97 protein-coding genes, 4 tRNA genes and 1 other RNA gene (1 of these 102 running past the window's edge) are annotated in these 115,343 nt (G+C 53.4%); 54 read left to right on the forward strand and 48 right to left on the reverse strand.

Going from position 1 to position 115,343, the window contains the following annotated elements:
• The first annotated feature begins 14 nt into the window (after positions 1 to 14).
• The 7 genes from AYI87_RS16630 (at position 15) to AYI87_RS16660 (ending at position 13,305) form a co-directional block, all read left to right on the forward strand.
• On the forward strand, positions 15 to 4,910 hold the full coding sequence (locus AYI87_RS16630) for a VCBS domain-containing protein (protein ID WP_260865167.1): 4,896 nt from the start codon (positions 15 to 17) through the stop codon (positions 4,908 to 4,910).
• Between the two features lie 134 nt (positions 4,911 to 5,044).
• Entirely contained in the window at positions 5,045 to 7,225 is a 2,181-nt protein-coding gene (locus tag AYI87_RS16635) for a type I secretion system permease/ATPase (protein WP_144203831.1), read from the forward strand.
• Positions 7,218 to 8,600 carry an HlyD family type I secretion periplasmic adaptor subunit gene (locus tag AYI87_RS16640; protein ID WP_144203832.1) on the forward strand — a complete coding sequence of 461 codons (1,383 nt, stop codon included), beginning with the start codon at positions 7,218 to 7,220 and terminating at the stop codon, positions 8,598 to 8,600. The genes AYI87_RS16635 and AYI87_RS16640 overlap by 8 nt, the downstream gene beginning before the upstream one ends.
• Positions 8,601 to 8,631: 31 nt before the next feature.
• Positions 8,632 to 10,044: a TolC family outer membrane protein gene (locus AYI87_RS16645; RefSeq protein ID WP_144203833.1), complete on the forward strand. Its 1,413-nt coding sequence runs from the start codon at positions 8,632 to 8,634 to the stop codon at positions 10,042 to 10,044.
• A complete protein-coding gene (locus tag AYI87_RS16650) occupies positions 10,044 to 10,649 on the forward strand; it encodes an OmpA family protein (RefSeq protein WP_144203834.1) in 606 nt (201 codons plus the stop codon). The genes AYI87_RS16645 and AYI87_RS16650 overlap by 1 nt, the downstream gene beginning before the upstream one ends.
• 17 nt (positions 10,650 to 10,666) lie before the next feature.
• Positions 10,667 to 11,374, forward strand: coding sequence for a transglutaminase-like cysteine peptidase (locus AYI87_RS16655; protein ID WP_144203835.1), 708 nt, complete (start codon positions 10,667 to 10,669; stop codon positions 11,372 to 11,374).
• An 8-nt stretch (positions 11,375 to 11,382) separates the two neighbouring features.
• The gene (locus AYI87_RS16660) at positions 11,383 to 13,305 is read left to right on the forward strand and encodes an EAL domain-containing protein (RefSeq protein WP_144203836.1); all 1,923 of its coding nucleotides are present in this window, start codon (positions 11,383 to 11,385) and stop codon (positions 13,303 to 13,305) included.
• A 132-nt stretch (positions 13,306 to 13,437) separates the two neighbouring features.
• On the opposite strand, the gene AYI87_RS16665 is transcribed toward AYI87_RS16660, so the two are convergent.
• From AYI87_RS16665 to AYI87_RS16680, 4 genes are all read right to left on the reverse strand, one after another.
• Positions 13,438 to 13,514, reverse strand: a tRNA-Pro gene (locus tag AYI87_RS16665).
• A gap of 51 nt (positions 13,515 to 13,565) precedes the next feature.
• Positions 13,566 to 13,642, reverse strand: a tRNA-Pro gene (locus tag AYI87_RS16670).
• A gap of 84 nt (positions 13,643 to 13,726) precedes the next feature.
• Positions 13,727 to 13,802: transfer RNA gene (locus AYI87_RS16675), tRNA-His, on the reverse strand.
• A 43-nt stretch (positions 13,803 to 13,845) separates the two neighbouring features.
• Positions 13,846 to 13,922: transfer RNA gene (locus AYI87_RS16680), tRNA-Arg, on the reverse strand.
• 218 nt (positions 13,923 to 14,140) lie between these two features.
• On the opposite strand from AYI87_RS16680, the gene AYI87_RS16685 reads away from it, so the two are divergent.
• On the forward strand, positions 14,141 to 16,789 hold the full coding sequence (locus tag AYI87_RS16685) for a diguanylate cyclase domain-containing protein (protein WP_144203837.1): 2,649 nt from the start codon (positions 14,141 to 14,143) through the stop codon (positions 16,787 to 16,789).
• 28 nt (positions 16,790 to 16,817) lie between these two features.
• Here AYI87_RS16685 and rep read toward each other — a convergent pair whose 3' ends face one another.
• Positions 16,818 to 18,830: a DNA helicase Rep gene (gene rep / locus AYI87_RS16690; RefSeq protein WP_144203838.1), complete on the reverse strand. Its 2,013-nt coding sequence runs from the start codon at positions 18,828 to 18,830 to the stop codon at positions 16,818 to 16,820.
• A gap of 240 nt (positions 18,831 to 19,070) precedes the next feature.
• Between rep and ubiK the strand changes: the two genes are divergently transcribed.
• The 5 genes from ubiK (at position 19,071) to AYI87_RS16715 (ending at position 23,970) form a co-directional block, all read left to right on the forward strand.
• Entirely contained in the window at positions 19,071 to 19,331 is a 261-nt protein-coding gene (ubiK, locus tag AYI87_RS16695; protein ID WP_011864110.1) for a ubiquinone biosynthesis accessory factor UbiK, read from the forward strand.
• Positions 19,332 to 19,540: 209 nt separating this feature from the next.
• Complete coding sequence (creD, locus tag AYI87_RS16700; RefSeq protein WP_144203839.1) at positions 19,541 to 20,893, forward strand: cell envelope integrity protein CreD; 1,353 nt, start codon at positions 19,541 to 19,543, stop codon at positions 20,891 to 20,893.
• Positions 20,894 to 20,999: 106 nt separating this feature from the next.
• The gene (locus AYI87_RS16705) at positions 21,000 to 21,767 is read left to right on the forward strand and encodes a phosphatase PAP2 family protein (protein ID WP_144203840.1); all 768 of its coding nucleotides are present in this window, start codon (positions 21,000 to 21,002) and stop codon (positions 21,765 to 21,767) included.
• Between the two features lie 106 nt (positions 21,768 to 21,873).
• Positions 21,874 to 22,374: an Lrp/AsnC family transcriptional regulator gene (locus AYI87_RS16710; protein ID WP_144203841.1), complete on the forward strand. Its 501-nt coding sequence runs from the start codon at positions 21,874 to 21,876 to the stop codon at positions 22,372 to 22,374.
• 237 nt (positions 22,375 to 22,611) lie between these two features.
• Complete coding sequence (locus AYI87_RS16715; RefSeq protein ID WP_144203842.1) at positions 22,612 to 23,970, forward strand: sodium-dependent transporter; 1,359 nt, start codon at positions 22,612 to 22,614, stop codon at positions 23,968 to 23,970.
• A 129-nt stretch (positions 23,971 to 24,099) separates the two neighbouring features.
• Here AYI87_RS16715 and AYI87_RS16720 read toward each other — a convergent pair whose 3' ends face one another.
• A complete protein-coding gene (locus AYI87_RS16720) occupies positions 24,100 to 24,708 on the reverse strand; it encodes a TetR/AcrR family transcriptional regulator (RefSeq protein ID WP_144203843.1) in 609 nt (202 codons plus the stop codon).
• 116 nt (positions 24,709 to 24,824) lie between these two features.
• On the opposite strand from AYI87_RS16720, the gene AYI87_RS16725 reads away from it, so the two are divergent.
• Both AYI87_RS16725 and AYI87_RS16730 read left to right on the forward strand, forming a co-directional pair.
• The gene (locus AYI87_RS16725) at positions 24,825 to 25,961 is read left to right on the forward strand and encodes an MBL fold metallo-hydrolase (RefSeq protein ID WP_260865163.1); all 1,137 of its coding nucleotides are present in this window, start codon (positions 24,825 to 24,827) and stop codon (positions 25,959 to 25,961) included.
• A gap of 125 nt (positions 25,962 to 26,086) precedes the next feature.
• Positions 26,087 to 27,994 (forward strand): hypothetical protein, encoded by a 1,908-nt coding sequence (locus AYI87_RS16730; RefSeq protein WP_144203844.1) that lies wholly within the window; start codon positions 26,087 to 26,089, stop codon positions 27,992 to 27,994.
• Positions 27,995 to 28,083: 89 nt separating this feature from the next.
• Here AYI87_RS16730 and AYI87_RS16735 read toward each other — a convergent pair whose 3' ends face one another.
• Positions 28,084 to 28,554, reverse strand: a complete 471-nt coding sequence (locus tag AYI87_RS16735) for an Hsp20/alpha crystallin family protein (RefSeq protein ID WP_144203845.1) — start codon at positions 28,552 to 28,554, stop codon at positions 28,084 to 28,086.
• A 378-nt stretch (positions 28,555 to 28,932) separates the two neighbouring features.
• Between AYI87_RS16735 and AYI87_RS16740 the strand changes: the two genes are divergently transcribed.
• On the forward strand, positions 28,933 to 29,349 hold the full coding sequence (locus AYI87_RS16740) for a hypothetical protein (protein ID WP_144203846.1): 417 nt from the start codon (positions 28,933 to 28,935) through the stop codon (positions 29,347 to 29,349).
• 80 nt (positions 29,350 to 29,429) lie between these two features.
• On the opposite strand, the gene AYI87_RS16745 is transcribed toward AYI87_RS16740, so the two are convergent.
• The 7 genes from AYI87_RS16745 to ilvC form a co-directional block, all read right to left on the reverse strand.
• Positions 29,430 to 30,572, reverse strand: coding sequence for a pyridoxal-phosphate-dependent aminotransferase family protein (locus AYI87_RS16745; RefSeq protein WP_144203847.1), 1,143 nt, complete (start codon positions 30,570 to 30,572; stop codon positions 29,430 to 29,432).
• A gap of 393 nt (positions 30,573 to 30,965) precedes the next feature.
• Complete coding sequence (gene ilvA / locus AYI87_RS16750) at positions 30,966 to 32,516, reverse strand: threonine ammonia-lyase, biosynthetic (RefSeq protein WP_144203848.1); 1,551 nt, start codon at positions 32,514 to 32,516, stop codon at positions 30,966 to 30,968.
• Position 32,517: 1 nt separating this feature from the next.
• Positions 32,518 to 34,368: a dihydroxy-acid dehydratase gene (gene ilvD / locus AYI87_RS16755; RefSeq protein ID WP_144203849.1), complete on the reverse strand. Its 1,851-nt coding sequence runs from the start codon at positions 34,366 to 34,368 to the stop codon at positions 32,518 to 32,520.
• Positions 34,369 to 34,480: 112 nt separating this feature from the next.
• Positions 34,481 to 35,404 (reverse strand): branched-chain amino acid transaminase, encoded by a 924-nt coding sequence (locus tag AYI87_RS16760; protein WP_144203850.1) that lies wholly within the window; start codon positions 35,402 to 35,404, stop codon positions 34,481 to 34,483.
• A 26-nt stretch (positions 35,405 to 35,430) separates the two neighbouring features.
• Positions 35,431 to 35,700, reverse strand: coding sequence for an acetolactate synthase 2 small subunit (gene ilvM, locus AYI87_RS16765; RefSeq protein ID WP_144203851.1), 270 nt, complete (start codon positions 35,698 to 35,700; stop codon positions 35,431 to 35,433).
• Positions 35,697 to 37,370: an acetolactate synthase 2 catalytic subunit gene (gene ilvG, locus AYI87_RS16770; protein WP_144203852.1), complete on the reverse strand. Its 1,674-nt coding sequence runs from the start codon at positions 37,368 to 37,370 to the stop codon at positions 35,697 to 35,699. Before ilvG ends, ilvM begins: the two co-directional genes overlap by 4 nt.
• A 508-nt stretch (positions 37,371 to 37,878) precedes the next feature.
• Positions 37,879 to 39,360 (reverse strand): ketol-acid reductoisomerase, encoded by a 1,482-nt coding sequence (ilvC, locus tag AYI87_RS16780; RefSeq protein ID WP_144203853.1) that lies wholly within the window; start codon positions 39,358 to 39,360, stop codon positions 37,879 to 37,881.
• A gap of 192 nt (positions 39,361 to 39,552) precedes the next feature.
• Between ilvC and ilvY the strand changes: the two genes are divergently transcribed.
• The 3 genes from ilvY (at position 39,553) to AYI87_RS16795 (ending at position 42,400) form a co-directional block, all read left to right on the forward strand.
• Positions 39,553 to 40,437, forward strand: a complete 885-nt coding sequence (gene ilvY / locus AYI87_RS16785; RefSeq protein ID WP_144203854.1) for an HTH-type transcriptional activator IlvY — start codon at positions 39,553 to 39,555, stop codon at positions 40,435 to 40,437.
• Between the two features lie 67 nt (positions 40,438 to 40,504).
• Entirely contained in the window at positions 40,505 to 41,320 is an 816-nt protein-coding gene (locus tag AYI87_RS16790; protein WP_144203855.1) for a substrate-binding periplasmic protein, read from the forward strand.
• Positions 41,321 to 41,566: 246 nt separating this feature from the next.
• On the forward strand, positions 41,567 to 42,400 hold the full coding sequence (locus tag AYI87_RS16795) for a GGDEF domain-containing protein (protein ID WP_144203856.1): 834 nt from the start codon (positions 41,567 to 41,569) through the stop codon (positions 42,398 to 42,400).
• A gap of 27 nt (positions 42,401 to 42,427) precedes the next feature.
• Here the strand turns inward: AYI87_RS16795 and AYI87_RS16800 are convergent, their stop codons facing one another.
• Entirely contained in the window at positions 42,428 to 43,750 is a 1,323-nt protein-coding gene (locus AYI87_RS16800) for a hemolysin family protein (RefSeq protein WP_144203857.1), read from the reverse strand.
• Between the two features lie 329 nt (positions 43,751 to 44,079).
• Between AYI87_RS16800 and AYI87_RS16805 the strand changes: the two genes are divergently transcribed.
• The 5 genes from AYI87_RS16805 to AYI87_RS16825 all read left to right on the forward strand — a co-directional run bounded on the left by AYI87_RS16805 (position 44,080) and on the right by AYI87_RS16825 (position 49,103).
• Entirely contained in the window at positions 44,080 to 45,600 is a 1,521-nt protein-coding gene (locus tag AYI87_RS16805) for a YifB family Mg chelatase-like AAA ATPase (RefSeq protein ID WP_144203858.1), read from the forward strand.
• A 115-nt stretch (positions 45,601 to 45,715) separates the two neighbouring features.
• Positions 45,716 to 46,600: an acyltransferase gene (locus AYI87_RS16810; protein WP_144203859.1), complete on the forward strand. Its 885-nt coding sequence runs from the start codon at positions 45,716 to 45,718 to the stop codon at positions 46,598 to 46,600.
• 24 nt (positions 46,601 to 46,624) lie between these two features.
• On the forward strand, positions 46,625 to 47,572 hold the full coding sequence (locus AYI87_RS16815) for an acyltransferase (protein ID WP_144203860.1): 948 nt from the start codon (positions 46,625 to 46,627) through the stop codon (positions 47,570 to 47,572).
• Positions 47,573 to 47,777: 205 nt separating this feature from the next.
• A complete protein-coding gene (locus AYI87_RS16820) occupies positions 47,778 to 48,467 on the forward strand; it encodes a GntR family transcriptional regulator (RefSeq protein WP_260865164.1) in 690 nt (229 codons plus the stop codon).
• A gap of 282 nt (positions 48,468 to 48,749) precedes the next feature.
• Positions 48,750 to 49,103, forward strand: a complete 354-nt coding sequence (locus AYI87_RS16825) for a hypothetical protein (protein WP_144203862.1) — start codon at positions 48,750 to 48,752, stop codon at positions 49,101 to 49,103.
• Positions 49,104 to 49,146: 43 nt separating this feature from the next.
• On the opposite strand, the gene AYI87_RS16830 is transcribed toward AYI87_RS16825, so the two are convergent.
• Together AYI87_RS16830 and AYI87_RS16835 are read right to left on the reverse strand one after the other, a co-directional pair.
• Positions 49,147 to 50,238, reverse strand: coding sequence for a branched-chain amino acid aminotransferase (locus AYI87_RS16830; RefSeq protein ID WP_144203863.1), 1,092 nt, complete (start codon positions 50,236 to 50,238; stop codon positions 49,147 to 49,149).
• 147 nt (positions 50,239 to 50,385) lie between these two features.
• Positions 50,386 to 51,159: a TetR/AcrR family transcriptional regulator gene (locus AYI87_RS16835; RefSeq protein WP_144203864.1), complete on the reverse strand. Its 774-nt coding sequence runs from the start codon at positions 51,157 to 51,159 to the stop codon at positions 50,386 to 50,388.
• A 188-nt stretch (positions 51,160 to 51,347) separates the two neighbouring features.
• On the opposite strand from AYI87_RS16835, the gene AYI87_RS16840 reads away from it, so the two are divergent.
• Both AYI87_RS16840 and AYI87_RS16845 read left to right on the forward strand, forming a co-directional pair.
• Positions 51,348 to 52,850, forward strand: coding sequence for a flavocytochrome c (locus AYI87_RS16840; RefSeq protein ID WP_144203865.1), 1,503 nt, complete (start codon positions 51,348 to 51,350; stop codon positions 52,848 to 52,850).
• Between the two features lie 9 nt (positions 52,851 to 52,859).
• A complete protein-coding gene (locus AYI87_RS16845; RefSeq protein WP_144203866.1) occupies positions 52,860 to 53,213 on the forward strand; it encodes a cytochrome c3 family protein in 354 nt (117 codons plus the stop codon).
• A gap of 230 nt (positions 53,214 to 53,443) precedes the next feature.
• On the opposite strand, the gene AYI87_RS16850 is transcribed toward AYI87_RS16845, so the two are convergent.
• Positions 53,444 to 54,793, reverse strand: a complete 1,350-nt coding sequence (locus AYI87_RS16850; protein ID WP_144203867.1) for an esterase/lipase family protein — start codon at positions 54,791 to 54,793, stop codon at positions 53,444 to 53,446.
• A 185-nt stretch (positions 54,794 to 54,978) separates the two neighbouring features.
• On the opposite strand from AYI87_RS16850, the gene AYI87_RS16855 reads away from it, so the two are divergent.
• Positions 54,979 to 55,569: an outer membrane beta-barrel protein gene (locus AYI87_RS16855; protein WP_144203868.1), complete on the forward strand. Its 591-nt coding sequence runs from the start codon at positions 54,979 to 54,981 to the stop codon at positions 55,567 to 55,569.
• A 67-nt stretch (positions 55,570 to 55,636) separates the two neighbouring features.
• Here AYI87_RS16855 and AYI87_RS16860 read toward each other — a convergent pair whose 3' ends face one another.
• Positions 55,637 to 56,509 carry a DUF1223 domain-containing protein gene (locus AYI87_RS16860; protein ID WP_260865165.1) on the reverse strand — a complete coding sequence of 291 codons (873 nt, stop codon included), beginning with the start codon at positions 56,507 to 56,509 and terminating at the stop codon, positions 55,637 to 55,639.
• A 96-nt stretch (positions 56,510 to 56,605) separates the two neighbouring features.
• Here AYI87_RS16860 and AYI87_RS16865 point away from each other — a divergent pair, with 96 nt between their 5' ends.
• On the forward strand, positions 56,606 to 56,887 hold the full coding sequence (locus AYI87_RS16865) for a Rho-binding antiterminator (protein WP_144203869.1): 282 nt from the start codon (positions 56,606 to 56,608) through the stop codon (positions 56,885 to 56,887).
• A 186-nt stretch (positions 56,888 to 57,073) separates the two neighbouring features.
• Positions 57,074 to 57,280: a cell division protein ZapB gene (locus AYI87_RS16870; RefSeq protein WP_011864073.1), complete on the forward strand. Its 207-nt coding sequence runs from the start codon at positions 57,074 to 57,076 to the stop codon at positions 57,278 to 57,280.
• An 82-nt stretch (positions 57,281 to 57,362) separates the two neighbouring features.
• Here the strand turns inward: AYI87_RS16870 and AYI87_RS16875 are convergent, their stop codons facing one another.
• The 7 genes from AYI87_RS16875 to AYI87_RS16905 form a co-directional block, all read right to left on the reverse strand.
• A complete protein-coding gene (locus AYI87_RS16875) occupies positions 57,363 to 57,575 on the reverse strand; it encodes a DUF1107 domain-containing protein (protein ID WP_011864072.1) in 213 nt (70 codons plus the stop codon).
• 337 nt (positions 57,576 to 57,912) lie between these two features.
• The gene (locus tag AYI87_RS16880; RefSeq protein ID WP_011864071.1) at positions 57,913 to 58,524 is read right to left on the reverse strand and encodes a thiol:disulfide interchange protein DsbA/DsbL; all 612 of its coding nucleotides are present in this window, start codon (positions 58,522 to 58,524) and stop codon (positions 57,913 to 57,915) included.
• Positions 58,525 to 58,653: 129 nt separating this feature from the next.
• The gene (locus AYI87_RS16885; protein ID WP_144203870.1) at positions 58,654 to 59,655 is read right to left on the reverse strand and encodes a serine/threonine protein kinase; all 1,002 of its coding nucleotides are present in this window, start codon (positions 59,653 to 59,655) and stop codon (positions 58,654 to 58,656) included.
• A complete protein-coding gene (locus AYI87_RS16890) occupies positions 59,652 to 59,957 on the reverse strand; it encodes a DUF3630 family protein (protein WP_144203871.1) in 306 nt (101 codons plus the stop codon). Before AYI87_RS16890 ends, AYI87_RS16885 begins: the two co-directional genes overlap by 4 nt.
• A gap of 70 nt (positions 59,958 to 60,027) precedes the next feature.
• The gene (locus AYI87_RS16895; protein ID WP_144203872.1) at positions 60,028 to 61,482 is read right to left on the reverse strand and encodes a protein adenylyltransferase SelO; all 1,455 of its coding nucleotides are present in this window, start codon (positions 61,480 to 61,482) and stop codon (positions 60,028 to 60,030) included.
• 17 nt (positions 61,483 to 61,499) lie between these two features.
• Positions 61,500 to 61,811: a hypothetical protein gene (locus tag AYI87_RS16900; RefSeq protein ID WP_144203873.1), complete on the reverse strand. Its 312-nt coding sequence runs from the start codon at positions 61,809 to 61,811 to the stop codon at positions 61,500 to 61,502.
• 394 nt (positions 61,812 to 62,205) lie between these two features.
• Complete coding sequence (locus AYI87_RS16905) at positions 62,206 to 63,060, reverse strand: hypothetical protein (RefSeq protein WP_144203874.1); 855 nt, start codon at positions 63,058 to 63,060, stop codon at positions 62,206 to 62,208.
• A 322-nt stretch (positions 63,061 to 63,382) separates the two neighbouring features.
• On the opposite strand from AYI87_RS16905, the gene AYI87_RS16910 reads away from it, so the two are divergent.
• The 6 genes from AYI87_RS16910 to AYI87_RS16935 all read left to right on the forward strand — a co-directional run bounded on the left by AYI87_RS16910 (position 63,383) and on the right by AYI87_RS16935 (position 71,410).
• On the forward strand, positions 63,383 to 63,784 hold the full coding sequence (locus AYI87_RS16910) for a nitrous oxide-stimulated promoter family protein (protein ID WP_409928979.1): 402 nt from the start codon (positions 63,383 to 63,385) through the stop codon (positions 63,782 to 63,784).
• Between the two features lie 174 nt (positions 63,785 to 63,958).
• Positions 63,959 to 64,846 carry a hypothetical protein gene (locus AYI87_RS16915; RefSeq protein WP_186300660.1) on the forward strand — a complete coding sequence of 296 codons (888 nt, stop codon included), beginning with the start codon at positions 63,959 to 63,961 and terminating at the stop codon, positions 64,844 to 64,846.
• Positions 64,847 to 64,947: 101 nt separating this feature from the next.
• Positions 64,948 to 67,026, forward strand: coding sequence for an alpha/beta hydrolase family protein (locus tag AYI87_RS16920; protein ID WP_144203876.1), 2,079 nt, complete (start codon positions 64,948 to 64,950; stop codon positions 67,024 to 67,026).
• Between the two features lie 135 nt (positions 67,027 to 67,161).
• A complete protein-coding gene (locus AYI87_RS16925; RefSeq protein WP_144203877.1) occupies positions 67,162 to 67,740 on the forward strand; it encodes a YSC84-related protein in 579 nt (192 codons plus the stop codon).
• A 599-nt stretch (positions 67,741 to 68,339) separates the two neighbouring features.
• The gene (locus tag AYI87_RS16930) at positions 68,340 to 70,037 is read left to right on the forward strand and encodes an ATP-dependent nuclease (RefSeq protein ID WP_144203878.1); all 1,698 of its coding nucleotides are present in this window, start codon (positions 68,340 to 68,342) and stop codon (positions 70,035 to 70,037) included.
• Positions 70,034 to 71,410 carry a UvrD-helicase domain-containing protein gene (locus AYI87_RS16935; protein ID WP_144203879.1) on the forward strand — a complete coding sequence of 459 codons (1,377 nt, stop codon included), beginning with the start codon at positions 70,034 to 70,036 and terminating at the stop codon, positions 71,408 to 71,410. The genes AYI87_RS16930 and AYI87_RS16935 overlap by 4 nt, the downstream gene beginning before the upstream one ends.
• Positions 71,411 to 71,893: 483 nt before the next feature.
• Here the strand turns inward: AYI87_RS16935 and AYI87_RS16940 are convergent, their stop codons facing one another.
• The 3 genes from AYI87_RS16940 to AYI87_RS16950 form a co-directional block, all read right to left on the reverse strand.
• Entirely contained in the window at positions 71,894 to 72,415 is a 522-nt protein-coding gene (locus tag AYI87_RS16940; RefSeq protein WP_409928980.1) for a hypothetical protein, read from the reverse strand.
• Between the two features lie 261 nt (positions 72,416 to 72,676).
• Positions 72,677 to 75,715 (reverse strand): molybdopterin dinucleotide binding domain-containing protein, encoded by a 3,039-nt coding sequence (locus AYI87_RS16945; protein ID WP_144203880.1) that lies wholly within the window; start codon positions 75,713 to 75,715, stop codon positions 72,677 to 72,679.
• Between the two features lie 9 nt (positions 75,716 to 75,724).
• Positions 75,725 to 76,420, reverse strand: a complete 696-nt coding sequence (locus tag AYI87_RS16950; RefSeq protein ID WP_011864051.1) for a 4Fe-4S dicluster domain-containing protein — start codon at positions 76,418 to 76,420, stop codon at positions 75,725 to 75,727.
• Positions 76,421 to 76,968: 548 nt separating this feature from the next.
• Between AYI87_RS16950 and AYI87_RS16955 the strand changes: the two genes are divergently transcribed.
• From AYI87_RS16955 to AYI87_RS16985, 7 genes are all read left to right on the forward strand, one after another.
• The gene (locus AYI87_RS16955; protein WP_144203881.1) at positions 76,969 to 77,934 is read left to right on the forward strand and encodes a LysR family transcriptional regulator; all 966 of its coding nucleotides are present in this window, start codon (positions 76,969 to 76,971) and stop codon (positions 77,932 to 77,934) included.
• A gap of 189 nt (positions 77,935 to 78,123) precedes the next feature.
• Positions 78,124 to 80,337: a molybdopterin-dependent oxidoreductase gene (locus AYI87_RS16960; protein ID WP_144203882.1), complete on the forward strand. Its 2,214-nt coding sequence runs from the start codon at positions 78,124 to 78,126 to the stop codon at positions 80,335 to 80,337.
• A 10-nt stretch (positions 80,338 to 80,347) separates the two neighbouring features.
• Entirely contained in the window at positions 80,348 to 80,893 is a 546-nt protein-coding gene (locus tag AYI87_RS16965; protein ID WP_041511798.1) for a 4Fe-4S dicluster domain-containing protein, read from the forward strand.
• Positions 80,893 to 81,507, forward strand: coding sequence for a molecular chaperone (locus AYI87_RS16970; RefSeq protein WP_144203883.1), 615 nt, complete (start codon positions 80,893 to 80,895; stop codon positions 81,505 to 81,507). Before AYI87_RS16965 ends, AYI87_RS16970 begins: the two co-directional genes overlap by 1 nt.
• A 64-nt stretch (positions 81,508 to 81,571) precedes the next feature.
• Positions 81,572 to 82,552, forward strand: a complete 981-nt coding sequence (locus AYI87_RS16975) for a formate dehydrogenase subunit gamma (RefSeq protein ID WP_011864046.1) — start codon at positions 81,572 to 81,574, stop codon at positions 82,550 to 82,552.
• Positions 82,553 to 82,690: 138 nt separating this feature from the next.
• Positions 82,691 to 83,779, forward strand: coding sequence for a porin (locus AYI87_RS16980; RefSeq protein WP_144203884.1), 1,089 nt, complete (start codon positions 82,691 to 82,693; stop codon positions 83,777 to 83,779).
• Positions 83,780 to 83,854: 75 nt separating this feature from the next.
• Entirely contained in the window at positions 83,855 to 85,753 is a 1,899-nt protein-coding gene (locus AYI87_RS16985) for a methyl-accepting chemotaxis protein (RefSeq protein WP_144203885.1), read from the forward strand.
• 10 nt (positions 85,754 to 85,763) lie between these two features.
• On the opposite strand, the gene AYI87_RS16990 is transcribed toward AYI87_RS16985, so the two are convergent.
• A complete protein-coding gene (locus AYI87_RS16990) occupies positions 85,764 to 86,672 on the reverse strand; it encodes a LysR family transcriptional regulator (RefSeq protein WP_260865166.1) in 909 nt (302 codons plus the stop codon).
• Positions 86,673 to 86,785: 113 nt separating this feature from the next.
• Here AYI87_RS16990 and AYI87_RS16995 point away from each other — a divergent pair, with 113 nt between their 5' ends.
• The gene (locus tag AYI87_RS16995; protein ID WP_144203887.1) at positions 86,786 to 87,736 is read left to right on the forward strand and encodes a cysteine hydrolase family protein; all 951 of its coding nucleotides are present in this window, start codon (positions 86,786 to 86,788) and stop codon (positions 87,734 to 87,736) included.
• A gap of 37 nt (positions 87,737 to 87,773) precedes the next feature.
• On the opposite strand, the gene AYI87_RS17000 is transcribed toward AYI87_RS16995, so the two are convergent.
• The 3 genes from AYI87_RS17000 to AYI87_RS17010 all read right to left on the reverse strand — a co-directional run bounded on the left by AYI87_RS17000 (position 87,774) and on the right by AYI87_RS17010 (position 91,043).
• Positions 87,774 to 88,133, reverse strand: coding sequence for a YkvA family protein (locus AYI87_RS17000; protein ID WP_144203888.1), 360 nt, complete (start codon positions 88,131 to 88,133; stop codon positions 87,774 to 87,776).
• A gap of 74 nt (positions 88,134 to 88,207) precedes the next feature.
• Complete coding sequence (locus AYI87_RS17005; RefSeq protein ID WP_144203889.1) at positions 88,208 to 90,517, reverse strand: YgiQ family radical SAM protein; 2,310 nt, start codon at positions 90,515 to 90,517, stop codon at positions 88,208 to 88,210.
• 130 nt (positions 90,518 to 90,647) lie between these two features.
• Positions 90,648 to 91,043 (reverse strand): MAPEG family protein, encoded by a 396-nt coding sequence (locus AYI87_RS17010; protein ID WP_011864039.1) that lies wholly within the window; start codon positions 91,041 to 91,043, stop codon positions 90,648 to 90,650.
• 243 nt (positions 91,044 to 91,286) lie between these two features.
• Between AYI87_RS17010 and AYI87_RS17015 the strand changes: the two genes are divergently transcribed.
• The 3 genes from AYI87_RS17015 (at position 91,287) to AYI87_RS17025 (ending at position 95,282) form a co-directional block, all read left to right on the forward strand.
• The gene (locus tag AYI87_RS17015) at positions 91,287 to 92,507 is read left to right on the forward strand and encodes a threonine/serine exporter ThrE family protein (protein ID WP_041406264.1); all 1,221 of its coding nucleotides are present in this window, start codon (positions 91,287 to 91,289) and stop codon (positions 92,505 to 92,507) included.
• Between the two features lie 183 nt (positions 92,508 to 92,690).
• The gene (locus AYI87_RS17020; protein WP_144203890.1) at positions 92,691 to 94,403 is read left to right on the forward strand and encodes a ShlB/FhaC/HecB family hemolysin secretion/activation protein; all 1,713 of its coding nucleotides are present in this window, start codon (positions 92,691 to 92,693) and stop codon (positions 94,401 to 94,403) included.
• A gap of 69 nt (positions 94,404 to 94,472) precedes the next feature.
• The gene (locus AYI87_RS17025; RefSeq protein WP_144203891.1) at positions 94,473 to 95,282 is read left to right on the forward strand and encodes a substrate-binding periplasmic protein; all 810 of its coding nucleotides are present in this window, start codon (positions 94,473 to 94,475) and stop codon (positions 95,280 to 95,282) included.
• A gap of 80 nt (positions 95,283 to 95,362) precedes the next feature.
• Here the strand turns inward: AYI87_RS17025 and rnpB are convergent.
• An RNA gene (rnpB, locus tag AYI87_RS17030) (RNase P RNA component class A) lies at positions 95,363 to 95,722 on the reverse strand.
• Positions 95,723 to 95,793: 71 nt separating this feature from the next.
• Positions 95,794 to 96,636: a 16S rRNA (cytidine(1402)-2'-O)-methyltransferase gene (rsmI, locus tag AYI87_RS17035; RefSeq protein ID WP_144203920.1), complete on the reverse strand. Its 843-nt coding sequence runs from the start codon at positions 96,634 to 96,636 to the stop codon at positions 95,794 to 95,796.
• A gap of 88 nt (positions 96,637 to 96,724) precedes the next feature.
• Between rsmI and AYI87_RS17040 the strand changes: the two genes are divergently transcribed.
• From AYI87_RS17040 to dolP, 4 genes are all read left to right on the forward strand, one after another.
• Positions 96,725 to 98,611: a penicillin-binding protein activator gene (locus AYI87_RS17040; RefSeq protein ID WP_144203892.1), complete on the forward strand. Its 1,887-nt coding sequence runs from the start codon at positions 96,725 to 96,727 to the stop codon at positions 98,609 to 98,611.
• Positions 98,608 to 98,952: a YraN family protein gene (locus AYI87_RS17045; protein WP_144203893.1), complete on the forward strand. Its 345-nt coding sequence runs from the start codon at positions 98,608 to 98,610 to the stop codon at positions 98,950 to 98,952. The genes AYI87_RS17040 and AYI87_RS17045 overlap by 4 nt, the downstream gene beginning before the upstream one ends.
• Before the next feature lie 68 nt (positions 98,953 to 99,020).
• On the forward strand, positions 99,021 to 99,614 hold the full coding sequence (locus AYI87_RS17050; protein WP_011864032.1) for a phosphoheptose isomerase: 594 nt from the start codon (positions 99,021 to 99,023) through the stop codon (positions 99,612 to 99,614).
• Entirely contained in the window at positions 99,611 to 100,180 is a 570-nt protein-coding gene (gene dolP, locus AYI87_RS17055; protein ID WP_144203894.1) for a division/outer membrane stress-associated lipid-binding lipoprotein, read from the forward strand. Before AYI87_RS17050 ends, dolP begins: the two co-directional genes overlap by 4 nt.
• A gap of 21 nt (positions 100,181 to 100,201) precedes the next feature.
• Here the strand turns inward: dolP and AYI87_RS17060 are convergent, their stop codons facing one another.
• Positions 100,202 to 101,071, reverse strand: a complete 870-nt coding sequence (locus tag AYI87_RS17060; protein WP_144203895.1) for a DMT family transporter — start codon at positions 101,069 to 101,071, stop codon at positions 100,202 to 100,204.
• A 125-nt stretch (positions 101,072 to 101,196) separates the two neighbouring features.
• Between AYI87_RS17060 and AYI87_RS17065 the strand changes: the two genes are divergently transcribed.
• Entirely contained in the window at positions 101,197 to 102,072 is an 876-nt protein-coding gene (locus tag AYI87_RS17065) for a LysR substrate-binding domain-containing protein (protein WP_144203896.1), read from the forward strand.
• A 64-nt stretch (positions 102,073 to 102,136) separates the two neighbouring features.
• On the opposite strand, the gene trpS is transcribed toward AYI87_RS17065, so the two are convergent.
• The 3 genes from trpS to rpe are packed head-to-tail and all read right to left on the reverse strand — an operon-like array spanning position 102,137 to position 104,513.
• Positions 102,137 to 103,135, reverse strand: coding sequence for a tryptophan--tRNA ligase (trpS, locus tag AYI87_RS17070; protein ID WP_011864028.1), 999 nt, complete (start codon positions 103,133 to 103,135; stop codon positions 102,137 to 102,139).
• Between the two features lie 5 nt (positions 103,136 to 103,140).
• Positions 103,141 to 103,836 carry a phosphoglycolate phosphatase gene (locus tag AYI87_RS17075; RefSeq protein ID WP_144203897.1) on the reverse strand — a complete coding sequence of 232 codons (696 nt, stop codon included), beginning with the start codon at positions 103,834 to 103,836 and terminating at the stop codon, positions 103,141 to 103,143.
• 2 nt (positions 103,837 to 103,838) lie between these two features.
• On the reverse strand, positions 103,839 to 104,513 hold the full coding sequence (gene rpe, locus AYI87_RS17080) for a ribulose-phosphate 3-epimerase (protein WP_144203898.1): 675 nt from the start codon (positions 104,511 to 104,513) through the stop codon (positions 103,839 to 103,841).
• Positions 104,514 to 104,724: 211 nt separating this feature from the next.
• On the opposite strand from rpe, the gene AYI87_RS17085 reads away from it, so the two are divergent.
• Complete coding sequence (locus tag AYI87_RS17085) at positions 104,725 to 105,069, forward strand: hypothetical protein (protein ID WP_144203899.1); 345 nt, start codon at positions 104,725 to 104,727, stop codon at positions 105,067 to 105,069.
• 8 nt (positions 105,070 to 105,077) lie between these two features.
• Positions 105,078 to 105,251, forward strand: coding sequence for a DUF2970 domain-containing protein (locus AYI87_RS17090; RefSeq protein WP_011864024.1), 174 nt, complete (start codon positions 105,078 to 105,080; stop codon positions 105,249 to 105,251).
• 64 nt (positions 105,252 to 105,315) lie between these two features.
• Here the strand turns inward: AYI87_RS17090 and AYI87_RS17095 are convergent, their stop codons facing one another.
• The 9 genes from AYI87_RS17095 to AYI87_RS17135 all read right to left on the reverse strand — a co-directional run bounded on the left by AYI87_RS17095 (position 105,316) and on the right by AYI87_RS17135 (position 114,421).
• Positions 105,316 to 106,155, reverse strand: coding sequence for a Dam family site-specific DNA-(adenine-N6)-methyltransferase (locus AYI87_RS17095; RefSeq protein ID WP_144203900.1), 840 nt, complete (start codon positions 106,153 to 106,155; stop codon positions 105,316 to 105,318).
• A 52-nt stretch (positions 106,156 to 106,207) separates the two neighbouring features.
• Positions 106,208 to 107,728 (reverse strand): AAA family ATPase, encoded by a 1,521-nt coding sequence (locus AYI87_RS17100; RefSeq protein WP_144203901.1) that lies wholly within the window; start codon positions 107,726 to 107,728, stop codon positions 106,208 to 106,210.
• A gap of 16 nt (positions 107,729 to 107,744) precedes the next feature.
• A complete protein-coding gene (gene aroB, locus AYI87_RS17105) occupies positions 107,745 to 108,821 on the reverse strand; it encodes a 3-dehydroquinate synthase (protein WP_144203902.1) in 1,077 nt (358 codons plus the stop codon).
• 15 nt (positions 108,822 to 108,836) lie between these two features.
• On the reverse strand, positions 108,837 to 109,352 hold the full coding sequence (gene aroK / locus AYI87_RS17110) for a shikimate kinase AroK (RefSeq protein ID WP_144203903.1): 516 nt from the start codon (positions 109,350 to 109,352) through the stop codon (positions 108,837 to 108,839).
• 214 nt (positions 109,353 to 109,566) lie between these two features.
• Positions 109,567 to 111,618, reverse strand: a complete 2,052-nt coding sequence (locus tag AYI87_RS17115; RefSeq protein WP_144203921.1) for a type IV pilus secretin PilQ — start codon at positions 111,616 to 111,618, stop codon at positions 109,567 to 109,569.
• 22 nt (positions 111,619 to 111,640) lie between these two features.
• Entirely contained in the window at positions 111,641 to 112,156 is a 516-nt protein-coding gene (locus AYI87_RS17120; protein WP_144203904.1) for a pilus assembly protein PilP, read from the reverse strand.
• Positions 112,153 to 112,776 (reverse strand): type 4a pilus biogenesis protein PilO, encoded by a 624-nt coding sequence (locus AYI87_RS17125; RefSeq protein WP_011864017.1) that lies wholly within the window; start codon positions 112,774 to 112,776, stop codon positions 112,153 to 112,155. Before AYI87_RS17125 ends, AYI87_RS17120 begins: the two co-directional genes overlap by 4 nt.
• Complete coding sequence (locus AYI87_RS17130; protein ID WP_011864016.1) at positions 112,773 to 113,354, reverse strand: PilN domain-containing protein; 582 nt, start codon at positions 113,352 to 113,354, stop codon at positions 112,773 to 112,775. Before AYI87_RS17130 ends, AYI87_RS17125 begins: the two co-directional genes overlap by 4 nt.
• The gene (locus AYI87_RS17135; RefSeq protein WP_144203905.1) at positions 113,342 to 114,421 is read right to left on the reverse strand and encodes a pilus assembly protein PilM; all 1,080 of its coding nucleotides are present in this window, start codon (positions 114,419 to 114,421) and stop codon (positions 113,342 to 113,344) included. Before AYI87_RS17135 ends, AYI87_RS17130 begins: the two co-directional genes overlap by 13 nt.
• A gap of 184 nt (positions 114,422 to 114,605) precedes the next feature.
• Here AYI87_RS17135 and AYI87_RS17140 point away from each other — a divergent pair, with 184 nt between their 5' ends.
• A protein-coding gene (locus AYI87_RS17140) for a penicillin-binding protein 1A (protein WP_144203906.1) crosses the window boundary here: on the forward strand, positions 114,606 to 115,343 show its 5' end (the start). Its footprint extends 1,848 nt past the window's final position; only the first 738 of its 2,586 coding nucleotides appear in the window; the start codon lies at positions 114,606 to 114,608; its stop codon lies off the right edge, out of view.

A 115,343-nucleotide genomic window follows, 5' to 3' on the forward strand; every position in this document is an offset into this window, starting at 1 on the left:
TGGTCACCATCACCATTACCGGCACCAATGACAGCCCGGTCATCACCAATGACAGCAGCGCCCTCAGTGGTACCGTGGTGGAAGCGGGTAACCTGGATGATGGCACCGCAGTGGCCGGCACGCCATCCGTCAGTGGCCAGTTGAGCGCCACCGATGTCGACAGCGGCGATCACCAAACCTGGAGCGTGGTCGGCGTACCGGACAGCACCTATGGCAGTTTCACGTTAGATGCCAATGGTAAGTGGACTTATACTTTAGACAACAGCAAGGCCGCCACTCAGGCCCTGGCGGAAGGTCAGAGCGAAGAACTCACCTTCACCGTGCGCGTCACCGATGACTTTGGTGCCTATGTGGATCAAGTGGTCACCGTCACCATTACCGGCACCAACGATATACCAACCCTGGTACCCGATACTGGCAGTGTAACCGAAGACACCAATGTCAGCCTCGATGGCAACCTCACCACCTCTGGCACGCTTGAAGCGGGTACCGGTGGCGATGCCGGTGAAGATAAGTTTACCGCCAGTACCCAAACCGGTCAGTACGGTACCCTAACCCTGGATGCCGACGGCAAGTGGGTCTATACCGCCGACAACAGCCAAAGTGCGATCCAAAATCTAAATAGCGGTGAGTCCTTAACGGAAGAATTTAAAGTCTATAATGCTGACGGTGTTACGTGGACAACAGTAACTATTACTATCCATGGAACTGATGAAATCTCTGGTGGCAGCAACGTTGACCTTACAGTCGATGACGCCAACACACTTGGCTCTGCAACCGACACCGACAGTTCAGGGCTGAGCTTCACCGCGGGTGTATACGATGTCACCAGTTTTGCCTTTACTAATATTGGCGATATCAATGTTAGCGGCCTTGATGCAAACATTAGCTGGAGCCTAGATAGCTCGGGTAACCTGATCGGCAAAATCGATGGCACACCGGTATTACAGCTAAGCCTATCGGGTAGTAACATCAGCGCGGGCGCCACCGGTTCGGTAACTGTTTCAGTAACCCTGCTGGATAACTTGCCCCACGGCGCTAACGTCGATGACATTGTCATCAATGGCATCACTGTAGAAGCGACTGATACAAGTAATGCAACTGCCATGGGTTCTGTATCCGTGAAGGTTATCGATGATGGCGTGACACTTGATGCGAAAGACCTTGCCGGTGATAACGCCGCTGGTATCTATAATGGTGTGATAAATGTAGACGGCGCAGATCAAGGCTTTAGCGCCGATCTCTCAGGCAACATTTCAGGGGCAGGCACCTTCTCTGACTCAGGCATTACTGCCGGTGGTTTGACCGTGTTCTACTATGTCGATCCGGCCAATCCAGGCATACTCATTGCCTACTCGGATACCAGTGGTACACCTTCGGCTTACGATTCAGGCAACGGTGCACAATCGGTGATATTTACCCTATCTATCGATCCGAATAGCGATAGCTACCAGCTAGATCTTAAGCATGCCATCGATGAACTCAGCACTGTTACCGTTGCCAATATGAGTGGCGGTAAAGGTGGTAATACACCTGCGGTTTATGTCACCTACGACGGCACTAATTACATCATCGACAACGATATCAATGATGTTGATCCTAGCAATGCCATGGTGTTCACGCTCACTTCAACATCCGGCAACATTTCCAGCACGGTAAACGGTAACACTAACGGTTTCGGTGTCGCGAATGCCTTTGTCAATCAAGGTGAGGCGATGATCATTGACTACGCCAATGATGTAGCCTCGGCTTCGATTAGCTTCAGCGAAGCTGACTATATTCATTTCAAGGCCTATGATGCCAATGGCAACCTACTTGGCGAAGGCGACATCGCCAGCGGACAAACTATTAGCAACCTTGGTGAAATCAGCTATATCGAGATTTCTACCAGTGCGCAAGGTGGACATGCCAACTTCCAGTTTACCGGTACGTCGGCTGAGAATATCGTCAGCTCGACCGTGGATGTTGATCTCGACTTTGTGGTCGATGTGACCGACAGCGACGGCGACACCTCAACAGGTTCTATCCATGTCGATTTGGATGCACCAGGCAGCACGACGACGGCTCCAACGGCGCTGTCCTCGAATGCTGTATCTATGCTGAGCGAAGCCGATCTTTACAAAGATGGCGCCGAGTCAGACGTACAGACACTGCGCTTCAAGTCTGGCAGTGAGTCGATTACGGCATTCCAGTTTGGCGATACGGACAACATTCATATTTCTGGCGTCAATGCGAAGATTAGCTGGTCATTTAACGATGATGGACAGCTCATAGGTACCTTTATGGGTAAAGAGGCTATCCGTCTCACCTTGAATGGTGATCGTATCGAAAGTGGTGCAGAAGGAAACGTAAGCGTTACCGCTGAGATTCTCGACACCTTCCCGCACAATGTCAGCACCGAGGACTTAACAATCAGCGGTATTGAGATCATAGCGGTTGATGCAAATGGCAAGACGGCAACAAGCACCTACTCAGTTACCGTCCAAGACGATGCACCTGAGATAGCAGACAGCCAAACTGTTAATGTGGATGGAAGCAATATACCTGATACATTGGTTGGCGAATTTAACTTGGGCGGTGGTCACGGAAGCAACAATGCTCTCGACTTCAATGGTTTTACCATCACGGCCAGAGGATTTAGCTCTGCAACTGACTCTACACTCACTGCAGCCAAAGTTTATAGCTCTAGCACTGGTATAGGTGTTCAGAGCGGCGATGCTCCTTATCACAACCTAAGCGGTGAGGTGGACTTCCGTAAGTTCGCAGACGGCTCAGAAGCCTCTGAAGAGATCGTTGTCACCCTAGATCCGGGCAAACTTGCATACGGCGTCAATATTGAGTTCGCCAATATGTTCGGCGGAGAATTAGAAGTCGGCGTGGTGGAGTTCTACAGAGACGGTCAACTGATTGCTACTCAAACGTTCAGCTCAGATGCTAGCAATGGTGACTACGCTAAGGTATTTGAGGTGTTAGAAGGCGGTTTCGACCAAATGGTCATCAAAGCAACCGATAACGGCTTTGGTGCTAGTCATGGCGATAACAGCGACTTTACCATCAAAGCCATTGAGTTCTTAGGCAATGACGATATCGCAATCGGTTACGCGACCGGCACTGCCAATGTCGACTGGGGCGCCGATGGACGAGGCTCGCTTGTCTTCGCGGGTACCGATGAGCAAGGTCTATACACTGCTGACGGTCAAAGTATTACGACCTCTCTCTCTGGTAATACTCTACTAGGGCAAACCGAAGCCGGCGAGCTGGTCTTTAAGGTTGAGTTTACCCCTAGCACAGGCCAGTGGGAGTTCTATCAGTACAAGGCGATTGAACCCACCAACGATGGTCAACTGGATTTCAATATCACTGCGACCGACACTGATGGCGATATAGCCCAAGGTCATTTTGCCGTTAATCCTCAGTCAGTTGTACGTGACTACCAATACAGCAGTGGAACCGACGGCGACAACAGATTATCAGGCTCTGATGATCACGATGTCATCGTCAGCGATACTTCTGGTCTGGAGATCGTACAAGGCGAAAACTATAACATCGCATTTGTGCTGGATTCATCTGGCAGCATGGGCCAACCCACCGTAGATACTGCGAAGAGTCAGCTGTTAGATGTGTTCAGAACACTTCAAGCTGCGGCCGCGGGCAAACACGCGGGCACAGTTAATGTTGCAGTGATCGATTTCGACGGTTCTGCCGTTACCAGTCTTTCGGTCAATATCATGGATCTAGACATCAATGCTCTGGCCAATGGCGACAACAACGCTTGGAATGCCATATTAAGTGGTGGAAATACCAACTATTATGAAGCATTTACCGAAGCTAAAAATTGGTTCAATTCTAGCGAAGTCACCAGCAATACGGGTCACAATATCACCTACTTCATTACCGATGGAGAGTATAATACTGGTAATAACCCGCAATCAGCCTTCAACTTACTCAATAACGTGTCTGAAGTTGAAGCGATTGGCCTCAAAGACAGCGTAAATGAGTCAGATCTAACCCGTTACGACAGCGATGGAAACGTTAGAGCTAAGATCAGCGTGGATAACCTAGCTAGTGTGATTTTAGGTTCAGAGACTCTGCTTTCTCAGGGCGATGACCATACCAGCGGTGGGCTAGGAAACGATATTATTTTCGGTGACCTTGCACAATTCAATGGTATTGATGGGCAGGGCTTCAGCGCACTGCAAAAGCTGGTTGCCAATGAGACGAACCTAAATGCTGCCGATATCACTGTGAGTGATATCCACAGCTTTATCACTAACCACCCTGAGATGTTCGATACTGCTCACTTCAATGACGGCGACGACATCCTCAATGGCAACCAAGGGGACGATATCCTCTTCGGTCAAGGCGGTGATGATGAGCTTCATGGCGGTAGCGGCGATGATATGCTGCTTGGCGGTCACGGCAGCGACATGCTGATCGGCGGCGCCGGCGAAGATATCCTCATCGGCGGCCTGGGCGATGACACTCTAACCGGTGGCACTGGTAAGGCCGATGGCGAAGCCGATACCTTCGTTTGGCAGCAAGGTGATACGGGGACCGACCACATTACCGATTTCGATATCAACCAGGACAAACTGGATCTGAGCGATCTGCTCCAGGGAGAGAATGGCGGTAACTTGGAAGACTATCTGCACTTCACCGTTGATAATGGTTCAACCACCATCGAAATCGATGCCAATAACGATGGTCATGTGGATCAGACGATCGTCCTCGACGGTGTCGACCTGAGCCATCTGGGCACAACCGATGGTCAAATCATCAACGGTTTATTGGGCTCAGAGGGTAACGGTGCATTAATCGTAGATAATGCCAACGTGAACCAGGCGGCTTCGAGCTTTGCCGTACCGACAACCCAAGACGATGATGGTCAGATCCAGCATCTAGTACCTTAATCAAGGTCAGTAACAAATGACACCAACTAGCTTCGGCTAATTGGTGTCATTTTTACTTTGGTGATGTTTTGGTATTACTTCTATAATTGTTCTACGATAATTTTATAATAAAATCTTAAGGATAAGCTTCTAAGGTGCAAGCTACAGCGTCTCCAAAAACTGAACAATGGACAGTTTCAGCCTCCCAAAGAGTGACTGTCGATCCCTTGTTAGACAGTTTAGTGTTATTGACAGAGTACTTCGGCAGCCCCTGCTCCAGCGAGTCATTAGCCGCTGGCCTCCCGCTGTCAGGGAGCATTCTGACACCAGAACTTGTGCCTCAGGCTGCCAGTCGAGCCGGCTTGGCAGCCAAGCTCACCCGTAAGGGCCTGGATCAGATCTCCCCTATTCTCCTGCCTTGTATCTTACTCCTCAAAGATAAGAATGCTTGTCTATTAAGAGAGATCGACATAGACAAAGACAGAGCCGTCATTCAGCTACCTGAAACCGGTGGTGAAGAAGAGCTCAGCATAGAGGCGCTCGAGGCCATGTATGTCGGCTATCTGTTCCTCGTGAAGCAGCAATACCGTGGCGACATGGGCTTAGATCTGCATCTACACGACAGTCGCACCCACTGGCTTATTCAGACCCTGAAAGATTCGGCGCCTATCTACCGCGACGCCCTAATCGCCTCAGTACTGGTTAACCTTTTCGCCCTGGTATCGCCGCTGTTTATCATGAACGTGTATGACAAGGTGGTGCCTAACCTCGCCTTCGAGTCCCTTTGGGTGCTCGCCATTGGCGCAGGTATCGCCTACATCTTCGATCTAGTCATGCGGCAACTCAGGGCCTACCTGATCGACGTCGCCGGCAAGAAGGTCGATATCATAGTGTCATCGCGGCTTTTCGCTAAGGCTATCGGCATACCGCTAGAGAAGCGTTCCCCCAGCATAGGCGGCATGGCGCGGCAACTGGGCGAGTTCGACAGCATACGCGAGATCTTAACCTCGGCGACCATCACCACCCTGGTCGATCTGCCGTTCGCACTGTTTTTCATGCTGATCATCTATATCGTCGCCGGCGATCTGGCCATCATTCCTGTGATCGGCGGCTGTATCATTATCGGCTATACCCTATTGATGCAGCCCCGGCTCAAGGCGGCTATCGAAGAGAGCAACAAGTTCTCCAGCCTGAAACACGGCCATCTTATCGAGTCCCTTGCCTCCATCGAGTCGATAAAATCCAGTGGCGCCGAAGGCTTAGTGCAGAAAAGCTGGCAGCAGATGATAGGTCATACCGCCAACTGGCAATTGAAGGTGAAGAAGATCTCTACCTCGGTCACCAACGTGGCCAATTTCACCGTGCAGCTTTCTGTGGTCTGCGTAGTGATCTTAGGGGTCTATCGTGTCGCCGATAACGATATCTCCATGGGTGGCATTATCGCCGCGGTTATCCTATCGAGCCGGGCCATCTCGCCCATGGCGCAGTTGGCAGGCCTGATGACCCGAGGCAACCATACCGCCAGCGCCCTAAGGCAGCTGGATCAGATCATGACCCAAGAGGATGAGTTTGAAAATAAAGGCCATCTGATCAGCAAGCATCGCCTTAAAGGGCAGATCAACGCCGACCACGTCAGCTTTAATTATCCAGGCTCCGAGCGCCCCGTGCTACATCCCATGTCGCTGTCTATTGCACCGGGTGAGCGCATCGCCATCATAGGTCGCAACGGTTCGGGCAAGAGTACCCTGGCTAAGCTATTGGTAGGCCTATATCAACCGACCAAGGGTAGCCTACGCTATGACGGATTGGATTCGGCGCAGATCCACCCGACGGATCTGCGTAGAAACTTCGGTTACCTGCCCCAGGACATCACACTATTCCACGGCACGATTCGCGACAATATATTGTTCGGTACCCGCCAGGTCACTGAGCATCAGCTGATCCGTGCGGTGCAGCTCTCTGGCGTCAACCAGTTTACCGATATCGAGACCGAAGGTTTAGATCAACAGGTCGGCGAGGGTGGACAATCCCTCTCCCGCGGTCAACGCCAAACCATCGCGCTGGCGCGGGCCACCTTGAATGACCCACCGGTACTCCTGATGGATGAGCCGACCGCCAGCCTGGATGCGCGCGCCGAGAAGCAATTCATCCGCGCCATGAGAAATGTCTCTAAGGAGCGAACCCTGCTGCTGATCACCCATAAGATGCACCTGCTCAATTTGGTGGACCGCATCCTGGTATTAGATCGTGGCCATCTGGTGGCAGACGGTCCGAAAGATCAGGTGCTCAACCAGCTCGCCAAGGGGCTGCTGTCGGGAGGGCCGAAGAGTGAGTAAGCACTTAACCACCCAAGAACTAGAGATGGTCGATGACGTCTATGGCGCCATGATGACAGATGCGCCCACCAGTCACAGGCTGATCATCTGGGCCCTGACCGCCCTCGCCTTCAGCTTCCTGGTATGGGCCTATTTTGCCGAGCTCGACCGGGTGACCACGGGCACAGGCAAGGTGATCCCTTCGTCTCAAGTGCAGGTGATTCAGAGTCTGGATGGCGGCATCATGAAAGAGCTGTATGTTCGTGAGGGCATGACGGTCACCAAGGGCCAGCCTCTGGTACGCATAGATGACACCCGCTTCCGCTCAGACTTCGCCCAGCAGGAGCAAGAGGTCTATAGCCTGCAAGCCAATGTTATTCGTCTGCGCGCCGAACTCAACAGCATCACCATCTCAGACGTCGCCGCCGACTGGCGCGAGCAGGTGAAAATTGCCAAACAGCCGCTACAGTTCCCACCTGAGCTGATCGAAAGCGAACACGACTTAGTCCAGCGTCAGCGCGACGAGTACTCGGGCAGACTGGATAATCTGAGCAACCAACTTGAGATCCTAGCGCGGCAGATCCAGCAGAAGCAACAGGAAACCGAAGAGCTGGCCTCAAAGATCAACACCCTGACGACCAGCTTCCAGCTGGTGACCCGGGAGCTGGAGCTAACCCGCCCGCTTGCCGACAAAGGGATTGTGCCCGAGGTTGAGCTGCTTAAGCTTGAACGTAACGTCAACGACATTCGTGGTGAGCTAAGCTCACTCAGGCTACTCAGGCCGAAGGTTAAGGCATCACAGGATGAGGCCATCCTGAAGCGTCGCGAAGCCGTATTCGTCTACGCCGCCGAGGTCCGTACCCAGCTCAATGAGATGCAGACACGTCTGTCGCGCGTCAACGAGGCCCAGGTGGGCGCGCGCGATAAGGTCAGCAAGGCAGAGATAGTATCACCGGTAAATGGCACCATTAAGACAATTCATATCAATACCTTAGGTGGTGTTGTACAACCTGGCATCGACATCATAGAGATAGTGCCATCGGAAGATCAACTACTTATCGAAACCAAGATCATTCCGAAAGATATCGCATTTTTACATCCTGGCTTACCCGCCGTTGTTAAAGTTACCGCCTACGATTTCACGCGTTACGGTGGCCTCAATGGCGTTGTGGAGCACATCAGTGCCGATACAACACAGGACGAAGAGGGAAACAGTTTCTATCTTGTAAGGGTTAGAACTGAACTATCAAGTTTGACGAAAGACGACGGCACCCAGATGCCCATCATACCTGGCATGTTAACCACGGTAGATGTCATCACTGGGCAAAGATCCGTTCTGGAGTACATACTTAATCCAATTTTGAGAGCAAGAGACACTGCTCTGCGTGAGCGTTAAGTTCACAACAATAACCAGGGGGGTTAACCAAATGAGTAAGCAAACCATGCATCAACTAAAGCGCAGTGCCATGGCACTCGCTATTAGTGCGATGTTGATCCCGGGCGCAGCCTCTAGCCAAACGCTAGAACAGGCTGTGGCCCATACGCTGGATACCAATCCAGATATTCGCATCGCATTTAATCGCTTCAAGGCGCGTGAAGAGCAGGTCAATCAGGCAATCGCCGGTTACATGCCTACTGTTGATATCAGTGGTGGCTATGGCTGGGAACAGACAAATAGTCCATCTACCCGACGCCGTGCAGGCCAGGGCGATGTTGACAAGGATGGCGTTATCGAATTGATGCGTGGTGAAGTCGGATTTAGCATCAAGCAGATGCTATTCGACGGTTTCTACACCTCGAGCGAAGTGGATCGCTTCAGCTTCGAAGCCAGTGCCGACCAATGGGCCCTGTTTGCCGCGGCCGAAGATATCGCGCTGGATGTAGCCAAAGTCTACGTCAACTATATCCGCAGTGAGCAAGTACTGACTTTGGCAGAGAAAAACCTGCAGAGTCACAAAGACATCTATGATCAGATTAAGCAGCGTACCGATTCAGGCTTGGGTTCAATCGCCGACCTGTCTCAGATCACTGGTCGTCTGGCACGCGCCAACGCCAACGTGATCGCGGCGAAGAATAACTTCTTCGATGCCAAGGCGCAGTTTGTCCGTATCGTCGAGAAGGAGCCGGAAAACCTGATCGTTCCCGTACCCGATGACGATATGCTGCCAACCAACCTCACCGATGGCCTCAAGGTTGCTCAGGAAAACCATCCTATTCTGAAATCGGCCGCGAGTGATATCTCGGCAGCAGAGAACGAGCGTTCATCTGCCCAATCCAACTACTATCCTAAGCTGTCACTAGAGCTGGGTGGTAACTGGAACGATAACCTTGACGGTGAAGATGGCTACTCTGCCTTCGCCTCACAAAATGTCGGCGGTCATAACAATGATCTTATCGCCATGGTACGGGTGAAGTACAACCTGTTCGCCGGTGGTAAAGATTTAGCCCGCGAGAAGGAAGCGGCCTACAAGATTGGCGAGGCGAAAGAGATTCGCCAACGCGCCTACCGTCAGGTCGTTGAAGGGGTCAACCTGGCCTGGAACGCCTACGAGATGCTAGAGCCGCAGAAACTGTATATTCGCGATCACGTCATCGCCGCCAAGGATACTCAAGTCGCCTATAGCCAACAGTTCAACCTGGGCCAGCGCACCTTATTGGATTTGCTGGATACCGAAAACGAGCTGTTTGAAGCGCGTAAGGATTACCTCGATGCCGAATACGACGAGATCATCTCCGAATATCGCATCCTTAACGCTACGGGTAGACTACTGGAATCGCTTCGTGTGACTCGCCCAGAGGTTTGGAAGGGTGAGCGCGAATACGAAGGGGGAGTAAAATAATGAAAGCCTTACTGATTATTCTAAGCGTCGCCTTACTGGGCGGCTGCGCTTCGCGCGACATAGTAACCATGGATACCCCAACCAATCAGGTATTCGATCTTAACGACAAAGATAAAGATGGTGTCATCGTCGCCCGTGAACGCTGTAACGACACAGTGCTAGGTGCCACCATAGACAACTATGGCTGTGGTAAGATTAAGCCTATCAATGAGCGTCAAGAACTTAAGATATTGTTTGCCAACGATTCTTACTACATAGATCCTCAGTACTATGATCAGGTAGAAGTGGTTGCGACTTTCATGAGACAGTACCCAAACACTAAAGTGACCATCGAAGGTCACTGTAGTAAGACGGGTAGCTATGAGCACAACCTAACCCTGTCGCAAAACCGCGCCGACGCCGTGACCTCGCTGTTGTCTGAGCGATTTGGTATCGCCAGCGATCGTCTGACGGCCATAGGCTACAGCTACGACAGACCGGTAGATCCAACTCATACCAAGATGGCACACACACGTAACCGCCGCGTGATCGCAGAGGTAACGGGTGAAGATACCAAGGCCGATATGAAGTGGCATATCTACACAGTTGATGAACAAGTAAAATAAAAAAATAGTCGGAGAAGATGAAAGCCAAAATTGGCAGGCAAAAACGCTTTCAGAGGGTCTGCCAACTTTGCGTTGTGGCAACGGCCTTGGGGTTTTCTTGCCTATACGCTTCTCCGACGCAAACACTCGACGCCAACTACATTAAGTCCACCCTAGAAGCCCGCTACGGTGAACGCGCAGGTATGCGCGTCACCGCCTGGTTTAAGGTGCTGGATGAATCGCAGGGCCTGAGTGAACAAGAGAAGATCACCAAGGTAAATAACTTTTTCAATCTGTTTAGGTTTGTCGACGACATCAAGTTGTGGGGTGTCAGTAACTACTGGGCCACACCAATGGAGTTTATCGGGGTAAATGGTGGCGATTGCGAAGATTTCTCCATCGCCAAATATTTCACCCTGCTACAGCTGGGGGTGCCCGATGACAAGCTGCGGATCACTATGGTTAAGGCCACTTCGGTCAATCAGTACCACATGGTGTTGGCCTACTATGAGACGCCCGGCTCCATCCCCTTGGTATTGGATAACCTGGACAGACAGATTAAACCAGCCACCCAGAGACAAGATCTGATCCCCGTATACAGCTTTAACGGTCGTCAGTTGTGGCTAAACAAAGAGAAAGGTCGCGGTGTGCTGGCAGGCTCATCCCAACGCCTTGAAAAATGGAATGATCTCAAAAATAGATTAGGTGTTGAGCGACTCAAAATGCCTAAGTTAAGATTGGAGTAGCGAAAACAATGACACTGTTTCGACAGATATACTCACTGCTTTTTGGCCTGTTCTTGGTCGTTGTCATCAGCCTGGCTTATGTCCAATTTACCGAGACACAAAGCTTTCTGACCAAGCAGATGGAGTCCGATCTCAATAACACCAGCCACAGCTTGGGGATCATGCTGGTTCCCGATCTGGAAGCGGGTGACATTGTCGGCGCCGAGACGCTGATCAACGTCATCTTCGAAGGCGGCTATTACCAACAGGTGAAGCTCACCTGGCTGGTCGACGGCAAACAACAGGTGTGGGAAAACGACGTTAAGATCGAGGGTGTTCCCCAATGGTTTATCGACCTGGGATTCTTCGAAACCATTAAACGCGAAAGCACTATTACCTCGGGTTGGATCCAGTTAGCCAACCTGGAGATCACCGCCCACCCAGGCTTTGGTTACAACGAGCTATGGCGCACCCTAACCAACGCCATCATAGTTATCTCCATCCTGTTTTTACTCGCCATCATGCTGGCGCGCTTCGGCCTGACCTGGATCCTGAGGCCACTGCATGAGATCGCCGAGCACGCGGCCGAGATCGCCCAGCGCAAGTTTGGCCCTGACATGGCGATCCCTAAGACCTCAGAGCTCAAGTCTGTGGTCGAGGCCTTTAACAGCATGTCTCATCAGCTCAAGCAGATCTTCAGCTCACTGGACGAAGAGGTGACCGAGCTGCGTAAGAAGAACCTGGTAGATCAGGTCTCTAAGCTGCCAAACAGACAATATATGATGGGCCGCCTCAACAGCTGGTTAAGCGAACCCAACAATGGCTCGCTAATGATGGCCAAGTTCGACTGGCTAGAAGAGGTACACAGCAAGTATGGTTATCAGGTACGTGATGAGACCATACGCCTGTTGTCCGAAAAGATGCAGGAGCAACTGGACGAGATAGCTCCGTCCGTCATCGCCCGTATCGCCGCCTATGAATTTGCCTTCCTGATCACCAGCGCCGAACAGGAGCAGAGCAGCAAGTACCTGCACACCCTGATCAGAACCGTGAACCAGGAGATCTCTAAGGCAGGCTGCAAGCCTAACGAGCAGTTTGCCATAGGTATCGCCCAGCGCACCGACAACATGACGGTATCGGACATCCTGGCACAGACTGATAATGCATTGCAGAAAGCAATAGCCGAAAACAAGGTGTTCCACTGGTTCGAGAGCAACGAGAAGCAGCTCTATACCCGTGAGCAGTGGCGAGAACATTTGAGCGCCGCCATCAGCAGCAAGCAGTTCCAGTTCAAATGGCAGCCTGTCTACCACACCAATAAGGATGAGGTGGTGCAGCGTGAGCTCTATTGTCAACTCACCATAGGCGATAAAGAGATCCACGCGGGCCAGTTCATGCCCTATGTGGAACTGCTCTCACTGGGCTCTATGCTGGACAGATGCCTGATCGAGACCATAGTGGATAATGGCCTGCTGGAACGTAACTACGAGCCTATCGCCATCAATCTGACCTTCAACAGTCTGAGCGATACGACCTTCCATCAGTGGCTCAACAAGTTCCTGCGCAATACGCCGCTCGCCCAGCGAATCGTGTTCGACATCCCTGAAGCCGGCGTCTATAGCGATCCCGATGCCTGCCAGGCACTGTGCAACATCATTCGCGACAATGGCGCTCACTTCGGTATCGACCACTTCGGTCGTCAGTTTGGCTCTATGTCTTACCTGCAAAATCTAAGACCTAGCTACGTCAAGCTGGATCAGTCCTTCGCCTACTATGACGAGAACGAGCACAACAGCGAGCTGTGCCGCGCCCTGGTGAACGTCGCCAGAGGCCTGGATATCCAGATCATCGTCACCGGCATTCAGGAGCAGCCGCAACTGGCGCGCTTCGAGCCTCTCAAGGCCAACGCCTACATGGGTTATCTCTACCCACCCACCCGCGTCGAGCTATAAACGACAAAGCTGCCCACTTGGGCAGCTTTTTTTTACCTTGATAGCGCGTTTTATTCGGTGAAGACAAACGCTAAGAAATAACAGACGGGCAAAGAAAAAGCCCCTCGATGACTCGAGGGGCTTCTCTAGGATTGGTCGGTGATAGAGGATTCGAACCTCTGACCCTCTGGTCCCAAACCAGATGCGCTACCGGACTGCGCTAATCACCGAAAATCTTTTTTATCAGTCAGCGATGCTTGATGTATCACTCACTCGGAAACTGGTCGGTGATAGAGGATTCGAACCTCTGACCCTCTGGTCCCAAACCAGATGCGCTACCGGACTGCGCTAATCACCGAAACAAGGGATATTTTACGAGGTGCCGCCTCGCTTCACTATATCAAGGAAAAGAATGACTCGTGAAGTCTATTGCAAGAAGAAGTGGGGTGACTGATGGGACTTGAACCCACGACAACCGGAATCACAATCCGGGGCTCTACCAACTGAGCTACAATCACCACTGATATTGACTTCTTAACGCTAACTTGACCCTCATCCAACTGGTGCACCCAGAAGGATTCGAACCCTCGGCCTCACCCTCCGGAGGGGTGCGCTCTATCCAGCTGAGCTATGGGTGCCTGCCTTGTTAGCGCCGCATATAGTATGGATTATTTTACTGCGCGTCTATAGCAAACACGTATTTTTTTACGCGTTTGCTCAAGTTTTAGCATATTTAAGGTGATATTAAGCTGACAACGTCAAAATAATGACTTGGTGGTGCTGCTTTTTTATGCTATCAATAACCATTACCCCAAATCCTAGCGAAAAAATATAACTACTTGTGATTGGCGGAACCATGTTTAGGGATAAAACAGACCAGCATTCACCCCGTGAAGTTGGGCGTTTATATAAAAGGATATCTCGCTTAAAGAGCCTGGCTCGGAAGTACAAGCGTTCTGAGATCGTCCAAAATACGCTATTGGATATCTCCAATCTTGCCGCTCAAGTCGAGCGCGCCGAAGACTTCTACGCTGGAATCCAAACCAATCTCAATCGCCTGCTCCCCGCAGACAACTTCTTCATCGCCATCCTCAACAGAGAAACCAACAAATTAGGCGTGCCTTTCTTCGTCGATGAGAAGGACCAGCACCCAAGCCAGCTTTACCCCAGTGAAGAGTTGTCTACCACGCTCAACAGCGGCCTCACCGGCTATGTGCTGCGCAGTCAGCAACCTCTGCTGTGTGATGACGACAAGTTTGAGCAGCTGCTCGCCAGCGGCGAGATAGTCAGTCGGGGATCCAGCTGCCACCAGTGGCTAGGGGTCCCAATTTTCAGCAGCGATCAGACCATAGGGGTGATCGCCGTGCAGAGCTACGATGCCAATATCACCTATGGCGAGATAGAGGTCGAGCTGATGACCTTCATCAGCCAACATATCTCGGGCGTTATCGAGCGGGTGCAGTACCAACACAATCTCGAGGCCGCAATTGAGCACAGAACCAAGGAGCTGAGCGTCGCCTACGATAAGCTCAAGCAGGAGGTCACCGAGCGGCGACGGGCGGAAAACCTGCAGAAGTCGCTGTTTGAGATAGCCGAGCTATCCAATGCGACCATAGACCACCAGAGCTTCTATCGCGAGCTACACAGGGTGATCAGCCACCTGCTACCCGCCAATAACTGTTATATCGCCCTGCTGGAAGACAATGGCCGTGAGCTGCATTTTCCCTTTTATGTCTCTCAGCTCAACGTAGGCGCGCCGCAAAGGCGCCCTCTGGCCGATGGTCTGACAGAGTTTATTCTCAAGCATAAGCGCCCTTTGCTGCTTGATGGCAGCGACATCAAGGCGCTGATCAAGGCGGGGCAGCTCTACGCCAAGGCGCCGCAGCTCAATTATGCCGAGACCATACATCAGTGGATAGGTGTGCCCCTGTTTATCCAGGGCATAGTCAAGGGCGCGCTCACCATCTACAGCTTTACCCCGTCGCAGACCTACCAGGAGAAAGATCTGGATCTGCTCACCTTCGTCTCGCAGCATATCGCCGCGGCGATCGAGCGTAAGCTCTCGGCGGAGTCCCTGAAACAGAGCTATGAACAGCTGGAAGAGAAAGTCGCCCAGCGCACCCGTGCCCTGGCGATGCTCAACCAGGATCTCGAAAAGGAGATCGCCCAGCGCCGCAAGGTCGAGCAGCAGCTGGTGCACGATGCCAGCCACGACACCCTGACCGGCCTGCCCAATCGAGCCATGTTCATGGAGCGCTTGGCCCAAGCGGTGAAACATGTCAGGCGCCACGCCAGAGACAGGTTTGCCCTGCTGTTTATCGACCTCGACCGCTTTAAGCTGATCAACGATACCCTGGGCCATCTCCAGGGTGACCGTTTCCTGATCGAGACCGCCCGTCGCCTCAACCTCTGCATCAGGAGCAACGACACCTTAGGGCGTATCGGCGGCGATGAGTTTGTGATCCTGCTAGACAGCATCAACACCAATAGCGACGCCATCGAGGTGGCCGAGCGCATCTTAGGCGAGCTGAGCGAGCCCTACCAGCTATCGAATCAGAGCTTCACCTCGGGCGCCAGTATCGGTATCGCCTTCAGCGGCCACAGCAGCGGTGACACCAGCGAGTCGCTGTTGAAGGATGCCGATGCAGCCATGTACCAGGCCAAGTCCAACGGCAAGGGCTGCTTCGTCATCTTCGATCACAGCACCAGCCATCAGCAGAGCCATGACATCACCCTGGAGATAGAGCTCAGGGAGGCGATCGCTAAGCAAGAGTTGGCGCTGCAATATTTCCCCGTGATGGCCTTGGCGACCCAAGAGATTCTCGCCCTGGAACCCAGGCTTTACTGGCAGCATGAGCAGCTGGGCAAGATCAAACAGGAGCAGCTCAGCAATATCGCCGAGCACTGCAACCTGACCAAAGAGCTGGATCTCTACCTCTTCGACCAGCTCAACAGCGACTACGACAAGGTGATGCAGCAGGTCGACAGCAAGGTGCAGCTGCACATCAAACTCGCCAGTCAGCACCTGAAACATAAACATGCGGTGCGCAAGCTGAAGAATCGCATTAAGCAGAGTTACTATAAAGCTGCCGATATCTGGGTATTCTTCAACGAGAAGGCCTTTGTCGCCGACAGCGACAGCCATATTCAGGCCTTCGACCTCCTGGCTAAACAGGCCATCAACTTAGGCCTGTGCGCCTACGGTAGCGCCCACACGGCACTGAGCAGCCTAAGCTTCCTGCCCTTGAGTGGCCTGAAGCTAGACCCTAGCTATATCAGTCATCTGAATAATCCGCAGCAGAAACGCCTGCTTAAGGCGCATCAGCTGACCGCCTCGGCGCTCGAGTTGACGCTATTTGTGGAAGGGGTTAAGACAGATCTGCATAGGCAGCAGCTGGTCAGCCTAGGCTTCGAACAGGGTCAGGGCCAGGCCCTAGGTGAATCTATCGATCCCAGCAAGCTGCCTGAGCCAAGCCGGTCTCGCAGCGGCAGCATCTCTGCCTAGGCAGAGATGCCCACTTAGGCTAGCACAATTACTTCTTCAGCATATCCCGTATGTTGGCGATGTTCGCCCGGCCGGACTGCACTCTTTGCTGCTCAGACTGAGGCGGTTTGCGGTTTTCCCAAATCAAGTCGTCTTGAGGCAGCTCCATCAGGAAGCGGCTGGGCTCACAGCGCATCACCTCGCCAAACTGGCGCCGCTCACGGCAGATCATGAACCACAGCTCCCTCTGTGCCCGGGTGATCCCCACATAGGCCAGGCGGCGCTCCTCCTCGACGTTGTCTTCATCTATGCTGGTCTGGTGCGGCAAGATGCGCTCCTCCACCCCCACCATGAAGACATAGGGAAACTCCAGCCCCTTAGAGGCATGCAGCGTCATGAGTTGCACCTGATCGCCGGCCTCGTCCTCGCTGTTACGCTCCATCATGTCTCTCAAAGTCAGACGGGTCACCACTTCCGGCAACGTCATCCCTTCGTCCAGTTCATCGCCCTCTAACATCTCGGTCACCCAGCGATAGAGCTCGGAGATGTTCTTCATCCGCATCTCGGCGGCCTTTGCACTGGTACTGGTCTCGTACAGATAGTCTTCGTAGTTGATGTGGCGGATCAGCTGCTTCACCGCCTCAACCGGTTCACCGCGAGTCGCCGCCTCGCCGGTATCGACGATAAACTTACCAAACTGATACAGGGCCGACATGGCCGCCGGCGGCAGATGGTGATTAAGCTCGCTCTGGAATATCGCCTCAAACATGGAGATATGCTGCTCGTTGGCATAGTTACCCAGGCGCTCAAGGGTTGCAGGGCCGATGCCGCGTTTAGGCAGGTTAACCACCCGCAGAAAGGCGTTATCATCGTCGGGGTTCACCACCAGACGCAGGTAGGCCATGATGTCTTTAATTTCGGCGCGGCCGAAGAAAGAGGTGCCGCCGCTGAGCTTATAGGGGATGCGGTTGGTCATCAGGGCGCGCTCCAGCAGGCGCGACTGATGATTGCCCCGATAGAGGATGGCATAGTCGCCAAACTGGGTCTTGCCGACAAACTTGTGGCGGATCATCTCGGCCACCACACGCTCGGCCTCCTGCTCCTCGTTGGCGGCGATCAGCACCCGCAGCGGCTCACCATAGGCCAACTCGCTGAACAGCGACTTGTCGTAGACGTGGGGGTTATTGGCAATCAATATGTTGGCCGCCCGCAAAATACGCTGACTGGAGCGGTAGTTCTGTTCGAGTTTAATCAACTTAAGATTGGGAAAGTCCTTCCCCAAAAGCACCAGGTTTTGCGGCTTGGCCCCACGCCAGGAGTAGATAGATTGATCGTCATCCCCTACCACGGTAAAGCGGGCACGCTCGCCCACCAGCAGTTTAACCAACTCATACTGGCTGGTGTTGGTATCCTGATACTCATCCACCAGCAGGTATTGGATCCGTTTCTGCCAGCGCTCGCGTACCTCCTGCTTGTGCCGCAGCAACAGGGTGGGCAGCAGGATAAGATCGTCGAAATCCAGCGCGTTATAGGCCTTCATATGCTGAGCATAACGCTGGTAGAGCAAGGCAAATAACTGTGACTGCTCGTCTCTGGCGGTTTTGATGGCGCCGTCTGGCGTCATCAGGTCGCCCTTCCAGTTGGAGATGGCCGTCATCAGCATGCGCAGCAGATCTTTATCGCCGTCAAACTCCTTCTCGGTCAGCTCTTTCAGCAGCGCCAGGGTATCCTGATCATCAAACAGGGAGAAGCCGGGCTTGAGGCCCACCACCTTATATTCGCGCTTGATGATCTCAAGCCCCAGGGTGTGGAAGGTCGAGATCCACAGCCCTCTGGCCTCCTTGCGTCCCATCGACTGGGCCACACGCTCCTTCATCTCCCGCGCCGCCTTATTGGTAAAGGTCACAGCGGCGATATTGCGCGCCTGATAACCACACTTCTGTACCAGATAGGCAATTTTATTGATGATCACACGCGTCTTACCACTGCCCGCGCCGGCAAGTACCAGACAGGGACCAGAGACATAGTGTACAGCATCATTTTGACCGGGATTGAGCTTCATTGACTAACGGCTACCAACTAGAGAATTCGTGAGATCGGCCAGGGATCATACCAGAATCTTCGCCATAGCTCAGACAAAAATATCTAGGCTTTGCCTTGAGCTTAACCGCAGGTAACCAGCCTGCCTCTGACGTGAGCCTGCCCTCAACCTGGTGTCTGGTGACCGGTTTTTAGTTGTCATCCCAGTAGGCTTAGGTACAATTCGGGCATAGCATTAAATGGCCAATGGCGGACAGAAAAGATGATTAACCCCAAAAAGATCGAAGAAGTAGCTAAGCAGCTAAGCGATAACCTCCCCAGCGGGCTTAAGCAGTTTGCCGGTGAGTTTGAAGAGAAGAGCAAACAGGTACTGCAAAACCAGCTGATGAAGCTAGATCTTGTCTCGCGCGAAGAGTTCGATGTGCAGCAACACGTGCTGTTGAAGACCCGCGAGAAGCTCGAAGCCCTGCAGGCTCAGGTCGATGCCCTGGAAGCCAAACTCAGACAGCAAGACGAGGCTTAAGCCGCACTAAGCCGTGTAGGTGTCGTCCATCCATGAAAAAGAGCGCTCGGCGCTCTTTTTTTGTTACCTCTTCTGCTCTCCTATCACCTCTTACAACATCTGCAATTGCCCCCGTTTTGCCACAATTGGTCATCGCTATGCCAGCCTGTTTGGCGCGACTTGTGGTGTAATGGCGTAATACACCCAGGCCGTCATTGAGAGGGATTTTTATGTTAAGTCGGTTACCCCTGGCCAACAGCCCACTGAGCAAGAAACTGATCTTCATCGCCATCCTTACCCTGGTAGCGATGATCCCCTTGGGTCTCATCGAGAGCCTCACCTCAGACAGGCAGCATCTGTACCACGGCGTGGTCAACGAGATAGGCCGCTCCTGGGGCGAGCAGCAGACCATTGCCGGACCTGCGCTGGTGATCCCCTACACCTATGAGGTAGTGCAGGAGAGCATCAGCGACACGGGCAAGATGACCAAGGCCAGGCACACCTACGACAGCGAACTCGTGGTGTTGCCGGAGCAGCTCAACCTCGCCGTCTCGCTCAAACATAGCTTCCTCTCCCGCGGCATCTTCCGCTCTCTGGTCTATCAGTCTCAGGTCACAGGCTCGGCGCAGTTTCGCCTCGAAGCCTACTCCTTACCCAAGCTAGTTAGCCTGCACCCCGACCAGGCTAGGCTGGTGTTTGGCATCTCCGCCAACCAGGCCATCGACAAGATCAACCGTTTCGCCGCCAAGGCCGACCAGCAAGCGGCCGCGCCGCAAAGACTCATGCCCGGCACCAGACTGGAGCAGCTCAGGGGGCTCGACCGCGGCTTTCATCAGCCGATCGCCCTGAGTCCCGACAGTGAGCAACTCACGGTCAACTTCGACATCAGCCTACGGGGCTCTCAAGGTATCTCAGTGCTGCCCATAGGACAGCAGACTGAGGTTACTCTGTCGGCGGACTGGCCGCATCCAAGCTTTCACGGCCTGCTACCGACCGAGCGACAGATCACCGCCCAGGGCTTCAGCGCCCAGTGGGACGTGAGCCACCTGACCCGCAACTACCCTCAAGTCTTTACCAAGACCCAGGAGGTCAATCTGCAGGAGATCGCAGCCCAGGCCACCCTGTTTGAACCCGTGACCCACTACGGCAAGATAGAGCGTGCGGTCAAATATGGTCTGCTGTTTATCATGCTCACCAGCATCATGCTGCTGATCTTCGAGCTGGGGCAACAACAAGTCTTGAGTTCGATTCAGTATCTGCTGGTCGCCAGCGCCATGGCACTCTTCTATCTGCTGTTGCTCTCCCTGTCGGAGCATATCAGCTTCGGCTATGCCTACCTGCTGGCGGCATCTGTGCCACTAGTGTCTGTCTCGGCCTATATTGCCAGCGTGACCGCCAGCCGCAGGCGCGGCGCCTTCATGGCCATCATCTTGCTGGCGCTCTACAGCGTGCTCTACTCCATCCTGAAGTTGGAAGATTATGCGCTGCTGATGGGATCTGGCCTGCTGATGATGGTGCTGCTGATCCTCATGTACCTGACTCGTCACCAGATCGAAGCGCCTTCAACCCCGCAGCAAGAATAAATAACACCTCAGGCGCTGGCCAGACTAGCCAGCGCCGCCTAAGCGGGTTAGCCTAGCGCTTTTCAATAACCGTATTTTTCAAACAGGAAGTTTTAAAAGCACACCTATGAGATCGAATCCTCCCGCCAATCCCTATTTTTCCGTGGTGCTACTCTGGAGCGGTCTGACGCTGATCCCCGCCGCGATCTACTTAGGCGGACTAAGCCTGTTTCCCTGGCTCGAGCTCAGTTCCCTCAATGCACTGCTACTCTACGGCCTAACCAGCTCGGGCACGGCGCCCTATGGCGTACTTACCGTGCTGGCCCTGCTGCTCGCCTGTTATTGGTTGCTGCCACGCAAACAGCTTGCGTCACTGCTGTTTAGCGTCGGCCTCGCCATGGGGCTCAGCCTGGGGCTAAATCACTTTCTCAAGCCTTATTTCGGCCATCCCAGACCCAATGTGCAATTCTTGGCAGAGAACCAAGGGCTCTCACTTAGTGGCTTTTATCAGGCCAGTCAGCCGACGCGACGGGCATTGATGGCACTGGAGGTTGCCAAGCTATCACAGGAGATCAAGCTACCACAAGAGACCAAGCTATCCCTCTCCCCCAAGATAGCTCAGCACTGGCAAGATGAGGTGGGCTACTCTTTTCCCTCGGGCCACACTCTGTTTGCGGTGACCCTCGCCCTAGTCGTCAGCTATTTTTTGTTGGCGGCGCAAAGGTTTTTATTCGCCGCTCTGTTATGCTTATGGGCGCTGGCCATGGGGTTTAGCCGCATGTTACTGGGCATGCACTGGCCTCAGGATGTCTTGGTGGCATCCTTGCTCGGCGGCCTTATTGCCCTGCTCGCCTTGCTGATCACCGAGAAATGGCGCGCCATCGGCCAAGGCTAATGCCTAACTGGGCTAACGTTTTACTGGGCTAACGTTTTACTGAGCTAATGTTTTACTGAAATAAGATTTTACTTCCACAAGGGTTTACTCTTACCCGGCGACTGACATGACAAGACTACAACTCGACAAGACCGACATTCAGATCCTCAAGTTACTGCAGGCCCAGGGACGCATGGCCAATCAAGATCTGGCTGCAAGCGTCGGCCTGTCGCCCTCCCCTTGCTCGCGCCGGGTCAAGGCGATGGAGGAGGCGGGCATCATCGCCGGTTACGCCGCCTTAGTCGATGCCCCCTACTTTCAGTTAACCCTGACCGCCTACGTGCAGGTGCGCCTGGAAAAACATACCCAAGCGATACTCGATGCGTTCGAGCAGGCCATCGACGGCTATGACGAGGTACTCGAATGCGCCCTGCTGACAGGCAGCGACGCCGATTACCAGCTCAAGGTCCTAGTCAGAGACATGGATGCCTTCAAACACTTCCTGCTGGAGAAGCTCACCAGCAATCCACATATCGCAGGCATACGCTCAAGCTTCGTGCTCAAACAGGTCAAGAGCCGTACCGCCATTCCCCTGCCGGAACTCGGCATTCAAGACGATAAAGCTTGATAAATCACACAAATTCTCATTTTTTCAGCCGCGCAATCCTATCGCGTCGACGCCTGCCTCAATGCGACCATCGCAATAATTTCGCCAATAAAGCCTAGTGGCGAAATTAGTTTCCAATAAATAGCCACATGACGCGATAACAACAAAGACTTAACCTTAAACTACGCCATTTCCCACCCTTGACCAACTATAATAAAGGACTATGATGCGCCCTCTTTAACACTGAGGTAGGGATAGATGAGCGCAAAAGATTTAGGGCATTTCAGCTCACGCATAGGCTTTATCATGGCGGCGGCAGGCTCGGCCGTCGGCGTCGGTAACATCTGGGGATTTCCCACTCAGGCGGCAACCCATGGCGGAGGCGCCTTCCTCTTGGTGTATCTGGTACTCATCTTCCTGCTGGGTTACCCCATGCTGGTCGCCGAACTCATGATTGGCCGCCACGGCCAGACCAACCCTGCCGATGCCATGGCCAAGCTCGGCAGCAGCAAGCTGAGTCGCAACCTGGGCAAGACCATAGGCTTCGCCTCCATCATTACCGCCACCCTGATCTGCACCTTCTACAGCATCCTATCTGGCTGGTTTGTCAGCTTCACCCTGGCGCCGATGGCCAGGCTAGTGGGAATGCAAGATATTGCCCTCTGGCTAACAAGTTTCTCGCTGGAGCGTAATCTGCTCTTTACCCTAATCTTTATCCTCATGGTGGTCTTAGTGATCCGCCAGGGGGTACAGCAGGGGATCGAAGCCTGGTCCAAGCGGCTCATGCCGCTGCTGTTGGCAATCTTGATATTGGGCGTGGCCTATATTCTGACTCAACCCGGTGCGAGCCAGGGGCTAAGCGTCCTGCTGGTGCCAGATTTCGGCCGCATTTGGGAACCTCAAGTGCTCATAGGCGCCTTGGGCCAGACCTTCTTCTCGCTCACAGTGGGGACGGGCGCCATGATGGTCTACGGCGCCTACCTGAACCGACAGGAAAACCTGGCCAAGCTGACCGCCTATGTGACACTCACCGACACCAGCGTCGCCTTCCTCGCCGCCCTGATGATCATACCCGCCATGTATGTAGCCCAGCATAACGGCGTTCAGATCTTCGCTGCCGATGGCAGCCTGCTCAATGCAGATACCTTGGTGTTCACCGTACTGCCGGCGCTGTTCGGTAGCTTGGGCGGCTTAGCTGGGCAGCTGATCAGCATCGTCTTCTTCATCCTGATGACCATAGCTGGACTGACATCGGCCATCTCGATCGTGGAGGTGCCCACCAGCTATATGGTAGAGAAGACAGAGATTCAGCGTCACAGCGCCACCTATCTGGTGGGCGGCGGTATCGCCCTGCTGGCGACTATCATGGTGTTTAATTTCGATGCCCTATTCGCTCTTGTGATCACCCTGACCACGGAGCGCGCCCAGCCCTTTATCGCCCTAGGCATAGCCCTGTACACTGGCTGGATATGGCATAGAAACAGCCTGCTCAAGGCTATCGCTGCCCAGGAAGGCGCCAAGCTCGACGGCCTCTTCTGGCGCATCTGGCCTGTGTACGTTAAATATGTCTGCCCAGTGCTGATCCTCGCCATCATATTGCAGCTGCTGACCGCCTGAGGCTTAGTGATTATCTCGGTCTGAGGTGAGCATAAAAAGTCGATTAAAAGCTCAGATACACAAAAGCCTAGTCATAGGAATATGACTAGGCTTTCTATTTGGGCAACCACCAATGGCTGGGGGCTAGCCCTAAGTGTATTGCTTGATGATCATCTCGACCACGGTTTGGGTGATCTCATCTAGCTTGGCCTGGCTCGGCAGAGGCTCTCCCTGGATCAACTGGGGCCAGAAGCAGTAGGCCTTGATCACCGCGGTAAACTGAACCACCAAGATCTCGCTATCCTTGGCCTTTAACGCACCGGCGGCGATCGCCTGATTGAACCAGTTCGCCAGTGGCGACTCCTGCTTACTAAACTCCGACATGGCATCTTGGATCAGCTCTGGCTTGTGGATCGCCTCGGCAATAATCACCCTGGCCGTATCGATAAACCCCTTAGCACTTAACAGCTTAATCTCGTGTTGCACCAATTGGGTCAACTGTGAGGCCAGACTCTCCTCGGCGCTGAAGGGTAGAGATTCGAAGGCGCACAGCATCTCCATCATCTCGAGCATGATGGCACTAAACAACGCCTCTTTACTGGGGAAATGGTTGTACACGGTGCGCTTGGACACATCGGCACGTTTGGCAATGTCATCCATACTCGCCAGGCTAAATCCCTTATTTTGAAACTCCACACTGGCTGCCTCGACGATAGCCGCGCGTTTCAGCTCCGAGCGGGTTAACTTTTTCTCTTTCATTTTAAACAACTTATTAGATTTACCTTGGCGAACTGCAATTATTTTACACTTATTAGTTTACTTTTTAAACTAAGATTATATAAACTACACTGACTAGTTTACATTTGGTGGCTGCGATGAAACGCAAATATCTCATCTCACTTGGCACCATACTCGGAGGCGGCATGCTGACATCTAACCTAATCAACTCCTCATCGGCGCCGCAAGCCCTGGCCTCTGGTGATGAACTTGCCAGCAGAGAGTCTGCCGCACACCACAGGTCAGATGGCGGCTTTCAAAATACCGCCGCCAATCTCACCGAGAACAGCGGTATAGGCGCCATCCTGATGCGCTACCTGACCGAGACGCGAGTCGATGCCAGCCCTTCCAAGGCAATCCCTTTGATGCCCCTGACCCGAGAAGGCATCGCCGCGCTGCCTGACGCTCAGGACAGCGTTATCCGTCTGGGTCACTCTAGCATCTTACTCAAGATAGCGGGCCAAACCTGGTTGATCGATCCCGTTTTTAGCGACCGTGCTTCGCCCTTTAGCTTTATCGGCCCTAAACGCTTCCACCAACCACCGATCGCCCTAGAGCAGCTTCCCGAGATCGACGGCGTGTTGATCAGCCACGACCATTACGATCACCTGGACGAAGAGAGCATCAAGCGACTCCACCACAAGGTGAAGCGCTTCATCGTCCCTCTGGGTGTGGAGCAACATCTGCTTCGCTGGGGCGTCGCCAGAGATAAGGTGCAACCGCTGGACTGGTGGCAGAGCGTAACGCTTGGCGAACTCAACATCACGGCAACGCCGACCCAGCACTTTTCCGGCCGGGGACTTTTCGACAAGAATCAGACCCTCTGGGCCAGCTATGTCATTCAATCTGACAGGAGCAAGCTGTACTTCAGCGGCGACTCGGGCTACTTCGACGGCTTCAAGGCCATAGGCGAGCGGTTCGGCCCCTTCGATCTCACCATGATAGAGACGGGCGCCTATGACAAAGACTGGCCCAGCATCCATATGACGCCGGAGCAGAGCCTGCAGGCCCACCTGGATCTGGGTGGACGTCAGATGATGCCGATCCACAACGGTACCTTCGACCTGGCCTTTCACAGCTGGTACGAGCCGCTGGAGCGCATCGCCGCCCTGGCCGCCGATGCAAACACACAGCTCATCACGCCAATCGTGGGACAGGTATTGGATATTCACAACGCGCCCGAAAGCATCGCCTGGTGGCGGGAGGAACAGCTCAACTTAGCACTAAACGAATAATCTTCTGCCCTTGAGGCTCACCACTCGCTTGGCATCAAGGACCGGTTTTTCCTCTGCGATTCGAGATGCTAGAATGGCGACAATAAAAATTTAACCATCAAAATTGTTTTAGGGATTGAAACATAGTGAAAAAATTTTTTGTCGCCATCATTCTATTTGTGGCCTTTATCCTCTATTGGCAGACGCGTGACAGTTCGATCATCGTCCCTACTCAAGCAGTCGATACACCCAATGCCCCTATCGATAAATCCGCTAATGTGGCACTTGACACTGCAAGCCGTTCAAAAGCAATCGCTGAGCTAAATTACGCCGATTGCCGTAATACCCTTCAATCTGCCAAGGATCTCAAGCAAAAATGGGCTGGAGAGCAAGATTGGGATCAACGACTCGAGCAAGGCTACTCCATAGACGACATTACCCTGGCTATGGCTCACTATCTCAATGCAAACTTTGTAGGCAGCTGGCGAGCCAAACAGCTCAAACATAATTCTCAGCTAAGCCAGGTTAATCGCAGCCTAGGCGAGCAGGTAAAGGCGCTGATACCTGACTTGCCGAGTTTCGTTCGCGTAGAAAAAGCTGTTCCGCAGCCACAACTCGCAAACATAACAGAGTTAAAACAAGATGAGGCTCTAGCCCTACTTGAGTCCACAGAGATTTCAATCGATGATCTAAATTGGCTACTGAAACAAGAGAGCTTACCTCAAACCCTCTTGCTACATGCACTCAATCAAATCGAAGATGTCAACGCTTTGCTCGGCTACGGTATTACTCAGAATGAAACCTTACATCTTATCGATACCGCAGCCTTTCATGGTCGCAATCAAGTGGTCTCGGCCCTACTGAACAAAGGTAGCCAATTGACGAATGATCCCTATCTGGGCACGACCATGGAATATGCCCTTGCAGGCCTCGATGATCGATTCCAAATGAACAAACTCAGCGATGATGAAGTCTTTAAGCACCAGATAGAGATCATCAGACTCCTGCAGTCACAGGGGAGCCCGGCAAACTTCATCTCGAACACAGAACAGAGTGTTAAAGGATTCTTCCCAAGCCACTTTTACAGTTTCGACGCCCAGCAAATCGCTTTCCTACAGCAAACTCACGATTTAGCCTTGGCCCAGATCCTCCCGAAGCAGGGCCTCAAGTTCGATAAACAGAGCGCCTTAATGCAAGCTCTCGAGAAAGAGCTCGCAGAGCAGTTAACAACTATTGCTTCAGAGTCCGAGCGCAACCAATGTAAGAAAATTGTGACTCGAGTCGATCAAGAGTGGCAACCTCGGGATCTCAACTTTTTCACCACTAAGCTCTCTGATGAGGGGAAAACTGTCACCAGAGAAGCCCTCAATGAAATCGATCCTATCCTGGCAGACTGTTCTTCAAAGGTTGCACCAAATACATTTGGGGTAAGTTACCTTCACGATAGAGAGTTAGAAAAAAAGGTTTACGGTTTCGCTCGTGAGAATAAGATCTCTGAAGCCATAAGAGTGTTAGAAGAGGCGCACCTTAATGAAGCGGAATATCGCCATTTCTTCTATCAACTGCTAGGTTACGACCCCACTTATTTTGTACCTTTACAGACCAGTCGCCTGCATCAGGAAAGGCTCTCTTATTCGCTGTTATACGACGTCACCAAGAGTAAAATGGTCGACGTTATTGCCCAGGGTATAGATATCGACGAGCTCGATTATTCAGGTAAGAGCCTGCTCGACATAGCGATTACAAAAGAAGATCTTCAACTGCTTAATTATCTCATCTCGCAGCACATTCTTTACCCCGAAAGAGTGGTTGGACGGGATCCTTTATATCTCTTGTTAGACACGAGTGATCATAGGTTCAATCCGGATCAACTCATGACCTATTTACCGCTTATCATGTCACTCGAACCGCCAATTCAGCCAGCACATATCAGGTTAATGGCGCTTTTACGGTTAAAATACACAAAATTGTATGCTGACATGACCGAGCTATACCCCCAATTAATCGCACCGGAAGACACGCAACTACCACCGGCAATCTGCTTATATTATTAACCCTGCGTAAAACAGTGAAAAGGCGCCCAACCGGGCGCCTTTGATTCACATTCGATTGACTTGCTATAGCTGTTAACTCACCTCACTTGCTACTCATGAAAGTCGACTTTCACCTTCTTAGCATCTTGCTGCAACTCGGCAGGTTTTGGCACATGAATGGCGAGCACGCCCTTCTTGTACTTGGCGGTGATCTGGTCGGCATCGATGTTGAAGCCTAATGGGATCTGCCGCTGGAACGAGCCAAATGAGCGCTCTCTCAGGTGATAGCCTTTCTCGTCTTTCTCCTGCTCATGACGCTTCTCACCGCTGATGGTGAGGTAATTACCGCGGATGTCGACGTCGATGTCCTTCTCTTCCATATCGGGCAATTCAGCCTTGATCTCGACATATTCGGCACATTCTTTGACATCAATGGCAGGCATCACGCCCAGCTCGGTGCGAGTGTTAGGCCAAGTGGTTAACCAGTCTTTAGCAAAGTCATCGAATACATTGTCTAGCCGCGAATGCAGAGCGGTTCGCGGATCATCTTTATGAAAGATTGAGGGGAAGAAAGATCGCATAACAAGCTCCTTTGTTGGTTGAATCTCCAAAAGGCAAGATTCAGAGGATTTACGAACAGCCCGAAGCGCAAGCCCTCCGGGCTCCTTACTTTAATTTTAGTCCCTTAGTCCCACATTTTACGAACCGCAAGGCACAATCTAGCGCGAGGTTAATCCAGATCAAATCAAGGTGAAAAATTCCAGATCTTGGCAGTGTTCAGGCACAGAATATGCCCTTGTGGCCATGTAAAAACGCCTACTGAGCAAGGCAAAACAAAGGCAATATTATTATGAGGTTATAGCGGTTTTAACTGCGCCTGAGTCGGCCACATTTTTAAAGACAGCGGGGAGAGACTTAGGTATGCTCTGAACGACACTATCTATCGAAAGGAATCGTTCATGGACACTGCATCCATCGACAGCGCGCCAGCGCCGACACCAACAACACAGGCGCCTGCCCAAGCTAGCCCACAAGTGCCCGCTATGGAGCAAGAGTTTAAACACTCGGGCCTGGGCATCGCCGCCTTTATCCTGAGTATCATCGCAACCCTGTTAATCTTCGGCATAGTCACAGTGGCTGGGGTCATGGAGGCAACCACACCCGGTGGCATAGATGAGACATCTCCCGAGGCGATCGTCGTCGGCATGCTGATCTTTGCCTTCATCGGTCTGGCCTTGGTGGCCCTGGGGCTGGGAATTGGCGGCCTGGTGCAGAAACAACGCAAGAAGATCTTCGCCATACTGGGCACCATTTTCTCCTCGGTCGCCATTCTGGCCACCCTGGCACTCATCGGCTATGGCACCACGATAGACTAAATCAAAGGCTTTCCCTCTAAACAGGGAGGCGATAACAACAAAAAAGGGGCCTAAGCCCCTTTTTTAGATTTGCAGCTGGTTTAACGTAGCACTTCCTCTAACGCTCTTAGGCATAGGGCGACATTCTCGCGCCGCGCCCCGAAGCCCATCAGGCCGATACGCCAGGCCTTACCGGCCAGGGCGCCCAGACCGGCACCTATCTCCAGGTTATAGTTTTCGAGCAGTTGCTTACGCACCGCGCCATCGTCTACTCCCTCAGGAATATAAACTGCGTTGAGCTGTGGCAGACGCGAGCCCTCCGCAACCACAAACTCTAAACCTAAGTTTTCTAAGCCGTCACGCAGCAAGCCATGCATAACCTGATGGCGCGCCCAAGCGTTTTCCAGCCCCTCTTCGGCCAGCAGGCGTAACGACTCATGCAAGGCATACAGGGCATTGACCGGCGCCGTATGGTGATAGCTACGCTTACCGCCCGCCCCCTGATCGCCACTCCAGTAACCCATTACCAGGCTCTGATCCAGGAACCAGCTCGGCACCGGCGTCTTACGCGCCTTGAGCTTTTCTACCGCTGCCGGTGAGAAAGAGACAGGCGAGAGGCCCGGCACACAGGAGAGGCACTTCTGGCTACCCGAGTAGATGGCATCTATGCCCCACTCATCAACCTTGAGCTCCACGCCACCGAGGGAAGTCACCGCATCGACAATCGACAGACAATCATGGGCTTTGGCCAGCTCACACAAGCCCTTAGCATCCGACAGCGCCCCGGTTGAGGTCTCGGCATGCACGAAGGCGAGAAACTTGGCATCGGGATGGGCCTTAAGCGCCGCCTCGACATCGCTCAGTGATACCGGCGTGCCCCACTCGTTGTCCACCACCACGGCAATCGCGCCGACACGCTCGACATTCTGGCGCATACGCTCGCCAAATACGCCGTTACGGCAGACGATCACCTTCTCGCCCGGCTCAACCAGGTTGACGAAACAGGTTTCCATACCGGCGCTGCCTGGGGCTGATACCGCCAGCGTCATAGCATTTTCGGTCTGGAACGCATATTGGATCAGTGCTTTAAGCTCATCCATCATGCCGACAAACAGGGGATCCAGGTGGCCTATGGTCGGCCTTGCCTGCGCCGCCAAAACCTCGGGATAGACATCCGACGGGCCCGGGCCCATCAAGACTCGGCGTGGGGGATTAAAAGGGGTAACTTTGGGTGCTGCTAACATCTCATATCCTCTATCAAGCCTTAGCTTGAGAAGTTAGGGTTAAGGCTAACTGTCGTTTTGTTTTGATGACGAAGGCTTTACGCCCCATCATCACCCTACGGATGAACAGTTACTTTCGTGCCATAATACCAATCGTAGTAAATAACTGATCATGCTAGCTTGTTAAAACGTCCGATAACGGCGTTACTATTTTTGATTGTAGAATAACTACTTATCGAAAAATTCTGCCTTGTTCTCGACCGTTTTTCCTGTGCTATTTCTGATCACTTACTTACCGTGATTGGTATAACTGGCATCTTATTGCTTTGAATCTGTTGCAAGATAACATAAAAAAAGGCGCCATCGCGCCCCTTTAACATTAAAGTTTGTCTCCGCTCGCGAAAGCAAAAAACATTAGTCGCGATTATCCAAAAACAGCTTATAGGCCGGGCTCTGGGTCTCTTCTTGATAGACGAAGCCCAGCTCGGTAAGAAACTGCTGGAAGGCGACGCTATCGCTCTCGGGCACCTCGAAACCGGCCAGCACCCGGCCATAGGCGGCACCATGGTTGCGGTAGTGAAACAGGCTGATGTTCCACTTGCTGCGCAGGGTGGTGAGAAACTTAAACAGGGCGCCGGGATGCTCGGGAAACTCGAAGCTAAACAGACGCTCCTGCAGCGGCTCTGGCGGCAGGCCGCCGACCATGTAGCGCACGTGCAGCTTGGCCGTCTCGTCGTGAGACAAATCCTGCACCTCGAAGCCATCGCCCTCGAGCCGCGCCACTATCTCGTCCAGCTCCGCCTGGCCATGAGACAGGCGAATACCGGCAAACACCACCGCCTTTTCACGGCTGGAAAAGCGGTAGTTAAACTCTGTCATGGCGCGCTTTTCCAGCAGCTCACAGAAGCGCAGGAAGATTCCCGGACGCTCCGGCACTTTCACCGCCAGAATCGCCTCCTTCTGTTCACCCAGTTCGCAGCGCTCGGACACATAACGCAGGCTATGGAAGTTGACGTTGGCGCCGCTGAGAATCGCCGCCACCTTCTGCCCCTTGCCCTCGTCGCCGATATATTTCTTTAGCCCCGCCAGAGAGAGCGCGCCCGCCGGTTCGGCGATGGCGCGGGTGTCCTCGAAGATATCTTTGACCGCGGCGCAGATCTCATCTGAGGTTACTGTCACCACCTGATCCACATACTCGCGGGCCAACCTGAAAGGCTCGGCGCCTATCTGCTTCACCGCCACGCCGTCGGCAAACAGGCCCACCTGAGACAGCACCACCCGCTCGTCGGCTTCCAGTGCCGCCTTGAGGCAGGCAGAGTCTTCTGGCTCGACGCCGATGATCTTCACCTGGGGCATCACCGCCTTATAATATGCCGCGATACCGGCGATCAGGCCGCCACCGCCCACGGGCACGAACACCACCTCGAGATCCCGCTGCTGCTGCAGCATCTCTTGAGCGACCGTGCCTTGCCCGGCGATCACCGCCTCATCGTCGAATGGCGCCACATAGATGCGTCCCTCTTCGCGGGCGAGCTGCTGGGCATGCTCATTGGCCATGTCGAAGGACTGGCCATGCAGCACTACGGTGCCGCCGAGGCGACGCACCGCATCCACCTTGATATCCGGCGTGGTCTGGGGCATGACGATCACCGCACTGACACCACGCGCCGAGGCCGACATGGCTACCCCCTGAGCATGGTTTCCCGCCGAGGCGCACACCACGCCCCGTTGACACTCCTCCTGACTCAGCTCGGCGATGCGATTGTAGGCGCCACGCAGCTTAAAGGAGTGTACCGGCTGCATATCTTCACGCTTGAGAAATACCTGACACCCGAGGCGCGCCGACAGCTTATTGAGGCTAGAGAGCGGCGTCACCTTGGCAACATCATAAACCGACGACAGCAAGATCTTCTGCAGATAATAGTGGGCGAGATCCAGCTGAGACTGAGAGGCAAGGGCCAACATACTAATCCTCCAGCTTACTGGCGTCGCGCACCGCGCCCTTATCGGCACTGGTGGCGAGCATGGCATAGGCTTTCAGCGCCAGCGACACGCTGCGCTCACGATTGACCGGCTTCCAGGCCTGCTTACCACGGGCCTGCATGGCTTGACGACGAGTCTCAAGCTCTTCTTCGCTCACTGCCAAAGTGATTGACCTTGCAGGAATATCGATCTCGATGCGATCGCCGGTTTCCACTAGAGCAATGGTGCCACCGGCTGCCGCCTCGGGCGACACATGGCCAATCGACAACCCTGAGGTACCGCCGGAGAAGCGCCCGTCGGTGATAAGCGCACAAGAGGTACCCAGCCCCTTAGATTTAAGGTAACTGGTGGGATAGAGCATCTCCTGCATACCCGGGCCCCCTTTAGGGCCTTCGTAACGGATCACGACTACATCACCGGCAACCACCTCGCCGCCTAAGATGCCGGCCACGGCATCGTCCTGGCTCTCATACACACGGGCATGGCCCACAAAGGTATGGTTGGCTTCATCGACCCCGGCGGTCTTGACGATACAACCATCGGCAGCAATGTTACCCGACAATACCGCCAGGCCGCCCTCTTGGCTGAAGGCAAACTCACGGGTGCGGATACAGCCTTCCTGGCGATCCACATCCAGGCTCGGCCAGCGACAGCTCTGGCTGAAGGCCTTAGTGGTGGGGATGCCCGCTGGACCGGCGGCATAAAACTGCTGCACCGCCTCATCCTGGGTCTGAACCAGGTCATACTGGGCCAACACCGCCTTGAGACTCTCGCCCGCCACATGGCTGACATCCGTATGCAGCAGGCCTGCTCTGTCCAGCTCACCTAAGATGCCCATCACACCACCGGCGCGGTGCACATCTTCCATATGATATTTAGGGGTCGACGGCGCCACCTTACACAGATGTGGCACCTGGCGGGACAGGCGGTCGATATCGGCCATGGTAAAATCTACCTTGGCCTCTTGGGCCGCAGCCAGCAAGTGCAATACGGTATTCGACGAGCCGCCCATGGCGATATCCAGTGCCATGGCATTCTCGAATGCCTTGAAGCTGGCAATATTGCGTGGCAGCACCGACTCGTCATCATCGTGGTAGTAACGGTTAGCCAGCGCCATCACCCGGCGACCGGCCTCAAGGAAGAGCTCACGGCGATCGCTGTGGGTCGCCAGCAAAGAGCCATTGCCCGGCAGTGACAAACCTAAGGCCTCGGTCAGGCAGTTCATCGAGTTGGCGGTAAACATGCCCGAGCAAGAGCCACAAGTGGGGCAGGCGCTACGCTCTATCTTCTCGCTGTCTTCGTCCGAGACGCGATCGTCGGCCGCCGCCACCATGGCATCCACCAGATCCAGTTTTATCAGCTTGTCCGACAGCTTGGTCTTACCCGCCTCCATGGGGCCACCGGAGACAAACACCACGGGGATGTTGAGCCGCAGCGCCGCCATCAGCATGCCAGGGGTGATCTTGTCACAGTTGGAGATACACACCAGGGCATCGGCGCAGTGGGCATTGACCATATACTCGACGCTGTCGGCGATCAGCTCCCGCGATGGCAGGGAGTAGAGCATGCCGCCGTGGCCCATGGCGATGCCATCATCCACGGCAATAGTATTGAATTCTTTGGCGATACCGCCCGCCTCTTCGATGGCACCGGCCACCAGCGAGCCCATATCCTTAAGATGCACGTGTCCCGGCACAAACTGGGTAAAGGAGTTGGCAATGGCGACAATCGGCTTACCAAAATCACTGTCTTTTACCCCGGTCGCCCGCCAAAGGGCGCGGGCCCCGGCCATGTTGCGCCCTTGAGTACTGGTAGCTGAACGTAGTTTTGCCATGACACTTTCCTTCTATTGCGTTGGCGGCCTGGCCACCTGAGCTAAATTGGAGCCTCGGCGGCAAATCCACCGCCGAGGTTTTAATCTTATCTTAAAACTTGCATACGAGAGGTTAAAGCGGCTCTAACCAGCCCCACTTATCCTGGGTCTCTCCATTAAACAGGCCGAAGAAGCTCGCCTGCAAGGCCTGAGTTACCGGGCCGCGGCCACCGGCGCCCACCTCGATACGATCGACGCTGCGCACCGGCACTATCTCGGCGGCGGTTCCCGTCATAAAGATCTCGTCTGCCAGATAGAGAAACTCGCGCGACATAGGCTCTTCGACTACCTCATAACCCAGGTCTCTCGCCAGGGTGATGATGGTATCTCGGGTGATCCCCAGCAGAATGGCTGCGGTGGCAGGCGGGGTATAGAGCTTGTTCTTTTTGACCACAAACAGGTTGGCACCGGCGCCTTCGCTCACCAGGCCGTTGACGTCCAGGGCGATCCCCTCATCGAAGCCGTTACGCTTGGCCTCGGTGGAGATCTGTAAAGAAGATAGATAGTTACCGCCCGCCTTGGCACCGGTAGGAATGGTATTCGGCGCCAAACGATTCCAGGAGGTCACGGCCACATCGACGCCGCGCTCCATGCTGCCCTCACCTAGGTAGGCGCCCCAAGGGAAGGCAGCCACCATGAGATCGCACTGCGCATCCTTAGGCGGGGTGATCCCCATGCCTACGTCGCCGAAAAACACCAGGGGACGAATGTAGGCCGCGTCGAGCTTGTTGCTCTTTACTATGTCGCGGCAGGCCTGCATGGTCTGCTCGAAACTATAGGGCACAGGCATGCGATAGATCTTGGCCGAGTCATACAGGCGCTGCACATGGTCGGTTAGGCGAAATCCCGCCGGTCCCTGTGGCGTGTCGTAGACGCGGATCCCCTCGAACACCGAGGTGCCGTAATGCAAGGCGTGCGACATCACGTGTACCTTGGCATCCCCCCAAGGCATGATCTCTCCATTAAACCAAATCAACTCTGCTGTTTTTGCGGCCATCTTCTCTCACCTATCTGTTTCGCGTCTTAGGCGCTTGCGTGTTGGGGGTATCTTGTCGCGGCGGGCTTGGCTGAAAGGACCTCGCACTCGGTGACATCGATCAATTTATTCAGCTGATGGCTCAGAAGCTCGAGCGCGCGCTCGCTCTCCACCACCATGCCGAGCCGGGTGGTACCATTGTCACCCAGGTGCATATCCATCTCGGTGACCTTAAATCCACGGTGACGTGTGACTCGCAGGACACGTTCTACCACCTCGGGTTGCTGGGCTAGGGTTAAGGCTAGGTTATAGATCATGTCTGCTTCTCCATCTCATCCATCATGTCGCGGTTACTGGCGCCGGGCGGCACCAAAGGCCAAACGTTGTGGGCCTCGTCGATTCTTACGTGCAGTAAGAAGGGCCCCTTTGCATCGAGCATCTCATCGAGCGCCGACTCCACCTCACCCGCCTGGGTGATGGTGCGCCCCGGGATGTCGAAGGCCGAGGCCATGGTGACAAAGTCCGGGTTGTCGGAAAGGTCTGTCTCGCTGAAACGTTCTTCGAAAAACAGCTGTTGCCACTGCTTCACCATCCCCAGTTTCTGGTTATCGATCAGCAGGATCTTGAGCGGGATCTGACGTCGCTTGATGGTGGTCAGCTCCTGTACATTCATCATGAAAGAACCATCGCCGGAGACGGCCACCACACAGGCGTCGGGTCTGGCAACCTTGGCACCGATCGCCGCCGGCAAACCAAACCCCATGGTGCCCAGGCCTGCGCTGGAGAGATGATCTTCCGGGCGTCTGAACCACATATGCTGGGCAACCCACATCTGATGCTGACCCACGTCGCAGGCCACCACGCTGTCCTCGGGCAATTTAGCCGCCAGACTGTTGAGCAGCTTAGGCGCGAAGATCAGTTCACCGGGTCTGTCATAGCTCCAGGCATGCTGGGCTTTCAATGTGGCCACCTCGGTAAGCCAAGGGGCTATCTCCAGCGGCTGCGCCAACGCAGGCAAGATCTCACGCAGATCCCCGGCGATGGCCACATCCGGGCGTCTAAGCTTACCTAGCTCGGCGATATCGATATCCAGGTGCACCACCTTGGCATGCTCGGCGAAGCTGGCCAGACGGCCGGTGACCCTGTCGTCGAAACGGGCGCCGACCACCAGCAGCAGGTCGCACTCCTGCACCGCCAGGTTGGCCGCCTTACCGCCGTGCATGCCTAACATGCCAAGATAACCCGGATGGTCATGGGCTATGCTGCCCAGACCCTTGAGGGTCGCCACCGAGGGCATGCCGCTCTGTTTGATAAAGTCCCGCAGCTGCTCGACCGCGCCTGCCATACCGACACCGCCGCCCACGTAGAGCATGGGGCGCTGTGCCTGAGCAATCAGATTCTTAGCAGACTCGAGCAGGCTAGGGTCGACTTGGGGTTCAGGCTGTATCGCCTGGAGTGGCGCCTTGTAGTCCAGCAGGGCGATCTGGATATCTTTGGGTATGTCCACCAGCACAGGGCCGGGGCGGCCGGAGGCGGCAATTTCGAAGGCGCGGTACAGGGTAGGCACCAGCTCCTCGACATCTGTCACCATGAAGCTGTGTTTGGTGCAGGAGAGCGACATGCCCAGCACGTCGATCTCCTGAAAGGCATCTGTGCCGATCACCGCGGTAGACACCTGGCCCGTGATGGCAACCAGAGGCACAGAATCGAGCAGGGCATCGGCCAGGGCGGTCACCAGGTTGGTCGCCCCTGGGCCCGAGGTGGCGAAGCAGACACCCGTCTTGCCGCTGGCTCTTGCATACCCTACGGCGGCGAAGGCGGCGCCCTGTTCATGACGACTAAGCAGATGTTCAACCGGCGCACCAACCAGGGCATCGTAGATGGGCATGATGGCACCACCTGGATAACCAAATACCGTGGTCACGCCGTGCGCGGCCAATGCCTTGATGACGGCGTCTGCGCCTCTGATCTTCTGCCCTTGTTCCATCTGCCCTATCCTGCGTAATTAAGTGTTTTTCTGGGTTAAGCAAGTCATGAGTGCTAAAAACAAAAAACCCCCGGTCCTTTCGGAGCGGGGGTTCTTGTTGCAATCTTGACCTGATTAGGTGTGTCGACGCGCCATGCGATGCCCCCGCTGTGATTTAATAATCACTACGGTAATAATCTCAATAATGAGGAGGGCAGCTTGGTTAAACATGGTGTTTTTCAGTTTCCTAATCTTTGTTTGCTTAAATTCTGTATCTCGGTCGACTCAATTTAGCCGACCTTTTAATCAATACCACAAAGCCAACGAATAACACAACCAAAACCTGCGACTATCTGTAAAAAGCCTGTTCACAGGCGTCTCAGGCAGCGCTAGCAAGCCAATCAAGACCAGATATTTCCCTACTCATGTGACTCTTGGGTTTGACTCTTGGGCCGGCCCAAATTCGACAATTCGAAACTGAGAAAGCTCGGCCCAACCACTAAACAACCGTGGATTAATATATTGATAATTAAGCTTCTTCTACGATGCGCTTCATCTCGGTCATGTAACCGCGAAGCTCGGCACCTATGTACTCAACCGCGGTGTGACGGATAGCATCGTTCACCTCGATCAGACGCAGGTTATCGACGCCGTTGCCACTGTCTTTCAGGCCGCCGCCCAGGTACTCGGGAGACATCTGATTCACATAGTCACGCAGCAATGGCACGGCGGCGTGGTTAAACAGGTAGCAGCCATATTCGGCGGTATCTGAGATCACCACGTTCATCTCGTAAAGACGCTTACGGGCGATGGTGTTGGCGATCAGTGGTGTCTCGTGCAGCGACTCATAATAGGCCGACTCTTCGACGATACCGGCCGATACCATGGTATCGAAGGCCAGTTCCACACCCGCCTTGATCATGGCGACCAGGAAGATACCCTTATCGAAATAGGTCTGCTCGTCGATCGCCTCATCACATGCTGGGGCATTCTCGAAGCCAGTTTCGTTGGTCTCGGCGCGCCATTTAAGCAAGTTGGCATCGTCGTTGGCCCAGTCTTCCATCATGGTCTTAGAGAACTCACCGCTGATGATGTCGTCCATGTGCTTCTCAAACAGTGGCTGCAGAATCGCTTTGAGCTCCTCAGCCATCTCGAACGCCTTGATCTTGGCAGGGTTTGAGAGGCGATCCATCATGTGAGTGATACCACCATGCTTAAGCGCTTCGGTAGTGGTCTCCCAACCTTGCTGGATAAGCTTGGCGGCGTAGCCTGGCTCGATACCGTCGGCCACCATCTTCTCATAGCCCAGGATGGCACCGGTTTGCAGCATGCCACACAAGATGGTCTGCTCGCCCATCAGATCCGACTTCACCTCGGCGATGAAAGAGGAGTGCAGCACGCCGGCGCGATCGCCACCGGTAGCGCTGGCATAGGCCTTGGCCACTTCCAGGCCATCGCCATTAGGATCGTTTTCTGGGTGAACGGCGATCAGGGTAGGTACACCGAAACCACGCTTGTATTCCTCACGCACCTCGGTACCCGGGCACTTAGGTGCCACCATGATGACAGTGATGTCGGGACGCACCTGCATGCCCTCTTCCACTATGTTGAAGCCGTGAGAATAAGAGAGCACCGCGCCCTGCTTCATCAACGGCATCACGGCATTCACCGCATCCGTGTGTTGCTTGTCGGGCGTCAGGTTAAGCACCAGATCCGCATCAGGGATCAGCTCTTCAAAGGTACCAACGCGGAAACCGTTGCCGGTGGCTTTCTGGTAGGAAGGACGCTGCTCGGCAATCGCCTGCTCGCGCAGGGCAAAGGAGATATTCAGGCCAGAATCGCGCATGTTGAGACCCTGGTTAAGGCCTTGGGCGCCACAGCCCAGGATGACGATATTCCAGCCCTTGATATAGTCACAGCCTTGACTAAATTCGCTGCGGTCCATAAAACGACACTGGCCAAGTTGCTCTAATTGTTGGCGTAAATTCAGAGAGTTAAAATAATTAGCCATCAGATTCCCTACCTTTAAACGAAACCGTTGAAAATGGGCTCAACCGCCTTGGCCAAGCTGTGAATGAGATCAACTATAGCCCATGTCTTTTATTGCTTAAAATGATATATTCGAAACGTCATATTGCATTTTTTGCAACATCAGAAGGACCGGTCTCACTCTCGAATCAAGCTAAAAAAGTAAGGCGCCACCATGGATATTCGTACCATCAAACTCTATCTGCACCTGAGCAACAGCCTGCATTTTGCCCGCACTGCCCATCAGATGCATGTCAGCCCCTCCACCCTGAGCCGCGCCATGCAGCGCCTGGAGGAAGAGGTAGGAGCCAAGCTGTTCGAGCGCGACAATCGCAGCGTGACCCTCACCAATGCCGGCGTCGAGTATCGTCACTTTGCCGAGCAGACTCTGGATAACTGGAGCAAGCTGAAACACAGGCTGGATCCCAAACAGGATCTGCTGCGCGGCCGCCTCAACATCTACTGTTCGGTCACCGCCGCCTATAGTCATCTACCGGCGCTGCTGGATCGCTTTCGTAACGAACATCCCTTAGTGGAGATCGCCCTCACCACGGGGGACGCCGCCAACGCAGTAGAGATGGTGCGCCAGAACCGCGCCGACATCAGCATCGCCGCCAAGCCCGAGTCCCTGCCCGAGTCCTTGCACTTCATCAAGATAGACAATGTGCCCTTGGTGATTATCGCCCCCACCTTCAAATGCGCGGTGCAGGAGCTACTGACCGAACCCTATATTCCCTGGGACCGCCTGCCCTTCATCCTGCCGGAACATGGCCCTGGGCGACTGAGAATCGAGAACTGGTTCAAGCAGCTGGGGCTCAGTGCCAATGTCTATGCCCAGGTCTCGGGGCAGGAGGCAATCGCCTCCATGGTGGCACTGGGCTGTGGGGTAAGCATCACCCCAGAGGTGGTGATTCAAAACAGCCCGGTAAAAGACAGGATCCAGCAGCTTAGCTCGCCGGTCGCCATCCCGCCCTTCGAACTTGGCTGTTGCAGCAAGAAAAGCCGTGAAGATGAGCCGGTGATCGCCGCCTTCGTCAAAGAACTCAATGCGGTCAACTAGCAAAAAACTTGCTTAAAGCAGGCCTCTGCTATACTGATTTCATCGAAGAATTTTCAAGAGGTTAGCTATGGTGTCATGGGGACGCTTGGTCACTCGCTTATGCTGTGGCTTCGCCTTGTTATTCTCGGCCCTTCCCGCCCTGGCCACGGCCACGGCCTCTGTCACCATATGTGTCGAAAACACCGAGTTCCCCCCCTTCAACTATTTCGACCGTAACCAGAGCGTCGAGCCCCGCAGCATAGGTTACGACATCGACATCCTCAACCTTGCCTTCGGCAAGAGCGTGCTGAGCCATAAGGTGATCGCCCTGCCCTGGAATCGTTGCCTCAAGGAGGTCAAACAGGGCACGGTCGATGCAGCCATGAGCGCGTCGCTTAACAGCGAGCGTCGCCGTGACTATCTAATCTCCGCCCCCTACTATTATCTGACCCCCAGCTACTACTACCTCAAGTCAGACTTTCCCAAGGGGGTAGAGGTGCAGCGCCTTGAGCAGCTCAACGACTATGGCAGCGTGTGTGGCATCAAAAACTTCAACTATGAGAACTTCGGCCTCAAGCCCGACTTTCACCTGTTTCAGATCCGCAACCTGGCTCAACTACCCGAGATGCTCACCAAGAAGCGCTGCCAGTTCTTCCTCGCCCGCAAGGAGACACTCAGCGGCACCTTGGCCATCAACAAGATGGAAGACTTCTACGCTCGACTTACCGGTACTGTGGCCCCCAACACCAAGCCCGAACCCTTCTATATGCTGATCTCGAAGAACTCGCCCCACAAAGAGACCATCAAGCAGCTATTCGATGCCAAGATCGACAGCCTCAACAAACAGGGCAAATTACGCCCCCTGCTCGAGCATCACCTGCAGCTACTTAGTCAAAGCTATTGAGGCAAAGCTATTGAGTCACGCCTACTGAGCCTAACCTATTGCCCTAAATTTATTGCGTGGGCGATGAGATAAACCGGGCGGCCAGCTACCTTGCAGCCAACTTAGCCTATACTTAATACCGACATCTCAGCCACAAGACTTTCAAGCAGTTGGCGAACCCGACGTGACCTTTACCCTAACCCTAAGACGGTACGTCCATGCCAAAGGAATGACACACTCAACGCCAATGCACCGAAAGGGGGAGACATGACCGCCTTTGCCATTTTTATTGTATTGATCGGTTTGATGGGACTGCTCGCATCGCTCATTCCTACCTATCAGATCTGTCTGCTGAAACCACCACAGACACAAGGTTGGCACCTGCTGCTATTTATGATTGGCATGTTTATTTTCGGCTACCTGGGATTTCTGTGGATGCTGCTTAACCGGGAAACCGGTCCGCTGGAAACCGTGGTCTCACTGGTATTTTCCGCCGGTGGCGCCTTCGTCTGGTTGGTGGTCAAGATGAGCAAGAAGACCATAGTCAAGCTGCAAGACACACTGGAAGATAAACACTACCAGGCCTATCACGATTCGCTGACCGATCTGCCCAATCGCCACATGCTGTATGAAACTATGGAGCGGCTGATCAAGGAAAACGGCTCCCCCTTCGGCTTCATCATGATGGATCTCAACGACTTCAAGATGATCAACGACAACCTGGGCCACGACGCCGGTGACAAGGTGCTGGAGATCATCGCCTACCGTATCGAGCGCATCATGCCGCCCCAGGCACTTCCGGTGCGATTGGGGGGCGATGAGTTTGCCGTGCTAATGCCCAAGAGCGAGCTCGGCCAGGCCCAGCGTCTGGCTAAGCAGATCCAAAAGGCAGTGATCGAAGATATCCACTGCGAGGGCCATCTACTCGCCGTTGGCATCAGCATAGGCATTGCCCTATACCCCCAAGATGGCGACGACAGAAAGACCCTGATGAAGCATGCCGACATCGCCATGTATCGCAGCAAACAGAATAACAGCGACTATGAGACCTTCTCACAGGTGGCCGATATGCCTGCGCCTCTGGGGCAGTTCAGTCCCTGAGACTGTCTAGCCATGTCACTCGGTTCATTACTGCTCGACTGCCGCCACTAAGGGCGGAACCTCGGCGGGAATGCGCGTCACCAACAGCTGGTCCACCTTATAGGCATCGATATCCACCACCTCAAACTTGAAGCCACCGAAATTCACGAAATCGGTGCGCTTGGGGATCTTACGCAGCATAAACATCATGAAACCCGCGATAGTCTCGTAGTTCTGACTCTGTGGGAAGGCCTCGATACCGAAGGCACGCATCACGTCAGTTATGGGCGTCACGCCATCCACCAGCCAGGAATCCTTATCCCGGGCGATGATCTGCTCCTCACTCTCATGGAGTGACCAGGCGCCCATCACGGCGCTCTGTAGATCGTTGGTGGTCACTATGCCGACCACCAGGGCATATTCGTTCATCACCACGGCAAAATCGGCCCTGTGATTCTTAAAATATTCCATCGATTCCGACAGGCTCAGGCTATCCGGGATGATCAGACAGTTGTGTACTAAGGTGCTGTCCTTGAGGGTGATGCTCTGGCCATTGATCACCCGAATCAACAACTCCTTGGCGTCGACGACCCCCTTGATGGTGTCCAGCTGGCCGTCGCACACCAAAAACTTGGTATGGGGATCTTCGGCGATCTTGCGTTTGATCACCTCCTCATCGTCCTGCAGCAGAAAGTAGACCAGGCTCTCCCGCGCCGTCATGGCCGCGGTGACAGGTACCGTCTGCATCTCGAACACGTTCTCGATCATCTGCTGCTCATCCTTATCCAGCACGCCCGCCTCGGCGCCTGCGTCCATCACGGCATAGATGTCGTCAGAGGTCACTTGGTCGTTACGGGCCGTGGGGATCTGCAATAGCCGAAAGATGGCATTGGCTAGACCGTTGAATACCCATACTAGGGGCGTCAACAGGCGGATACAGAAGGTCATGGGGTCGACAAGCACCAGCGCCACCCGCTCAGGCATCGCCATGGCGACCCGCTTGGGCATCAGGTCGGCGATCAAGATAAACAGGCTGGTCACTATGATGAATGACAACACAAAGCTGAGCTGGCTAAGCCAGGGATCGGCCACCCAAGAGTGTAATCCAGCCTTGATATAAGGGGTGAAGGCGGACTCACCCACGATACCCCCCATGATCGCCACCGCGTTCAACCCTATCTGCACCACGGTAAAGAAACTGCCGGGGTGAGCCTGCAGCTGTAACACCCTTTCCGCACGGGGATCCCCCTCGTCGGCCAGCTGACGCAGGCGGATCTTACGCGCCGCCGCCAGGGCGATTTCCGACATGGAGAAAAAACAACTGGTGCCGATCAACAACAAAATAATCAACATGTTATCTAGTAGACTCATTTTAAACCTAACCTAAAGCTCAGACAGGCCAGCATCGGCCAAGCGCTCCCCAGGGATGGGGACTAAGAGACATTAACCCTAAATGATGTATGCAGTGTGAAGACGCCAACCATTATAGTGACTTACACCTTCATAAGACGTGATTGAGATTCCACCTCAAGATGCCGAATTGGCGGGAACAGTGCCGCAATAAGAGACGGCTGAGAATATGGAGCACCTTTTATCAGAAATTGGCCAATAGGCAACTAAATTTTGTACAAAACGCCTAAAAAACGTATCCCTGCTACACTTTCTTTCAGGTTTAACAACAAAAACAAAAGGATTTGTTTATGGCCATCGCCTGCGTCACCACGCGCGCCAGCTTGGGCGTGGCAGCTCCCGAAGTCACGGTCGAAGTGCATCTCAGCAATGGCTTGCCCGCCTTCAGCTTGGTGGGACTCCCGGAGACCTCGGTCAAGGAAGCCAAGGAGCGAGTGCGCAGCGCCCTGATCAACGCCGGATTTGAATTTCCGCAACGCAGAATAACCGTCAATCTTGCCCCAGCGGATCTACCCAAGCAGGGGGGCCGCTACGATCTCCCCATCGCCATCGGCATACTGGCCGCCTCCAAGCAAGTGCCCGATACCCATTTAGCGGATCATGAGTTCATCGGCGAGCTAGCCCTCTCCGGGCAAATAAGGCCCTGCAACGGCATCTTGCCGGTGATCATAGATGCCCGCAAGCAGGACAAGACCTTAGTCCTCCCCCTGGAGAATCGAGGCGACGCCGAACTGGTCGGTTATCGAAAGTGCTTCTTCGCCGCCCACCTGCAAGGCTTAGCCCAGTACCTGCACGGTCAGACTTCACTGCCAGGCCTGACCCAAGATCTGCAGTGGCTGGACTCCCAACCAGACACGGACCACAAGTGCCTCAGCGATGTGATCGGCCAATATCAGGCCAAGCGCGCCCTGGAGATCGCCGCCGCAGGCAATCATAACCTATTGTTTCTCGGTCCTCCGGGGACGGGTAAGACGATGCTGGCCAGCCGCATGATGCAGCTGCTGCCGCCACTGGACTATGACGAGGCGTTGGAGGTCGCCGCCATTCACTCGGTGGCGGGGCTCAGCATTCCCATGCAGGCTTTTTATCAACGCCCCTTTCGCTGCCCTCACCACACCAGCTCGGCCATCTCACTGGTGGGCGGTGGCAGCCATCCCAAGCCTGGCGAGATCTCCCTGGCCCATCGCGGCGTGCTCTTCCTCGACGAGGTCGCCGAGTTTCCCCGCAAGGTGCTCGATTGCCTGCGAGAGCCGATGGAGACCGGCGAGGTGGTGATCTCCCGCGCCGCCGCCAAACTCACCTTTGCCAGCCGCTTTCAGTTGATCGCCGCCATGAACCCCAGCCCCTGCGGCGACAGTGCCAACGCCAGAGCCACCCCGGATCAGATCCAGCGCTATCTCGCCAGACTCTCGGGGCCCTTCATCGATCGCTTCGATCTCACCATAGAGGTCCCCCGGCTGCCCCAAGGCACACTCACCAGCAGTCAGCGTGGTGAAACCAGCCGAGATGTTGCTCAGCGAGTGCATCAGGCCAGGGAGCGCCAGCTGAGCCGCGCCGGAGTACTCAACGCCGAGCTGAGCGGCAAACTGCTCACGCAAACCGCAGGCTTCAGCCAGAAAGATCTCGAGTTTCTCGAGCAGAGTGTCAACCAGCTCGGGCTCTCGGTGCGCAGCTATCACAGGCTGCAGAGGGTTGCCCGCACCATAGCCGATCTTGAGCAGAGCAAAGATGTTGCACGCCACCACATCGCCCAAGCACTTGGCTATCGCGCCATGGATCGTCTGCTCAATAGCCTGAAAACGCCTTACTGAGATCAGTTATATCCTTACCTAAAACAGGGTTATCTTGGCAAGATGAACAGGATAAGATTGAGCTAATGGGCTCAGGCGAGTAACATAGGTCTCCGAATTTTTTATGGGGGCTTTAATGGGCGCGGTGTTATCACTAATAAGAGGCAGCTTGGCATTTAGCTGTTATGTCATCAACACCCTTTTTTGGGTAATACCTATCTTATTGGTAAGTATAATAAAACTTATCCCTATCACGCCGCTACGTACCCTGTGTAGCTACCTGTTGGATCACTGCGCGACCGCCTGGATCAGCGTCAACACCTTAATCGAACGTCTGTTCCACCGAGTGGATGTTCAGATTGAAGGCGACAGCAATCTCTCCCCCAAGGAGTGGTACATGGTGATCGCCAACCACCAATCCTGGGTAGATATCTTGGTCCTGCAACGTATCTTCAACCATAAGATCCCTTTCCTGAAATTCTTCCTGAAGCAGGAGCTGCTCTACGTGCCAGTGCTGGGCCTCGCCTGGTGGGCGCTAGACTTCCCATTCATGCGCCGATACTCAAGCGCGCAACTGCGCAAGAATCCAAAGCTCAGGGGCAAAGATATCGAGATCACCCGTAAGGCCTGCGCCAAGTTTAAGACTAAGCCGGTCAGTGTGATGAACTTTGTCGAGGGCACCCGCTTTAGACCCGAGAAACATCAAAAGCAAAACTCAGAATTTAACCACCTGCTCAAGCCGAAGGCGGGTGGTATGGCTTTCGCCCTGTCGGCAATGGGTGAGCAGATCCATAAACTAGTCGATGTCACCATCTATTATCCAGGCAACACACCCAGCTACTGGGACTATATCTGCGGCCGGGTCAAACAGGTCAGGGTCCACATCAAGGTCAGCGAAATCGCTCCCGAGATGCGTGGCGACTACCTCAATGATCGCGCCTACAAGATCAGTTTTCAGGAACAACTCAATCGTATCTGGCAAGAAAAGGACGCCATGTTAACGAAAATGGCGCAGCAATAACCGCAGATAAGGTGCTTTAGAAAGATGCTAAATTTTTTACCCGGACCCCTCCTGTTTGCGCTTAGCCTGACCTTGTTGATCATCAACACTGTGTTATGGAGTACTTTGATCTGCGTTGGCGGCATAATTAAACTCCTGCTACCGATCGCACTGCTGCGCACCGGGATCACTCACTTGATGAATCGCTGCATGTGGAGCTGGGCCAGCCTCAATGGCGGCATTCTGTTTTTGATCGCTAGGATAGAGTGGGATATCGAAGGGCTTGAAGGACTGAAGAAAGATGGCTGGTACCTGCTGATCAGCAATCATCTCAGCGGGTTCGACATCGCCGCCCTCACCTATGTGCTGCGTAACAACATCCCTATGCTCAAGTTCTTCCTGAAGAAAGAGCTGCTCTATGTGCCTTTCCTTGGCCTCGGTTGCTGGGCATTGGACATGCCTTTCATGAATCGCACCAGCGCCAAGCAGCTGCGTAAAAACCCTAAACTCAAGGGCAAAGACTTAGAGACCACCCGCCGCTCCTGTGAAAAGTTTAGGACCATTCCTACCTCTATCATCAACTATGTGGAAGGTAGTCGCTTCACCCCGGAGAAGAAGGCTCGTCAGCGCTCTCCATACCGCTATCTGCTGCGCCCAAAGGCCGGCGGCATCGCCTTTACCATCTCGGCCATGGGCGAGCAGTTTACCAGCCTGCTTAACGTCACCCTGGTCTATCCCGACTCGGCCGACAACACGCTATCCGAGGTGATGCACGGCAAGGTGAAACGTATCGTGGTGCGCATCGAATCTATGCCGGTGCCCGAAGTGGACGATCAGCAATATTTCAACGACGCCGAGTGTCGTGCCCAGTTCCAGCGGTGGCTCAACGGCGTCTGGCAGCAGAAAGATGAGCAGATCCACCAGATCTTGACTCGCTACAACTCAGATCAGCTGGTTAGCGAAGAGACCCGCTCCCTAGCCGAGAGTCGCTAACCTTATCCCCATTCGCCGCCCTCCCAGGCGGCGAATGCCTCGAGTTGTCAACAAAATTATCTCAGCAAATCTGCCAAATATCTGTAACCAACAGAAATAACGGTTAAAAACTTGCGTTAGACTTAAGTTCTACCCTTAGATTGTTGACAATTTATACTTCCCGCACTAATTTCATAACTTCTCCAATCCCTTAATGAGCAAGTCCATGGCGTTAGATGCAATAACCACATTAGACACAGAGACGCCCGCACTCACCCTGGCCGATAAAGCCTTACAGGCGATCCAGACCAGTATCATCAAGGGAGAGTTGGCCCCCGGCAGTAAGATCAACGAGCAGATGCTTGCCCAACGCTACGGCATCAGCCGCGGCCCCACCCGGGAAGCCCTGCTGACCCTGGAGCGTCGTCGTCTCATCGTCAGAATCCCCCATGTCGGTGCCCGCGTCGCGCAGCTGTCAATAGATGAACTCAACGACCTCTATCGTTTGCGCAGCGTGTTGGAAGGCATGGCCTGCGAGCTGGCCGCGAAACATATTACGCCAACGGCACTGATGCAACTGCAACGCCTGATGGATAGTCAGGAAGCGGCGCTGGCCAAGGGTGACACCTATTTTCAACAAGATGGTGATGTGGATTTCCACTACCGCATCATACGCGCCAGCGGCAGTCGCCACCTGCAGGAAACGCTAATCGGCAACCTCTACCACCTGCTGCGCATGTATCGTTATCAATGCACCAGCGAGAGCCGGCCGACCAGGGCGATCGCCGAACACAGACGCATTGTCGAAGCCATTGCCGCTGGCGACGGCGAATTGGCCAGCCTCTTGATGCGACGTCATATTGAACAGGGTCGAATCAATACAGAGAAACGACTTAAGGCGCTACAGGCAGAGTAGCGCGAACCGGGTTCATGCCAGCGAACACTCGTTGGCATCGACTTGAAAAGGCCTTGCCCCTCCCTTCCGGCAAGGCCTTTTCTCTTTAAAATCAGATATCACTCAATCTTCACGCCAAATTATTGTAAATGTCATAAATTTGACTACAAATTTTAATTAAATGTTAATATACTTGCCTGCCTGAATGACCAAACTAAATGCATAGATATGCATTGGCAGAGAGTAGTCGCTGTGAATCCAGTCCATTTTATCGCTAGACACAAACCGTCATCGCTTTTCCGCTTGTTTGCGCTAATCACCTTACCCCTATTTGTCTCGGCCTGTCAGAGCAATCTCCCAGCCCAGGCAGAGAGAGACTATCTAGAGGTCACTCCGGCGCAGCTAAGTAAGTATTGGGTTATCCAAGACAACACCCTGAATTGGCAGGGATTGATCGAACAAAAACAGAAACTCAATATCAGCTTTGGCATCAACCCATCGGGGCAGTTAGTGGATCTCGAACTCGACGATCTATCTATCTCGCCCGAGCAAAGAGAGGCCCTGCTAGCCAGATTTAGCGAGCAGAGATTTAACGCCACGGTCGACAATAAGACGTCCCAGCCGGTGCGGGTCTCCGCCACCGTGATGTTTAATTAAAAAAGGCGCCTGGTAGGCGCCTTTTTCATATCAGATTCAAGGGTTAGGGCGCAACGCGCTCAACCTTTTGCATCCAGCCTTCAGGGCCCTGACGCTTACCCTTCTGGATATCCGTCAGCACCTGATAGATGCGGCGGGTATGCTCGCCCACCTGACCATCACCGACCGTCAATACTCTATGGTCTTCGAAGATATAGGAGCCCACGGGCGACACCACGGCGGCGGTACCAAAGCCACCGGCCTCGACGATCTCACCAGACTCGATATCGGCAATAAACTTGTCCAGCATGACCGTCTCTTGGCGCACCTCACAGCCAAGCGCTTCTCCCAGCTCCATGATGGATTGCGAGGTAATCGACTTCAAAATGGTATCGGTAAATTTAGGTATGATGATGGTGCCATCTTTAAGCACGTGGAAGTGGTTCATGGCCCCCACCTCTTCGATCTGCTTGTTGTTGGCGTCGAGATACAATACCTGGGCCGCACCGTATTCCGCTGCGGCCTTACCCGCTCTGAGCGAGGCAGCATAGTTACCCGCCGCCTTAGAAGCACCCGTGCCACCCGATACCGCGCGGTGGAATCGCTCGGTGATCAGCAGACGAATCGCCTTATCGAAGCCATCGGCATAATAGGCGCCACTCGGGCTCAACATGACACAGAAGGTATATTGCTGGCTCGGACTCACCGAGAGTCTGTCTTCGGTGGCAAACACGAAGGGACGAATATAGAGACAGGCCCCATCCTGCATCGGAAACCACAGCCTGTCGACATCGATCAGGGCATTGATACCCGCCAGCTGCATCGCCTCGGGAACAGGAGGAATACAGACCACCTCACCACTCAGGTTGAGACGCTCGGCATTCTTGTTTAAACGGAAGGTATAGATCTCACCATCGTCATGCATGAAGGCCTTAGCCCCCTCGAAGATGGACTGACCATAGTGCAGTGCCATGGCACCGGGCGCCATCTCGAATGGTCCGTAAGGGACTACCCTAGGATCCCGCCACTCCCCATCGCGGTAATCCATCAAAAACATATGGTCAGTTCTAAGATTGCCAAAGCCAACATTGGTCTCGGGCTTAAACTGCTGTGTTCGGCGTTCAGACGCAGGTTTTAAATTATAATTTATTTGCATTGCATACCACCTTGAATACTGATCTAGCAGACTATGGACGCCCTGCTTTAAAGTCAAGCCATAAGCGGTCTGGCACGAAATTCTTCATCCCACCCAGAGTACAGATTTTTAGACAGCCAAGGTGTTACGCCCCAGGAGTTTCTTCCTTTACTCTTGGTATGCTAACTCGCCACAGTGATGACACTTACCAACTGCAAGACAGGTCTGACAGGAACGAACCTTTCCCTGCCCCTTATCGAGAAAAAGGCTAATGCGCCGAGTCATCTCCTGCATCATCTCTTTAGTAATGGGCCGCTTCCAACGATATCGATTCATCAGATGGCTTATATGACGATACTGTGTCTCATTGTCCGGTGTCAGATAATACTCATCCATTAACCTGCTCTCGCAAGAAGATGTCGCCCCCGCTAAGAAAAAGTACAGGGACTGCACCAACTCTTTAACTTCCACCTCTGTCGCCTGCAGTTCTCCTGCGGCAACGGCGGCATCTATAGGTTGCCTGATACAGCTCCAAAACAGATTCACTCTATGCCTAAGAACATCTATTTTTTCTGAACTTGCGAGCTGCCAAAACATACTATTTATCGAAACCAACCTTAATATATTAAATATTGAGCTTCTTCGAACCATTTCAAAGGTAAATAACAAGGGAAGCACCGCGCGCTGATAAATATCAAAATCAGGATTTTCATCGATAAACACAGGTATTCTGGTTGATGTGGTATTTCTTAAGAAAAGACAAACTAATACATCTTCTTTTGATTCAAAATACTTATAAAGTGTATTCGTTGAGCAACCCGCCTGCTTAGCGATCTGCGCAAATCTGAACGAAACAACACCTTGATTATCAATTAACTTTTCAGCTTCATCTAGTAACTGATTACACCTTAACGCCTCAAAATCATCTCTGGGACAGCGCATATGATTCACCACACAATAATTAATCTACGGCCTATTTTATGACTCCTATATCTTTAACATAAGAAAAAGAAACATTTTCTTAATCATCATCACATAAAACTTTCTTTTCCATATTAAAGTGTGATTTTGCGCATGATTGGAATACAGCCCAAAAATTACTGTTACCTCAAGTTAATCGGAGGTAATACATGCAAACAAGACGTTCGTTTTTAAAATTAGGTGCGGGAGCAGCTGCCGCTGGTGCACTCGTCCCCTTCGCTACTCATGCCAGCCCATCCGACATCAAGTGGGATGAGGAACATGAGATTATCATAGTGGGCTCAGGCTTTGCAGGTTTAGCCGCGGCGGTTGAAGCCGGCAAGCTTGGTGCTAAAGATGTCGTGGTATTCGAAAAACTGGGCGTATATGGCGGTAACAGCACCTTAAACGCCGGTCAAGCCTGCTTCGCCAATACAGACTTACAGAAAAAGCTCGGCATCGAAGATAGCGCCGAGCTGATGGTACAAGATCAACTCAAATCGGGACGAGGCTACGCCAGCGAAGTCTTGTTACGCCACAGCGCCGAGCTTGGCCCCTATATCTACCAGCTCACCAAGGATTGTGGTTGTATCTACCGCGACCACATCATCAATACGGGTGGAACCAGCGCCACCCGTAGTCATCAGGTCGTCGAACGCAGCGGTTCCGGGTTCATTCGCCCTATGCTTAAAACGGCGCGCAGCTATGGTGTAAAAACCAAGATACGTCATAAATTTGAAGGCCTAATCACAGCTGCCGACGGCAAAGTACTCGGTATTAAGGTGCGTAGAGGCTACCACTTCGGCCATGAAGACTCAGGAGAAATGATCAATGTTCGCGCCCTGCGAGGCGTGTTGATCGCAACGGGAGGCTTTGGTGCGAATGTCAGCTTCCGTCAGGCGCTTGACCCCAATCTTGGCCCTGAAGTTGGCTGTACCAATGCTCGCGGCGCCACCGGCGATGGCCTGATTGCCATGCTGGCCGAAGGAGCCATGCCTGTCCACTTGAGCTTCATTCAGTCTGGTCCCTGGGCCTCTCCCGACGAAGGCGGATTCGGCTATGGCGCCGGCTTCTCTCTCTACAACTTCCCTCACTCTATCGCAATTGACAGGTCTACCGGTCAGCGTTTCATGAACGAAACGGCCGATCGCAAGACCCGTGCGGATCTTGAGGTACAGCGCCGCGATAAGGATGGCAAACCAAATCCAGCGTTATTGATTGCGCCTAAACACGAAGCGCAAAAAGACCCTTCTCTGGAAAATGTACTGCGCTACAAGGTCGCGTGGGAGTTCGACAGCGTCGAGGCCATCGCCAAGCATTTCGAAGTGCCTCTAAAGCCACTGAAAAAGCAAATTGAAGACTGGAATACCTACGTCAAGGCCGGTGAGGACCCTCAATTTGGCAAACGTATGAACATGAGTACGGGTATCTACCTCACTCCTCCGTTCATCGTGCAGCGCTTATGGCCCAAGGTGCACTACTGTCAGGGCGGTATTCAAATCAACACCAAGGCCGAGGTGATCGCCGCTAAGACAGGTAAGAAGATCCCGGGTCTTTACGCCGCCGGTGAAGTATCGGGCGGAATTCACGGCGTTAGCCGCTTAGGGGGCTGTTCCACACCAGAATGCATGGCGTTCGGCGTAACCGCTGCGCGTTCAATGATGAAAGCATAAGGAATTAACATGAATAAGATCAACCTATTACTTTTGCTGGCATTGACTAGCTGTCTCACTCTTTCGGCACATGCGAGAGACAAGCGTGACTACCATGACATGGTCTACGACTCCGGCTGTAAGACCTGTCATGACCAAGGCGCCAAACGTTTTCCCTCGGATCAGGCCTGCCTACAGTGTCACGACATGAGTGAGTTGGCGGAGCAGACCAAACGCGAAGGCCATGACGCCAAACAGAATCCACATGACAGCATGCACTATGGCCAAGAGGCTCCCTGCATGGAGTGTCACGGAGAGCACACGCCTAAACAGGCAATCTGCATGGACTGTCATAACTTCGACTACCCCAAATTCAAACACTAATAAGCAATAAAACGCGAAAAGATATGAAGATAGCCAGATAAAAGGGGCAATTAAGATAATAACGGTTAGTCATAACCACACCCAATTGTATTAATAAAATATGTTGCTTTAACTATGAATAACATGGCTATTCCCTAATTCAATTAGGGCCAGACTATTGCTCATCAACTTGCACCGACAACTTTGGCCCCGCCCTCGACCCTATCGAGGGCTTTTTCGTATAAAAATTGTTAGCCCTCTGGGGATATTTTTTTAAAACTCTCTTTCTCGCCAATCTTGGCGAAGCTGAAGGTATTCGGGGCGATATAACGTTCTAGCTGAATATCCAGCATCAGGGTCTGGTCGGCGCCAAACAGCTGGGTTAACTGCTCAGGTTCGCAGCGAAACTCGGCGCTTTTGTAATGGCAAAAACCCTCTGCGGGCCTAGGGATCAGCTTAAGCCCCAGCTTGCCTGCACGTATCTTGGAAAGCTTGTTGGCATCCAGATAGAAGGTGATCACGTTGCCGTTGACGCTGTTGCGCTGCTTATCCAGCACCATGGCGCGGGGTAACTTCGAGGCGTGATACTCATCACCCGCCAACAGATAACAGTCGAAGTCGGTCACCCTGTGACCCAGATTATCGAACACCCGCACCACCAGCATGCAGTAACGGGGTGGTTTACGACTCGCCTCGGATGCCTCTGCCACCTGCTCTCTGAGTCGGTGATAGCCCTCACGGTCATCAACCGCCAGACAGGCCAGGATGTAGGCAACTATGGGCTTGTTGGCGGCATTTCGCTGGGTCACAGAGTTCATGATCCCCATCTTGCGATTGCTATGACTCGCCTTTGGCACAATCCCTAAGACGCAAGGCTCAACGGCCTGGGTGAGCTCCGTTAGCGCCAGAGTCTCAGCACACTCACCATCGAAGCTCTCACACTGAATCCCAGTTTGCTGCGCCAGCTTAGCGTAGACAAAGTTCATGTTGGCGGCGCACACCCGTACCACACCATCTGAGCCTACCTCGCCGGTGTAACTGTTCATATAGTCGTAAAGCGCACCGTCTATGGTTTCTCCTGTGAGCACGAAGGGATAAACGCCGGCACCTAGCCAATCCTTTTGCTGCCAGCTTAAGTTGAGTTCGTGCTGTCCGTCGCTGCCCAGCTCCAACCAGTCCAGCACGCGCTGACCCGGCTCGACACCATCGAACCAGGCTTTGAGTCGGCTCACCCTGGATTTACCCAGCTGTGCCAATGCCGAACCATGATTGGCGGGCGCCAGCATGATCAGGTGTTGCAGCGGCGCCGACTCGGCATTCTTAAAGTAGCGACACAGCCAGTGGCGCATCAGGGGGCCACCTGTGGAGTGCGTTATCACAGAGAAGGGCTCATCCCCCAGTTCGGCGCGGCGGGCGGCCTCGAAGGCGATGCTGAGATCTTCAAGCGTCACCGCGTCGTTGAAGCTGATATAGCGCCCTAAATAGATGTGCTGAATATCCAGGGCCAAGGCCTCGGGGGCCAGCTTAAGCAGCGCTTGGGGCAACTCGCCGTAGGTCTGGGTACTGGTGACACTCCATCCATGTACAAACACCAATTTCATGGTTTCACTCCTTTATAAAACGGCGCACTCACAGGAGTAGCCCGCTCATTTCGTCACACAAGCAATCCACCTATCGGCAAGACAAATAGAAACTAACTTGCAGATCTCATTCAGTTTTGGTTCAGCAAGGCTAACTTACTATGCCCTCAACGAAAACAACACCACCTTTTAAAAGAGAGCATATTATGACTAAGAAGACATTAGCAGTAGCCGCAGTCATCACCGCAGCATTGTCAGCGCCAACTATGGCCGCAGATTGGTTCATCGGTGGCGGTATCGGTTCACAAGAGAACAACTACAAGGCAGAGATCACCGAAGCGGTCGATCCAGACTTCAGCAAGGGCAGCTTCAAAGATTCAGATAGCGACATGATCTATGAGCTACGTGGCGGTGTTTACCTCAATGACAACAACCGCGTATACGGTACTTACTCTTACAACTCAGATGACTTCGCTAAGCAGCAGAGCTTCTTGATGTCTTACGACTACCTGGTCGGCCTGGATGCAAACAACAAGTTCAACTGGTTCATCGGTGCGACAGCTGGTGTAAACCACACGAGCCCAGACACAGACATGCTGGAATCTAAAAACACCTTCGTATGGGGTGGTCAAACAGGTTTCATGTACAAGATCAACGATAGCCTGAGCACAGAGATCGGCTACCGTTACCTGAAGCAAGACTATGAGAAAGGCTTCGCGTCAGACGCTGGCGACAAGGCATCTTTCTCACTGGATGACAGCCAACAGGTTTACCTGTCTGTAGACTACCGCTTCTAAGCCGAGTCTATACAAGAAAGCCCCGCAAGGGGCTTTTTTATTGGGCGCTTTTCCCTGTTTCTATCATTCAATTAGCTTCCTCGACCAGCAGCCAATCGCCCACGGCCTGCAAGGGAATATGCTCTTGTTCGATCCAGGCCACCCAGGCCAAACGCTTAGGCGTATTATCCGCCTTAGCGAGCGGCTCAATGCTCCCGCTAAAGGTGACTGCCTGTTTATCCCAATTCTGTCCAGCCAAAGCCGGTCCAACCAAAGCCTGTTTAGCCGAGCCCTGTTCAACTGAAACCTGTTCAAGCAAGGCCTGGTCATTTAGGGGCTGGCTAGCTAACGCCGAATAACGCCTGTGGCTCAAGACCACGAAGTCTTCCACCAGGTGTTTGCCTCGGTTCTCTCCCCTACCCACTCGAGTCGTCAGCCCGCTACCCAGCAGGGCAAGGTGCAGGGTGAGCCCTTGATTGCTGGGCAACCGGCTGTCGAAGCTGGCCATGAACTCTTGCCCCGTTATGGTCAGGCTTAATCTGCCCACTAACGCTCGCTTATCGGACTCATCGGGCAGCAGCGCCTGCCCTCCTGGTCGCCACTCGCGGCCATTGATCACCAGCTGCGGGGTATAAACCTGGGAAATGCCCTTATGATTGAGGTAATCATACTGGCGTTGACTGAAGGCGCGTTTAGCGAAGGGATCTTTCCAGCCGAGATAGTTCCAGTAGGTCACATGAAACGCCAGCGGGAAATAATAGTTCCAAAGGCCGGTCTCTTGTTTAAATCCCGAGAGCCATCGCTCCATGGGCGGACAGCTGCTACAGCCTTGGGAGGTAAACAGCTCTATCACAAGCGGTTGCTGCTCACCACTGCGCTTATGAAACTGCGTCAGTGTCTGAGCCGCAAAAGTGGAATGAGCCAACAGGCTCAGCATTAACAAGAGGGCGACTTTACTCAAGGCGGCTTATCCTCCAAGATGATATGGGTCTACTCAATAGACCCGGCGCCGCGCCATTTACGTTCATGGACGCACGCTTCAACCTAAGGAAATCCTATGCAACCTTACCGCATCATAGACTGTCATGTTCACGACCACCTGGAGCTGGCCTGCATCAGAGGTTATCAGCTGCTTATCGAGACCTCGGCCGGAGAGGTTAGGGCCACTGCCATCACACTCACCACCCAAGCGGATAAGAGCGAATACCTGGCGGTGAGAAACGAGGCGGGCGAGCAGGCGATCCGCCTGGATCATATTCAGGCCATCACCCCCTTAACCCAGGGCGCGGCGTTCGATCGTGTGGTGATCGCACCGGCAGACAAGTCACGAGAAGATTAACGGCAGAGCTCGCCGACAGGTCGGCTACAGGCCCTTTGGGCTAGGATGCTCGCCACGCCGACGAAATAAACAATGTTTAATCCATATATAGATGGATTTTTAGACATTTAGCACGAATTAGCTATTCACTCAGATAGCCGCACTGATAGAATCGAAGCACCATCCAGAAACTATTAGGACCTCCCCATGAGCCTTGAACTACTGTCCAAGCTGGAGACAAAAATCCAAGCGGCACTCGAAACCATTGAGCTACTGAAAATGGAGCTTGAAGAAGAGAAGCAGAAGAACCATACCCTGAACGAACAGAACCAACAGCTGAGCCAAGATCTCACCTCTTGGAACGAGAAAGTCACCGGGCTTGTGGGTCTGCTGAACGACGAAGTTAGCGAATAACCTTAGCGACTAACTTCAGAGGAGAGGCGCTTATACAAGGAGCATGAGGCTCTATTGATAAGCGCGTTCGATGCGCGAAGACCTAAGCCGTCTTCGCCTCGTTATGTTGGTGCTCAATCATTTCATTCAATTCCATGATGGCGCGTTTTACCTGAGGCAGGCTCTGACGCGGCAGCAAAAATTTTCCTTTCTCGAACTCTAATCGTCCCAGGTCTTTTACCCAGATCACCCCGGAAACAAAGATTCGGGCATGTTTGACAATCAATTTCGGTGCGTAGACAGGAAAAACTCTCATGAGACCTCCAAGCAAGACTCTGCGTTCTTATTTTTATACTTAGATTCGACAGGTCTTTTACCATGTTAGTTTCAATTTTCTGAGCATTTTTTTCGCGAAATTTGACCCGCATGCCATAGTGCTAAAAATTTACCTTGTCTATCAGACTAATAGACTAGGCGAAATAAAAATTGGCGCTTGCCAAATTTTTGACACACTGGTAGATTGGAGCAGTTACTCAGGGTAAATAGAGCTTTTTAGCTCAATAACCGTATTTCCATAGCGACCGGAAATACGGTTTTTTTTATTCTGGGCAACAAAAAAGGGGCCTAAGCCCCTTTCGATAACCGACTGCCAATTACTTCAAGCTAGTCAGGTAGTAAGCAATCTGTAGCAACTCGTCGTAAGACTTAATCGCACCAGTCTCAACACGGTACTTGCCGTTCACGACCAGGGCAGGTACGCCAGACAACTTGGCATTCTCAGTGGCACGCTTCATCTGCGCCATCTGTGCACTCACCATGAAAGAGTTAGCGGCGGCATCAAAATCTTTGCCATCTACGCCATTGGCGATGAACAGCTGACGGATATCGTCACGGCTAACGAAACGTTGCTTCTTGTCGTGGATAGCGGCAAAAAGCGCGTGTTCCATCTTGTCTTCAACCTTAAGCTGATTCGCTACGGCGAAGGCACGAGACATCTCTGGGCCCATTTCACGGCCGATAAATTCAACATGGTTCTGCTTAAACACTACGCCTTCTGGCAGGTTAGCCTTGATCTTAGGCACCTGAGTCTTGGCAAAGTTGTAGCAATGTGGGCAGTAGAAAGAGAAAAACTCGGCGATCTCAGGCTTAGCCGTAGCCGGGCCATCGTTGATCACCGTGTAATGAACTCCCTCTTTGTAATCGGCGGCCAGTGCCGCCATAGGGGCAACTAAGAGTGCCAGTGCTACCAATAACGCTTTCTTCATTATGCTTCCTTAACAGTGCCTCAGCACCACTATGACAAAAAGATTGACCATACCTTAAAGTGGTTTGGAGTCCACCTCAAGCGGATAAGTTCATTTTTCTGTTACAAATTACAGCCAAATTAGCCCCGACTAATAGGGGATCAGGGTGATCGGCGGCTCATCTAACTTAGCCAGCTGCTCCTTGAAGGCCAGGATCTGCTGCTCCCAATATTTCTCCTCGCCGTACCAGGGGAAATGCATCGGAAAGGCGGGATCCTGCCAGCGGCGGCTCAACCAGGCGTTGTAATGCAACATGCGCATCGCCCGCAGCGACTCGATAAGATGCAGCTGGCGATTATCGAAGTCGCAAAACTCCTCGTAGGCCTCCAGCAACACCTCAAGCTGCAGCGTCTGGTGTGAGCGCTCGCCCGAGAGCATCATCCAGATATCCTGCACCGCGGGCCCCATCTTGGCATCATCTAAGTCCACGAAACCGGGGCCGTCCGGGGTCCACAAGATGTTGCTGGGGTGCAGATCCCCATGCAGGCGAATCGCCTCGGTGGGATATTGATGCCAGATGGCTTTCGCCTTCTCCAGCACCTGCTCAACTATAGTGAAATAGGCGGTCTCAAGGCTGGGTGGCACATGATCTGAGCCCTTGAGCCACGCCAAAGACTCATCGCCCAGCAGCTTAGGCGTCAGGGTCTGACGATGCACAAAGGGACGACGCTTGGCCATCTGATGAATACGGCCGATGAAATGTCCCACCTCCTCAAGCTGCTCCAGGTTATCCACCTCGAAGGCGCGCCCACCCATGGAGGGAAACAGCGCGAAGCGATAACCCTGATATTCCTGCAGTGAGCGTCCCTCGATGATCACCGGCGCCGCCACAGGGATCTCCTCCTCCACCAGCTCGGCGCAAAAGTCGTGCTCCTCCTGGATCTGCTCGTTACTCCAGCGCTCGGGGCGATAGAACTTCACCACATAGCGTCGCCCCAGATCGCAGCGAAACTGATAGACGCGGTTCTCATAACTATTGAGCGCTAACAGCCCTGTCTCGGGGTAGATGCCCACAGACTCAATGGCATCCAGGATAAGATCCGGCGTCAAGGCCTGAAAATGAAACCCCGCCCCTTGCATCGATTCTGTCATAGCTGTGACTCCAATAGGCTGGCCAGATAGACGAGCACCTCGACCTCATCGTCACGCTCCACAGACAGCCAGCAAACATCACCATAAAACTCATAATTTAGCTGCAACAGGCTGCCCTCGAACTCCAGCAGCCACTGATGCCTATCGGCGCCCCAATGACGCTCGATCACCCGGCAATCTAGCGCCTTAACGAGCGCCTCGGCAAAAGGATCGAAGCGATCAAAATCCACATCGGCCAGAATCGACAGGCTCTTGGCCTGGGGCTCGACCTTAATGGCGCTGATCTTCAACTCTTGATTCATAACTTACTCAGGGTGTTCCCTGCCTCTTCAAACTGATTCTTTTAGGCCCACGCGCGGCTATCTCGGCCGGCTAGCTGCTACAGGACATGATAAGTCCCTGTCCCCACTCGGGTGGGCGCTTGGCGTAGGCTTCATTCTCCGGCTGCTCGTCGAAGGGGCGTGTCAGCAGCTGGTGCAGATCGGCCAGCGGCTGGGTATTGCCCTCTTCACAGGCAATAATCGCCTCCTGAGCCAGATAGTTGCGCAGCACATACTTAGGATTCACCTGTGCCCGCGCCGCCTGCCAGCTGGCCACATCACTCACCTGTCCCAGGCGCTCGCGATAGGCCTGATACCAGGTATCGAAACCGGCGAGATCGATAAAGTCATCCCTGAGGGTGGAGTGTTGGCTATTCGGATCCAGCTGCGCAAAGCGGCGCCAGGTGTTGGTGTGATCCAAACGGTTAGCCTCCATCAGCTGGGTAAAGCCGCCGATCAGCTGTAGGTCCGCCTCATCCTTCTCACTGCCTGCCAGCTCAACCAACTTGATGCCTAGCTTATCGCGCATCAAGACCAGATAGGCCTGCACTAAGTGATGTTGGTAGGTATTGAGGGCGGCGATTAGATCGTCCGAGGCGATAATCGGCACCAGGGCCTGGGCCAGACGCTGCAGGTTCCACAGGCCGACGCCCGGCTGCTGACCGAAGGCATAGCGACCATTGGGATCCGAATGGTTACAGATAAAGTCCTCCTCGAAGGTATCGAGGAAGGCGAAGGGGCCGAAATCGAAGCTATCGCCAAGGATCGACATGTTGTCTGTGTTCATCACCCCATGGGCGAAGCCGACGGCCTGCCAATGGGCGATCAGCTTAGCGGTATCGGCCACCACACGGTTAAACCAGGCGATGTAGCCAGCCTGGTCACGGCTCAACTCGGGATAGTGCTGGCTCAGGGTAAAGTCGAGCAGCTGCTTGAGCTTATCCTTGCTGCCCTGCTCGCTGTGGCAGAAAAACTCGAAATGACCGAAGCGGATATGGCTCTTGGCCAGACGCACGGTAATGGCCGCCGTCTCCTGAGTCTCACGCCATACCGGCAAGTCAGAGCCGATCACCGCCAGGGCCCGTGTCGTGGGGATATTGAGATGATGCAGCGCCTCGGAAACCAGAAACTCGCGCACCGCGCTGCGCATCACGGCGCGGCCGTCGCCATGGCGGGAATAGGGAGTCATGCCCGCGCCTTTTAGCGCCACATCCCAGTAGCCCTGTGGACCCTCGGCCTCACCGAGAATGATGGAGCGGCCGTCGCCAAGCTGAGGCGAGTAGCCGCCAAACTGATGACCGCTATAGACCTGGGCATAATAGCTGGCACCCGGGATCGCCTGATTGCCTGCCAGCCCCTGTAGCAACTCGTCATCGGGCTGCTTAAGCCCAATTAGCGCGGCGGCATCTTCACTCCAGGCCAGCCACTGAGGGCGCGGCAGCCCCTGAGGGGTCACCTGGGAATAAAACCCGCTAAGTTGGTCGAAATAATCTTGCTTAAACTTCATTGGCTAACCCTTATGCTTCACTGGCTCACCATAGTTTCCAGGCGTTGACACTTAAGCGCGCCCGCCTCGTTGCGCTGACAAAGTTCACCGCACAGATAACTGCCGCTGCCCGTCTGACTCAGCTTCAACATGCCAGCCCCCTTTGCCAGGCACTGATCCAGCTGCTGATAGTAGCCGCTTATGTGCTGGTCTAGCTCACCTTGACTCGTCAGCGCCTCGGCGGAGGCACCCGGCGCCGCATCGGGATAATAGAAGAGGGTCCATTGTGGCACCTGGGTACAAGCCGTCATAGTTAATAGTAATGCCGCGAAAGCCATCATGCTGCGCATTTTAATCTCCTGTTACCACAGATTGTCCAACCTAAACCAAGGCCAATATAGCCCTGCGACCTGAGACATAAATGTTCCGGACATAACGCCATTTCCTTTCCATCCCTGGGACTCTTGCCAGTCATCCTGCGGACAGGGCATAAATGTTCCGGACATAACGCCATTTACTCTCCATCCCTGGGACTCATACCAGTCATCCTGCGGATAGGGCATAAATGTTCCGGACATAACGCCATTTCCTCTTCATCCCTGGGGCTCTTGCCAGTCATCCTGCGGATAGGGCATAAATGTTCCGGACATAAAAAAGGCGACACTCAGATCGCCTCTTTAGTATTGCTTGACTAGTTTACACGGCTATTCGCCGAGATGCAGTAGATTGCTGCCGGGGCTAAGATCAGGCCTGCGCCTTAGCCTTGGCCTTCTCGATGCGAGTGATACGTCCCTCGAAGCCGGTAACCGTACCATCTGAGAGGCCATAACCTATGGCCGCCTGACAAATTTTGATCGCACCATCGAAGTCACCACAGTCGTTGAGCAGGGTCGCCAGGTGCATGAAGCCGACGCCCTTCTCCTTGCTCGGGGCTGGCAGAGCCGCAAACAGCGATTGATAGTATGGCGACAGCGCGGCGCCATATTCGCGGTACTCTTCCTGCTTACGCTGCTTGTAACACTCGGCGATCGCCTGTAGCAACGCCACATGCTTACCTTCGGCCTCTGGTTCGGCGCGATATTGGGCTAACGACGCGCTCAGCTTGTCATTCGCCCATGATTCATCGGTCACCGCCAGCATCTTAAAGGCAGGCTCTGGCTCTGGCTCTGGCTCTGGCTCTGGCTCTGGCTCTGGCTCTGGCTCTGGCTCTGGCTCTGGCTCTGGCTCTGGCTCTGGCTCTGGCTCTTCAGCAAGCTGCTCGGGAGCTTGTTCAACCTCAAGTACTGCCTCGGTCGGTTTCTTCTCTTCGACAACTTCTACGACAGCCTCTTCGACGGCAGCTGTCTCAACGGGCTCGACAACAGTTTCTTCAACAGCCTCTGTCTCAGCGGGCTCGACAGGTTCGAAGGTCACGCCCTCGTCGGCTGGGGTCGAGACCACCTTTTCCGCTTCCTCGCCAGGCACATTCACGGCCTCGCCTGATACCACCTTTTCAACCGGTTTCTGGGTTGCTTGTTGCTCTTCCTGTGCCAGTCGCTGCGCTCGTTTGTACAGGTAAACGCCCACCGCTACCAGCAAAATAATGGCTATATATTTCATTATCATCCACCGTTGATTAATCGCGCCCAGTATCAGGCATTTTCATATCGCAAATATGTCTAGATATTAACCGATATTATTAGTCGATTCTCTTGCTATAAATCAAATATTTATACCTCTTTTTCGCTCGGGTATCAAAAACAGCCGTTAAAATCATGCTTAGGGGGTAAAAATGGCCTTTTCTGCCTTGATTTTCAGCGGCGGACTGAGCCGGCTAAAAGTGCCATTTTGTGCGCATCTTCATAATTTCGGCGCTTGCTTTTGTGTTCCCGTTCGCCTCGGGCTAGGCTAGCTATAACCCAGTAAAGAAGTCGGATATATCATGAACCAAGAGATCCTAAGTGGTAAGCTGCTGCGAGAGTTTAAGACCATCGCCGCCATGGTACATATCTATTGCAAAGACCACTGCCAGGCCAAGGGCGATGTGGCCAACTGCCCAGAATGCAGCGAGTTTCTCGAGTATGCCCACACCAGGCTGGACCGCTGCCCCTACGGTCAGGACAAGCCCACCTGCAACAAGTGCCCCGTGCATTGCTACAAGCCTGAACCGAAGGCCAAGGCGAGAGAGATAATGATCTATTCCGGCCCGCGCATGCTGCTGCCCCACCCCATCATGGCGATACGTCACCTGTGGGCCGAACGTGGTCCCGTGCCGGGTAAGCCGCCCGCGGCGGCGTCTAATCGTCACCTGCGTCTGGCCAAGGAGCATAAACCCTCCTCTTAGGTCGGGACGCGGTTCCAGCTGAACCGGCCCGGCGATAATCAGCGCCAATAAGGCCCAAAATTCACCTTGGGTTAACCCGTTATTTCCAAGCTGAGATCAGCGCCTTAACTCTTGATGGGATTTCGAGGCGAAATCCCATGTCACGCTTGCCTCGCCGGCCATTTTGCGTCAACAATGAGCACTATGGATACGCACTCTCACGGCTTATTATTCGAAGGATACTGGTGGCTCTCCTTGCTGGGTGGCCTGCACTGTATCGGCCTGGGACTCTACCTCAGATATCTGTACCGTGACCGCAACGACAATCACAAGCTGCTAGGCGCCATCTTCAGCCTGCTGGCCCTCTACTTTCTCACCGGCCTACTCAACAGAGACAACTCGCCCCTGCCGCTGCAACAGCTATTTATCCTGCTGATCCCGGCCTATTTCCTGCTGATGCCCATGCTGTATCTCTATTGCTATCGCAGCCTGCACGATATCAAGGGTTCTATCGGCCTGTCGCGCCACTTCATCCCCGCCATCGCCCTGGTGCTGGTGATAGGCATCAGCGTGCTGCTGAGCGGTGAGATGCGCCAGCAGATCTCGATTAATATTATGACCCAGTTTAACCATGTCACCCTGCTGGGTACTGTGCTGCCCCTGCTATTGCTGCTGCAGACCGGCCTCTATTTCTACGCTATCTTACGCCTGCTGCGCCGTTTCAAGGGACGGGCTCACCGCGCCCATCAGGACAGCCTCAAGGATATCAAGTTTAGATGGCTGCTGGCGCTGACGCTGGCCATGTTGACCAATTGGTTGGTGCGCATGGGATTAGTCATACTGCCCTACCTGCTGGGGGATAAGGTCAGCCTGGCGGCTCAGGCGAGCACCCGGCTGTTTCTGCTCCTCAGCCTCTACCTGCTGGCCCTCTATGGGCTCAAGCAGATCACCATGTCCGCCTATCTCAGGGGACGTCTCTCTCCCGACCTGCAAACCCAGGCGCGTCCAAGCAGCAGCCGTCAGCTGCTGAGCGCCGAAGAACTCAATTATCTGCAACAACTGCTGCAATCCGACAAAAAATAATTAACTCAATTTATACCTAAGCGGTTTTGCGTTAATGTATCCGGGCTTAACCACCTCAATTAACAAGAATTACTCAAGCAATCACTAGAGAAGGGAGCAAGATGGGAAGGGGATATCAACTCACCGCGTTGGCGGCGATCTGTGCCGGTGCCATGGGACTGAGCAGCGGCGTATTGGCCGCCGAGCGTACTCACCAGATCACCACGGATGACTTTTTCACCATAGGTAACATGGGCAATGTCCAGCTCAGCCCAGATGGCAAACACGCGCTCTGGCTAGAATCCCGCTGGGACAAGGAGCTGGACAAGGCGCAAAAAGATCTCTGGCTCATCGATACCAAGTCACGCAAGACCAGCCGCCTCACCTTCACCAACGAGAGCGAGTCCAGCCCTCAGTGGAGCCCGGACGGCAGCGCCATCTACTATCTGGTCAAGCAGAACCGCGAAGACAACAAGGCCCCCTACAACGGCAAGGCTCAGGTGTTCAGAATCAACCTGGGCAGCACAGAGGCCGTCCCAGTCACCAAGGAGGCGGAGGGAGTAAAACAGTTTCAGCTCAGCCAAGATGGCAAGAGCCTCTACTTCCTCACCAACAAGACCACTACAGACAAAGATATCTGGGCCAAGGTAAGAGCCAAACACGGCGCGCCTAAGTATGGTCACGGCAAGGTCACCACCAACCCCCTCTACAAGCTAGATCTCGACCACTACCAACAGAGCCTGGTACTGGACGATGACAAGGTGGTGTGGAACTTCAGCGTCAACCAGGACGCCAGCCAGATCGCCCGTATTACCACCCAGGACAACGAACTGGTTAACCTGGAAGGCTGGTCAAACATAGAGGTATTCAACACCCAGTCACAGCAAAACAAGGTGCTGGAAGACAGCGCCTGGCGCGAACAGGCGCCCTCGCCTTACGGCTGGCTACTGGGCCTGGCCTGGCATGAAGACAACCAACGCCTGGCGTTTCGCATCGACTTCGATGGCCACCCGGGCAAGCTGTTTGTGGTTAAGCCTGAGGATAACAAGGCCAAGCTAATTCAGGTGAAGACAGAGGGTGATGTCACCTTCAACTCCAGCGACATCCATTGGCGGCCAGGCAGCGACGAGCTCTGCTATCGCGGCTACGACCACGCCAGGGTCAAACTCTTCTGTAGCGAAGTAGATAACCAGGGGCAAGGGGACACCCGTACCGTACTGGCAGGCGATCTGGTGATGGGCAGCTATAGCTTCACCCACAATGGCAAGAAACTGGCCTTCAGCCACAACGGCCTGGATCATTTCAGCGACCTCTTCATCGCCGACGCCGCCAGCAAGAAGGCCAAATACAAGCGCCTGACCAACATCAACCCACAAGTCGACAGCTGGGTCCTACCAGAGATCTCGGTAGTAAAATGGACGGCGCCGGACGGCAGCCAGGTGGAGGGGATCCTGGATCTGCCCGCAGGCTACAAGAAGAGTGACGGCCCGCTACCGCTGATCGTGCAGATCCACGGCGGTCCGACCTCGGCCACCCCCTATGCGCTGCAACACAGATCTTATGGCCGCAGCACTTTTACCGCCAACGGCTGGGCACTACTCTCGCCTAACTACCGCGGCTCTACCGGCTATGGCGACAAGTTCCTCACGGACTTGGTGGGACAGGAGCATGAGATCGAGGTGGCCGACATCATGGCCGGTGTCGATCATCTGATCAAGCAGGGCATCGCCGACGGTGACAAGATGGCGGTGATGGGCTGGAGTAACGGCGGCTACCTCACCAACGCCCTCATCAGCACCACCAATCGCTTCAAGGCAGCCAGCTCGGGGGCCGGCGTATTCGACCAGCGTCTGCAGTGGATGCTGGAGGACACCCCAGGCCATGTGATCAACTTCATGCAGGGCCTGCCCTGGGAGAAGCCAGAGGCCTACACTCACGGCTCGTCGCTGACCCATGCCGACAAGATCAAGACACCGACCCTGATCCACATAGGCGAAAACGATCAGCGCGTGCCACTGGGTCATGCCCAGGGTCTCTACCGCGCCCTGAAGCACTACCTGAACGTGCCAGTCGAATTGGTGGTCTATCCGGGTGAAGGCCATGGTCTGAGCAAGTACCAGCACAGACAGGCCAAGATGGACTGGGACAAGCTGTGGTTTGAGCACTATGTGCTGGGTAAGCAGATGGACGAGGCTAAGTAAAAGCCTATTTGTTAGCTGAACCCGAGCTGACATCAATCGAAAAAGCGCCACTTTTGGCGCTTTTTTCATCAACAGGCGTTTTCATTCTTAACCAGTCGAACTATGCTAAAACCATCCAAATCGATGGAGGTCATCATGCATAAGTATCTGTCTACCTTAATTCTAAGCTGTTGTGTGGCATTGGGATTATTGACGTCCCCCATGACGCTCGCCGCCGACAGCTACAGCGAGGCGATCGCCAACTTCAAGAAAGCCCCGGACACCCAGAAGTTCTTTAACTCCGCCTATGGCTACGCCATTTTTCCCACCGTCGGCAAGGGCGGCATAGGCATAGGCGCCGCCTACGGTAAGGGACGGGTCTACAAGGGCGGCGCCCATACCGGCGACTCCAGCCTGACCCAGCTGTCCATTGGCTTCCAGCTCGGCGGACAGGCCTATAGCGAGATCATCTTCTTCAAAGATGCCAAAGCTTATCAAGAGTTTACCAGCGGCAGCTTCGAGTTCGGCGCCACCGCCTCGGCAGTCGCCATCAATGTCGGCGCCAATGCCCAGGTGGGCACCACGGGTAACTCGGCAGGCGCCGGCCAATCGGGTGCCAACAAGGCCGCCAGCGCCGCTTACATCAACGGCATGGCGATCTTCACCGCCGCCAAAGGTGGCCTGATGTATGAGGCCGCACTGGCCGGGCAGTCTTTTACCTTTGAACCCAAATAACGGGCATCTGGTAGGGAGTCAGATGGCTCCCTCCTTTCTTCTTTCCCATCTCAGGGTGATTTTCGATAATCGCCTTGATAATTAAGATTGTTCTGCGTTTTTCTAAGTGAAGCATCGACCTTCTGAGGTATTTATGAAGGGAGTTTGAAGCCATAGCTTCATGGTGAATTTATTGTCTGCAGCATGTGCAGCACTAGACTATCTAGCTGCATTTCATCGAAAGGCTTATTAACTGAGCATCAAACTTATTTTGATATTTGGAAGGTTAACTTTGAACCATGGCTTCATGGTGTATCAATTGCCTGCGGCAGGCTTATGTGCAAACACATTTGTGACACGCTACGAGCACCTCCATGTGAGCTCTACCTCGGCATCCATGCCTCGGAAGGTCACAAATGTGTTTACACTGAGTCTATTGTTTCTTCGATTTGACCGCTTTTGAACCTGACAGAAAAGTCAAAAGCAAAATCATATTTGAACATTTCTGAGTTACGAGTCATCACAGTTGGGCACCAACAAGTATTAGATCAATACTGTAACGACATGATTTGTTGTACATTGATGGCATATGCACTTGTATGCTATTTAAGGGAACTCTTATGTACATTGGAAAGGTAACGATCAACAACTATCGCAGCTTTCGCTTTTTCGAAGCACAGCTTCAACAGCTAACAGTTGTCATTGGTGAAAACGATACTGGTAAGACGAACTTTTTCACCGCACTTTCGTTACCGTTAAGCGGCAACCTAATAGACTTCAACCAGAAGCGTTTGAGTGTTTCTGATATCAACAAAGATTCCGTTATTGATTTTCTAACGTCCGTTGTCAATGATGATACCGAAGAGAATCAGCTTAAAAAGATCCCTAAAGTATCAGTAACCGTAGAGTTCGCTGATCCGAAAGATGCTTATGAAACAGCACTGTTGGCTAAGTGGATTGTTGCAGATGGAGATAAAGAAACTTACAAAATCAGATACGACTTTAAGCCTAAAGACGACAAAGATTTGCTTGAGGTCGTGAAGAAATCGCTCGCTGGTAAGACTTTAGATGATATTAACTGGTTTACTCTACCCGTTGAGCTATACGACTACCAAATCGTCTCTGTGAACAACGAAAAGCCTATCGCATACAGTGACTTAAAACACGTCAGTCTCCATAGCATCAATGCAGAGCGAGATGACTTCTCAGAAAGCAGTTCAATGAAGTCCAATAGCATTTTCACCAAACTGCTTATGAACACTCTCAACGATGACGACAAAGGTCAGATCAATACCGCCTACTCTGAGTTTTTTAGTGCTATTGAAAAGACTGAAACATTCGACAAAGTCATTGGAACTAATGACGATTTTGAGAATTACGACAGTATTATCAAACAGCTTGAGTGCACTCCTAACCTGCCTAACTTGAAGAACATCTTATCGAATATCACTTTGAAATACGGGAATGAATTTCTGTACCAAAAAGGCTTAGGACAACGAAATCTTATCTACATACTCATCCTGTTTGCTTACTACAAGTCATGTGGTGATACATTCAACTTGTGCTGTATAGAAGAACCAGAAGCACACTTGAGCGTTAACAACCTTCGTTTAGTAAGAGACTTCATTGAGAAAAGCTCAAGCAACAGTGGCTCGCTTGTACAAACTATCATTTCGACCCATAACCCATCGATCATCAACAAGCTAAAGATCTCTAATGTGTTAGCGTTTACTGGCGAGAAAGCAATTAGTCTGTCTGATACTCCAACTAAGCTAGTTGACTACCTAAGAAAGAGACCTAACTTCGACATCTTAAAGCTGCTGTTTGCGAACAAAGTCATTCTCGTAGAGGGTCCGACTGAAGAAATGCTAATCAGCACTTATCTGTCTAAACAACCAGCCCTCAACGACATTGATATTATTCCAATTGGTCAACGTGGTTACGCCACTTTCTTGGATATATGGCTAGCCTTGAACAAAGATAACCAGAACAAGAAAATTGGTGTTGTCCGTGATTATGACAATTCAGATGCGGCTAAAGCCAAACATGATGCCTATGACACAGCGCATGCGAATGTCACTGTAAGAACAACAACAAACTACACACTTGAAATTGATTTAGTAGAAGCAGAAGACAACCTAGCTTTACTAAATGGTTTATTCGAAATGAAAGGCGACCTCGACGCAGTATCCAAACACATGATTAATGGTAAGACAGCAAGAATGCTTGATGTATGTGATGCGATGGTTGATGAAGAGAATCCACTGGATATCAAGTTACCAGCTCACATCGCTGAGGTTATCGAGGCTGTATCATGATAGAAGTACAGATTGCTGGTGCAGGTGCTGGAAAAACTTATGGCTTAGCAAAGACTTTGATAGAGCACATCGAAGCTTGTACTAGTCACAAAAAGACATTTGCACTGACGTACACAAACTCTGCAACAGCGAAGATAGAGCAAGAGATAATCAAACAACATGGCTTTATTCCGTCGAATCTCTGTATACAGACCGTACATAGCTTCTTGTTAAACGAAATCATCTACCCATTCTCGTCATTCACTCTCGGAGATGTGTATAACGACGCATCAATAATGATGTTACCGAGCGATGCTAGATTCAAAAACTGGCACTTAAAGCGATTAAAAGATAAAAACATCATTCATGCCGAGAGCGTCTACAACATCGCTAAACAAATTGTTGATGAAACCACCAGCAAGCACAACAACAGAGCGAAGAAAGATAAAGTCCGCAGACTTTTGGCTATTCTAGGAAGCTGTTTTGACAAGATATTCATCGACGAAGTCCAAGACTTAGATAAAGATGCACTTCGCTTTTTCGAAGTTCTAGGCAGCAACGATATTGACATATACATGATCGGAGATCCAAAACAAGCAATCAAGTTTCCCCAAGATCTTGATGCTTTCGTTCAAAAATTAGCTCAAAAAAAATACGCGACCATACTACCGATCAACAATCAAACTAGGCGAGTCCCCAGAGAGATACTAACTGTCTCAAACAGCTTCTGTTATGAAGATCAACAACAAGAGTCACTATCAGAAATGGTTGGTGAACTCATGTACATTGAATCGACGGACGGGCGATATGACGATTTACTAACGAACTACTTAGATACAAAACAACTTGTTTGTATCGACAAAAAGAATGGTCGCTATACAACTTCATCTAAACACAAACACTCATTCCCACGAGAGATCGAGGAAATGATTCGTGATTCTAACCACAAGAAAGACAAAGCTTTGTTTGTTAAAGCAGCTTTTTCTGACTTTATGGACGATGTTGCCGAAGTCGGTGCAAGAATTGCTATAAATAGGCTAAAAGCCACTCATGGCTTGACACTTAATGGTCAGCACTTCGCCCAACTGTATGAGCTGTGCAATTCTTGCACGGGAAATGACGTTCAATTCAAAGTCCAAAGTATCGAGTCTATCAAGGGATTGGATGCAGATGTGTGTGTAATCATACTTAGCTCTAATACCCTGAAATACTTAACCCAAAATGGTATTAGCGAAGCAAACCGATTTAATAAAGAATGGAAAAAAGTTTATGTCGCTCTTACTCGTGCTAAGAAGAGGCTGGTGTTGGCTTTAGATCACGAGTTGCTCGCTAAAGAAGATATGGCGGCTGTTAGGGATGTGTTAGGTGAATTAGGGTTTGTTAATCACATCTAGTACACATCTGTCCATTAATACAGGTGGAGTCCAATAGAAGTCAGATTCAATCAATGTGTCAGATTTAATTGGCTCTATGTAAATAATCTTCTTTAATGCAGCTTGTAACTTATTTTGGGGCAGAAATAAGTTAACGCTTTACTCCCTTACCTCCTCAACGCCGCCAAATCGAAGAGACGTTTAGATACAGGTGTAAGCACGCTTTTGGCTCTCGGCGGCATGGACGCCGCCGTGAAGCCCACATGGAAGTGCTCGTGGTGTGCCAAAAGAGTGCTTGCACATAAGCCTGCCGCAGGCAATTGATGAAGGTGAAGGTACGAGCTTCAATTTGCCTTCACAAGTAACAACATCCCTGTGATCACGACATTCGCACATCCATATACAGCACCCGCCGGTGCAGGCGCTAAGTATCTGAGAAGATTAGACCTTCAAAAACCTACCAAATACCCACTCAGCCCGATGCTAAACGTCGAAAAAAAGAGGCTACTCATGCCCCCATGGAGCAGGCGGCAAGGCAACCGGCTTGGTCAAATCAAACGTCACCTTAAAGTCGCGATTCTCCCGGGTGAGGCGATAGATAAACTGGCTTTCGGTGATTCCCATGTGCCACACATTGGTGACCGATTGGGTCAGTCCATTTTGTTTGAAGTTGTCGATAGAGTAGGCATCGACCGGGAAGGATTGCAGCTCGGCGCTGCCGCCATCTTGGGTGTCGCCGCCATACATGGTGACCTTGTCTTCGCTACCATCTTGATGTCTGTGGTCATGTTTGAGACGCAGTCCTGTGTCTGTCTTGGTGATAACCCAGGTGCGGGAGTGATCCTCACCCACATGAAACGGCACCTTGAGCTCGCTGTCGCTACACTCATGCACATGCATCACCAGACGCTTGCCAGAGAAGGCCGAGTCGGCGCTGTTGCCCGCCATCACCTTGCCCTCGAAGGCCTGGCCGCAATGGGCGACAATCGCATCAAAAAATTGACTCTGCTCGGTCGTGGTCGCCATTGCAGGGGCGGCTAACAATAGGGCGGCGCTAACACCAAGTGATTTGGCGCTAAGGGATAGTGATAAGGATAGTGATAGGGAATGAGTCATCTTGTTTTTATGCTCCATCAAGTTGGACCTTCACACTAGCACGAAGAGATAAATTGAAGCTGAATAAAAAAAGCCCCCGAAGCCGAGGCGACGGGGGAAAGGTTTACAGGATAACTATGTTTAGAAAAGCTATGGTTAAAACTATGCTTGGTTAATGATTCGATTCAAAGATCAGGCTTTCTCCACCCGCACCGGAATGCCGTGACGACAGTTGGCTCCGGTCCAGTAATCATTGAGCATACTGGCGGCGCCGTTGCGAGTCGGATCCGCCGGGATCATCTGGTTCACCGCCGTGCCACCGGCGCGACTGGCGATCCCCGCTAACTTCTCGCCGTTGATGATGCGATCGTCACCGCCAAAGCCCTCACTATGACCAAAGCCGTGAGAGACGCAGATTGCCCCCTTGGCGACCCCCATATCTGTCTGCAGGGTGCCGACGCAGGGCTTGCCGTTGGCGGTTACTATGCGCACCTGGTCGCCATCCTTCAGCCCCTGGGCCTTGGCGGTATCTGTGTGCATATAGACGAAGTTGGTGGGACTGATCTCACCGATCCGCTTGAAGGCCACCGCATAGTTAGAGCGCACCGTCGCCTTGTAGCTGGAGAACAGCAGCGGATATTCGCTCTGGGGCCAATGACTCTCCCAGGTGTCACCATTCCAGAACTTATGCTCCTGCAGCGTCGGCGTGCCCGGATAAAACTCACCCGAGTAGGCATGACGCAGCTGCGCCACCTCCTGATGATAGATCTGCAGACACTTAGGCCCGGCGCCCTTGATGAAGTCGCCGTCATAACGATCATCCTCCTGGTAGTAGCCACCGCGTGACAGCAGGGCCTCGACCTTGGCGGCCTCGTCGGCGGTGAGCCTTGGCTTGAGCGGATTCATGGCGTAATCCAACTCGGCCCACAGACGATCTTCCTCGGTCACCTTAGGCAGCTGCTCACACTGCGCCGCCACGTTGGCCAGGTATCTGGCGTGCCAATCTTCGAAGGTTAACAGGTCCACCTTACGACCATCGCTGGTCGCCAGGGCACCCTTACCGAAGCCAGGCAAGTCGAGCTTGAGGGCGATATCGATCAGCAACTGCTCCATACAGATGTGCTCACCCGCCTCATTCTTCTCGGTTCGCGGGGTCACCACAGGCGATGCCGCCACCACGCCCAGTTTATGGGCGCCCCACATGCGATCCGCCGCATACTCTTCAAGCATGGAACGGTCCGGGATCAGGTAGTCGGCGTAGCGGTTGGTCTCGTTCATGTGGCAGTCGATCCCCACCACCAGCGGCAAACGCTTAGGATCGGCGATGCTGGCCACAACCTCCTGACTGATAGACGCCGCGCTATAGAGGAAGTTGTTGCGCCAGTTGAACAGCACCTTGGCGCTGTAGGGGTCGCCGTTGGCGTGGCTGGTCCACTGCTCGGCCGCATTCATGGCGGGCAGAACCTCATGCCAAGGGGTGCTGGCGGGATAAGGGTTCTTACCCTGCTCCACCTTAAGACGATATTCGGTCGAGGCCTCGTAGGCACCATCGCGACAGGCGTTGACGATACCGTCCAGCGACACGCCACCTTCGATGTTGGCCAGATCGTACAAACCTTCCATGCCGCCGATGGGGCCATTGCCATAGATGGCGCCGCCCTTGGCATCGTGGGAACCCGCCAGGGTATTCAGCGTCGCCCAGATCCAGCCCATCACAAAACCATCAGATGAGTTAGTGCCGCCGTTGCCTGCCACACAGGCCTTGCGGCCATAGTGCGCCAGGTCTTTCGCCACCTGACGCATCTCTTTGATCGCGATGCCGCTGCGCTTGGCGTACTCCTCCATGCTGGTGCGCTGGGCCTCGGCCCGCAGCAGATAGAGAGACGACATCAGGGTCACCTTACGGCCACGGCTGTCAGTGACACGTTTGCTGACAAACAGCTCGGCCTTATCGCCTGACTCCGCCGACGCTAAGGTCTGAGTGCCCGCCTTGATGATCAGCGCCTCGTCGCCACCCAGACCAAAATCTTTCGCCTTGGCAAACTTGCGATACTCTGGGTGCTTAGGATCCATCACCACCAGGTGACCTGAGTTGGTGTAGTTAAGCTCACCCGCGGCCTCGGCCGCCTTCTGGCTCGGATTTTCCAGGTGCGCCTTGTTAAACCACTGCTCCTCGAGCATGGTGCGGATCACCCCAAAGGAGAATGCCGCATCCTGACCGGGTTTGACCGGTAGCCAGGTGGCATTGGTATCGGCGGCGACCGTGGTACGCAGCAGAGGATCGACACACACATATTTAAAGCCGCGATCCACACGGCTGTTGGCAAGACCTCGACCGACGCGGTTCAGGCTGACACCCGATGAACCTGGGCTGGTGCCCATAAACAGGCCATACTCGACGTTTTCCCAGTCGACATCGTTGAGCCATTCTTCGAATCCGGCTGCCATCCCCAGGCTATAACCCGTTGCCTGGGCGGCGCCGCAGTAGGCGTGTTTAGTGCCCAGGTTAACCGTGCCCCATGACTGCATCATGAAGCGAGAATAGAAGCTTCCGCGCAAATAGTCTTCTGCGCAGAAGGTGGCAAATAGCTGATTCGCTTTACTGCCAAATTCGCTATGGCCCGGCTTCACCTCTTGATCCAGCTGGCGAATGGCGCGCAGGCCATCGACATGACCTTCGCCAAAGAGATCGCCCCCCTCGATGATCTCGGCAAGTGCCTGTTCATAGCTGATGGTGACCCACTCGCCACTGCCACGCTTGCCCGCGCGTTTCAGCACCCGAGTCACCCGGCGCTCATCGTCCACCGAGTCGACGCAGCTCGCCCCCTTGGCACAGGTGGTGGCGCGATTCTTCAATCCCGCCTCACCTGCCAGGGCTATATAGCTCTGCTTCACCTCTGTGCTCAGCGGCAGTGGCGAGCCTGAGTTGTTCTCACAATAGGGGTTGCCCCCCACCTTCAAGACTCTATCCGTCTTCTCATCCACACGCACCCTGAGGCCGCAGATGTTGTAACAGCTAAAGCAGCGGGAATAGGCGGTGCGTACTCCTGCTGTCTTTTGCCATTTACCTTCGCCATCGAAGCCCCCTTCGGCCGCCACGGGATGACCGAAGCGTGAAATGTCCTGGGTCTTCTTAGGCTCAGACTCGGCATCGACTCGACTGCATGCGGCACCTGTGATGGTCGCGGCAGATACCAGACCGGCTTGAGTTAAAAACTTACGTCTATCCATCTTTGACTCCTAGCGCTGCCAATCGAGGTAATTGAGATTCAAAATGGCTTGATCATCGGTCGATGTCGGTAAGCCAATGTAGAAGATGTTGGGCGAGGTGCCAGCCTCGGACAGCATGGCGTAGACCTTGTTGTCCCGCACCAGCTTAGAGACCTGGCTGTCGGGATCGTTGAGATCGCCAAAGGTACGGGCGCCGCCGATACAGGTCTCGACACAGGCCGGCAACAAGCCTTGGGTGACGCGGTGAATGCAGAAGTTGCACTTCTCGGGCGGATTATCCAGGCTCTCATCTTTGCGGCGCGCGCCATAAGGACAGGCATCGACACACAGCTGACAGTGAATGCACTCTTCGTGGTCGATCACCACTATGCCATCTTCCTTACGCTTGTAGGTCGCCTCCACCGGACAGACCTGAGTGCAGACAGGATTATCACACTGGTTACATTGATTCGGCACCGCAAGGGTGGCGATGCGCTCACCTAAGCTCAGGCTAGCCTGATTGACACGGGTACGGCATCGACCCGCATCGGTTTGATTTTCAACGGAACATGAAACGGTACAAGAGAGACATCCGGTACAACGTCTGACGTCAAACACCATGGCATAGCGTTTTCCAAGGGTTTTCGCTTGTAGCGTGCTGGCGGGCACCAATGAGAGCAGAGCTCCACCTGCCGCCATTTTTAAAATCGAGCGCCGATCTAACATAACGAGATCCTTAACTATGTTTTTCTAAAATAAAAACATGACTTATGGAAGGTTTCTTATTATTTAAAATACACACGCAATAATAAAACTTGCAACAGACAATAAAGCTATAAATTGAAAACCAAATAGAGATCACGATTCAAATAAAAATATAAATTCGATGAAATTATTTATAGAGAACCGGTATAATAGTAGCGATAAAAAGACGAACATCTCATATTAAAAATAAATTTAAATTTGATGAAATAAAATCGAAAGTTCACAAATCGAACAGTTATCCCACCTAAACAGTTACTTAGGCCCAACCCAGTGATAGCAAGGCCTAGCCTGTAGCCCGCCTACAAGTTGTTCGTTCGTACCAGTTAGCCTGAAAGATATATAAAGCCTGCAAATTTTAAATATCGCATTTTGCAAAATGCAGATATTAAAACATGAGAAGTAATGCAAACTTTAAATAATGGCCATATTAAAAGTGTGACTTTCAACACTGAACGTGTGTAGATATATATAGATGATAATAACTCAATATATTTACCCAGTTCACAACCATGAATAAGATTGACCAACTTAATTACAATCAATTAAAAGTGTTCATCGCCGTCTATGAACACGGGCAGAGTCATCAGGCTGCCAATGAACTGGGTATTACGCCTTCAGGTGTGAGCCGCACCCTAAAGATCTTAAGAGACATATTTAAAGACTCGCTCTTTATTCGTCGCTGTTCCGGTTTCGTCGCGACGGAGAAGACCCACCAGCTGATCCCTATGGCCAGAGAGTTGGTGGCCCATTATCAGAAACTCGAGATGCAACACTCGGTATTTACCCCGGCTGAATCGGGCGGCCAATATGTTATTCACGCCTACGATGAGTTCATCTACCCAGTACAACAGGTGATCCGCAACGAGATCCTCACCGAGGCGCCCAACATGAAATTTGATGTCAGGGTGTTGACCCAAGACTGCAGCAGCGATCTCGCCAATGGCGATGTCGATTTCGTGGTGGTCTATGAAGGCTTCAACGGTAAGAACCTCAACGCCGAGATGTTTTCCGCCACGGACAATCTCTACATCCTGGCGCGCAGCGGCCATCCGATCCTCAAGCAGGAACTCACCCTAGACAACATCACCCAATATGCCTGCCTAGAGATAGACAACTATGACGACCTCAGCTGCCCGCTGCTGGTGAACCTCTGCCGCGAAGAGGAGCTGTGCATGGAGGTCGACGGTTATACCGACAGCGTGGCTACCGCCATGCGCCTGCTGAGCGAATCTGACGCCATCACCTTAGTTTGCAACGAATTTACCCGCCAGTTCGTCGACATGCTGCCCGCAGTGCAGTGGGTCAAGCTGCCCGAAGAGCTGGCCAAGCGTTGCCGCATTCGTCGCCGGGAAAACCGCGAGATCGGTAATTACCTCTTATATGGCAACGTCAATCAGTCGGCCGCCTTTAACTGGGTGAAGTCTAAGCTCATCTGCGGCCTGGAAAGCGCCTGGCGCAGGGCGGCAGAACGCTGACAAGGATTTTGATGGCGAGACCGACAAGCTACCAGAGGCACTCTTGCATACCCCTTTCGCAGCTGGTCTTGCCATCTTTTTAAATCGAAAAACGATAACAAAACAGGTATGCAGCGAGTCTTTGACTCACAAACATTTGAGCAATGTCTGTAAAAAGCGTCTTAAGACGCATCAAGATGGGGAACACTTATGAAAATGAACAGACGCACCTTCTTGCAAGGTGTCGGAGCCAGCTCCGTCGTCGGCTCGCTATCCGGTCTTATGCCCGGCATAGCCAGTGCAGGCGAAAAAGGCGGCGCGCCCGACAAACTCTTGAAACGCCAAGGAGAAATTAAGTACCACACCTGCCAACGTAACTGCGCCGACCGCTGTCTGTTGAAGTTCACGGTACAAAACGGCCGCATGACCTACGTGGAAGGCGCTTCAGAACTGAAGAAGATGGGCACCTCTCCCTGCGTGAAAGGCCATGCCTATGTGCAATACACCTATGCCGCCGACCGTATCCTGCACCCGATGGAGCGCGCGGGCAAGAAGGGCGAAGGCAAATGGCGTCGCATCTCCTGGGATGAGGCCTATGACAAAATCGCCAGCCGTCTGCAGCAGATCATCAAAGATCACGGCGCCGACGCTATCCTGCCCTACAGCTACTCGGGCCACGAAGGGGTTATCGGTAAATACGGCGGACCTAGCCGCTTCTTCAACGCCGTCGGTGCCCGCAAGCTCGACCGTAAGGTGTGTGTGTTCGCCGCCTATGAAGGCTTGAAGTCGGTCACTGGTACCTACCAGGGCCCGGATCCATACGACAACATCTACACCAACTGCTACATCTCTTGGGGCCAGAACGAGACGGCCACCAACGTGCACGGCATCAAGTTCATCAACCAGGCCCGTGACCGAGGTGCCAAGCTGTTGGTAGTTAACCCAGTGCGCACCCCTATCGCCTCTCAGGCCGATATCTGGTTGCAGCCTAAGCCGAGTACCGACACCCACCTGGCGACAGGTATCATGAAATACCTGGTCGAGCATGACCTAGCGGATCTCGAGTTCATCAAGGCCAACACCCTTGGCTACGACCAGCTGCTCGAGCGCCTGAACACCATGAGCTACGAAGAGATCGAGCGTGTCACCGGCGTGCCTAAGGCCAAGATGTTCGAATTCGCCCGCGTCTATGGCGAGTCAGAGCTGTCTGTACTGCGCCTGGGTTACGGTATGCAGCGTAACTACAACGGCGCCCGTATGTCTCGTGCTATCGCCATGATGCACGCGGTTGCCGGCCAGTACGGCAAGATAGGTAACGGCTTCATCTATGACAACACCCAGGCCGATGACAGCCTGAACTACAGCAAGGGCCGTGCGGATCATATCCACCCGAACCCAGACACAGTTGGCCACGTCAACATGACGGAAATCGCCAAGGCGCTCGACCCAGAGAACCCAATGGCCTATGGCAAGCCGATCAAACCGATTAAGGCGGTGATCAACTACAACGGTAACTTCGTCTCGGTTGCACCGGACTCGAATGCCTGTCGCCGCGGTGCGATGCGTGATGACCTCTTCCTGGTGGTTCACGACTTCCTGATGACAGACACCGCAGAGCTGGCCGATATTATCGTACCGGCAGCGACCCAGTTCGAGTTCCCAGACATGGGTACCGACTACAACTGCTATCACATGCAGACCTCTGAGAAGGTGATCGAGCCACTCGGCGAGTCGAAAGACAACTGGATCTTCTTCAAGGAGCTGGGCGCCCGCATGGGGCTAGACCGCTTCCCTGAGATGCGTGTGGACTATGAGCAGATCCTGCGTGACTTCCTCGACACGGAAGAGCCTGCCTTCAGACATAACAACATCACCTATGAGCAGATCATTCGCGACAAGTTTGTCACCGTCTATGACCAACGTCCTTACTTCGGCGACGGCAAATATAAGACGCCAAGCGGCAAGATCGAATTCTACTCGGAGATGATGAAAGAAGCCGGCTACCACCCAGTGATCGACTTCGGCCTGCCGGAAGATGAGATGGTACAGGAAGAGAAGACACTGCCGTTCCGTCTGCTGTCTCCTGCCATTCCGCAGCGTGCCAACAGCTCTTTCTACAACGTGAAGTACATTCGTAATTTCCCGGCCTACTTCGCCAAGATCAACGCCGAAGATGCTAAAGAGTTAGGCATTCAGAACAACGACAGGGTAAGGCTCAGCAACCAACGTGGTGAGGCCCACTTTATCGCTCAGGTCTCTACCCAGGTGGTCAGAGGGACTGTCATGGCGCCGAAGAATAACTGGCGTCGTATGGACCCACAGGGCAAAGACAGCTGTACCAACAACCTCACCACCGACACCTTGACCGATATGGGTGGATGCTCTGCGTATCATTCCACTCGCGTCGCGATTGCCAAAGCCTAAGGAGTAAACGATGTCGTTAAATAAGAAAGTGGGCTTTGTGTTCAGACAAGAAAACTGTGTCGGTTGCGGTGCCTGTACCGTTGCCTGCCAGATCCACAATGAACTGCCCGAGAACCATAGATTCCGTAAAGTCGATCGCTATGAAGTGAAGCGTGACGATGGCGCCATCGATGTCTGGCTATCTCACGCCTGCATGCACTGCGAAAACCCAGCCTGCCTCATGGTCTGTCCGGCGAAAGCCTACCATGTGCGCGATGACGGTATCGTGGTACTGGACCGTGAGAAGTGCACGGGTTGTGGCCTGTGTGCCAGCGCCTGTCCTTACGCGGCTGTCAGTATCCGCGAGGACGACGGCAAGGCAGACAAGTGCAACATGTGTGTGGAACTGCTGGACCGCGGCATGAAACCCGCGTGTGTGAGTGGCTGCCCGGTAGAGTGCCTGGATGTCGGCAATCTGCAAGAGGTGCTCAAGCGTCCATCGGCAAGCAAACAAGGCATAGGCTATGGCGATTGCATCACCAAACCTAACCTAGTGATCATTAAGGAACGCGCATAATGACAGCAGAATATGGCCCAACGGCAATGGCTTACCATGCCTTCAAATCTATGATGTTCGCGCCCTCGGATACTCAGGCTCTCGCAGGCTTAATCGCCTACCTGGAGCAGGAGTCGCCAGACAGCCCGCTACTCATAGAGGCACGCAAGTTCAGTGACGACGCATCCGAATTGGAGTTTGATTTTAATCGCATGTGTATCGGGCCATACAAGCTGTTAGTCGCCCCCTATGAATCGGTTTACCTCAGTGGCAATCATCAGATCTTCACCGAGGAAACCGTCAGGGTGGCCGAGTTCTACCAACAAATTGGTCTGGTCATCGACGATAACTTCAACGAGCCGGCCGACTTTATCGGTAACGAACTCGAGTTCCTCTATTGCCTGCACGCTATGGCCGCCGAGCAACAAGCGCTGGAAAACAGCGAACATGTAGAGGCGCTCAATGAACTCGCGGCGGAGTTTATCCAAACCCATCTCGGGCGTTGGATCACTCCATTCTGTGAGGGCATTGCCAAACATGCGAAACAGCCTTTCTGGCCGCTGTTGGCTCACGAGCTACTGCAGTTTATCAATCAACAACTTCAAGCGGCGCCCAGCCTAGACGGCGCCGAATGATCGACGAGTCTGCCTGGCGACAGGCAGATTCCAACGCGACAAGCGATGTCGCAAGGAGTTTTCAATGAGTAAAGCAATAAGATGGTTAAGCCTTATTGTGCTCGGTCTGTTTGCATCCAGTTATGCACTGGCCGAAGAGACCGCCACCCTGCAGCCGCAGCAGTGGCAAACCATTCAGGAGCACGCCATCTCTGGTGATATTCCTGAGATCCGTGGCCTACCGACTCAGCCTGAGCTGCTGATGCCGGCGTCGATTCCACAGCAAGCCGACGAGTCGCTGCTGGGCTACCTGGGCGCGACCGATACCATCGCCTTCGCCCTGTTTGCCAGCTTGTTTGGCGTAACCGCCCTCTTCATCCTATTCGTGGTGGTGAACGGCGTCTCTAAACTGGACCATGGCTTCTCGGGTAAGCTGATCAAGCGTTGGTCGGGTCTGAGCGTCAGCGTGCACTGGCTGGGTGCCATCCCTTGCATCCTGCTGATCCTTACTGGTTTAGTACTTGGCGGCGGCCGCTTCTACTTCGAGCCTGGCATGAACGCCGGTTCCTGGTCGGCCCTGGTGGGTCTATCCAGCAGCCTACATGAGTTGATGGCCTTCCCCTTCATCCTCGGCTATGTGCTGATGGTACTGATGTGGGCGCCTAAGCAATTCCCCGCAAGCTATGACCTGAAATGGTTTGCCGTACTGGGCGGCTACATCAACTTCGGCAAGAAGCAGCACCCCGATGCGGGCTTTGCCAACGCGGGTGAGAAGCTGTGGTTCTGGGTATTCGCCCTGTTCGGCGGTGTCATGGTGGTCTCTGGCCTGGCGATGATGTTCCCCGAGACCTATGGCGTCACCAAGAACACGGCCAACCTGATGCTGGTATTGCATATTGCCTCAACCGTCATCATCAGCGCCTTCTCTGTGGTGCATATCTTCATGGCGACCGTGATGTCCGAAGGCGGCATGTCAAACATGACCTCTGGCTACTGTGATGAGAACTGGGCCAAACAGCATCACAACCTCTGGTTCGCCGACCTGAAGAAGGCTGGCAAGGTTTAACCAAAACCCGGCCCATGGCAGATGTCATGGGCCTATTAACTCCCTTTTTTAAACGCCTGCGGCGCCCCTATCCTCCATCGACCTGATGGCAGGAGGGAGACTCGCATGCCTAAGAAAACCAATTGAAGGCAGAAAGCCATGAAAAACCATAAGATTATTTTTCGCACCTCAATGATCGCCGCCGCAACGGCACTCGCTTCTACTCAGGGTTATGCCGCCGAGCAGCCCTTGAGTGAACAGGTCGAGGCACTCAACCAGCGCATCGCTCAACTAGAAGCCCAGGCCGCGCCGTCACAGTTCAAGAATAGCGAAGTCAGCCTGTACGGCTCTATCCGTCCGACACTCAGCTACCTCGACGACAGCACGGATGAAACCTGGGATGTGAGAGACGCTCTCTCTCGCGTCGGCATCAAGGCCAGCACTGAGTTTGCCGACGGCTGGCGCGCCATCGCCCAGGGGGAATGGAGCGTCGATATCGCCAACTCAGGCAACTTCGGCAAGGCGAGACAGGCCTATGTGGCCATCGCATCCCCTTACGGCCAGGTGGGCATAGGTAAACAGCGTCCGGCCCAGTACAGCCTGATCGCCGAATACGTGGATATTTTCAACCACGGCAACAGCCCCTATGCCTACGACCATGAAAGTCCCTTCTTCGTCGACAACTTTGTGACCTACAAGCTGGTCACTGGCGGCTTCACCTGGATGGCCGGCGCCCAGTTTGACGGCGATAAGGGCGACACAGGCGCAGATTTCGTCAACATAGGTGTAGGTTACGATGTCGGAGCCCTGCATCTTGGCCTGGGTTATGTCACCCAAGACAGCCTGGAGAACGGCCAGGTAAACGGCGACAACCAGACGCTGGGCGGTGTGGTGGCCTATACCTTCGATAACGGCCTCTACCTGGCGGCGAGCTACCAGGACAAGCAATACAACTTCGACAATCAGGTGCAACATGGCGATCGCAGCGGCAGCACCTTAGATACTGCCCTAGCCTATCCACTGAGCGACGAGTACAAGATCAAGCTGGGCTACTTCCAGTTTAAAGACGGTATCGAGGATATCAGCTCTATGGACTATGACGGCTTCAACACCACGTTGGAATGGAACCCACTGGCCAACGTACGCGTACACCTGGAGTACCTGGATAAGAACTACGACAACCTAAACGACGATCGCGCCGTTACCGTCGGCTTCCGCTATGACTTCAACTTAAACTGGAAAGGCTAACCTCCCGACCAGGCTCCCTCCAGAAGAGGCCATCTCTGGCCTCTTCTATTCCACACCTCATGGAGTTAGTAATTGATGGGATTCAAGAAATCACTCGTGGCCTCCATGGTCACATTAGTCGCCCTCTGCCTGTTGATCTCGAACTGGCTCTCCTACGTCCAGATTAAAGAGGCCACCATCGCCAGGGTTAACGACAAACTCACCGGCGTCACCCGTAACGAGTCGGCCAAGGTTGCCACCTGGTTTGGCGCCAAGGCCGAGGCCATGGATGAACTGGCCCAGCACTACCGTTTGGGGAGTTACCAGGACAACTATGTCAACACCGCGCGTCTCGCCACAGATCTCTCCGGGGTCGCCCGCATCTATTTCGGCTTCGATGACGGCAGCGCCTACTCCACCGAAACCGGCGACAAGTGGCTAAACGGCAAGGCGATCCCCGGCAAGTACGATCCCAGAACCCGCCCCTGGTATCAGCAGGGTAAGGCCACAACTCAGCTGGACGTCACCGACATCTACATAGACGACGGTACGGGCCACAAGGTGATCTCCATCCTGAAGAATCTGGGCGACGGTGTGGTGCTGGGTGATATAGAACTCACCTATCTTCATGATGTTGTCAGCGCCATCGATTATCCCGGGGCCGTCGCCCTCATCACAGATCAAACCGGCAAGGTATTGGCGTCAGAGTCCCCCACCCTGGTCAGTGGCAGCCGCTTCAGCGACTTCGGCCTACCTCAGGTGCAGCAGAAGATCATCGGCAGCGACGAGGTGATGCAGGAATATCGCATCGACGGCGTCGATAAGCTGGGCTTCTCGAAAGCCATTCCCCTGGTTAATGGCAAGCAGTGGTTCCTCTTCATCGGCCTGGACAAGTCGAACGCCTATGCCGTGGTCGATAAGGCCCTTACCAGCGCCCTCGTCTCTTCCGCCGTCATGTTGCTGTGCGCCATCAGCATCGTGCTTGGGGTCCTGTACCTCCTCTATCGCCCTATCTTGTCGCTCAAGGCCATGGTTACCGAACTGTCTAAGGGCAACGGCGATCTCACCAAACGACTCGAGATACATAGCGAGGACGATCTGGGGCAGATCTCCATGGGGATCAATCAGTTTATCGCCAACCTGCAGGCCATGATGCGCGAGGTGCTACAGGCCTCGGCCCATATCTCAGGTAGTGTCGAACGACTCAATGGGGAGACAGAGACCAATCGTCACATCCTGTCGGCTCACACCAAAGAGACAGAGCAGATCGTCGCCGCAGTGGAAGAGATGAGCGCCACCGCCAACGACGTCGCCCAAAATGGCAGCGAGACCGCCTCCTTTACCCAACTCACCAACGAACAGGCGCTGGCATCGAAGCAGGTAGTGGCTCAGGCCACAGAGACGGTTAACCGTCTGGTTAGGGAGGTGGAACATACCGCCGACAAGATAGGCCAGATCGACCGTGACACCATCAATATCACCCAGGTGCTCAAGGTGATTGGTGACATCGCCGACCAAACCAACCTACTGGCGCTCAACGCTGCCATCGAGGCCGCTCGAGCCGGCGAGCAGGGACGGGGATTTGCCGTGGTGGCCGACGAGGTGCGAGCCCTTGCCGCGCGCACCCAGGACAGCACGGCGGAAATTGAGGAGACACTAAGCAATCTCAGAGACGCCTCTAACAGCGCGATCCACTCGATGGAGGTCACCAAGCAGACCTGTCTGGAAACCGCCAGCACCACAGAGAGGGTCGCCACGGATCTCGACGCCATCGGCAGTTCGGTTAATCAGATCAACGACCTGAACACCCAGATCGCCACCGCCGCCGAAGAGCAAAGCTCTGTCTCGGCCGAGATCACCCGCAACATGAGCGCCATCTGCGACATGGCCAACGAACTGGCTCGCAGCGGCGAGTCGAGCCGCAACGAAACCGTTAACCTGGCCACCGCCAATCAGCAGCTGGAACAGATAGTGGGACAGTTCAAACTCGACTAAGTCTCAAGCACTAACCACTCACCGGGGCCTTCTGCCTGAAGGCCTCTTTCAACCTCTCCACTACTAAACGCAACGCCAGGGGCAACTGTTGCTGGTAGGCATGAATGGCAAACACCTCTCGCGACGGACCACTGTACTCGGGTAGCACCCGCTGCAGCTTGCCCTGGGCAAGCTCAGCCTCGATAAAAATAGAGGGCACCAGGGCAATGCCGACACCTGCAATGGCGCTGTTAATGGCGCTAATGGAGGTGTTGACCTTGATCTCCTTAACCGCCTCGAAGGCCAGACCACTAGAGCCTTGCAGTACCAGAGGCCGCTGCCAGGGCAGGACGATTAAGCTGTGGCCCCGCAGACTCTCCGCCGTGATGAGGGCACTACGGTTAATATAGCTAGGGGCGGCCACCAGAACGCTGTCGAGTCGGCCGATAGGAATCGCATGATAGCCGCTGTCTTTCTGAGGCCCGACGGAGATCGCCATGTCCAGGTTGTGCTGCAAGATATCCAGCCGGGCATCGTCATAATGCATCTCTGGCAGCAGCTGCGGAAACTCGCGGCAGAGTTCGGCAATGATGGGGGTGAGCAGCGGCGCCTCGAAGGCCAGGGGCGCGGTGATCGCCATGCGCCCACCGGGCACCGCCTGCTGGTCATGGGCCGCCTCCAGGGTTTCGGTCAGCAGGCGCCACAGTTGACGACTGCGCTGAGCCATCGCCTCCCCCTGGGCGGTGAGATGCAGCTGGCGGGTACTGCGGGTCAGCAGCTTGACGCCGAGATCTTGCTCCAGCTGGCTCACATACTGGCTCACCGCCGACTTGGTATGACCGAGCGCCTCGGCCGCGGCGGTGAAGGAGCCCTGATTGACCACCTCGTCGAATACCAACATCTGATATGCCAGCCGCTTTTGTTCGTTTTTTCTGAACATTCTTATCAATCAAGACCTAAATATCACAATAAGAAATAACAATAGACTGGCGCCTCAACAGATTCAAGCGACTAGTCCTAACAACTAGTTCCAACGACTAACGAGGAGCCAACATGAGTCAATCTATCCGCCAAGCCGTCATGCAAGCCAGCCAAGCCTGGATTGCCGATTTCAACCGTCAGGCCTTTGCCGACTGCATCGCCCGCTATCTGCCAGAGGCGCAGATGCAGGTCTCCCCCTTCGGCCGTTTCGACGGCATCGAGGCGATCAGCCAATTCTGGCTCGGCTTCGCCCAGCAGAATCCGGGTGAGCTGGTCTATCGCAATGTAGAGATCAAGGTGCTCAGCGACAAACAGGCGATACTCTCGGCCAACTGGCGCATGAACATCGCCAGCGGTTTCATCAGTAAGGAGTTGTGGACCCTGGCCGACGACGGCCACTGGTATCTGGAAGAGGATGATTTTAGCGTGCTGACCCAGCTGAGCGAGCCCCCGGCGCCACAGCAGCGCACTGCCCTGGTGCTGGTGGATCTGCAAAACGACTATTTTAAGGGTGGCCGCTTCGCGCTGGATAACTGTGAGGCCGCGGCGGCTAATGCGGCCAAGCTGCTACATCATTTTCGCAGCAATCAACTGCCGGTGATCCATGTGCAGCATATCTTCAAGGATCCCGAGGCGAGCTTCTTCCAGGCAGGCACCCAGGGCGTGGAGATCGCCGACATGGTCGCGCCCAAGGGCAATGAGCCCGTCATCATCAAACACCATGTGGACAGCTTCATCGACACTGCTCTGTCTCAGACATTGATCGAGCTGGGCATAGACAAACTAGTGGTCGTCGGCGCCATGGCCCAGGCCTGTGTGCAGACCCTTTGTCGCAGCGCCGTCAAGGCAGGCTTCGAGTGTGAGGTGATAAGTGATGCCATTGCCGCCCCGAGTCTCTCTTGGGAGAGTCAGGATCTGAGCGGCGAGCAGCTGGTGGCGGCGAATCTCATCTCCCTGAGCTTTGGCGGCGCCAAGGCACTCAGCCTAGATGACTGGCTGATTCGGGAACGACTGGCGGGCTAATGCAATTAAACAGTCAATCTAGCTGACAATCGAGGCATCAGTCGAACCAGGCCGAGCGCTTCTCGGCCGCCTGACGCTTCACGCTGTCATCGATATACATGCTGACCAAGGCCAGCGCCGCGGCCAGGGCGCCGAGATCGTCTGAGAATCCCACCACAGGAGTGAGATCCGGTATGGCGTCCAGCGGCGTGATGAAATAAGCTAAGGCGCCGAAGATCACCGTCTTGGCCCACTTGGGCGTGTCCGGCCTTTGCGCCGCATAGTAGAGGCACAGGGCATTGTCGATCACCTCGCGCCCGGCCTGCTTGGCAAACTGCTTAACCTTGTGCCAAAAGCCCTCGTCGCTGTAGCCTTCGATCTTAGCCTCACCATTTTGGCCGCGATGTGAGTCACTCATTGGAAGCTCCTGTGCAATAAAAAAGGGAAGTCATTAGATACTCCCCTTTTTTCATCGTTTTGACCAGCGATGCTTTAGCGTTGATGCTTAGGCGTGGTGCCCCAGGCGTTCTTCACCGGACGCTTGCCAGCCTTGCCTGCACTTGCTTTGCCCGCGCTTCCCTTACCAGAAGCGCCCTTGCCTGCCGCCTGTCCCTGAGACTTGCCCTTGCCTTGGCTCTTACCTTGAGCATTACCTTGGCCATTGCCCTTACGTTCATCGAACTGGTTAGCACTGAAACGGGTCACCGCCTTCTTACCCGCAGGTGTGTTAGCTGTCTTGGCACGATAGCCCTGACGTTCCTGGCGGGTCTCCGCCGGCACCAGACAGTTCACCCCGCCACCGATCAGATGTTCCTTACCCATCTTGATTAGGGCTTCGCGGATCATAGGCCAACCGGCCGGGTCGTGATAACGCAGCAGCGCCTTATGCAGCTTACGCTGGCGCCCGCCCTTAGGTACCTCAACAGTCTCACTGCTGTGCTTGACGTTTTTAAGCGAATTCAGCTCGGTATGATAAATCGTCGTGGCGTTCGCCATGGGTGATGGATAGAAGTTCTGTACCTGATCCAGCTTAAACTTCTCGCCCTTGAGCCAGAGCGCCAGATTCACCATATCCTCATCTGTGGTGCCCGGGTGGGCCGAGATGAAGTAAGGGATCAGATACTGCTTCTTGCCCGCCTCGGCAGAATACTTGTCGAACAGCTCCTTGAACTTGTCATAGGTACCCATGCCCGGCTTCATCATCTTGTTCAGCGGGCCCTCTTCGGTATGCTCTGGGGCGATCTTCAGGTAACCGCCCACATGGTGACTGGCCAGCTCCTTCACATAGCGCGGGTCTTCCGTGGCCAGGTCGTAACGCACGCCTGAGGCGATAAGCACCTTCTTGATGCCCGGCACGTCGCGAGCGGCGCGGTAGAGATCGATTGTCGCCTGGTGGTTGGTATCCAGGTGGCCACAGATTGAGGGGAACACACAGGAGAGTCGACGACAGGTACTCTCGGCCTTCACCGAGGTACAGCCCAGGCGATACATGTTGGCGGTCGGGCCGCCGAGATCTGAGATCACCCCGGTGAAACCTGGTACCTTGTCTTGAATGTCCTTGATCTCTTTGATGATCGAATCCTGCGAGCGGCTCTGGATGATGCGGCCCTCATGCTCGGTAATAGAGCAGAAGGAGCATCCACCGAAGCAGCCACGCATGATGTTGATCGAGGTCTTTATCATGTCATAGGCAGGGATCTTCTCCTTGCCATAAACGGGATGCGGCACACGCTTATAGGCCAGGTCGAACACCCCATCCATCTCGTCGGTATTTAGCGGCCAGGCCGGTGGATTGACCCAGATGGCACGCTCGGCATGGGGCTGGAACAGGGCGCGGGCACAGCCCGGGTTCTGCTCCTGGTGCAAAATGCGCGAGGCGTGGGCATAGAGATACTTGTCGCCGGCGACCTTCTCATAGCTTGGCAGCAAGACATAGGTCTTCTCCCAAGGCTTAGGTCGTGGCGGCTGCACCGAAATAGGCTTAGGCGCGTCGTTATCGAACACCTTGACGTCGCTTGGGCCGGAGAGATTCTGACAGCCCACGTCGTCGGCGCCATAAGGGTTAGGAATAGGGTCTATCTTGTGCAGCTGATCCAGCTTACGCGAGTCCATCCCCTTCCAGCCATACAGGGGCTCTTTACGGATCACTGTGGTGCCGCGCACATCATGGATGTCACCGATGCTCTCACCGGCGGCGAGACGATGGGACAGCTCCACCAGCGGGCGCTCGGCATTACCGTAAACCAAGATATCGGCCTTGGCGTCTAAGATCACCGAGCGGCGCACCTTATCTGACCAATAATCATAGTGGGCGATACGGCGCAGGCTGGCCTCGATACCGCCGATCACCACGGGCACCTGCTTGTAGGCTTCTTTACAGCGCTGGGTATAGACGGTCACGGCACGATCCGGACGCTTGCCGCCGACGTTACCGGCCGTGTAGGCATCGTCATGACGCAGACGGCGCTCGGCGGTGTAACGGTTGATCATCGAATCCATGTTACCCGCGGTCACGCCGAAGTAGAGGTTGGGCTTACCCAACTTCATGAAATCCTCTTTGCTCGACCAGTCTGGCTGAGAGATGATGCCGACCCTGAAGCCCTGGGCCTCTAGCATGCGGCCGATCACCGCCATCCCGAAGCTGGGATGATCTACATAGGCGTCACCCGTGACGATAATGATGTCACAGCTATCCCAACCTAGCTTGGCCATCTCCTTGCGCGACATAGGCAAGAAGGGCGCCGGCTTTTCATTGCGGCCCAGATACTTGGGATAGGTAAAGAGTGTGGATTCGACCTGCATGTATGATACTGCCTAACTTTCAAACCAAAGAGTAAGTGTAGTCGCCAAGCGGCGACCACTAAAAGGAGGCGGAGTATAACAGCGAAACCTGCTTAAGTGTGAACAAAAAAGCAGCAATGATGGCGATTTTCTATGCCAAGATGAAATAAAACAGATTCACCACCGCCAGGGCCAGTATCACCAGCCAGCTGAGCAGCACGCCCCAGAAACGACCGAAGTGATAGCCGCCACGCCCCTGGGTCAGACCTATGGCGTGTAGGATGCGCGCCACCAGCCAAACGGTGCCTGCCGCATGCAGATAGACGGGTGCCAGGCCGTTAAGCTCGGCGAGTAGCAACAATAGCAGCGCCATCGGGGCGTTCTCGATGAGGTTGGCATGTACCCGGTTGGCGAGGCGTAGCTCTTCGCTGCCACCTGAGCCCAGGCCTATCTTGAGTCCGCGCCTGAGGCGCACCACGCGATAGGTGAAAAACACCGCCATGATGGCCGTGAGAGCAATATAAAATCCCGAAACGCTTACCGACATATCTCTATCCTTAATGACACCAATTTAATTCACGCCAGACTGCAACCCTGGCAAATAACAGCCTTTAGCCCTATTAGCTGAAAGCTTGGACAGGCCAGCGAAAAGTGCCTTGAAATCCTGCCCTTGGCTAACTTAACCCGAATTTAAAAAAATTCCCAAGCCATTAACCTTTTTGGTACAAGATAGGTTAAGATGCGCTCGCTTGAGCACCACCCCCAGATTTCACCATCATGGACTGTACAATTGGATAACGCAGAGTTTCTTGAAAAACGCAGATTTATCATAAAATTAGGTAAAGCGCTGCACAAGTTTGGTACCCCTGCCTACCGTCTAGAGGCTCATCTGCAATCGATCTCTAAAGTCTTAGGTATCGAGGGTTACTTTCTGATCTCACCAACCTCCATGACCTTTGTGTTGCAACACGATACGGATCAGGAGTACAACCATATGGCGCGCGTTAAGCCTGGCGAGCTGGATCTGGGCTCCCTGGCCCGTACCGACGAGTTGGTGGAAGAGGTACTGTCTGGTAAGCGCACCCTGACCGAGGCACTGGAGCGACTCGAAGAGATCGCTAATAAGCCTAATCCCTATGGTCCCTTGCTGACCCTGCTGGCCTTTGGCACCTCTGCCGGTGCCTTCGCCATGTTGATGGGCACCAGCTGGAATGACGTCTTCTGGTCGGCGCTGCTCGGTTTCATGGTCTATGGCCTGGTTTACCGCGCCGAACATTCCAAACGCATGGCCGAGACCCTTGAGCCCTTAGCCGCCATCTTGTGCGCCATAGCCGCCTGCGGCATCGCCTACTTCGACCCATATATCAATATCCCTGTGGTGATCCTCTCGGGCATTATCGTCTTTATCCCTGGGTTGGCACTGACACTGGGGCTGGCCGAGCTGGCGGCGCGAGATCTTATCTCGGGCACGGCGCGTATCATGGACGCCTCCATGTTACTGTTTAAGCTCTATTTCGGCGCCATTTTCGGCATGGTGATAGGCAACGCCATCTTTGGTGAGGCAATCTATTTCGAGCCAGAACCTCTGCCACGCTGGGCTATCTGGTCTGCCGTGCCGCTGCTCTCCGCAGCGCTGGTGATCATCTTCAAGGCCAGACTAAAAGACTCTCCCTGGGGAATATTTGCCGGTATCGTCGCCTTCTTCTCCGCCATGCTGGCCGGGATCTATCTGGGAGAATCTATCGGTATCTTCTTCGGCGCCCTGGCGGTGGGGATCTACTCGAACCTCTATGCCCGCTGGATGAAGTCGCCCGCCTCCATCGCCCTGCTGCAGGGAATAGTGATCTTGGTACCCGGCAGTAAGACCTATATTGGCCTCAATACTCTTATCCTCGGCGAGACCATGCTCAACCAGTCCCACATAGGCACGCAGATCTTCCTGATCTTCATGTCGCTCATCGCCGGACTCATCTTTGCCAACGTCGCCGTACCACCGCGCCGTACCCTCTAATTGATCAGCCAAGTCCTGATGCGGCCTAGGCGCCTGCATCAGGATTTGCGCAAGTAAAATCATCAGCTTATTTTATCTTCGCCGCTTGACTATTTAGCGTTGCGGGTGTGTTATTAAATTGTGTCTAACTTATAACCCCCTGAGTTCTCCTTAACGATAAAAGCAAAGATAAGGATGATCGCTATGCTGACCGGTGCGCGCTACTCTCTGCTGTTTGGCTGCCTATTGGCGAGCGGCCTGTGCGCGGCCGAGCCACAGCAAGCAAGCGCGTCAGATAAAGCGATAGACGCAGATGTATCGACTCAGCAGCTCAACTCGGGCGGCAGCAGCCCCGCCGACGAGGCGCAGCTCAACCAGAAGAAGTCGATCAACAAGATAGTGGTGGTCAGCAACGCCATCTTCGACGAGTCGGATCCCGACGCCTTCTTTATCCATCGCTGGGCCAACTACCTGCATATCAACACGCGGGAGTCGACCATACTCAACAAACTCAGCTTCAACGATAAGGACAAGGTGTCGCAGAAAGATCTCGACGAGGCCCAGCGCATCCTGCGTTATGAGCCCTATATTCGCGATGCCAGGATCAACTTTGCCCAGCGCGACCCAGATGCCGGTGCAGAGGAGACAGGCGAAGGCGAGACCATACTGGTGGAAACCTGGGACAACTGGTCGCTGCTGCCCACCTTCAGCGCCGGTCACAGCGGCGGCGAGAGCAAGTTTTCCGTCGGCATCAAAGAGGACAACCTGCTGGGGCTTGGGGTACGCACTCGCCTGAAATATAAGTCGACCGCCGATCGCACCGGCTATCAGCTGGCCTTTCGTGTGCCCACCGACTGGTTGGTGAAACACTCAACCCTCACCGCCAACTTCTACGACAACAGCGACGGCCAGGCCACCATCTTAGACTTCACTAAGCCCTTCTATCGTCTGGATACCAAAGACATGTATTCGGGCCATTTTATCGATGATCTGCGCACCGACACTATCAGGCATAACGGCTTCGACGTGAACGAGTTTGAACATAAGGTGGAGTACGCCAACGCCCAATATGGCTGGCGCCTGAACAAGGTGGACGACTGGCGCTCGCGCATCATAGTCGGGGTAACCCAGGACAAACATAGCTTCGCCAATATCCCACAGTTCCCCACCAGCGAGCTACCCCAGGACAGGGACTTCCTCTACCCCTGGGTCGCCTATCAGTTTATCGAAGACGACTACAAGGTGCTCAATAACGTCTATCTGATCAACTATAACGAGGACTTCAACCTGGGCTGGCAACACTATGTCAAACTCGGCCTGGAGACCCAGGACACGGCTGGCAGCAACCCCCTGGGCTATCACGTCAACTGGTACTCCTCCCGCGGCTATAAGGGCGACGATCAGCTGATCTTGCTTAGAATGGATGGCGAAGGGGTATTCGCCACCAGCCAGCCCGACTACTTTAAGGTCAACGCCACCGCCGAGTACTTCTATCAGATCAATCCCAAGTGGACCGCCTACTCCAAGGTGCGCCTAAGCACCTCGCAAAACAACTACTTGGACGCGACTTTCGCCATAGGCGACAACACTGGCGTGCGCGGATACCCCAACGACTACCAGCATGGTGACAACCAATGGTTACTGAGCGCCGAGATCAGAAACTATCCCAACATCAACCTGTATCAACTGGCAGAGCTCGGCTGGGCGGTCTTTACCGATGTCGGCCAGGCCAGCGGCGGCCCGGATCAAGACAATGAAACCTCCGGCCCCATCGGCAGCGTCGGCATAGGCGCCCGCATCTACTCCTCCCGCTCCAGCTATGGCAACGTAGCCCACATAGATCTCACTCTCCCCTTTACCAGCGGCGCCGAGGTGAACAGCTGGGAGTGGCGCTTCCAGGTTAAGACCCATTTTTAACCCAAGCGCAGATTCCTGCCCAGCGACTAAACTGATAGATGTCGTGACCATAAAGGTATAACGCGCATCATGATCTCCCCAAAACTCAGAATACTGTTACTGATCATGCTCTTGCAGCTGCCGCTTTCCGTATGGGCCAAGGCTAGCGATCTCAATATCGTCTATCACGATTTCGCCCCCTTTAGCTATGAGGACAATCGAGGCCGGGCCCAGGGGATATTGGTGGAACTCACCCAGGCGGTCTGCCTGCAATGGCCGGGACGTTGCAACATCTCGATTCGCCCCTACCGCAGGGCGATGCACATGTTTTCCAGCGGCGAGGCTAAGGGGATCTTTCTCGGTTGGAACCGGGAGCGGGCCGAGTCCATGTGGTTCTCTCTGCCGCTGGTGCAGACGGAATACGGCTTCTACACCTTAAATGACTTTCCGATCACCGACCTGAGTCAGCTGGCGGGTAAGGTGATTGGCGTCTATGGCCCCTCCAACACTTATACCTCGCTCATGCGCCAACAGGAAAAACTCAAGCAGCTGTCGCAGCCGCCCCTGCTCACCGACATCTATCCTCAGGGAGATGCCCTGCCGATGCGCATGCTGCAAAAACGCAGGTTCGACGCCTACTATGTCAACAAGGATGTGGGCCGCTTCTACGCCGAACAGGTTGGCTTGAGCCAGCTGCATTATCTCAGTGCCGAAAGGGCAATTTTATACTGTGTCGCCTTCAACAAGGCCTTTACCGACAGCGAGACAGTGCGCCAGTTTAATCACCTGTTTGTCAGGCTGTTACAGGAAGGACGCTTGAATAAGATCTACCAAAAATATCAGATGCAGCCGATCCGCTTACCACAAACAGATTTTGCCCCAAAGAGCATGCCTTATTAAGATCCTGAGAGATCGGCTGCGGGAAATTGGTTCTGAAAAAGAAAAGGCCCGTCTGTCATAAACAAACGGGCCTTACTAATGTGTTGAGTTGGCCGATAAGCCGGGTCCTGTCGTGGACAGTTATTCATCTAGGCCTGCAATCGCTCACAGGCTCAAGCGACCTACCCGGTTCCAACGCGAGCCACGCATTAATTCCTAAGAATAGTGGAACCCTATTTGGTCTTGCTTCGGGTAGAGTTTACCTTGCTACGGACTGTTACCAGCCGCACGGTGCGCTCTTACCGCACCCTTTCACCCTTACCAATCCGAAGATTGGCGGTCTTCTCTCTGCTGCACTTGTCGTCGGTTCACACCGCCCAGGCGTTACCTGGTACCCTGCTCTATGAAGCCCGGACTTTCCTCCCCGCTCTATTGAGCGCGGCAACTGTCTGGCCAACTCGGCGCGGATTATAGCCTAATGCGGCGCGGCGCACCACCTTATATTGGCGTGGCGCCTGCCGATAGTTGTCGACTAGAGATCCAGCTCGAGGCCCAGCTTATAGAGGGCGTTCTTCTTCAGCCCATGGATCTGCGCCGCCAGCGCCGATGCCTTCTTCAGCGGTAGCTCCTGACTCAGTAACTTAAGCGTCTCCAGCGCCTGGGCAGGCACGCCGGCATCTTCATCTGTGCGATGACCGTGGCACATGAGCACAATTTCACCCTTCTGCTGATTGGGATCCTCACTCACTTTTGCCAACACCTCGGCGGCGGGGCCAGAGAGGAAGGTCTCGAAGGTCTTGGTTACTTCACGGGCCATCACCACCTGACGATCGCCGCCAAGCGCCGTCACGATAGAGGTTAGGCTGTGAACGATGCGATGTGGCGACTCGTAGAAGATCAGGGTGCGGGGATCTTCCTTAAGCTCGGTCAGCTTATCGAGACGTCCCTTCTCCTTGGCGGGCAGAAAGCCCTCGAACGAGAAGCGATCCGACGGCAACCCAGAGGCGCTCAGCGCCGTGATGGCCGCACAGGGGCCCGGCAGCGGCACCACGTTGAAACCGGCTTCACGCACCTGTGACACCAGATGATAACCAGGGTCGGAGATCAGCGGCGTACCGGCATCGGAGATCAGCGCCACAGACTCACCATTGGCCAGCTTCTGGATGATCCCCTGGGCCCGGTCGCGCTCGTTGTGATCATGCAGCGCCGTCTTGCGGGTCTCTATGCCGAAATGGCTCAGCAACTTACCGCTATGGCGGGTGTCCTCACAGGCGATAAGGGAGACCTGATTCAATACCTCCAGGGCGCGGCTGCTAATGTCTCCAAGGTTACCGATTGGAGTAGGAACTATGTAAAGTGCGACCGACAGGTCCATATCTACCTCTGTAATGATTGTCACAAGACTTTCGTCAGGCGTAAGAGAAGGTTAAACTACAGCCAGCATCTTACCAGAGTGAAGTCCTGTGTTAAAAAGACTGAATACAACTAAATTAATCTCCGCCGCTGTATTGGCCACAGTATTATTCGGTTGTGCCACGGCGCCAACCCCAGTGAAAGAAACCAGCACCCAAGTTTCTTTGGTGAATGCCACCCAAAGCCCTGCAGAGTATCTGGCGGATGCCAAGCAGGCTACCGATGCCGAGCAGAAGAACCGTCTGATGCTGCTCGCCGCTCACGCCTTTATCAATCAAGGCGACACAGGCAATGCCAGTAAGACGCTAGCGGCCGTAAAACCTAGCTTGGTCAACAAACCCGAGATACTGGCCGAGCACAGGTATCTGAGCGCTAGAGTGCTGGAGCAGACGGCGAACTATGATCAGGCCCTGGCTCAACTCAATTACCCCAGTCAGTGGCGACTCGCCAACTGGCAGATGGTCTCCTACCATCAGCTCAAGGCGCGTCTGTTTCAGCTGAGTAAATCGCCAATCGAGCAAGCCAAGGAACTCACCCTGCTGGCCAATTACCTGCCGAGCACAGAGGCGAGTGAAGTCAACGACGAGATCTGGGGCATATTGCAGCCCCTGCACGAGCAGACACTGCTGGCCTTTAGTCAGGATAGCAGCAACCCCATCTTTGCCGGCTGGCTGCAGCTGGCTTATATCGCCAAGCATTATGCCATAGACCCTCAGCAATTGGTGCAGCAACTGGGTAACTGGCAGCAGGATAACCCCGGCCATCCGGGCGCCAAGAAGCTGCCGACGGATCTGGAGCGCGCGCTGAATACTAAGCCCTACAAGCCAAAGAAGATTGCCGTCTTGCTGCCGCTCACCGGCCCCAGAGCCGCCATCGCCGACACGGTCAAGCAGGGGATCATTTCCAGTTACCTGACCAATCCGGACGACTCGGTATCGGTTAACTTCTTCGACACGGCCCAAGGCGCCGAGCTTGCACAGCAGCAGGCGATTGCCGCCGGTGCCGATTTCATAATAGGCCCACTGTTACAGTCTGAGGTGGAGAGCCTGATGCAGGCGGAGCAGAAAGCCAGCCAGCAGGCCAATGGTCAACAGCAGCCAGGCTCTCAAGCACAGGCTCAAGCTCCAGTACAGCCTAAGGTGCCCCAGTTGTTCCTCAACCATGTGGACAACTTCATGCCGTCTAACGACCAGTTCTTCTTCGCGCTCTCACCCACCGACGAGGCGGTAGATGCCGCGCAGAAGCTCTATAACGACGGCATAGAGAAGCCACTGCTGCTCGCCAGCGATGACGCAGTCGGTCGCCGCATGGCCGAGGCCTTTAACGGTAAGTGGCAGGAGCTCACCCATGAAGCGGCCGAGATCCACTACTACAAGCGCGGCGACGAGATGAAGGTCACTGTGCAGAAGTCTCTAGGGGTGATCGACAGTAAGGAGCGTATCGCCCGCATCAAGACGCTGCTGGGCAATAAGATCGAGGCCGACTTTAGATCCCGCCGCGATATCGACGCCATCTATATGATCGCCAGCAACCAAGATCTGCCGCTGCTCAAACCCTTTATCGACGTGAATTTCAGCGTGTTTGCCGAACCTGTGCCGCTATACACCACCAGCCGCAGCCGTATCGAGAGCCAATCACGCACCGCCGCCCAGGAGCTGAATAACCTGACCATCAGCGATATTCCCTGGTTGATCGAGACTAACGCCGAAACCGCCGAGGTCGCCCGTCTCTGGCCGACCTGGGGTAACAGCCAGAAACGCCTGTATGTGATGGGATTCGATGCCCTGCAACTGGTGAGCAAGCTGGCCCAAATGCGTGCCCTGCCCGGCTACCAGTACTCGGGTCGCAGCGGCCTGCTTTCTGTGTCGCCTGATGGTACGATTAACCGTCAGCTCAGCTGGGGACGTTACCAGCGAGGCAATTTGAGACCCCTATGACGAATGCCGAGCACCTCACCAAGGGGCAGCAGGCGGAAGATCGCGCGCTGGCCTATCTGGAACAACAGGGGCTCAAACTGGTCGAACGAAACGTACGCTACCCATTTGGCGAAATTGACCTCATAATGCGCCAAGGTCACAAATGGATTTTTATTGAGGTAAAATACCGCCAATCGAAACAGTTTGGCGGTGCGGTACAGGCAGTTAGCCGAGGCAAGATAGCAAGGCTTAATCGAGCGGCAAACCATTATATGCAGCTCAATCAGATAGATGCGCAGTGTCGCTTCGATCTCCTGGCCATAGATGGCGATGACATTCAGTGGATCACCAACGCCTTTTAGTGCTCCACTTCGCCACCACTATGCAAGTGAAGGCTTGTTAAACAGTTTTATTTTTGAAGGATAATTCCATGTTAGAACGTATTAAAGACAGTTTTACCCACTCAATCCAGACCAAGATCGATGCGGCTGAGGCGCTGCCTGAGTCTATTGAGAAAGCGGCCGAGATGATGGTGCAGTGCCTGCTTGGCGGCAACAAGATCTTAGCCTGTGGTAATGGCGGCAGCGCCGGCGATGCCCAGCATTTCTCTGCCGAGCTGTTGAACCGCTACGAGATCGAGCGTCCGCCACTACCGGCCATCGCCCTGACAACCGACACCTCGACCATTACCGCTATCGGTAACGACTATAGCTATGACGAGATCTTCTCTAAGCAGATCCTGGCGCTGGGTCAACCAGGCGACATCTTACTGGCCATCTCGACCAGTGGTAACTCGGGTAACGTGATCAAGGCGATGGAAGCGGCGCTGAGCCGTGACATGACAATCGTGGCCCTCACGGGTAAGGATGGCGGTGCCATGGCCGGTCTGATGGGCACAAACGACGTAGAGGTACGCGTGCCTTCAAACGTCACCGCGCGTATTCAAGAAGTGCATCTGTTGGTGATCCACTGCCTGTGCGACAACATCGACCGCACCCTCTTCCCCCAGGATGACCAGGCATGAGAGCTCTGCTCCCAATCCTAGCCGTACTCTTGCTGTTACAAGGCTGCGCCGGGGCCGTGATGGTCGGCGCAGTGGGTGGGGCCATGATGGCCAACGATGAACGCAGCTTCTCGACCCAGCTGGACGACACCAACGCCGACTTTCAGATCGCCAGTGCCCTGGCGGCACACGAAGATATTAAGAACCAAACCAATATCACAGGTGTGGCGATGAACGGCAACGTGCTGATGATAGGCCAGGCACCCAGCTCCATGCTGCGTGACAAGGCGATCAACACAGTGCAAAAGCTTAACCTGGGTGGCAAGATCCATAATCAGATCCGCATAGGTAACCCGACCTCCTTCACCACCCGCAGCAACGACACCTGGATCACCACCAAGGTGAAGACGCGTATGCTCAACGACAAAGATCTGGATGTCACCCGCATCAAGGTGATCACCGAAAATGGCGAGGTCTTCCTCCTGGGTGTCGTGAGTCGCGAACAGGCCGAGCTAGCGGTGGATATCGCCCGTAACACGGCCGGTGTACGCAAGGTCATCAAGGTCTTCGATACGCCAAACAGCTAGCACGCCGGGCGCTTGCTGCGCCTAGGCGAGCCTGGCTTTCCTCACCTTACGCCATCTTCGCGTCAGCAAAGGCAAGAGTATGGTCGGCAATACGATCAGGGCGGCGCCCAGCCAGCCTAATGGATCCAGCCACTCGTCGAACCAGAGCCAGCCAAACAGCACACAGAACAACAGACCACTGTATTCGGCAACGGCAATCTCGCCCGCCTGGGCCTTGCGGTAGGCCAGCACGCTAAACAGCTGATAGGCGAGTAAGAAGATATTACTCAGCAGCGCAATACCTAATACAGGCCAACTGAACCCCGCAAATCCCTGCCAGGCGGCGAATCCTATTACTAAGGGCAGGCTCAAGAGGTTGTAGCTGATCACCGTGACGCTTGCCGCCTCGCTGCTGGGCAGCCATCTCAGCATCAGCTGATTGGCCGCAAAGACGATGGCCGACACCAATACTGCCAGCGCTGCCAGATTCATCTCGCTCGGCCTGAGTATGATAAGAATGCCGATGAAACCTAGCACAGTTGCCAGGATCTGTTGGCCACTGAGTCGCTCCTTGAGAAACAGCATACCCATGACGATGATCATCAAGGGCGCTGAATAGAACAGCGAGCTAACCGTCGCCAGAGGCAGGGAGAGCAAGCCGAGGATCAACAAGAGTCCACCGATTGCGCCGCTATTGGCCCGAATCATGTGTAGCTTCAAGTAGGCGGTTCTCGGCCTACCTGCATACAACCAGAGCGGCAACATCATCACGATCGCCGTCACCTGACGCAGCAGCAAGAACATGGTGGCATCGCTCTGCGCTGGCAGCCACTTGATCGACACATCATAGAGAGCGCTAAACACATTCCCCAGCAGCAAGAGGCCGAGGCCTAACATCAGATTGCGCTGCATCACAGCCTCCATCATCAAGAATCATCTGGCTGCATGATAGCGAGCAAGATACTGTAGCTAAAATGATGATTTCTTATCATAGATGAATTAAATTCATCTATTGAGACAGGTATAGGAGACAGTAGATGAGGAAGATCCCCCCGCTCAGGGCACTGCAGGTGTTCGAGGCCGCCGCCCGTTTACAGCACTTCTCCCGGGCCGCACAGGAGCTGTGTATTACCCAGAGTGCGGTGTCTCATCAGGTGCGTCTACTGGAGGAACACTTCGCCCTGCCTCTGTTCAGGCGTGAGGGCCGCAGCCTGAGACTCACCGACAAGGGCGAGCAGCTGTTTCAGGAGACGGCGAGGATCTTCAACGAGCTGGGAGAGCTCAACCTCAGGTTACTGGGCGAGAAGCCAGAGGCGCTGCGCCTGGCGGTTTACAGTTCCTTCGCGGTGAAATGGTTGATCCCCAGGCTCAGCGGCTTTCGCCGCCTACATCCAGGGATTCAGGTACGCCTGGATATGATCACCGAAGACCCTGTGTTGTCCCACAGCAGCGCCGACATGTTTATCACGGGCCAGCAAGATCAGAAGGGCTACTGGCAACAGCTACTGCACGCCGAGCGGTTGATCCCCGTCTGCAGCCCGGAGCTTATCAGCAGTGGTGACAAGCTGGATCTCGACTGGCTCAGCGCCCAGCAGCTGCTCACAGTAGATGAGGGACCACTTGGGCTGGACTGGCAGCGTTGGTGTCAACATAACCAGCTACCAGACCCCAAGGAGCATCAGCAACAGCTCTTCAGCCATGTATTAATGGCGATCGAAGCCGCGATTGCCGGTCAGGGGGTGGCCCTGGCCTCAGACTTCATGGTGCTGGATGATATCGCCAGGCAGCGCCTGGTGGCGTTGCCCTTTGCCGGCATAGATACTGGGTTCGAGTTTAACTTCCTCTGCAAGCAGCGCCGCCTGCAGGAGCCTGCCATCGCTGCCTTTGTCCACTGGTTGACCCAGCAGCATTAGCGAGTCCTCCTTAATATTTATCCATAAAAAAAGCCGGCTGCTGCCGGCTTTTTCACACATTCGATTAGAGCAGAAGACCTATCTTCTCGTAGACCTTCTTCAGGGTCACTTCGGCGCGGGCCTGAGCCTTCTCGGCACCTTCGTGCATCACCTGATTCAGGAAGCTCTGATCGGCTCTGTACTCCTTGAAGCGTTCCTGCAGCGGCTCAAGCATGCCGACAACCGCCTCACCGGCGGCCACTTTAAGATGACCGTACATCTTACCTTCGAACTCAGCTTCCAAACTCGCAATGCTCTGACCGGTAACACCCGACATCAGGCTCAGCAGGTTAGAGACGCCTGGCTTGTTTTCGACATCGAAACGCACTACCGGCGGCTCGTCGCTGTCTGTCATCGCCTTCTTCAGCTTCTTCATGACCGCCTTAGGATCTTCCAGTAGGCCGATCACATTGTTGCGGTTGTCGTCAGACTTAGACATCTTCTTCAATGGATCCTGCAGCGACATCACCTTGGCACCCAGCTCAGGTATGAAAGGCTCGGGTATGGTGAAGGTCTCGCCGTAGGCATTGTTGAAGCGTGTCGCGATATCACGAGTGAGTTCAAGATGTTGTTTCTGATCTTGACCCACAGGGATCTCGTTTGCCTGGTACAGCAGGATATCAGCCGCCATCAATACCGGGTAGCCGAACAGGCCGACGTTGATGTTGTTGGCATGCTTCTGCGACTTGTCCTTAAACTGGGTCATGCGGCTCAGCTCGCCCATCTGGGTGTAGCAGTTCAGCGCCCAACCCAGCTGAGTGTGCTGAGGTACCTGCGACTGGATAAACACTGTGCTCTTCTTAGGATCGACACCACAGGCCAGGTAAAGGGCCAAGGTATCTAAGCAGGCGTCACGCAGCTTCTGCGGATCTTGACGTACGGTAATGGCATGCAGATCGACCACACAATATAGGCAATCATGACTATCTTGCATCGCAACCCACTGACGTAGTGCACCCATGTAGTTACCAATGGTCAATTCACCTGACGGTTGGGCACCGCTAAGCACAATAGGTTTAGTCATAAAATTTATTGCTCCAATACTATTTGGCTGTCTGTTATCTGCGCCAATACTTCGCTAAATGTGTTACAAACGGCCGTCGGGCCGCTGAGCCCAATATCTTCACCGTAGTTGTACCCGTAGGTCAAGCCGATCGAGGAAATACCCGCCGCTTTCGCCGCTAAAATATCGTTTCGAGAGTCGCCCACCATCAAAAGCTGCTCATCATCGAGCTGCCACGCCTGTTTGAGGTGAGTCAGCGGCAGGGGATCTGGCTTCATCTTCTCCAGCGAATCGCCCCCCAACACCTGATTAAACAGGTGAGCTATGCCAAATGCCTCCAGCAGTGGCACGGTAAACCGATATGGCTTATTGGTGACAATCGCCAGTTGATAACCCAGCGACACCAGCTGCTCGAGTACAGACTTAACACCATCATAGAGGCGGCTGTGCTGCTGCAGGTTTGCCTCGTAATGCTTGCTAAACAGCGGCATGGCGGCATCGATATCGGCCTGTGTTGCCGCCTCACCGCGGGCGAAGGTCAAGGCGCGCTCTACCAGCTTGGCGGCGCCATTACCTACCCAGCTTCGCACCTGATCCTCGTCGCACTGTGGCAAGGCCAGCTCGGCGAGCATGCCTTGAGTGGCGGCGGCCAGATCCGGCACGCTGTCGATAAGCGTACCGTCGAGATCGAAGGCGATCGCCTTAATAGATTGGGCTTTCATATTTAGGCATCGACCTTAGCCAGCTCGCTGCGCATCTCGTCGATCACCGCCTTGTAGTCTGGCTTGTTGAAAATTGCCGAACCGGCCACGAACATGTCGGCACCCGCCGCGGCGATTTCGGCGATATTGTCGACCTTGACGCCACCGTCGACTTCTAAGCGAATATCGAAACCGCTGGCATCGATACGCTCACGCACCTGGCGCAGTTTATCCAAAGTCGACGGGATAAAGGACTGGCCACCGAAACCTGGGTTTACCGACATCAGCAGAATCACATCCAGCTTATCCATCACATGATCCAGATAGTGCAGCGAGGTCGCCGGGTTGAATACCAGGCCAGCCTTACAGCCAGATTCCCTGATCAGCTGCAGGGTGCGATCGATATGCTCAGAGGCCTCAGGGTGGAAGGTGATGATAGAGGCACCGGCATCGACGAAATCGGGAATGATGCGATCCACAGGCTTCACCATGAGGTGCACGTCGATATCGGCGGTCACACCATAATCACGCAGCGCCTTACACACCATAGGGCCTATGGTCAGGTTAGGCACATAATGGTTATCCATCACGTCGAAGTGAACCACATCGGCACCGGCCTTGAGTACGGCCTCGACATCTTCCCCGAGACGGGCAAAGTCGGCAGATAAGATAGAGGGAGCAATTAGAAATGGACGCATGATAAACTCACTAATCTGAATAAGAATTACGCTATTCTACCTTATAGCCAAGCCCAGCCTCTATAGGCGATACCGGATTAAACGTGTTCTGGTTCAGAATTGAGTAAATTTCACTGGCGGCCAATCGCCTCATCGAAAAATTATGTTCAAAATATAAACGCCTTTGCTATAATGCTCTGATTAGGGGTTTCCATGTTCACAGGATGTAGAGATGAGAGATAAGGCCAAAGCTTCAGCCAAGATGAAATCGGCAACGGTATTTACCGTCACCGCCGCTGTTGTTGGCTTTACCGCCATTGGCGTTCAGAGTCTCAGTGAAGATGAGGCCAGCCTGGCCTGCGTGTGCGATAGCAACGCCAGCTACAACTCCTCACTTCCCGCCAGTCACCCAAATAACCGCTGTGCCCAGCAGGCAGATAATGTCAGTTGGAGTAATTGGTTAACGGGTCGAAGCCGCTCTAATCAATTGCACTTTGTCGATCTGCTCGAGCTGCTCCATGGTCATCAAGACACGCCCATGGACGACGTTACCCCCACCAGCAAACAGCGCCTCTAGGCCCTCTCTTGCTGCAACTCTTTCTGAGCACCCTGGCCGCCTTCTTTGGCGTGCAGACAGAGCAAAACCGCGTTCGCGACTTTCAGTCCCGCTCGCCGGTGCCCTTTATTGTGATGGGGATTCTACTAGCCATCGCCCTGGTCGCTTCACTCATCTTTATCGTGAAACTGGTGCTGGCCTAGCCTCGATTAACAGCCTAGTTAATTACCTTAACTAATTCCTTAATTAATACCTTAAGGCTTGGGCTTAATCGTTTTCGCTGTGGTAGCTGTCGTCATACAGTGCCATCAGCTCATCGACCTTCTTACGACTGTTGCCGTTTTGGCTGATATTTCGCTGCACCTGAATGGTGTCGAATCTGGCGCCATGATACAGCTCCCGCGTCAGGGGAATATCATGGTTACTGATGAGCACAGGGATGCCTCTATCGATCGCCGTATGACGCGACTTGCGAGCCAGCAACGCCTGATCGTCCAGGCTAAAACCCGAACCCACATAGGTAGTAAAGCTGGCCGTGGTTGACAGTGGTGCGTAAGGTGGGTCGCAATAGACAACATCGCCTGGCTGAGTCAGATCGAAAGCCTCTTCATAACCTATGCACTTAAACTCGGCCACCTGTGCCTTATCGGCAAAGGCCTTGATCTCCTCTTCGGGAAAATAGGGCTTCTTGTATGAACCAAAGGGCACATTGAAGCCGCCCTTCGAGTTGTAACGACACAGACCATTAAACCCGTGGCGGTTCATATAAAGAAAATAGACAGAGCGCAGGAAGGGGTCCCGGGTCTGATTGAATTCACTGCGCACCTGGTAATAGACTTCTTTATCATTCTTGGCTTCGACAAACATCGCCTTGGCCTCTGTGATATATTTTTCAGGTGTGGATTGCACTATCTGATAGAGATTGATCAGATCTTGATTGATGTCGCACAAGAGATAGCGCTTGTATTGGGTATTGAGAAATACCGAGCCTGCACCAACAAAGGGCTCCACCAATCTGTCACCTTCGGGAAGGTGCTGGGTGAGCGCATCAACCAGTTTAAATTTTCCGCCAGCCCACTTTAAGAAGGCTCTCTGTTTTTTAATCATCTAAATCGATTGAGTGCACAATGAAAACAAGTTGTCGATTGTACTCTGTTTATTAATGAATTTCACGGCTCACAGACCCTTGTTGCAGCTCATAGCCGGATAAATCTACCCAGGCCCTCACCCAGGGTGACGGTAACTGAACCGTCTGGGCTAAATCGATCGCCGCCTGCTTACCCGCCTGCCTGTCTGTGTATTGGCCATAGAGGAGCACCCAGTAGCTTTTATAGCGAGCAATCTGCACCTGATTAGCATCGGGCAGCTTGGCAATGGTGGCATCGAGGGACTCAAGACGTTTCACCGTCGCCAGCTGCAGTGTATAGCCTTCTGGGTGTGGCAATAGGGCTGTCGAAATCTGACGCCTACGAGACTCCATTGGCTCACTTACCTGTGCAGCAGCAAAGATTTCGACAGGCTTTTGAGCAGCTTTCAACTCGGCAGGTGACTCAATCTGCTGCTCCTGCGTTTGTGTAGAAAGCGCTTCAGATTGTGAATGCTCCAGCTTGGCTTCTAGCTGAGGTTGTGGAGTCTCATCTGACTGAAGATCAGGCTGAGCATTTACCTGCATATCAACTTGGCCATCAGCCAGAGTTTCTAATTCTTGTTCTGGCTTTGCTTCTGACTTTGTGCCTAGCTGCGCTTTCTGTTCAGTGATATGGGCCGCAAGTTCGGCCTCTTTACTCGCCACTTCATATGATTGTGATCGCGCATCAAAATAACCACTCAACAACCGTCGACCATAGTGTGTGTTAAATCCTGCAGCGCGAACGGCCGCAACCGTCTGCACCTTAGGCTTGGCAATCATCTCTTCAGGTTCATCCCATAACCAATAGAGACTGGCAAGCAGAAATACCGTGCAGGCTCCAATGGCCAAATAGACAGGCCAAGGCCTTTTCTTAGGCGCTGCAGGCTCACCATGCAATGCCAGATAGAGCAGATTCACCACTTCGGCCGGTGTCCCCTGCTGACGTTGGAGTTGATCTTTGACTATCTCCCGTGGCGTGAAAGTAGTCTCCTCGCTGCGATGCAACAGGGTGTAATACAGCCCCTCACGTTCCGGTAAGGTTAACGGCGAAATGGCGACGGGCAACAAAAGTGGACGCTGAGTCTCAGGCAGCTGAGCTAAGATCTGATTCAAGTAGTCTGCCGGGGCGGTCATTGTCAGTGAGAGTTTTCTGCCCGCTAAGCTCAACTGACTCAATATGATACATTCCGCCCACAGCTCTAGGGGCAGGTATTGGGCATCATCGAGCACGATATGGCTGTGTGAGGGTAAGGCATCACCGAGACGCAGCAGGGTTTCAGGCAGTGGCACTTCGTCGTCGAAAACCGGCTCGGTTAACAGCTGAACCAGTATCTTACGGCGGATCTCGGCGCTATCGACATGCTGAGGACACACGACCAAGGCCGAACTGACGTCATCCAAGGTGTCCACCAGCGCCGTGGTGAGTGTGGTCTTGCCTGCGCCAGAGTTACCCGTCAACACAGTCAACTGCTGGCCATAGAGCACCACATGCTGCAGCCTATGTAGCAGAGACTCCTGACTGGGTAAGAGAATAGCTGTTTGAAACGTCACTTAATCACCACACAAACTAGGCGCGGCTAATGACCTCTTGCAGAAGGGACTCGGAAACCTCGCCATACACCTCTGCCTGACCTATGGCCTTTGGCAGAACCAATCTGAGTTTTCCATTCAGCACTTTCTTGTCACGCCGCATATGCTTAATGAACTGTTCGAAGTTCATCACCTCAGGAGCCTGCGTTGGTAGGTCAAATGCCTCGAATATCGCTTCGATTCGACAAACAATTGACTTATCGACCAGCCCCATCTTAGATGCAGTTTGTGCAGCAAGTACTGTGCCAGCTGCCACAGCTTCGCCATGGAGCCAGATACCATAGCCCATCTCGGCCTCTATGGCGTGACCAAAGGTATGGCCAAGATTCAACAGGGCGCGTACGCCTTGCTCTGTCTCATCTTGCGCCACGACGTCTGCCTTGATCTGACAGCATTTGGCGATGGCGTAGGTGAGTGCAGTCTCGTCCAGCGACTTGAGCGCCTCGACATTCTGCTCTAACCAACTGAAAAATGAGCCATCCCAGATGATGCCATACTTAATCACCTCGGCCATGCCTGCGGCAAATTCTCGGGCCGGCAGAGTATGTAAACATGCCGTGTCTATGGCAACCATCTTAGGCTGATAGAAGGCGCCTATCATGTTTTTACCCATGGGATGGTTGACGGCAGTCTTGCCCCCCACGGAAGAATCGACCTGTGATAACAAGGTCGTTGGGATCTGAATGAAATCTACGCCGCGTTGATAACAGGCGGCCGCAAAGCCTGTCATGTCGCCGATTACACCACCACCCAGGGCAATTAATACAGAATCACGCCCCATGTTCTGCGCCAGCAGTGAGGTAAAAATCGCATCCATCTGCGACAGTGTCTTGTATTGTTCGCCATCGGGTAAGATGACGGGATCGGCACATAGGTAGGAAGCCAATAGCGCCTGTACCTTAGCAAGATACAGAGGCGCTATTGTGTCATTAGTCACGATAAGAATTTTTTTGCCCTGAAGATAGCTTGAGAAGTGTTCGCTATTTTCGAGGAGATTCTGGCCAATAAAAATAGGGTAACTGCGTACTCCAAGTTCAACCTGAATCTGTTCCATTCTACCGCCTAATATTTAGAAGCCTAATTGGTCAATAATTTGATTTGCAACAACTTTTGCGCTTTGCTCGTCAGTTTTGACTATAACATCGGCAATCTCTTCGTACAGAGGATTACGGATCTCAGCAAGCTTTTCTAACACTTCTCTTGGGTCGTCAACCTGAAGTAGTGGACGACGCTTGTCACGCTGCGTACGCGCAACCTGCTTATCGATAGTGGTTTCCAGATAGACCACGATGCCACGAGCAGACAAGTTGTTACGAATATCTTTACTCTGAATGGAGCCGCCGCCAGTTGCTAAAACAATGCCTTGTTTCTCGGTTAAATCGGCAACAACTTGTGTTTCGCGACGACGAAAACCTTCTTCGCCCTCAACGTCAAATACCCACGCGATATCAGCACCGGTACGGTTTTCAATCTCTTGATCTGAATCGTGGAACTCTAAATGAAGCATCTGCGCCAGATGACGGCCTATAGTGCTTTTGCCAGCCCCCATAGGACCTACTAGGAAAATATTACGTTTTTCAGCCATTGCTTTACGTCTGAATCTTATATGGAAGTTTGCCTACGCCAGCCAAAAAATCAGGCCGACCTTAAATGTTACCTTGCTCTAATGAGACTTGACCACGGATTATCTCAGCTATCTCCCCCCAAAGGCAAGTAGGGGGAGTAAATTCTGTGAAATTATACTCAGCCACAAAAAAGCCAGCATATGAACGCTGGCTTTATCTTGGATATGATTCTGATTAGAGCTCTTCAGAGATGATCTTAGGTGTCACGAAGATCAACAGCTCTTGGCGCTCATTCTTGTCGGTGCTATTTCTGAAAAGATAACCCAAGAATGGAATATCCCCCAAAACAGGTACCTTGCTGATACGATTGATCAATTGTTGCTGATAGATACCACCAAGCACAATCGTCTCACCATGATCCACTAACACCTGAGTACCGATACGCTGAGTATCGATAGAAACCGCCTGACCAAGTGGTGTGTCAACCGTCTTACCCTGAGAGTCTTGGGTGATCTCAAGATCTAAGATCACGCGATTATCAGGGGTGATCTGTGGCGTCACGCGCAGCGACAATACTGCCTTCTTAAACTGTACCGTTGCCGCACCACTGGAAGCCGATTCGACATAAGGGATCTCTACACCCTGCTCGATATAGGCCGCCTTCTGGTTCGAAGTGGTAATGCGTGGGCTGGCGATAATCTCACCCTTGCTCTCTTGCTCCAGCGCGCTCAGCTCAAGATCCAGCAGGGTGCCGTCGGCCAACTTAGCCACATGGAAGGCGATACTGGTTGGGTTCGCCACCGCGGCTGGCAGGTTAACATTCAATCTGTCTCCGATATCTGGCACTACGCCATTGGCGATATCGTTGGCACCTTCCAGGCTGCCCGAAGTTCCCTTACTGCCTTGCTGATCTGTGATCCCCCACTTGATACCGAGATCTTCAGACACGTCGTCCTTCACGGTAACCATACGAGATTCGATCAAAACCTGGCGAATCGGGATATCCAAAACCTCCACCAGGCGGTGAATGTTTTCCAGACTCTCTTCGGTATCCTTAACCAATAGCGTGTTGGTTCTGTCGTCCACGGCCACTGTACCTCGAGCCGACAACAGAGATGCATCGTCGCCTTTAAGCAACTCGGCGATATCTGTCGCCTTGGCATAATTTATCTGCAGATACTCAGAATAGAGTGGAGCAAGTTCTTTCACTTCCTGTTGGTTTTTCAGCTCTTGGCTCTCGCGAATTGCGATCTCTTCGGCTGGCGCCACCATCAAGATGTTGCCTTCGATACGCTTATCCAATCCCTTGGTCTGTAGAATCAAGTCCAAAGCTTGGTCCCATGGCACATCGTCGAGTCTCAGGGTAATATCCCCTTCGACCGTATCACTGGTTACCAGGTTGAAATTGTTGTAGTCGGCGATGATCTGCAGCACGGTACGTACCGAAATGCTCTGGAAGTTAAGAGAAAGCGAGCGGCCTTCATACTTCTTCTCTTCCTTTACGACTGCCGCGCGCTCTGCCTTACGCACATTGAGCCTGAATAGGTTGCCTTCCTGCTTGTAGTTGTACTCGTATTGACCAGAGACATCCACCAATACGCGCGCCGTCAACTCATCCTTGAAAGTCTCAAAGCTCTTCACCGGTGTCGCAAAGTCTTGAACATCCATGACATAAAGAAGATCTGAGGCAATATCTGTGTTGTAAAGTTTAAGTTCTAGCTTGGCACCCACCTGCTCCACATTGGCGGCCACCGATGAGTTATTAAGTTTTACCAACAACTCACCACCACCATCGCCGGTGCGATGGAAGTCGATGTTTTTGATGCCGTTAACAAAAGGATTCGCGGCGACGTCACTACGACTGGCAACCTCATCGTTAATGGTCAGGCGATAGGTGTTTCCCATCACCTTGCCTTGATAGGCCTTTACCTTAGCCAGATCCACCAGCACCTTAAGCTGTTCGCTTTCCTGCAGTGTGGACATGGACTTAACACCGACGTTATTGATCGGTAGGACATCTTTTTCCAGCCCAGACAAACTATCGTCGAATCCAAGGATGATCTGCGCCGGTGAAGCATTGAGATTGATCTCAGGCTCCTTCACGGCATCCTCAAACACCAGTTGTAACTCTAACTGATGATCGACAATCGAATGGTATTTGACATCAATCAGACGGTTCGCAGCTGAAGAATACGGCGCCACACCCAATAATAAAGCCAAGCCAAAGGCCACTTTAAACAGGGGCGACTTTTTTAATAAAACGCTTTTCGCGGCAGAAGATTCCATTATTCCCTCATCCTTCGCTTTGTTATTCACCAGTCAGTTCCATGTTGCTCATTCTTTCAGCCCAGCAACCTGTCCCATCTGGAATTAATTCAACTATTTCGACCATTTGCTGTGTAACTTTAGCAATTCGCCCGTGATACAAACCTACGTATTCGCCCACACCTAGACGATATACGCTGCCATCATTAGTCTCGATTAAGGCCCAAATATTCTTATCTTCGCTCAAGGTACCGCGCATCTTTAAATTGTCCAGCGCATAGGTTTCTAGACGGCCCTTGCGGCGTTGCAGATCTGGCTGTAGACAATCTTTGGTCGTGTCGACCACCTCTTCGGTTAATTCTCTCGAAGGCGGTACGAAGGGACTGCGCATCAACTCTGCCTGATAGGCAAAATGTTCAAACTTAGGAGGCTCCTTCAAGGGGGGCACGTGCGCGACATGTTGAGCCTTAGTGGTCGTCACAAATAACTCAAGATCGCTGCGATCCCCCATACAACCTGCTAGCATCAAGCCCACGAATAGCAAAGGTAGCTTCTTCATTTCTTCGCCCCCTTCGCCGCATTATCTTTCGGGAGCTGGGCTCCCTCTTTGAAACGATAGGTCTTGGCCAAGATCTCCATGGCGAGTTCACCGCTGTCACTGCGCTTGATAACGAAATCATGCAAGCTCACGATGCGCGGCAGTTTAGCCACACCACTGACCAGATGTCCCATCTCGTGGTAATTACCCGTTACCGACATGCTGATAGGAAACTCGATATAGAAATCGCGCTGTATCTCTTCTTGCCACTCCAGGCTCTGAATCCCCAGACCCGAGTCGGTCGCGACGAAGGTTAAATCATCGAGCAGGCCAGGCATCTCATTCTGCGACGGCAACATTTTCAGCAGCTCGGCAAATTGAACTTCCATGACCGCCAGCTGCTCTCGATACAACTTAAGATTAGCCGCTAATTGGTATTTCGCTTTAAAATCATCCCGCAAGGTGATCTCTTTGTCTTGCTCACGCTTAAGCACATCGATGGCATCTGAGACAAATAAAAAATAACCTGCAACGAAGATAATGATGGCCAGGAAAGACGCGAATACCACCTTAACCTGGGTCGGCCAACCGCCAATGTTCTCAAAATCGATATCATTGAATTCACTCAGATCGAGTTTCATTTGCTCGCTCCTTGTGTCGCTTTGGCATTATCTGCATCTTCTTCACCGATAGAGACCCTTAAACTGAAACGCTGTAGCTGACGCATCTCATCATTCTGCGAGACGATCGACTGCATGTTGGGATCGTGTAACCACATTGAGGCCTTAATCTTACGCATCATGTTGGCGACGTTGTTGTTAGACTCACTACGCCCCTGGATCCACAGCAAGCTGCCCTTCTTTTCGATGCTGGAAAGATATATTCCCGGCGGTACGACACGCACCAACTCGTCCAATACATGGGTGGGTAAGTTTCTTGCCTGTTGCAGGTTTAATATGATCTCGGTACGACGCTCGATATCTTTCTTACGCTCACGAATCTTTTTAATTTCGGCAATTTGTTTTTCTAACAGCTGAATTTCACCCTGCAGATAGGCATTTCTACCTCTCTGCTCCTCGGTCATCATATCGAGAACCGTTAAGGCTAAATAAACGACTAATGCCGCGCCGATAAATACAGCAGCTAATATGCCCAGATAATCGCGTTTTTGTTTTTCTCTTGCTTCTTCGCGCCAGGGCAATAAGTTTATGTTCGCCATTGAGAGTAACTCCTCAGCGCTAATCCACACGCGACCATGTATTTATTAATATTGGGCTGTAGTTGTGTCTTCACTTGCTCGTCCGCATGCAAGCAACCCAAGAAAGGGTCGGCAATGATGGTATGTACGCCGAGTTCATTCGTGAGCAGATTAGCCATGCCTTCCAGCTTTGAGGTTCCGCCACATAAGACGATATGATCGACCTTATCCTTGCCACTCGAAGTGCAGTAAATCTGTAAGGTTCGCTTAATCTGTTGTAGCAGTTGCGTCTGGAAGGGCGAGAGTACCTCGAACATATAATTGCGTGGCAAATCACCTTCGAGCTTGGCCTTCTCCGCCTGCTCATGAGACATACCGTAGAAAGATAGGATCGACTGGGTAAACTGCTCACCACCAAAGGCCTGTTCGCGGATAAAGGTCGTCTCCCCCTTCTCCACCACAGCAAAGGTGGTCATGTTCGCGCCGATATCGACCAGGGCGACGACCTTATTTTCGGCGCCATCGGGCAACTGAGCGGCGACTAACTCGAACGATCGTCCCAGCGCATATCCTTCAACATCAATCACTTTGGCTTCGAGATTGATATCGTCCAGACTATCGACTCTTGCATCGATATTCTCGGTGCGACAGGCACTCAGCAACACATCCACCTTGGAGGGGTCGGCACTGTTTACGCTGAGAGTTTCAAAATCTATGCTGACTTCATCGAGCGAATAGGGGATAAGGTTGTCGGCTTCGATCTCGATCTGCGTCTCCATCTCCTCTTCACTGAGTGAAGCATCCATGTAGATCACCTTGGTCATCACAGCCGATCCCGAAACCGCAGCCGCCGCATATTTTACACTCTTAGGCAAAGATCGTTTGAGCAATCTTAAGGACTCCAAAACCGCGTCTGAATCTCTTATCTCATGATCATTAACGGCGCCTTTTTTAACTGGCACCGCTGCGTGACTCAAAATTTTATAACCATCAGCAGTCTTACTCAGCAGTATTGCTTTTATCTCGTGGGAACCAATATCGATCCCGACCATCTGCGGAGCCTGACGCTTCCATAAATTTGAAAGCATAGTCCATCGTCACTTTTGTTATAGTTTCAGGAATTAGATTAGCACAAAATCAACTCGTTATAGATATTTGTACAAAATGTTTGTAACTTTTACAATTGCCATTTTTTTGACAACCATTTTTGCTTCACCAATAGCTGCTCGCCTTATATACTATTGTGCCTGCTAAATTTATTGGAATTATCTGGTGAAGTGGTTTAAACGAATTACCATCGCTCTATTTAGCCTAGCCCTTTTGGGAATAGGTGCAATTGCTGCGGCCTATTTTTATGTGCTGCCGGACCTCCCCGATGTTACCACTCTTAAAACCGTAAAATTGCAAACTCCATTACGAATTTACAGCGCTGATGGCAAATTAATTTCACAATTTGGCGAAAAACGCCGCATTCCAGTCGAATATGAGCAGGTACCGCAACAATTGATTAATGCGGTGCTCGACACAGAAGACGCCCGTTTCTTCGAACATAAGGGGATCGACCCCATCGGCATCATACGTGCCGCCGTGATTCTGGCTACCACAGGTAAGAAGAGTCAGGGGGCGAGTACCATCACCCAGCAGGTTGCCCGCGGTTTCTTCCTCTCCAGAGAGAAGACCTATATTCGCAAGATCAAAGAGATCTTTCTCGCCCTGAAAATCGAGCAAGCCCTGAATAAGAAAGAGATCTTAACCCTCTATCTCAACCGCTCTTTCCTGGGTAACCGCGCCTACGGTGTCGGCGCCGCCGCTCAGGTCTACTATGGCAAGGAACTCGAAGAGCTTACCCTGCCAGAGATGGCCATGATTGCCGGTCTGCCACAGGCGCCTTCTGCCGCCAACCCTATACGTAATCCAGCCCGCGCGATGAATCGTCGCAACTGGGTACTCAGCCGTATGCTGGAGAAAGAGAACATTACCCAAGACGAGTACCAGGAAGCGATAAGAGCG

This window comes from Shewanella sp. KCT (assembly GCF_007636505.1).
Lineage (GTDB): Bacteria > Pseudomonadota > Gammaproteobacteria > Enterobacterales > Shewanellaceae > Shewanella > Shewanella halotolerans.

Excerpts from the sequence above, each read along its gene's own strand:
- AYI87_RS16890 (WP_144203871.1), bottom strand. The coding sequence starts at position 59,957 with ATGAATCAAGAGTTGAAGATCAGCGCCATTAAGGTCGAGCCCCAGGCC.
- ilvM (WP_144203851.1), bottom strand. The coding sequence starts at position 35,700 with ATGATCTATAACCTAGCCTTAACCCTAGCCCAGCAACCCGAGGTGGTA.
- AYI87_RS16900 (WP_144203873.1), bottom strand. The coding sequence starts at position 61,811 with ATGCGCAGCATGATGGCTTTCGCGGCATTACTATTAACTATGACGGCT.
- AYI87_RS16895 (WP_144203872.1), bottom strand. The coding sequence starts at position 61,482 with ATGAAGTTTAAGCAAGATTATTTCGACCAACTTAGCGGGTTTTATTCC.
- aroB (WP_144203902.1), bottom strand. The coding sequence starts at position 108,821 with ATGGAACAGATTCAGGTTGAACTTGGAGTACGCAGTTACCCTATTTTT.
- AYI87_RS16865 (WP_144203869.1), top strand. The coding sequence starts at position 56,606 with ATGCAACCTTACCGCATCATAGACTGTCATGTTCACGACCACCTGGAG.
- AYI87_RS16790 (WP_144203855.1), top strand. The coding sequence starts at position 40,505 with ATGGTGTCATGGGGACGCTTGGTCACTCGCTTATGCTGTGGCTTCGCC.
- AYI87_RS16910 (WP_409928979.1), top strand. The coding sequence starts at position 63,383 with ATGAACCAAGAGATCCTAAGTGGTAAGCTGCTGCGAGAGTTTAAGACC.
- AYI87_RS17000 (WP_144203888.1), bottom strand. The coding sequence starts at position 88,133 with ATGAGTGACTCACATCGCGGCCAAAATGGTGAGGCTAAGATCGAAGGC.
- AYI87_RS17025 (WP_144203891.1), top strand. The coding sequence starts at position 94,473 with ATGATCTCCCCAAAACTCAGAATACTGTTACTGATCATGCTCTTGCAG.
- creD (WP_144203839.1), top strand. The coding sequence starts at position 19,541 with ATGTTAAGTCGGTTACCCCTGGCCAACAGCCCACTGAGCAAGAAACTG.
- rsmI (WP_144203920.1), bottom strand. The coding sequence starts at position 96,636 with ATGGACCTGTCGGTCGCACTTTACATAGTTCCTACTCCAATCGGTAAC.
- AYI87_RS17060 (WP_144203895.1), bottom strand. The coding sequence starts at position 101,071 with ATGCAGCGCAATCTGATGTTAGGCCTCGGCCTCTTGCTGCTGGGGAAT.
- AYI87_RS16725 (WP_260865163.1), top strand. The coding sequence starts at position 24,825 with ATGAAACGCAAATATCTCATCTCACTTGGCACCATACTCGGAGGCGGC.
- AYI87_RS17075 (WP_144203897.1), bottom strand. The coding sequence starts at position 103,836 with ATGAAAGCCCAATCTATTAAGGCGATCGCCTTCGATCTCGACGGTACG.
- AYI87_RS17005 (WP_144203889.1), bottom strand. The coding sequence starts at position 90,517 with ATGCAGGTCGAATCCACACTCTTTACCTATCCCAAGTATCTGGGCCGC.
- AYI87_RS16645 (WP_144203833.1), top strand. The coding sequence starts at position 8,632 with ATGAGTAAGCAAACCATGCATCAACTAAAGCGCAGTGCCATGGCACTC.
- AYI87_RS16655 (WP_144203835.1), top strand. The coding sequence starts at position 10,667 with ATGAAAGCCAAAATTGGCAGGCAAAAACGCTTTCAGAGGGTCTGCCAA.
- ilvD (WP_144203849.1), bottom strand. The coding sequence starts at position 34,368 with ATGGCAAAACTACGTTCAGCTACCAGTACTCAAGGGCGCAACATGGCC.
- AYI87_RS17020 (WP_144203890.1), top strand. The coding sequence starts at position 92,691 with ATGCTGACCGGTGCGCGCTACTCTCTGCTGTTTGGCTGCCTATTGGCG.
- AYI87_RS16715 (WP_144203842.1), top strand. The coding sequence starts at position 22,612 with ATGAGCGCAAAAGATTTAGGGCATTTCAGCTCACGCATAGGCTTTATC.
- trpS (WP_011864028.1), bottom strand. The coding sequence starts at position 103,135 with ATGACTAAACCTATTGTGCTTAGCGGTGCCCAACCGTCAGGTGAATTG.
- AYI87_RS16980 (WP_144203884.1), top strand. The coding sequence starts at position 82,691 with ATGAAAAACCATAAGATTATTTTTCGCACCTCAATGATCGCCGCCGCA.
- AYI87_RS16660 (WP_144203836.1), top strand. The coding sequence starts at position 11,383 with ATGACACTGTTTCGACAGATATACTCACTGCTTTTTGGCCTGTTCTTG.
- AYI87_RS16880 (WP_011864071.1), bottom strand. The coding sequence starts at position 58,524 with ATGAAGAAAGCGTTATTGGTAGCACTGGCACTCTTAGTTGCCCCTATG.
- AYI87_RS16795 (WP_144203856.1), top strand. The coding sequence starts at position 41,567 with ATGACCGCCTTTGCCATTTTTATTGTATTGATCGGTTTGATGGGACTG.
- AYI87_RS16920 (WP_144203876.1), top strand. The coding sequence starts at position 64,948 with ATGGGAAGGGGATATCAACTCACCGCGTTGGCGGCGATCTGTGCCGGT.
- ilvG (WP_144203852.1), bottom strand. The coding sequence starts at position 37,370 with ATGGAACAAGGGCAGAAGATCAGAGGCGCAGACGCCGTCATCAAGGCA.
- AYI87_RS17120 (WP_144203904.1), bottom strand. The coding sequence starts at position 112,156 with ATGAAGAAGCTACCTTTGCTATTCGTGGGCTTGATGCTAGCAGGTTGT.
- AYI87_RS16840 (WP_144203865.1), top strand. The coding sequence starts at position 51,348 with ATGCAAACAAGACGTTCGTTTTTAAAATTAGGTGCGGGAGCAGCTGCC.
- AYI87_RS16800 (WP_144203857.1), bottom strand. The coding sequence starts at position 43,750 with ATGAGTCTACTAGATAACATGTTGATTATTTTGTTGTTGATCGGCACC.
- AYI87_RS16850 (WP_144203867.1), bottom strand. The coding sequence starts at position 54,793 with ATGAAATTGGTGTTTGTACATGGATGGAGTGTCACCAGTACCCAGACC.
- AYI87_RS17010 (WP_011864039.1), bottom strand. The coding sequence starts at position 91,043 with ATGTCGGTAAGCGTTTCGGGATTTTATATTGCTCTCACGGCCATCATG.
- AYI87_RS16915 (WP_186300660.1), top strand. The coding sequence starts at position 63,959 with ATGAGCACTATGGATACGCACTCTCACGGCTTATTATTCGAAGGATAC.
- AYI87_RS16855 (WP_144203868.1), top strand. The coding sequence starts at position 54,979 with ATGACTAAGAAGACATTAGCAGTAGCCGCAGTCATCACCGCAGCATTG.
- AYI87_RS17135 (WP_144203905.1), bottom strand. The coding sequence starts at position 114,421 with ATGCTTTCAAATTTATGGAAGCGTCAGGCTCCGCAGATGGTCGGGATC.
- AYI87_RS16810 (WP_144203859.1), top strand. The coding sequence starts at position 45,716 with ATGGGCGCGGTGTTATCACTAATAAGAGGCAGCTTGGCATTTAGCTGT.
- AYI87_RS16975 (WP_011864046.1), top strand. The coding sequence starts at position 81,572 with ATGAGTAAAGCAATAAGATGGTTAAGCCTTATTGTGCTCGGTCTGTTT.
- AYI87_RS16805 (WP_144203858.1), top strand. The coding sequence starts at position 44,080 with ATGGCCATCGCCTGCGTCACCACGCGCGCCAGCTTGGGCGTGGCAGCT.
- AYI87_RS16985 (WP_144203885.1), top strand. The coding sequence starts at position 83,855 with ATGGGATTCAAGAAATCACTCGTGGCCTCCATGGTCACATTAGTCGCC.
- AYI87_RS16830 (WP_144203863.1), bottom strand. The coding sequence starts at position 50,238 with ATGCAAATAAATTATAATTTAAAACCTGCGTCTGAACGCCGAACACAG.
- AYI87_RS16835 (WP_144203864.1), bottom strand. The coding sequence starts at position 51,159 with ATGCGCTGTCCCAGAGATGATTTTGAGGCGTTAAGGTGTAATCAGTTA.
- aroK (WP_144203903.1), bottom strand. The coding sequence starts at position 109,352 with ATGGCTGAAAAACGTAATATTTTCCTAGTAGGTCCTATGGGGGCTGGC.
- AYI87_RS17065 (WP_144203896.1), top strand. The coding sequence starts at position 101,197 with ATGAGGAAGATCCCCCCGCTCAGGGCACTGCAGGTGTTCGAGGCCGCC.
- AYI87_RS16905 (WP_144203874.1), bottom strand. The coding sequence starts at position 63,060 with ATGAAATATATAGCCATTATTTTGCTGGTAGCGGTGGGCGTTTACCTG.
- AYI87_RS16710 (WP_144203841.1), top strand. The coding sequence starts at position 21,874 with ATGACAAGACTACAACTCGACAAGACCGACATTCAGATCCTCAAGTTA.
- AYI87_RS17085 (WP_144203899.1), top strand. The coding sequence starts at position 104,725 with ATGAGAGATAAGGCCAAAGCTTCAGCCAAGATGAAATCGGCAACGGTA.
- AYI87_RS16925 (WP_144203877.1), top strand. The coding sequence starts at position 67,162 with ATGCATAAGTATCTGTCTACCTTAATTCTAAGCTGTTGTGTGGCATTG.
- AYI87_RS16870 (WP_011864073.1), top strand. The coding sequence starts at position 57,074 with ATGAGCCTTGAACTACTGTCCAAGCTGGAGACAAAAATCCAAGCGGCA.
- AYI87_RS16875 (WP_011864072.1), bottom strand. The coding sequence starts at position 57,575 with ATGAGAGTTTTTCCTGTCTACGCACCGAAATTGATTGTCAAACATGCC.
- AYI87_RS16720 (WP_144203843.1), bottom strand. The coding sequence starts at position 24,708 with ATGAAAGAGAAAAAGTTAACCCGCTCGGAGCTGAAACGCGCGGCTATC.
- AYI87_RS16945 (WP_144203880.1), bottom strand. The coding sequence starts at position 75,715 with ATGGATAGACGTAAGTTTTTAACTCAAGCCGGTCTGGTATCTGCCGCG.
- AYI87_RS17115 (WP_144203921.1), bottom strand. The coding sequence starts at position 111,618 with ATGGAATCTTCTGCCGCGAAAAGCGTTTTATTAAAAAAGTCGCCCCTG.
- AYI87_RS16735 (WP_144203845.1), bottom strand. The coding sequence starts at position 28,554 with ATGCGATCTTTCTTCCCCTCAATCTTTCATAAAGATGATCCGCGAACC.
- ilvY (WP_144203854.1), top strand. The coding sequence starts at position 39,553 with ATGGATATTCGTACCATCAAACTCTATCTGCACCTGAGCAACAGCCTG.
- AYI87_RS16685 (WP_144203837.1), top strand. The coding sequence starts at position 14,141 with ATGTTTAGGGATAAAACAGACCAGCATTCACCCCGTGAAGTTGGGCGT.
- AYI87_RS16995 (WP_144203887.1), top strand. The coding sequence starts at position 86,786 with ATGAGTCAATCTATCCGCCAAGCCGTCATGCAAGCCAGCCAAGCCTGG.
- AYI87_RS16960 (WP_144203882.1), top strand. The coding sequence starts at position 78,124 with ATGAAAATGAACAGACGCACCTTCTTGCAAGGTGTCGGAGCCAGCTCC.
- AYI87_RS16970 (WP_144203883.1), top strand. The coding sequence starts at position 80,893 with ATGACAGCAGAATATGGCCCAACGGCAATGGCTTACCATGCCTTCAAA.
- AYI87_RS16650 (WP_144203834.1), top strand. The coding sequence starts at position 10,044 with ATGAAAGCCTTACTGATTATTCTAAGCGTCGCCTTACTGGGCGGCTGC.
- AYI87_RS17130 (WP_011864016.1), bottom strand. The coding sequence starts at position 113,354 with ATGGCGAACATAAACTTATTGCCCTGGCGCGAAGAAGCAAGAGAAAAA.
- AYI87_RS16955 (WP_144203881.1), top strand. The coding sequence starts at position 76,969 with ATGAATAAGATTGACCAACTTAATTACAATCAATTAAAAGTGTTCATC.
- AYI87_RS17050 (WP_011864032.1), top strand. The coding sequence starts at position 99,021 with ATGTTAGAACGTATTAAAGACAGTTTTACCCACTCAATCCAGACCAAG.
- AYI87_RS16705 (WP_144203840.1), top strand. The coding sequence starts at position 21,000 with ATGAGATCGAATCCTCCCGCCAATCCCTATTTTTCCGTGGTGCTACTC.
- AYI87_RS16745 (WP_144203847.1), bottom strand. The coding sequence starts at position 30,572 with ATGTTAGCAGCACCCAAAGTTACCCCTTTTAATCCCCCACGCCGAGTC.
- ilvA (WP_144203848.1), bottom strand. The coding sequence starts at position 32,516 with ATGTTGGCCCTTGCCTCTCAGTCTCAGCTGGATCTCGCCCACTATTAT.
- rep (WP_144203838.1), bottom strand. The coding sequence starts at position 18,830 with ATGAAGCTCAATCCCGGTCAAAATGATGCTGTACACTATGTCTCTGGT.
- AYI87_RS16845 (WP_144203866.1), top strand. The coding sequence starts at position 52,860 with ATGAATAAGATCAACCTATTACTTTTGCTGGCATTGACTAGCTGTCTC.
- dolP (WP_144203894.1), top strand. The coding sequence starts at position 99,611 with ATGAGAGCTCTGCTCCCAATCCTAGCCGTACTCTTGCTGTTACAAGGC.
- AYI87_RS17125 (WP_011864017.1), bottom strand. The coding sequence starts at position 112,776 with ATGAAACTCGATCTGAGTGAATTCAATGATATCGATTTTGAGAACATT.
- rpe (WP_144203898.1), bottom strand. The coding sequence starts at position 104,513 with ATGCGTCCATTTCTAATTGCTCCCTCTATCTTATCTGCCGACTTTGCC.
- AYI87_RS16935 (WP_144203879.1), top strand. The coding sequence starts at position 70,034 with ATGATAGAAGTACAGATTGCTGGTGCAGGTGCTGGAAAAACTTATGGC.
- AYI87_RS16940 (WP_409928980.1), bottom strand. The coding sequence starts at position 72,415 with ATGGCGACCACGACCGAGCAGAGTCAATTTTTTGATGCGATTGTCGCC.
- AYI87_RS16885 (WP_144203870.1), bottom strand. The coding sequence starts at position 59,655 with ATGACAGAATCGATGCAAGGGGCGGGGTTTCATTTTCAGGCCTTGACG.
- AYI87_RS16820 (WP_260865164.1), top strand. The coding sequence starts at position 47,778 with ATGGCGTTAGATGCAATAACCACATTAGACACAGAGACGCCCGCACTC.
- AYI87_RS17095 (WP_144203900.1), bottom strand. The coding sequence starts at position 106,155 with ATGATTAAAAAACAGAGAGCCTTCTTAAAGTGGGCTGGCGGAAAATTT.
- AYI87_RS16740 (WP_144203846.1), top strand. The coding sequence starts at position 28,933 with ATGGACACTGCATCCATCGACAGCGCGCCAGCGCCGACACCAACAACA.
- AYI87_RS16965 (WP_041511798.1), top strand. The coding sequence starts at position 80,348 with ATGTCGTTAAATAAGAAAGTGGGCTTTGTGTTCAGACAAGAAAACTGT.
- AYI87_RS16990 (WP_260865166.1), bottom strand. The coding sequence starts at position 86,672 with ATGTTCAGAAAAAACGAACAAAAGCGGCTGGCATATCAGATGTTGGTA.
- AYI87_RS16815 (WP_144203860.1), top strand. The coding sequence starts at position 46,625 with ATGCTAAATTTTTTACCCGGACCCCTCCTGTTTGCGCTTAGCCTGACC.
- ubiK (WP_011864110.1), top strand. The coding sequence starts at position 19,071 with ATGATTAACCCCAAAAAGATCGAAGAAGTAGCTAAGCAGCTAAGCGAT.
- AYI87_RS17045 (WP_144203893.1), top strand. The coding sequence starts at position 98,608 with ATGACGAATGCCGAGCACCTCACCAAGGGGCAGCAGGCGGAAGATCGC.
- AYI87_RS16930 (WP_144203878.1), top strand. The coding sequence starts at position 68,340 with ATGTACATTGGAAAGGTAACGATCAACAACTATCGCAGCTTTCGCTTT.
- ilvC (WP_144203853.1), bottom strand. The coding sequence starts at position 39,360 with ATGGCTAATTATTTTAACTCTCTGAATTTACGCCAACAATTAGAGCAA.
- AYI87_RS16950 (WP_011864051.1), bottom strand. The coding sequence starts at position 76,420 with ATGTTAGATCGGCGCTCGATTTTAAAAATGGCGGCAGGTGGAGCTCTG.
- AYI87_RS16760 (WP_144203850.1), bottom strand. The coding sequence starts at position 35,404 with ATGGCCGCAAAAACAGCAGAGTTGATTTGGTTTAATGGAGAGATCATG.